Annotated in this window: 108 protein-coding genes, 3 tRNA genes and 3 pseudogenes (2 of these 114 cut by a window edge); 59 read left to right on the top strand and 55 right to left on the bottom strand. The window is 61.4% G+C overall.

The window, feature by feature from the left end; all coding sequences use genetic code 11:
* The 4 genes in view from fdnG to fdhE are tightly spaced (at most 22 nt apart) and all read left to right on the top strand, a layout consistent with a single transcriptional unit that may run on beyond the window.
* On the top strand, positions 1-2,260 hold the 3' portion of the coding sequence (fdnG, locus tag PSEST_RS10505; protein WP_015276969.1) for a formate dehydrogenase-N subunit alpha. 806 nt of this gene lie to the left of the window's left edge; the window shows 2,260 of its 3,066 coding nt (coding positions 807-3,066); the start codon falls outside the window, past its left edge; its stop codon occupies positions 2,258-2,260.
* Positions 2,261-2,270: 10 nt separating this feature from the next.
* Positions 2,271-3,209 carry a formate dehydrogenase subunit beta gene (fdxH, locus tag PSEST_RS10510; protein ID WP_015276970.1) on the top strand — a complete coding sequence of 313 codons (939 nt, stop codon included), beginning with the start codon at positions 2,271-2,273 and terminating at the stop codon, positions 3,207-3,209.
* Complete coding sequence (locus PSEST_RS10515) at positions 3,206-3,910, top strand: formate dehydrogenase subunit gamma (protein WP_015276971.1); 705 nt, start codon at positions 3,206-3,208, stop codon at positions 3,908-3,910. The genes fdxH and PSEST_RS10515 overlap by 4 nt, the downstream gene beginning before the upstream one ends.
* A 22-nt stretch (positions 3,911-3,932) precedes the next feature.
* A complete protein-coding gene (gene fdhE, locus PSEST_RS10520) occupies positions 3,933-4,880 on the top strand; it encodes a formate dehydrogenase accessory protein FdhE (RefSeq protein WP_015276972.1) in 948 nt (315 codons plus the stop codon).
* Between the two features lie 10 nt (positions 4,881-4,890).
* On the opposite strand, the gene PSEST_RS22300 is transcribed toward fdhE, so the two are convergent.
* Complete coding sequence (locus PSEST_RS22300) at positions 4,891-5,055, bottom strand: hypothetical protein (protein ID WP_015276973.1); 165 nt, start codon at positions 5,053-5,055, stop codon at positions 4,891-4,893.
* 347 nt (positions 5,056-5,402) lie between these two features.
* Between PSEST_RS22300 and PSEST_RS10525 the strand changes: the two genes are divergently transcribed.
* From PSEST_RS10525 to glgB, 3 genes are all read left to right on the top strand, one after another.
* On the top strand, positions 5,403-7,415 hold the full coding sequence (locus PSEST_RS10525) for an alpha-1,4-glucan--maltose-1-phosphate maltosyltransferase (protein ID WP_015276974.1): 2,013 nt from the start codon (positions 5,403-5,405) through the stop codon (positions 7,413-7,415).
* Positions 7,416-7,550: 135 nt separating this feature from the next.
* Complete coding sequence (gene treS, locus PSEST_RS10530; RefSeq protein WP_015276975.1) at positions 7,551-10,877, top strand: maltose alpha-D-glucosyltransferase; 3,327 nt, start codon at positions 7,551-7,553, stop codon at positions 10,875-10,877.
* Positions 10,870-13,083 (top strand): 1,4-alpha-glucan branching protein GlgB, encoded by a 2,214-nt coding sequence (gene glgB / locus PSEST_RS10535; protein WP_015276976.1) that lies wholly within the window; start codon positions 10,870-10,872, stop codon positions 13,081-13,083. The genes treS and glgB overlap by 8 nt, the downstream gene beginning before the upstream one ends.
* 281 nt (positions 13,084-13,364) lie before the next feature.
* On the opposite strand, the gene PSEST_RS10540 is transcribed toward glgB, so the two are convergent.
* From PSEST_RS10540 to PSEST_RS10560, 5 genes are all read right to left on the bottom strand, one after another.
* Positions 13,365-14,363, bottom strand: a complete 999-nt coding sequence (locus tag PSEST_RS10540; protein ID WP_015276977.1) for a lysylphosphatidylglycerol synthase domain-containing protein — start codon at positions 14,361-14,363, stop codon at positions 13,365-13,367.
* Entirely contained in the window at positions 14,360-15,601 is a 1,242-nt protein-coding gene (gene clsB / locus PSEST_RS10545) for a cardiolipin synthase ClsB (RefSeq protein WP_015276978.1), read from the bottom strand. The genes PSEST_RS10540 and clsB overlap by 4 nt, the downstream gene beginning before the upstream one ends.
* Positions 15,598-16,401: an endonuclease/exonuclease/phosphatase family protein gene (locus tag PSEST_RS10550; RefSeq protein ID WP_015276979.1), complete on the bottom strand. Its 804-nt coding sequence runs from the start codon at positions 16,399-16,401 to the stop codon at positions 15,598-15,600. Before PSEST_RS10550 ends, clsB begins: the two co-directional genes overlap by 4 nt.
* On the bottom strand, positions 16,398-17,315 hold the full coding sequence (locus PSEST_RS10555) for a DUF72 domain-containing protein (RefSeq protein ID WP_015276980.1): 918 nt from the start codon (positions 17,313-17,315) through the stop codon (positions 16,398-16,400). Before PSEST_RS10555 ends, PSEST_RS10550 begins: the two co-directional genes overlap by 4 nt.
* Before the next feature lie 383 nt (positions 17,316-17,698).
* Complete coding sequence (locus tag PSEST_RS10560) at positions 17,699-18,619, bottom strand: LysR family transcriptional regulator (RefSeq protein ID WP_015276981.1); 921 nt, start codon at positions 18,617-18,619, stop codon at positions 17,699-17,701.
* Positions 18,620-18,721: 102 nt separating this feature from the next.
* Between PSEST_RS10560 and PSEST_RS10565 the strand changes: the two genes are divergently transcribed.
* Both PSEST_RS10565 and PSEST_RS10570 read left to right on the top strand, forming a co-directional pair.
* Positions 18,722-19,546 (top strand): DODA-type extradiol aromatic ring-opening family dioxygenase, encoded by an 825-nt coding sequence (locus PSEST_RS10565; RefSeq protein WP_015276982.1) that lies wholly within the window; start codon positions 18,722-18,724, stop codon positions 19,544-19,546.
* A gap of 27 nt (positions 19,547-19,573) precedes the next feature.
* Positions 19,574-20,413 (top strand): DUF2218 domain-containing protein, encoded by an 840-nt coding sequence (locus tag PSEST_RS10570; protein WP_015276983.1) that lies wholly within the window; start codon positions 19,574-19,576, stop codon positions 20,411-20,413.
* 16 nt (positions 20,414-20,429) lie between these two features.
* Here PSEST_RS10570 and PSEST_RS10575 read toward each other — a convergent pair whose 3' ends face one another.
* From PSEST_RS10575 to glgA, 7 genes and pseudogenes are all read right to left on the bottom strand, one after another.
* Entirely contained in the window at positions 20,430-21,278 is an 849-nt protein-coding gene (locus tag PSEST_RS10575) for a M23 family metallopeptidase (RefSeq protein WP_015276984.1), read from the bottom strand.
* A 279-nt stretch (positions 21,279-21,557) separates the two neighbouring features.
* Entirely contained in the window at positions 21,558-23,708 is a 2,151-nt protein-coding gene (gene glgX, locus PSEST_RS10580) for a glycogen debranching protein GlgX (RefSeq protein WP_015276985.1), read from the bottom strand.
* A gap of 98 nt (positions 23,709-23,806) precedes the next feature.
* Complete coding sequence (locus PSEST_RS10585; RefSeq protein ID WP_015276986.1) at positions 23,807-24,136, bottom strand: DUF2934 domain-containing protein; 330 nt, start codon at positions 24,134-24,136, stop codon at positions 23,807-23,809.
* A pseudogene (locus PSEST_RS10590) lies at positions 24,133-26,945 on the bottom strand (malto-oligosyltrehalose synthase). The gene PSEST_RS10585 and the pseudogene PSEST_RS10590 overlap by 4 nt, the downstream one beginning before the upstream one ends.
* On the bottom strand, positions 26,942-29,017 hold the full coding sequence (malQ, locus tag PSEST_RS10595; protein ID WP_015276988.1) for a 4-alpha-glucanotransferase: 2,076 nt from the start codon (positions 29,015-29,017) through the stop codon (positions 26,942-26,944). The pseudogene PSEST_RS10590 and the gene malQ overlap by 4 nt, the downstream one beginning before the upstream one ends.
* Complete coding sequence (gene treZ / locus PSEST_RS10600; protein WP_015276989.1) at positions 29,014-30,789, bottom strand: malto-oligosyltrehalose trehalohydrolase; 1,776 nt, start codon at positions 30,787-30,789, stop codon at positions 29,014-29,016. Before treZ ends, malQ begins: the two co-directional genes overlap by 4 nt.
* Before the next feature lie 12 nt (positions 30,790-30,801).
* Positions 30,802-32,352 carry a glycogen synthase GlgA gene (gene glgA, locus PSEST_RS10605; RefSeq protein WP_015276990.1) on the bottom strand — a complete coding sequence of 517 codons (1,551 nt, stop codon included), beginning with the start codon at positions 32,350-32,352 and terminating at the stop codon, positions 30,802-30,804.
* A gap of 299 nt (positions 32,353-32,651) precedes the next feature.
* On the opposite strand from glgA, the gene PSEST_RS10610 reads away from it, so the two are divergent.
* Positions 32,652-33,158, top strand: coding sequence for a CinA family protein (locus tag PSEST_RS10610; protein ID WP_015276991.1), 507 nt, complete (start codon positions 32,652-32,654; stop codon positions 33,156-33,158).
* Here the strand turns inward: PSEST_RS10610 and PSEST_RS10615 are convergent, their stop codons facing one another.
* The gene (locus PSEST_RS10615) at positions 33,159-34,271 is read right to left on the bottom strand and encodes a mechanosensitive ion channel family protein (RefSeq protein WP_041756617.1); all 1,113 of its coding nucleotides are present in this window, start codon (positions 34,269-34,271) and stop codon (positions 33,159-33,161) included. It lies immediately after the preceding gene.
* Positions 34,272-34,474: 203 nt separating this feature from the next.
* On the opposite strand from PSEST_RS10615, the gene PSEST_RS10620 reads away from it, so the two are divergent.
* A complete protein-coding gene (locus PSEST_RS10620; RefSeq protein ID WP_015276993.1) occupies positions 34,475-35,005 on the top strand; it encodes a ferritin-like domain-containing protein in 531 nt (176 codons plus the stop codon).
* A 102-nt stretch (positions 35,006-35,107) separates the two neighbouring features.
* On the top strand, positions 35,108-35,392 hold the full coding sequence (locus PSEST_RS10625; protein ID WP_015276994.1) for a DUF2061 domain-containing protein: 285 nt from the start codon (positions 35,108-35,110) through the stop codon (positions 35,390-35,392).
* Positions 35,393-35,403: 11 nt separating this feature from the next.
* Here the strand turns inward: PSEST_RS10625 and PSEST_RS10630 are convergent, their stop codons facing one another.
* On the bottom strand, positions 35,404-35,679 hold the full coding sequence (locus PSEST_RS10630) for a DUF1652 domain-containing protein (protein WP_015276995.1): 276 nt from the start codon (positions 35,677-35,679) through the stop codon (positions 35,404-35,406).
* 270 nt (positions 35,680-35,949) lie between these two features.
* Here PSEST_RS10630 and PSEST_RS10635 point away from each other — a divergent pair, with 270 nt between their 5' ends.
* The 3 genes from PSEST_RS10635 to PSEST_RS10645 all read left to right on the top strand — a co-directional run bounded on the left by PSEST_RS10635 (position 35,950) and on the right by PSEST_RS10645 (position 40,069).
* Complete coding sequence (locus PSEST_RS10635; protein ID WP_015276996.1) at positions 35,950-36,246, top strand: hypothetical protein; 297 nt, start codon at positions 35,950-35,952, stop codon at positions 36,244-36,246.
* Between the two features lie 30 nt (positions 36,247-36,276).
* Positions 36,277-38,841 (top strand): DNA ligase D, encoded by a 2,565-nt coding sequence (ligD, locus tag PSEST_RS10640; protein ID WP_015276997.1) that lies wholly within the window; start codon positions 36,277-36,279, stop codon positions 38,839-38,841.
* A gap of 163 nt (positions 38,842-39,004) precedes the next feature.
* Positions 39,005-40,069 (top strand): curlin associated repeat-containing protein, encoded by a 1,065-nt coding sequence (locus PSEST_RS10645; RefSeq protein WP_015276998.1) that lies wholly within the window; start codon positions 39,005-39,007, stop codon positions 40,067-40,069.
* Positions 40,070-40,160: 91 nt separating this feature from the next.
* Here the strand turns inward: PSEST_RS10645 and PSEST_RS10650 are convergent, their stop codons facing one another.
* The 7 genes from PSEST_RS10650 to PSEST_RS10680 all read right to left on the bottom strand — a co-directional run bounded on the left by PSEST_RS10650 (position 40,161) and on the right by PSEST_RS10680 (position 47,616).
* Positions 40,161-41,327, bottom strand: a complete 1,167-nt coding sequence (locus PSEST_RS10650) for a DUF1615 domain-containing protein (protein WP_015276999.1) — start codon at positions 41,325-41,327, stop codon at positions 40,161-40,163.
* 175 nt (positions 41,328-41,502) lie between these two features.
* A complete protein-coding gene (locus PSEST_RS10655; RefSeq protein ID WP_014820223.1) occupies positions 41,503-41,739 on the bottom strand; it encodes a DUF2790 domain-containing protein in 237 nt (78 codons plus the stop codon).
* Positions 41,740-42,022: 283 nt separating this feature from the next.
* Positions 42,023-42,958 carry a LysR family transcriptional regulator gene (locus PSEST_RS10660; RefSeq protein ID WP_015277001.1) on the bottom strand — a complete coding sequence of 312 codons (936 nt, stop codon included), beginning with the start codon at positions 42,956-42,958 and terminating at the stop codon, positions 42,023-42,025.
* Between the two features lie 19 nt (positions 42,959-42,977).
* Complete coding sequence (locus tag PSEST_RS10665; protein ID WP_015277002.1) at positions 42,978-44,450, bottom strand: efflux transporter outer membrane subunit; 1,473 nt, start codon at positions 44,448-44,450, stop codon at positions 42,978-42,980.
* The gene (locus PSEST_RS10670; protein ID WP_015277003.1) at positions 44,447-45,346 is read right to left on the bottom strand and encodes an HlyD family secretion protein; all 900 of its coding nucleotides are present in this window, start codon (positions 45,344-45,346) and stop codon (positions 44,447-44,449) included. The genes PSEST_RS10665 and PSEST_RS10670 overlap by 4 nt, the downstream gene beginning before the upstream one ends.
* 3 nt (positions 45,347-45,349) lie before the next feature.
* Complete coding sequence (locus tag PSEST_RS10675; RefSeq protein ID WP_014820227.1) at positions 45,350-45,553, bottom strand: DUF1656 domain-containing protein; 204 nt, start codon at positions 45,551-45,553, stop codon at positions 45,350-45,352.
* Complete coding sequence (locus PSEST_RS10680) at positions 45,550-47,616, bottom strand: FUSC family protein (protein ID WP_041756619.1); 2,067 nt, start codon at positions 47,614-47,616, stop codon at positions 45,550-45,552. The genes PSEST_RS10675 and PSEST_RS10680 overlap by 4 nt, the downstream gene beginning before the upstream one ends.
* A gap of 165 nt (positions 47,617-47,781) precedes the next feature.
* Between PSEST_RS10680 and PSEST_RS10685 the strand changes: the two genes are divergently transcribed.
* Positions 47,782-48,717, top strand: coding sequence for a helix-turn-helix domain-containing protein (locus PSEST_RS10685; protein ID WP_015277005.1), 936 nt, complete (start codon positions 47,782-47,784; stop codon positions 48,715-48,717).
* 94 nt (positions 48,718-48,811) lie between these two features.
* On the opposite strand, the gene PSEST_RS22100 is transcribed toward PSEST_RS10685, so the two are convergent.
* Positions 48,812-49,099 carry a hypothetical protein gene (locus PSEST_RS22100; RefSeq protein WP_157372390.1) on the bottom strand — a complete coding sequence of 96 codons (288 nt, stop codon included), beginning with the start codon at positions 49,097-49,099 and terminating at the stop codon, positions 48,812-48,814.
* Positions 49,100-49,493: 394 nt separating this feature from the next.
* Complete coding sequence (locus PSEST_RS10695) at positions 49,494-49,706, bottom strand: hypothetical protein (RefSeq protein ID WP_015277007.1); 213 nt, start codon at positions 49,704-49,706, stop codon at positions 49,494-49,496.
* A 127-nt stretch (positions 49,707-49,833) separates the two neighbouring features.
* Between PSEST_RS10695 and PSEST_RS10700 the strand changes: the two genes are divergently transcribed.
* The 6 genes from PSEST_RS10700 to PSEST_RS10715 all read left to right on the top strand — a co-directional run bounded on the left by PSEST_RS10700 (position 49,834) and on the right by PSEST_RS10715 (position 55,186).
* The gene (locus PSEST_RS10700; RefSeq protein WP_015277008.1) at positions 49,834-51,096 is read left to right on the top strand and encodes a phage/plasmid replication protein, II/X family; all 1,263 of its coding nucleotides are present in this window, start codon (positions 49,834-49,836) and stop codon (positions 51,094-51,096) included.
* Between the two features lie 243 nt (positions 51,097-51,339).
* Positions 51,340-51,684, top strand: a complete 345-nt coding sequence (locus PSEST_RS10705) for a DNA-binding protein (protein ID WP_015277010.1) — start codon at positions 51,340-51,342, stop codon at positions 51,682-51,684.
* Between the two features lie 243 nt (positions 51,685-51,927).
* Positions 51,928-52,074 (top strand): hypothetical protein, encoded by a 147-nt coding sequence (locus PSEST_RS22105; RefSeq protein ID WP_015277011.1) that lies wholly within the window; start codon positions 51,928-51,930, stop codon positions 52,072-52,074.
* 134 nt (positions 52,075-52,208) lie between these two features.
* Positions 52,209-53,720, top strand: a complete 1,512-nt coding sequence (locus tag PSEST_RS21750) for a hypothetical protein (protein ID WP_015277012.1) — start codon at positions 52,209-52,211, stop codon at positions 53,718-53,720.
* 2 nt (positions 53,721-53,722) lie between these two features.
* Positions 53,723-53,989, top strand: a complete 267-nt coding sequence (locus tag PSEST_RS10710; protein ID WP_015277013.1) for a DUF2523 family protein — start codon at positions 53,723-53,725, stop codon at positions 53,987-53,989.
* Between the two features lie 3 nt (positions 53,990-53,992).
* The gene (locus tag PSEST_RS10715; RefSeq protein ID WP_015277014.1) at positions 53,993-55,186 is read left to right on the top strand and encodes a zonular occludens toxin domain-containing protein; all 1,194 of its coding nucleotides are present in this window, start codon (positions 53,993-53,995) and stop codon (positions 55,184-55,186) included.
* A 57-nt stretch (positions 55,187-55,243) separates the two neighbouring features.
* On the opposite strand, the gene PSEST_RS22110 is transcribed toward PSEST_RS10715, so the two are convergent.
* Together PSEST_RS22110 and PSEST_RS10725 are read right to left on the bottom strand one after the other, a co-directional pair.
* Positions 55,244-55,531: a hypothetical protein gene (locus PSEST_RS22110; protein WP_157372390.1), complete on the bottom strand. Its 288-nt coding sequence runs from the start codon at positions 55,529-55,531 to the stop codon at positions 55,244-55,246.
* Between the two features lie 394 nt (positions 55,532-55,925).
* Entirely contained in the window at positions 55,926-56,138 is a 213-nt protein-coding gene (locus tag PSEST_RS10725; RefSeq protein ID WP_015277007.1) for a hypothetical protein, read from the bottom strand.
* Between the two features lie 127 nt (positions 56,139-56,265).
* On the opposite strand from PSEST_RS10725, the gene PSEST_RS10730 reads away from it, so the two are divergent.
* The 6 genes from PSEST_RS10730 to PSEST_RS10745 all read left to right on the top strand — a co-directional run bounded on the left by PSEST_RS10730 (position 56,266) and on the right by PSEST_RS10745 (position 61,618).
* Positions 56,266-57,528: a phage/plasmid replication protein, II/X family gene (locus PSEST_RS10730; RefSeq protein ID WP_015277008.1), complete on the top strand. Its 1,263-nt coding sequence runs from the start codon at positions 56,266-56,268 to the stop codon at positions 57,526-57,528.
* Between the two features lie 243 nt (positions 57,529-57,771).
* Positions 57,772-58,116 (top strand): DNA-binding protein, encoded by a 345-nt coding sequence (locus PSEST_RS10735; RefSeq protein ID WP_015277010.1) that lies wholly within the window; start codon positions 57,772-57,774, stop codon positions 58,114-58,116.
* Positions 58,117-58,359: 243 nt separating this feature from the next.
* The gene (locus tag PSEST_RS22115) at positions 58,360-58,506 is read left to right on the top strand and encodes a hypothetical protein (RefSeq protein ID WP_015277011.1); all 147 of its coding nucleotides are present in this window, start codon (positions 58,360-58,362) and stop codon (positions 58,504-58,506) included.
* A gap of 134 nt (positions 58,507-58,640) precedes the next feature.
* A complete protein-coding gene (locus PSEST_RS21765) occupies positions 58,641-60,152 on the top strand; it encodes a hypothetical protein (protein ID WP_015277012.1) in 1,512 nt (503 codons plus the stop codon).
* 2 nt (positions 60,153-60,154) lie between these two features.
* Positions 60,155-60,421, top strand: coding sequence for a DUF2523 family protein (locus PSEST_RS10740; protein ID WP_015277013.1), 267 nt, complete (start codon positions 60,155-60,157; stop codon positions 60,419-60,421).
* A gap of 3 nt (positions 60,422-60,424) precedes the next feature.
* The gene (locus PSEST_RS10745) at positions 60,425-61,618 is read left to right on the top strand and encodes a zonular occludens toxin domain-containing protein (RefSeq protein WP_015277014.1); all 1,194 of its coding nucleotides are present in this window, start codon (positions 60,425-60,427) and stop codon (positions 61,616-61,618) included.
* A gap of 57 nt (positions 61,619-61,675) precedes the next feature.
* Here PSEST_RS10745 and PSEST_RS22120 read toward each other — a convergent pair whose 3' ends face one another.
* On the bottom strand, positions 61,676-61,963 hold the full coding sequence (locus PSEST_RS22120; RefSeq protein ID WP_157372390.1) for a hypothetical protein: 288 nt from the start codon (positions 61,961-61,963) through the stop codon (positions 61,676-61,678).
* A 518-nt stretch (positions 61,964-62,481) separates the two neighbouring features.
* Between PSEST_RS22120 and PSEST_RS10755 the strand changes: the two genes are divergently transcribed.
* From PSEST_RS10755 to PSEST_RS10765, 3 genes are all read left to right on the top strand, one after another.
* Positions 62,482-62,766: a hypothetical protein gene (locus PSEST_RS10755; protein ID WP_157372393.1), complete on the top strand. Its 285-nt coding sequence runs from the start codon at positions 62,482-62,484 to the stop codon at positions 62,764-62,766.
* 163 nt (positions 62,767-62,929) lie between these two features.
* Positions 62,930-63,289 carry a hypothetical protein gene (locus PSEST_RS10760; RefSeq protein WP_015277015.1) on the top strand — a complete coding sequence of 120 codons (360 nt, stop codon included), beginning with the start codon at positions 62,930-62,932 and terminating at the stop codon, positions 63,287-63,289.
* Positions 63,286-63,570 carry a hypothetical protein gene (locus tag PSEST_RS10765; protein ID WP_015277016.1) on the top strand — a complete coding sequence of 95 codons (285 nt, stop codon included), beginning with the start codon at positions 63,286-63,288 and terminating at the stop codon, positions 63,568-63,570. Before PSEST_RS10760 ends, PSEST_RS10765 begins: the two co-directional genes overlap by 4 nt.
* Before the next feature lie 57 nt (positions 63,571-63,627).
* On the opposite strand, the gene PSEST_RS22125 is transcribed toward PSEST_RS10765, so the two are convergent.
* Entirely contained in the window at positions 63,628-63,915 is a 288-nt protein-coding gene (locus PSEST_RS22125; protein WP_157372390.1) for a hypothetical protein, read from the bottom strand.
* A gap of 518 nt (positions 63,916-64,433) precedes the next feature.
* Here PSEST_RS22125 and PSEST_RS10775 point away from each other — a divergent pair.
* The 3 genes from PSEST_RS10775 to PSEST_RS10785 all read left to right on the top strand — a co-directional run bounded on the left by PSEST_RS10775 (position 64,434) and on the right by PSEST_RS10785 (position 65,522).
* Positions 64,434-64,718: a hypothetical protein gene (locus tag PSEST_RS10775; protein ID WP_157372393.1), complete on the top strand. Its 285-nt coding sequence runs from the start codon at positions 64,434-64,436 to the stop codon at positions 64,716-64,718.
* A 163-nt stretch (positions 64,719-64,881) separates the two neighbouring features.
* Positions 64,882-65,241 carry a hypothetical protein gene (locus tag PSEST_RS10780; protein ID WP_015277015.1) on the top strand — a complete coding sequence of 120 codons (360 nt, stop codon included), beginning with the start codon at positions 64,882-64,884 and terminating at the stop codon, positions 65,239-65,241.
* Complete coding sequence (locus PSEST_RS10785; RefSeq protein ID WP_015277016.1) at positions 65,238-65,522, top strand: hypothetical protein; 285 nt, start codon at positions 65,238-65,240, stop codon at positions 65,520-65,522. Before PSEST_RS10780 ends, PSEST_RS10785 begins: the two co-directional genes overlap by 4 nt.
* Positions 65,523-65,579: 57 nt before the next feature.
* On the opposite strand, the gene PSEST_RS22130 is transcribed toward PSEST_RS10785, so the two are convergent.
* Entirely contained in the window at positions 65,580-65,867 is a 288-nt protein-coding gene (locus PSEST_RS22130) for a hypothetical protein (RefSeq protein ID WP_157372390.1), read from the bottom strand.
* Positions 65,868-66,384: 517 nt separating this feature from the next.
* Here PSEST_RS22130 and PSEST_RS10795 point away from each other — a divergent pair.
* The 3 genes from PSEST_RS10795 (at position 66,385) to PSEST_RS21785 (ending at position 67,471) form a co-directional block, all read left to right on the top strand.
* The gene (locus PSEST_RS10795; protein WP_157372393.1) at positions 66,385-66,669 is read left to right on the top strand and encodes a hypothetical protein; all 285 of its coding nucleotides are present in this window, start codon (positions 66,385-66,387) and stop codon (positions 66,667-66,669) included.
* 163 nt (positions 66,670-66,832) lie between these two features.
* Positions 66,833-67,135: a hypothetical protein gene (locus PSEST_RS10800; RefSeq protein ID WP_015277017.1), complete on the top strand. Its 303-nt coding sequence runs from the start codon at positions 66,833-66,835 to the stop codon at positions 67,133-67,135.
* A 51-nt stretch (positions 67,136-67,186) separates the two neighbouring features.
* Positions 67,187-67,471, top strand: a complete 285-nt coding sequence (locus tag PSEST_RS21785) for a hypothetical protein (protein ID WP_015277016.1) — start codon at positions 67,187-67,189, stop codon at positions 67,469-67,471.
* 259 nt (positions 67,472-67,730) lie between these two features.
* Here PSEST_RS21785 and PSEST_RS10810 read toward each other — a convergent pair whose 3' ends face one another.
* Genes PSEST_RS10810 through acsA form a run of 5 tightly spaced genes read right to left on the bottom strand, consistent with a single transcriptional unit; the run spans position 67,731 to position 72,880 of the window.
* Positions 67,731-67,982, bottom strand: coding sequence for an acyl carrier protein (locus tag PSEST_RS10810; protein WP_015277018.1), 252 nt, complete (start codon positions 67,980-67,982; stop codon positions 67,731-67,733).
* Between the two features lie 9 nt (positions 67,983-67,991).
* On the bottom strand, positions 67,992-69,140 hold the full coding sequence (locus PSEST_RS10815; protein WP_015277019.1) for a dihydrolipoamide acetyltransferase family protein: 1,149 nt from the start codon (positions 69,138-69,140) through the stop codon (positions 67,992-67,994).
* Between the two features lie 13 nt (positions 69,141-69,153).
* Entirely contained in the window at positions 69,154-70,128 is a 975-nt protein-coding gene (locus PSEST_RS10820) for an alpha-ketoacid dehydrogenase subunit beta (protein ID WP_015277020.1), read from the bottom strand.
* The gene (gene pdhA, locus PSEST_RS10825) at positions 70,125-71,117 is read right to left on the bottom strand and encodes a pyruvate dehydrogenase (acetyl-transferring) E1 component subunit alpha (protein ID WP_015277021.1); all 993 of its coding nucleotides are present in this window, start codon (positions 71,115-71,117) and stop codon (positions 70,125-70,127) included. Before pdhA ends, PSEST_RS10820 begins: the two co-directional genes overlap by 4 nt.
* Entirely contained in the window at positions 71,117-72,880 is a 1,764-nt protein-coding gene (gene acsA / locus PSEST_RS10830; protein WP_232422549.1) for an acetate--CoA ligase, read from the bottom strand. Before acsA ends, pdhA begins: the two co-directional genes overlap by 1 nt.
* A 239-nt stretch (positions 72,881-73,119) precedes the next feature.
* On the opposite strand from acsA, the pseudogene PSEST_RS10835 reads away from it, so the two are divergent.
* The 5 genes and pseudogenes from PSEST_RS10835 (at position 73,120) to PSEST_RS10850 (ending at position 76,900) form a co-directional block, all read left to right on the top strand.
* Positions 73,120-74,186: pseudogene (locus PSEST_RS10835) on the top strand (phosphotransferase).
* Positions 74,183-75,136: a ribose-phosphate diphosphokinase gene (locus tag PSEST_RS10840; RefSeq protein WP_015277023.1), complete on the top strand. Its 954-nt coding sequence runs from the start codon at positions 74,183-74,185 to the stop codon at positions 75,134-75,136. The pseudogene PSEST_RS10835 and the gene PSEST_RS10840 overlap by 4 nt, the downstream one beginning before the upstream one ends.
* A 95-nt stretch (positions 75,137-75,231) precedes the next feature.
* Complete coding sequence (locus tag PSEST_RS10845; protein ID WP_015277024.1) at positions 75,232-75,981, top strand: helix-turn-helix domain-containing protein; 750 nt, start codon at positions 75,232-75,234, stop codon at positions 75,979-75,981.
* 131 nt (positions 75,982-76,112) lie between these two features.
* A complete protein-coding gene (locus tag PSEST_RS22135; protein ID WP_157372396.1) occupies positions 76,113-76,517 on the top strand; it encodes a hypothetical protein in 405 nt (134 codons plus the stop codon).
* Positions 76,514-76,900 (top strand): diacylglycerol kinase, encoded by a 387-nt coding sequence (locus PSEST_RS10850; protein WP_015277025.1) that lies wholly within the window; start codon positions 76,514-76,516, stop codon positions 76,898-76,900. The genes PSEST_RS22135 and PSEST_RS10850 overlap by 4 nt, the downstream gene beginning before the upstream one ends.
* Positions 76,901-76,954: 54 nt before the next feature.
* Here PSEST_RS10850 and PSEST_RS10855 read toward each other — a convergent pair whose 3' ends face one another.
* From PSEST_RS10855 to PSEST_RS10865, 3 genes are read right to left on the bottom strand one after another with little or no spacing between them, the layout of a single operon-like run.
* Positions 76,955-78,991 carry an LTA synthase family protein gene (locus PSEST_RS10855; protein ID WP_015277026.1) on the bottom strand — a complete coding sequence of 679 codons (2,037 nt, stop codon included), beginning with the start codon at positions 78,989-78,991 and terminating at the stop codon, positions 76,955-76,957.
* A 40-nt stretch (positions 78,992-79,031) separates the two neighbouring features.
* Positions 79,032-79,649, bottom strand: a complete 618-nt coding sequence (locus PSEST_RS10860; protein WP_015277027.1) for a hypothetical protein — start codon at positions 79,647-79,649, stop codon at positions 79,032-79,034.
* On the bottom strand, positions 79,649-80,959 hold the full coding sequence (locus tag PSEST_RS10865) for a sialidase family protein (protein ID WP_419184895.1): 1,311 nt from the start codon (positions 80,957-80,959) through the stop codon (positions 79,649-79,651). The genes PSEST_RS10860 and PSEST_RS10865 overlap by 1 nt, the downstream gene beginning before the upstream one ends.
* A 385-nt stretch (positions 80,960-81,344) precedes the next feature.
* Between PSEST_RS10865 and PSEST_RS10870 the strand changes: the two genes are divergently transcribed.
* Entirely contained in the window at positions 81,345-81,848 is a 504-nt protein-coding gene (locus tag PSEST_RS10870; protein WP_015277029.1) for a copper chaperone PCu(A)C, read from the top strand.
* A 42-nt stretch (positions 81,849-81,890) separates the two neighbouring features.
* Here the strand turns inward: PSEST_RS10870 and gorA are convergent, their stop codons facing one another.
* A complete protein-coding gene (gorA, locus tag PSEST_RS10875; RefSeq protein ID WP_015277030.1) occupies positions 81,891-83,249 on the bottom strand; it encodes a glutathione-disulfide reductase in 1,359 nt (452 codons plus the stop codon).
* A gap of 70 nt (positions 83,250-83,319) precedes the next feature.
* Here gorA and PSEST_RS10880 point away from each other — a divergent pair, with 70 nt between their 5' ends.
* Positions 83,320-83,742 (top strand): VOC family protein, encoded by a 423-nt coding sequence (locus PSEST_RS10880; RefSeq protein WP_015277031.1) that lies wholly within the window; start codon positions 83,320-83,322, stop codon positions 83,740-83,742.
* Positions 83,743-83,776: 34 nt separating this feature from the next.
* Here the strand turns inward: PSEST_RS10880 and galU are convergent, their stop codons facing one another.
* The gene (gene galU / locus PSEST_RS10885; protein WP_015277032.1) at positions 83,777-84,616 is read right to left on the bottom strand and encodes a UTP--glucose-1-phosphate uridylyltransferase GalU; all 840 of its coding nucleotides are present in this window, start codon (positions 84,614-84,616) and stop codon (positions 83,777-83,779) included.
* Between the two features lie 595 nt (positions 84,617-85,211).
* On the opposite strand from galU, the gene PSEST_RS10890 reads away from it, so the two are divergent.
* The 9 genes from PSEST_RS10890 to PSEST_RS10930 all read left to right on the top strand — a co-directional run bounded on the left by PSEST_RS10890 (position 85,212) and on the right by PSEST_RS10930 (position 95,741).
* Positions 85,212-86,831, top strand: coding sequence for a methyl-accepting chemotaxis protein (locus PSEST_RS10890; RefSeq protein WP_015277033.1), 1,620 nt, complete (start codon positions 85,212-85,214; stop codon positions 86,829-86,831).
* Positions 86,832-87,066: 235 nt separating this feature from the next.
* On the top strand, positions 87,067-88,455 hold the full coding sequence (gene hemN, locus PSEST_RS10895; RefSeq protein ID WP_015277034.1) for an oxygen-independent coproporphyrinogen III oxidase: 1,389 nt from the start codon (positions 87,067-87,069) through the stop codon (positions 88,453-88,455).
* A 139-nt stretch (positions 88,456-88,594) separates the two neighbouring features.
* The gene (locus PSEST_RS10900) at positions 88,595-90,232 is read left to right on the top strand and encodes a VRR-NUC domain-containing protein (protein WP_015277035.1); all 1,638 of its coding nucleotides are present in this window, start codon (positions 88,595-88,597) and stop codon (positions 90,230-90,232) included.
* Positions 90,229-92,508, top strand: a complete 2,280-nt coding sequence (locus PSEST_RS10905) for an ATP-dependent DNA helicase (protein ID WP_015277036.1) — start codon at positions 90,229-90,231, stop codon at positions 92,506-92,508. The genes PSEST_RS10900 and PSEST_RS10905 overlap by 4 nt, the downstream gene beginning before the upstream one ends.
* Before the next feature lie 89 nt (positions 92,509-92,597).
* Positions 92,598-92,684, top strand: a tRNA-Leu gene (locus tag PSEST_RS10910).
* A 260-nt stretch (positions 92,685-92,944) separates the two neighbouring features.
* A complete protein-coding gene (locus PSEST_RS10915) occupies positions 92,945-93,352 on the top strand; it encodes a hypothetical protein (RefSeq protein ID WP_015277037.1) in 408 nt (135 codons plus the stop codon).
* The gene (locus tag PSEST_RS10920) at positions 93,352-94,038 is read left to right on the top strand and encodes an RES family NAD+ phosphorylase (protein ID WP_015277038.1); all 687 of its coding nucleotides are present in this window, start codon (positions 93,352-93,354) and stop codon (positions 94,036-94,038) included. The genes PSEST_RS10915 and PSEST_RS10920 overlap by 1 nt, the downstream gene beginning before the upstream one ends.
* 136 nt (positions 94,039-94,174) lie before the next feature.
* Positions 94,175-94,354 (top strand): hypothetical protein, encoded by a 180-nt coding sequence (locus PSEST_RS22560; RefSeq protein WP_015277039.1) that lies wholly within the window; start codon positions 94,175-94,177, stop codon positions 94,352-94,354.
* A gap of 133 nt (positions 94,355-94,487) precedes the next feature.
* Complete coding sequence (locus PSEST_RS10930) at positions 94,488-95,741, top strand: alginate export family protein (RefSeq protein ID WP_015277040.1); 1,254 nt, start codon at positions 94,488-94,490, stop codon at positions 95,739-95,741.
* Between the two features lie 33 nt (positions 95,742-95,774).
* Here the strand turns inward: PSEST_RS10930 and arsJ are convergent, their stop codons facing one another.
* The 8 genes and pseudogenes from arsJ to PSEST_RS10970 form a co-directional block, all read right to left on the bottom strand.
* Positions 95,775-96,989 carry an organoarsenical effux MFS transporter ArsJ gene (gene arsJ, locus PSEST_RS10935; RefSeq protein WP_015277041.1) on the bottom strand — a complete coding sequence of 405 codons (1,215 nt, stop codon included), beginning with the start codon at positions 96,987-96,989 and terminating at the stop codon, positions 95,775-95,777.
* Positions 96,990-97,132: 143 nt separating this feature from the next.
* The gene (locus PSEST_RS10940) at positions 97,133-98,137 is read right to left on the bottom strand and encodes an ArsJ-associated glyceraldehyde-3-phosphate dehydrogenase (RefSeq protein ID WP_015277042.1); all 1,005 of its coding nucleotides are present in this window, start codon (positions 98,135-98,137) and stop codon (positions 97,133-97,135) included.
* 25 nt (positions 98,138-98,162) lie between these two features.
* Entirely contained in the window at positions 98,163-98,489 is a 327-nt protein-coding gene (locus PSEST_RS10945; protein ID WP_003284967.1) for a YnfA family protein, read from the bottom strand.
* A 10-nt stretch (positions 98,490-98,499) separates the two neighbouring features.
* Positions 98,500-98,994 (bottom strand): cyclin-dependent kinase inhibitor 3 family protein, encoded by a 495-nt coding sequence (locus PSEST_RS10950; protein ID WP_015277043.1) that lies wholly within the window; start codon positions 98,992-98,994, stop codon positions 98,500-98,502.
* Between the two features lie 18 nt (positions 98,995-99,012).
* A complete protein-coding gene (arsH, locus tag PSEST_RS10955) occupies positions 99,013-99,726 on the bottom strand; it encodes an arsenical resistance protein ArsH (RefSeq protein ID WP_015277044.1) in 714 nt (237 codons plus the stop codon).
* A gap of 19 nt (positions 99,727-99,745) precedes the next feature.
* Positions 99,746-100,226 (bottom strand): annotated as a pseudogene (locus tag PSEST_RS10960) (arsenate reductase ArsC).
* A gap of 13 nt (positions 100,227-100,239) precedes the next feature.
* A complete protein-coding gene (locus PSEST_RS10965; RefSeq protein WP_014820252.1) occupies positions 100,240-100,596 on the bottom strand; it encodes a metalloregulator ArsR/SmtB family transcription factor in 357 nt (118 codons plus the stop codon).
* 10 nt (positions 100,597-100,606) lie between these two features.
* Complete coding sequence (locus PSEST_RS10970) at positions 100,607-101,020, bottom strand: arsenate reductase ArsC (protein ID WP_015277046.1); 414 nt, start codon at positions 101,018-101,020, stop codon at positions 100,607-100,609.
* Positions 101,021-101,216: 196 nt separating this feature from the next.
* On the opposite strand from PSEST_RS10970, the gene PSEST_RS10975 reads away from it, so the two are divergent.
* From PSEST_RS10975 to PSEST_RS10995, 5 genes are all read left to right on the top strand, one after another.
* Entirely contained in the window at positions 101,217-102,299 is a 1,083-nt protein-coding gene (locus PSEST_RS10975; RefSeq protein WP_015277047.1) for an ArsO family NAD(P)H-dependent flavin-containing monooxygenase, read from the top strand.
* 48 nt (positions 102,300-102,347) lie between these two features.
* A complete protein-coding gene (gene arsB, locus PSEST_RS10980) occupies positions 102,348-103,427 on the top strand; it encodes an ACR3 family arsenite efflux transporter (protein WP_015277048.1) in 1,080 nt (359 codons plus the stop codon).
* Between the two features lie 157 nt (positions 103,428-103,584).
* On the top strand, positions 103,585-104,895 hold the full coding sequence (locus PSEST_RS10985; RefSeq protein ID WP_232422552.1) for a permease: 1,311 nt from the start codon (positions 103,585-103,587) through the stop codon (positions 104,893-104,895).
* A gap of 8 nt (positions 104,896-104,903) precedes the next feature.
* Positions 104,904-105,134 (top strand): thioredoxin family protein, encoded by a 231-nt coding sequence (locus PSEST_RS10990; RefSeq protein WP_015277050.1) that lies wholly within the window; start codon positions 104,904-104,906, stop codon positions 105,132-105,134.
* Between the two features lie 124 nt (positions 105,135-105,258).
* Positions 105,259-105,441 (top strand): PLDc N-terminal domain-containing protein, encoded by a 183-nt coding sequence (locus tag PSEST_RS10995; protein ID WP_198286414.1) that lies wholly within the window; start codon positions 105,259-105,261, stop codon positions 105,439-105,441.
* Here PSEST_RS10995 and PSEST_RS11000 read toward each other — a convergent pair whose 3' ends face one another.
* The 6 genes from PSEST_RS11000 to uvrY form a co-directional block, all read right to left on the bottom strand.
* Entirely contained in the window at positions 105,442-105,687 is a 246-nt protein-coding gene (locus tag PSEST_RS11000; protein ID WP_015277052.1) for a hypothetical protein, read from the bottom strand.
* A gap of 152 nt (positions 105,688-105,839) precedes the next feature.
* Positions 105,840-105,913, bottom strand: a tRNA-Cys gene (locus PSEST_RS11005).
* Positions 105,914-105,959: 46 nt separating this feature from the next.
* A tRNA-Gly gene (locus tag PSEST_RS11010) sits at positions 105,960-106,035 on the bottom strand.
* Between the two features lie 69 nt (positions 106,036-106,104).
* Entirely contained in the window at positions 106,105-106,662 is a 558-nt protein-coding gene (pgsA, locus tag PSEST_RS11015) for a CDP-diacylglycerol--glycerol-3-phosphate 3-phosphatidyltransferase (RefSeq protein WP_041756630.1), read from the bottom strand.
* A 34-nt stretch (positions 106,663-106,696) separates the two neighbouring features.
* A complete protein-coding gene (gene uvrC, locus PSEST_RS11020) occupies positions 106,697-108,520 on the bottom strand; it encodes an excinuclease ABC subunit UvrC (RefSeq protein ID WP_015277054.1) in 1,824 nt (607 codons plus the stop codon).
* Positions 108,520-109,164 (bottom strand): UvrY/SirA/GacA family response regulator transcription factor, encoded by a 645-nt coding sequence (uvrY, locus tag PSEST_RS11025; RefSeq protein WP_015277055.1) that lies wholly within the window; start codon positions 109,162-109,164, stop codon positions 108,520-108,522. Before uvrY ends, uvrC begins: the two co-directional genes overlap by 1 nt.
* 205 nt (positions 109,165-109,369) lie before the next feature.
* Here uvrY and PSEST_RS11030 point away from each other — a divergent pair, with 205 nt between their 5' ends.
* Positions 109,370-110,086 (top strand): hypothetical protein, encoded by a 717-nt coding sequence (locus tag PSEST_RS11030; protein WP_015277056.1) that lies wholly within the window; start codon positions 109,370-109,372, stop codon positions 110,084-110,086.
* Between the two features lie 8 nt (positions 110,087-110,094).
* Here PSEST_RS11030 and PSEST_RS11035 read toward each other — a convergent pair whose 3' ends face one another.
* Entirely contained in the window at positions 110,095-110,976 is an 882-nt protein-coding gene (locus PSEST_RS11035) for a cation transporter (protein WP_015277057.1), read from the bottom strand.
* A 113-nt stretch (positions 110,977-111,089) separates the two neighbouring features.
* On the bottom strand, positions 111,090-112,439 hold the 3' portion of the coding sequence (locus PSEST_RS11040) for an efflux RND transporter permease subunit (RefSeq protein WP_015277058.1). Its footprint extends 1,773 nt past the window's final position; only the last 1,350 of its 3,123 coding nucleotides appear in the window; its start codon lies off the right edge, out of view — the gene reads right to left on this strand; its stop codon occupies positions 111,090-111,092.

Consider the following 112,439-nt stretch of genomic DNA (forward strand, 5'->3'; position numbering starts at 1 on the left):
GGTGGCGGACTATCACGCCTGGATCCGTACCGGGACCGATATCGTCTTCCTCGGTGGGCTGATCAGCTTCCTGATCGAGAACGACCGCTACGCCCACGAATACGTGCTGCACTACACCGACGCGGCGCACTTGGTGCGTGAAGGCTTCGAGTTCAACGACGGGCTGTTCACCGGCTACGACGAGGAGCGTCACCAGTACGACAAGGCCACCTGGAACTTCGACCTGGACGAGCAGGGCTTCGTCCGTCGCGACGAGACGCTGCAGCATCCACGCTGCGTGTTCCAGATGATGCGCAAGCATTACAGCCGCTACACGGTGGAGATGGTCGAGCGCGTCTGCGGCATGCCGCAGGCCAAAGTACTGCAGCTTTGGGAGCTGCTGGCGCAGAGCGCGGCGCCCGACAAGACCATGACCATCCTCTATGCCCTGGGCTGGACGCAGCATTCCATCGGCGCGCAGATGATCCGCACCGGCGCCATGGTTCAGCTGCTGCTCGGCAACATGGGCATGCCGGGCGGCGGGGTCAATGCGCTGCGCGGGCACTCCAACATCCAGGGGCTGACCGACATCGGCCTGCTGTCCAACCTGCTGACCGGCTACATGACGTTGCCTGCAGCCGGCGCGCAGAACTACGACGACTACATCAAGCAGAAGATCCGCCAGCCGCTGTTGCCCAACCAGGTGTCGTACTGGAAGCACTACGAGCGCTTCTTCGTCAGCATGATGAAGGCCTTCTACGGCGATGCCGCCAGGGCCGAGAACAACTGGTGCTACGACTGGCTGCCCAAGCTGTCGGAGCCGCTGTACGACGTGCTCTATGCGGTCAACGACATGACCAAGGGCAAGATGACCGGCGCCTTCTGCCAGGGCTTCAACATCCTCGCGGCCTTCCCGAACAAGGCGAAGGTGCTGGATGGTCTGTCAAAGCTCAAATGGCTGGTGATCATGGATCCATTGGCCACCGAGACCGGCGAGTTCTGGAAGAACCATGGCGAGTTCAACGACGTCGACCCGAGCCAGATCCAGACCGCGGTGTTCCGCCTGCCGACCACCACCTTCGCCGAGGACGACGGCTCGATCACCAACAGCTCGCGCTGGCTGCAGTGGCACCACCAGGCCGCGCCGCCGCCCGGCGAGGCGAAAACCGATACGGCGATCCTCGCCGGCGTGTTCCATCGCCTGCAGAAGCTCTATCGAGAGGAGGGCGGCGCCTTCCCCGAGCCGATCCTCAACCTTACCTGGAACTACAGCGACCCGGCCCATCCCGCCGCGGCGGAACTGGCGCAGGAGTACAACGGCCGCGCTCTGGCGGACATCGAGGACCAGGGCCGGATCATCCGGCGCAAGGGCGAACTGCTCAACGACTTCGGCGAGCTGCGCGCCGATGGCTCGACGTCCTGCGGCTGCTGGATCTACTCCGGCTCCTGGACCGAGCAGGGCAACATGATGGATCGACGGAACAATTCCGACCCCTACGACATCGGGGTAACGCTCGGCTGGGCCTGGGCTTGGCCATTGAATCGGCGGATTCTCTACAACCGCGCCTCGGCACGCCCGGACGGCACGCCGTGGGACCCGAATCGCGCGCTGGTGTGGTGGAACGGCGAACGCTGGGTCGGCGCCGATGTACCGGATTATCCGATCGCCGCGCCACCGGAGGACGACGTCAAGCCGTTCATCCTCACCGAGAGCGGCACCGGGCATTTCTTCGCCAGCGAATGGCTGGGCGAGGGGCCGTTCCCCGAGCACTACGAGCCGCTGGAGTCGCCGATCCCCAATAACCCGCTGCACCCGAACAATCCGCTGGCGTACCACAATCCGGTGGCGCGGATTTTCCCCGAGGATCGCGACACCTTCGGCACCTTTGAGGAATTTCCCTACGCGGCGACCACCTACCGACTCACCGAACACTTCCACTACTGGACGACCCACGTGTTGCTCAACGCCATCGTCCAGCCGGAGAAGTTCGTCGAGATCGGCGAGGTGCTGGCCGGGGAGCTGGGCATCGCGGCAGGCGAGAAGGTGCGGGTGCGCTCCAAGCGTGGGCATATCGATGCGGTGGCGGTGGTGACCAAGCGCCTGCGTCCGCTCCAGGTGGACGGGCGCACCGTGCATCAGGTCGGTATCCCGATTCACTGGGGCTTCACCGGCGTGGCCAGGAAGGCGCACCTGACCAACACGCTGACCCCCTTCGTGGGCGACGGCAACACCCAGACCCCGGAATTCAAGTCGTTCCTGGTGAACGTCGAGAAGCTATAGGAGACGCCTGATGCGAGGTGACCAGATCAACCTGCAGAACATCATCGCGCGTTCGGCGACTACCGAGCCTTCGCCGCAGATCCGCTCCGGCGGCGTGGAGAAGGTGACCAAGCTGATCGACGTGTCGGTGTGCATCGGCTGCAAGGCCTGCCAGGTGGCGTGCATGGAGTGGAACGACCTGCGCGACGAGGTCGGCGAATGCGACGGCACCTACAACGCCCCGCAGGACCTGACGCCGTCGTCGTTCGAGGTCATGCGCTTTTCCGAGTACGAGAACGAGGAGGGCGACCTCGAGTGGCTGATCCGCAAGGACAACTGCATGCACTGCGCCGAGCCGGGCTGCCTGAAGGCTTGCCCGTCGCCCGGCGCCATCGTGCAGTACGCCAACGGCATCGTCGACTTCAACTCCGAGCACTGCATTGGCTGCGGTTACTGCGTGGCCGGCTGCCCGTTCAACATTCCGCGTATCTCGAAGAAGGACAACAAGGCCTACAAGTGCACGCTCTGTTCCGACCGCGTCTATCACGGCCTGGAGCCGGCGTGCGTGAAGAGCTGTCCGACTGGTGCTATCCAGTTCGGCACCAAGGAGCAGATGCTCGACTACGGTGCGCACCGGGTCGGCAAGCTCAACGAGCGCGGCTACGAGAATGCCGGCATGTACGATCCGGCCGGCGTCGGCGGCACCCACGTGGTCTACGTGCTGCAGCATGCCGACAAGCCGGAGATCTACAGCGGCCTGCCGAAGGACCCGCACATCAGCCCGACGGTGGAGATGTGGAAAGGCGTGACCAAGCCGATCATGTCCGCGGTACTGGGCGTGTCGGTGCTGGCCGGGTTCTTCCACTACATGACCAAGGGGCCGAAGGAGGAGCCAGAGGACGATCCCGATCCAGCGAAGGCGAACGCCGAGCGTGAGCAGAACCTGCGCGATGAGGAGCGGCGGCCATGAGTCATTCCAACGTACGCAAGGGCATCCTGCGCTATGGCCCCTGGGCGCGGGCCAATCACTGGATCGTCGCGATCTGCTTCGTGCTGCTCACCTTGAGCGGGCTGGCGTTGTTCTATCCGGCGTTCTTCGGCCTTACCGCGCTGTTCGGCGGGCCGGAGCCGACGCGCATCGTGCACCCGTACATCGGCGTGTTCATGACACTGTTCTTCCTGATCCAGGCGGTGCGCTTCTTTCGCGCCAACCTGTTCCGCCGCTACGACGTGCAATGGACGCGGCAGATTGGCGACGTGCTGTCCAACCGGGACGAGCGCCTGCCGCCGGTGGGCCAGAACAACGCTGGGCAGAAGCTGGTGTACTGGGTGTTTCTGGCCACGGTGCCAGTGCTGCTGGTAACCGGCGTGGTGCTCTGGCGGCCCTGGGTAGCCAGTGAAATGCCGATCTGGGCGCTGCGCTGGGCGGCGTTGATCCACGCGCTGACAGCGTTCGTCGCCATCCTCACGCTGATCATCCACGTCTATTCGGCCATCTGGGTCAAAGGCTCGATCCGCGCGATGACCCAGGGCCGGGTCAGCCCGGCCTGGGCGCGGCATCACCACAAGCTCTGGTACGACGAGGTCATGGCCGGCGAGAAACGCGGCGACGAGTCGGCCTTGCCCCATCGCGAGCCCGGTGATGCCGCGGCCAGCAGAAATCGAACATGACTGAACAGCAAGGGAATCGAGCATGAAAGGAAAACGCGGAGCGGCAGGCCATGAATTCGGCTATGCACCCACCACGATCATGGAACCGCCCGAGGTCGTGCTGCCGGACGACCAGCTGTTCAGCCGCCGCGCGCTGCGGCTGCGCGAGCTGATGGTGATGGTGCCGGCGCTGGACGAGTTTCTCGACTTCATGGGCCGTGTGGCACAAGCGCAGCACCAGGTACTCAGCGGTCGCGAGCCGGCCTGGCACCCCGCGCCGGATGCGTTCGACCAGGCCTTCGCGCATCGCATGCCGCCCCTGGGCTTTCGTGCGTTGCGCCGCGATCTGGACTGGCAGGGCGACCTGTTAGCCATCGTCGCTGCCCTGGAATTACACGTCGGTGAGCGGCAGAGGCCGTTGCTGCAAGCGCTGCGTGAAGCGGATGCCGAGGCACTGCAGACGATCGCCGACGATGTGCTGGAGCAACGTCCCGGCAGCGAAGCCACGCGTGGCCTGATGCCGCTGGTGGCCGCCGCGTTGCAGGTGGCCTGGGCACGGCTCGCGGCTGGATTGCCACGCCCGCCAGCGCAACCGCTGGCTGAGGCGCGCGCCTTGTGCCCCTGCTGCGGCTCGCCGCCAGTGGCGAGTGTGGTGCACAACGAACCCAATCGCAGTGGCGTGCGCTCCCTGCACTGCGCGCTGTGCGCCACGGAGTGGCACCTGGAGCGGGTCAAGTGCAGCAACTGCGAGACGGGTGGGCAACTGCTCTACTTGGAGCTGGACGACGAGCAGGGCGAGCCGTTCCTGCCAGTCCAGGCGGAAGCCTGCGGCGCCTGCGAAAGCTACTTGAAGATCGTGCTGCGGCAACTGCAAGGCCGCGCCGACCCGGTCGCCGACGATCTCGCCAGCCTGCCGCTGGACCTGATGCTGGCCGCCGAGGGCGTCTACGCCAGAAGCGGCTACAACCCGCTGCTGGTGTTCGGCGACTAGGACGCAGCGGTCATGCCGGCTGCGGGCTGTCGGCATCGACCACCGTTTGATTGCCATAGGGCGAGCCAGGCTTGTGCTCGTCCAGCTCTTCGGCGCAGGGGACCTGCGGCACATCACCGGGTTGATCGTGCACGATCGGATCCGGTTGAGGCACATCGGGGCGTGCATGGGTCATGGTCGTTCTCCTGATGAAGCGCTGCTTGCGCGGTAGCGGCAAGCATCCTGAATTGAGGCGCGGCGCTGGCACGGGTTCCGGTCAACCGTCGGCGGTGCACTGCCTGCCGACGATTGGCTCGACCGCGATCATCCCGCATTTCCAATAGCGTGCCGAGCGGCTCGGCAAGGCTGCTGACCGACCGCCGGAAGGGCATGCCAACGGGCGCCGGAGGCTGAACTTTCCAAGGCCCCTTGGCTCGGAAGAAAGAGCCGACAAAAACCGTACCGGTCGCCTCCCGAACCGCACGATGACGCATCCAGAGGCGGCTCGGGCAACCGAACCCATGCGCCTCAGGAGCCCTTTCGATGAGTGATGCCCAGCCCAACGCGACGATCCACCCTCGACTCGAAGAAGCCCTGCAGATGCCACGCATCGCCATCGAATCCACCTTGCCGGTGGTCGATGAAGGCCGCTTCGCCGCCAAGGCGGTCATCGGCCAGCCGGTGGTGGTGACGAGCAAGATCTTTGCCGATGGCCATGACCAGCTGGCCGCCGCCGTGTGCTGGCGCGAAAAGGGCGAGAGCAACTGGCGCCGCGCGCGGCTGAAGCTACTGGGCAACGATGCCTGGCAAGGCCAGTTCACCCCGACCCAGGTGGCCGAGCACGAGTTCGTCATCGAGGCCTGGTGGGACGTATTCGAAAGCTATCGCTACGAGCTGTCGAAAAAACACACGGCTGGCGTGCCGGTGCATCTGGAACTGGAAGAAGGGCGGTTGCTGCTGGAGAAGGCCACCGCTCGGGCCCAGGGCGAGAATCGTGCAGTGCTCGATGACCTGTCCCACCGCCTTTCCCTGGCCCACTCGGACGACGAGCGCGTCTCGCTGCTGCTGGCGCCGGAAACCGCTGTCGCGATGGCCGCAGCCGACCCACGCGAGCACTGCAGCCGCAGCCGCGTCTATCCGCTGGATGTCGAGCGCACGCTGGCGCAGTTCGCCAGCTGGTACGAGCTGTTCCCGCGCTCGGAAACCGATGACCCCAGTCGTCATGGCACCTTCCGTGACGTGCACAAGCGCCTGCCGGCAATTCGCGACATGGGTTTCGACGTGCTGTATTTTCCGCCGATTCATCCCATCGGTCGTCAGCATCGCAAAGGCCCCAACAACAGCCTGCAGGCCGGCCCGAACGATCCGGGCAGCCCCTACGCCATCGGCAGTGAAGAAGGCGGTCATGACGCCATCCATCCGGAGCTGGGCACGCTGGACGATTTCCGCGAGCTGGTTGCGGCGGCGCGTGAGCATGGTCTGGAGATCGCCCTGGATTTCGCCATCCAGTGCTCGCAGGACCATCCCTGGCTGAAAGAGCACCCGGGCTGGTTCTCCTGGCGCCCGGACGGCACGATCAAATACGCCGAAAACCCGCCGAAGAAGTATCAGGACATCGTCAACGTCGACTTCTATGCCGAGGACGCCGTGCCCGATCTCTGGCTGGCGCTGCGCGACGTGGTCTGGCACTGGGTGGAGCAGGGCGTGAAGGTGTTCCGGGTCGACAACCCGCACACCAAGCCGCTGCCGTTCTGGGAATGGCTGATCGCCGACATCCGCGAGCGCGACCGCGACGTGATGTTCCTTTCCGAAGCCTTTACCCGCCCCGGGATGATGGCGCGTCTGGGCAAGATCGGTTACAGCCAGAGCTACACCTACTTCACCTGGCGCAACACCAAGGCGGAACTAAGCGAGTACCTCACCGAGCTGAACGAACCGCCGTTGCGCGACTGCTACCGGCCAAACTTCTTCGTCAATACGCCGGACATCAACCCGTTCTTCCTGCAGGACTCCGGCCGCGCCGGCTTCCTCATCCGTGCCGCGCTGGCGACGATGGGCTCGGGGCTGTGGGGCATGTACTCGGGGTTCGAGCTGTGCGAATCGGCCGCCATTCCGGGCAAAGAGGAGTACCTCGATTCCGAGAAGTACCAGATCCGCTTCCGCGATTACCACGCGCCGGGCAACATCATCGCCGAGATCGCCCAGCTCAATCGCATTCGCCGACAGAACCCCGCGCTGCAGACGCACCTGGGGTTCAAGGCCTACGTCGCCTGGAACGACAACATCCTCTATTTCGGCAAGCGCACGCCTGACCTGTCGAACTTCATTCTGGTAGCCATCAGCCTCGATCCGCACAACGCCCAGGAAGCGCATTTCGAGCTGCCGCTGTGGGAGCTCGGTCTGCCCGACGACGCGCATACCCAGGGTGAGGACCTGATGAATGGCCACCGCTGGACCTGGTACGGCAAGACCCAGTGGATGCGCATCGACCCAGCGCATCTGCCGTTCGGCATCTGGCGCCTGACCGCGCAGCAACCCGATCCAGACCTAAAGTAGATTCTCGAACGCAGCTTCTAATCATTGAAAATCAGCTAGTTATGCGATTTTCATAATGTGATTTCCAGCTGAAGTTCTGCCGTTGCCCGGTCGCCGATCTGGCCGGGCCTTCACACCGCGACAGGAATGAAGAACATGGCAAAACCGCGCAAACCAGCGGCATTCATCAAGGACCCGCTCTGGTACAAGGATGCGGTGGTGTATCAGGTGCACCTCAAGTCCTTCTATGACTCGAACAACGACGGAGTTGGCGATTTCGCCGGACTGATCGATAAGCTGGACTACATCGCCGACCTTGGGGTCAATACCATCTGGCTGTTGCCGTTCTATCCCTCGCCACGGCGTGACGATGGTTACGATATCGCCGACTACCGCGGCGTGCATCCTGAGTACGGGACCATGGCCGATGCCCGGCGCTTCATTGCCGAGGCGCACAAGCGCGGGTTGCGGGTGATTACCGAGCTGGTCATCAACCACACCTCCGATCAGCATCCCTGGTTCCAGCGCGCCCGCAAGGCCCGCAAGGGCTCGGCGGCGCGCAACTTCTACGTGTGGTCCGACACCGACGAAAAGTATGACGGTACGCGGATCATCTTCCTCGACACCGAGAAGTCCAACTGGACCTGGGATCCGGTGGCCAAGCAGTACTTCTGGCACCGCTTCTATTCGCACCAGCCGGACCTGAACTTCGACAACCCTCAGGTGATGAAGGCCGTGCTGGCCGTGATGCGCTACTGGCTGGATATGGGCATCGACGGCCTGCGGCTGGACGCCATTCCCTATCTGGTCGAGCGCGACGGCACCAACAACGAGAACCTGCCGGAAACCCACGCGGTGCTGAAAGCCATCCGCGCAGAGATCGACGCCAACTACCCGGATCGCATGTTGCTGGCCGAGGCCAATCAATGGCCGGAGGACACCCAGCTCTACTTCGGTGGAGAAGACGGCGGCCCGGGCGACGAATGCCACATGGCGTTCCACTTCCCGCTGATGCCGCGCATGTACATGGCGATCGCCCAGGAAGACCGTTTCCCGATCACCGACATCCTGCGCCAGACCCCGGATATCCCGGAAAACTGCCAGTGGGCGATCTTCCTGCGTAACCACGATGAGCTGACGCTGGAGATGGTGACCGACCGCGAGCGCGACTATCTGTGGAATTACTACGCCTCGGACAAGCGCGCGCGGATCAATTTGGGCATCCGCCGCCGTCTCGCGCCGCTGCTGGAGCGTGACCGCCGGCGCATCGAACTGCTCAACAGCTTGCTGCTCTCCATGCCGGGCACGCCGGTGATCTATTACGGCGACGAAATCGGCATGGGCGACAACATCTTCCTCGGCGACCGCGACGGCGTGCGTACGCCCATGCAGTGGTCGGTGGACCGCAACGGCGGCTTCTCCCGCGCCGACCCGCCGAACCTGGTGCTGCCGCCGGTCATGGACCCGCTCTACGGCTACTACACGATCAACGTTGAAGCACAGCAGCGCGACCCGCATTCGCTGCTCAACTGGACGCGACGGATGCTGACCATCCGCAAGCAGTTCAAGGCGTTCGGACGTGGCACGCTGAAGATGCTGGCACCGAGCAACCGGCGCATCCTCGCCTATCTGCGTGAGTTCACAGGAGCCAACGGCGACACTGAGATCATCTTCTGCGTGGCCAACGTCTCCCGTTCGGCGCAGGCGGCGGAACTGGAAATGTCGCAGTACGCCGGCATGGTCCCGGTGGAGATGGTCGGTGGCAGCGCCTTTCCGCCCATCGGCCAGCTGCCGTACCTGCTGACGTTGCCACCTTACGGCTTCTACTGGTTCCAGCTGGCACCGACCAACCAGATGCCGAGCTGGCACCAGGAGCCGGTGGAAACCATGCCGGACTTCCAGACCCTGGTGCTCAAGCGCCTCGACACGCTGACCGCAGCCAACCGCCGCACGCTCGAAGCCGAAGCGCTGCCGGCCTACCTGCCGAAGCGGCGCTGGTTCGCGGCCAAGGACGTGGCCATCGAGTCCATCCGGATCAATTACTGCGTGCCGTTCGGCGATCCGAACCGGCCGGTACTGCTCAGTGAGCTGTGTGTGGAATCCGCCGGGCGCAGCGATCTGTACCAGCTGCCGCTAGGCTTTCTGGCCGAGACCGATTTCGAGGTCGCGTTACCACAGCAACTGGCCCTGGCGCGGGTACGCCGCGGGCCGCAGGTCGGTCTGATGACCGATGCCTTCGCCCTTGAGCAGTTCAGCGCGGCGGTCATTCAGGGCTTGCGTGATGAACTGGTGCTGGCATGCAACGACGGTGAGATCCGCTTTGTGCCGATGCCGCAGCTGGCCGACCTGCAACTGCTGGCCCAACCGGAGGTTCGCTTCATCTCGGCGGAGCAGTCGAACAGCTCGGCGATCATCGACAACAAGGTGATGATCAAATTGCTCCGTCGGGTGGCACCGGGTATCCATCCTGAACTGGAAATGGGCGGTTTTCTCACCGCACGCGGTTTCGCCCATATCTCCGGCATGCTCGGCCAGGTCAGCCGGATCAACAAGCAGGGCGAGCCGATCGCCCTGATGGTGATTCAGCATTTCCTCGACAGTCAGGGCGATGCGTGGGTGTGGACGTTGAACAACCTCGATCGTGCCGTGCGTGACGAAATCGCCGGCGGCGTGTCGATGCACGAGAATCAGTTCAGTGCGCTGGACGAATTGCAGTCGTTCAACCAGTTGCTCGGCCAGCGTCTGGGCGAGATGCACATGGCGCTCGCGGCGCAGACCGACGATGCCGCGTTCGCCTACGAAAGCACGAGCAAGACAGATGCCGAGCAGTGGGAGCAAAGCGTCACTGCGCAGCTCGAACAGGCACTGCAGCGGATCGACGAGCATCGTTCGAATCTCGAGCGCAAGGACGCCGCTGCCGTGGGGCAGCTGCTCCAACGCCGCGACAAGCTGATCGCACAAGTGAAACGTCTGGCCGCTAGAACGGTTGGCGGTGTGCGCACCCGTGTGCACGGCGACCTGCACCTCGGTCAGGTACTGGTGGTGCAGGGCGATGCCTATTTCATCGACTTCGAGGGCGAACCGGCCCGCTCGCTGGATGAACGCCGCGCGAAACACAGCCCGTTCAAGGATGTCTCAGGCCTGCTGCGCTCGTTCGAATACGCGGCGGCCATGACCATTCGCGGCGCGCAGATCAGCGACAGCACACCGGAAGCCGATCAGGCTCGCGAGCGCATCGCCGCCAGTTACCAGAGCAGCGCGCAGCAGGTGTTCATGGAGGCCTATCGGCAGGCGACAGCCGAATTGCCGCATGACTGGCGCGAGCAGGATGGCGCGAATGCTGCACTGCTGTTGTTCAGCCTGGAAAAATGCGCATACGAGATCGTTTACGAAGCGGAGAACCGCCCGGCCTGGTTGCCCGTCCCGCTACAGGGATTGCTGGCCCTGGCACAACAGTTTTTAGATGGAGGTTCCAATGACTGATCGCCCGGTTCTGACCATGCCAGGGGAAACCCTGATGCCCAGCGATACCGATGTAGACGCCCTGGTGCGAGCCGAACATGGCAACCCGTTTTCCATCCTCGGGCCGCATCCGGATGGCGATGGCGTGGTGATCCGCGCCTACCTGCCCAACGCCTTGGGTGTCGAAGTGCTCGACCGCGAGCAGCAGTTGCTGGCTGTGATGGAGCAGGGGCAGGTGCCAGGCTTTTTCTTTACCCGGCTGCCTCACCAGCAACCCTATCTGCTGAAAACCCGCTGGGCCGGCGGCGAGCAGATCAGCGAAGACCCCTACAGCTTCGGCCCGCAGCTCGGTGAGCTGGACATGCACCTGTTCTCCGAAGGCAACCACCGCCAGATCGGACGAGTGTTCGGTTCGCAGGTGCTGGAGGTCGACGGTGTGCAGGGCGTGCGCTTCGCCGTATGGGCGCCGAATGCCCGTCGCGTGTCGGTGGTCGGCAGCTTCAACGGCTGGGACGGTCGCCGTCATCCGATGCGGCTGCGCTTTCCCTCCGGCGTGTGGGAGCTGTTCATTCCGCGCCTGCAGCCGGGCGACACCTACAAATACGAGATTCTCGGGCCAAACGGCATCGTGCCGCTGAAAGCCGACCCCATCGCCCTGGCCACCGAACACCCGCCGGGAACCGCTTCGGTTGTCGCGCGGCCGCTGGATTACCAGTGGAAAGACCAGGGCTGGATGCAGCAGCGCACGTCGCGCCAATCCGTCAACGCACCGATGAGCATCTATGAGCTGCACGCCGGCTCCTGGCGACGCGACGGCGGCGACCACGGCCGCCTGTATGACTGGCACGAACTCGCCGAGCGCCTGATCCCCTATGTCGTGGACCTGGGCTTCACCCATATCGAGCTGATGCCGATCATGGAGCATCCGTTCGGCGGCTCCTGGGGTTACCAGCTGCTTTCGCAGTTCGCGCCCAGCGCGCGCTATGGCAATGCCCATGATTTCGCCGAGTTCGTCGACGCCTGCCATAACGCCGGCATTGGCGTGATCCTCGACTGGGTGCCGGCGCATTTTCCCACCGATGCCCATGGCCTGGGCGAATTCGACGGCACCGCGCTGTATGAATACGCGCACCCGTTCGAGGGCTTCCATCAGGACTGGGATACCTACATCTACAACCTCGGCCGTACCGAGGTGCACGGCTTCATGCTGGCCTCGGCGCTGCATTGGCTTCGCGAATTCCATGTCGACGCTTTGCGTGTGGATGCCGTGGCTTCGATGCTCTACCGCGACTATTCACGCAAGGATGGCGAGTGGATTCCCAACCGCCACGGCGGTCGCGAGAATCTCGAGGCGATCGACTTCCTGCGCCATCTGAATGATGTGGTGGCCACCGAAACGCCGGGCGCGCTGGTGATCGCCGAAGAGTCAACCGCGTTCCCCGGCGTGAGCAAGCCCACCAGCGAAGGAGGCCTCGGCTTCTCGTACAAGTGGAACATGGGCTGGATGCACGACTCACTGAAGTATGTTCAGGAAGACCCGATCAACCGGCAGTACCATCACGACAAGATGACCTTCAGCATGGTCTATGCCTATTCCGAGCACTTCGTCCTGCCGATTTCCCACGACGAAGTGGTCCACGGCAAAGGTTCGCTGATCGACAAGATGCCGGGTGATCGCTGGCAGAAGTTCGCCAACCTGCGTGCCTACCTGTCATTCATGTGGACGCACCCCGGCAAGAAATTGCTGTTCATGGGCAGCGAGTTCGGCCAGTGGCGTGAATGGAACCACGACCGCGAGCTGGACTGGCACCTGCTTGAAGAGGCCGATCACCGTGGCGTGCAAAACCTGGTGCGCGATCTGAATCGCCTCTACAGCCAGGAGCCGGCCCTGCACGAACTGGACAGCGATCCGCGTGGCTTCCAGTGGCTGATCGGCGATGACCGCGCCAATAGCGTGTTTGCCTGGCTGCGCAAGAGTTCGACCGGGCAGCCGCTGCTGGTGATCGCCAACTTCACACCGGTGGTGCGTGAGGCCTATCGGATTGGCGTGCCGGTCGAGGCCAGGTGGCTGGAGGTGTTCAACAGCGATGCCGAATGCTACGGCGGGTCCAACACCGGCAACGGCGGCGGCATGCTTGCCGAGCCGATCGAGAGCCACGGCGAGAAGGTTTCCCTTACGCTGACGCTGCCGCCTTTGGGCTTGCTGGTATTGCGCCCGCAGGCGTAGCAGTTGCGGCTACAAAATCGCCGCTCGGGGTAACCCGGGCGGCGTTTTCTTTTGTAGGGAGTGAGGCGCCGTTGCGGGAGCCTCTTGAGACGGTCTTGAGAAGTTGCGCTGCGTATCCGTCCATGGAGGCAAAAGCGTCAGCTGGATTCGCGGGCGTGAGCTTCCTTGATCGTTTCACCAACGCTACCAGCACTCTTCCTGGGGGAGCTGCCGTGGCCGCGAAGAGGCCGGCAGCTCATTCGGGTGCGGTCCTCCCAAGACCGTCGCTTCGCCAGCCCGGCCTACTGCGACACCGTCTGTTGTTCGCTGGCCTGGTTGTTGCTGCGCAGCTTCTTCGCCCGGGCCTCCAGCACCACGTAGACCAGCGTGGCGAACAGTAGCGGGATCAGGAAGTAGATCACCCGGTAGCCGATCAGGCCTCCAACGATGGCGCCCTTGCTCATTTCGTCGGCAAGCATGGCGACGAACACCGCTTCGATAACGCCGAGCCCGGCGGGAATGTGGGTAACCACGCCGGCGATGCTGCTGATCATCAGGATGCCCAGCACTTCAGGGTAGGCGGCCTTCTGCGAAAACATGTAATAGACCACCAGCGCCATCAGCGACCAGTTGGCCGCTCCCAGCACCAGTTGAATCAGCGCCAGCCGCAGCGATGGCAGCTGGATTTCATGGCCACGAATGGTCCATGAACGGCGCTTGGAAAAGCCACACAGCCCCAGATAGACCAGACAGGCGACCAGCAGCCCGCCGCCCAGTATCCGCAGCGCAGTAAAGCCGATCTCCCAGCTCGCCGGCGGCTTGATCCAGCCCATCGCGAAGATCATTCCGGCCAGCCACATGTAGCCAAGCCAGTTGGTCAGGATGCTCATGGTGAACACCCGGGTGATCTGCGAGGGCTTCAGGCCGAAACGCGAATACAGACGAAAGCGCAGGGCGATGCCGCCGACCCAGGCGCTCAGGTTGAGGTTGAACGCATAGCAGACGAAGGTCACCGGCAGGATCTGCCTGATCGGCAGGTCATGGCGCGCATAGCGTTTACCCAGCACATCGAAGAAGCAGTACACGACGTAACTGCCGAACGCCGCCGCGCCAGCCATCCACAGTGTCTGCGCCTTGTAGTTGCGCAGAGTGTTGTAAACCTCCTGCCAGTCGAGATTGCGTGCCAGGCCGATCAACAGGCCGACCACAAGGGCGAAGAAGACGTAGGTCAGGATCTTCTTGATCAGCGGCCAGCGCCGGCGCCAGCCGCTCTTCGGCTCGCCTTTGGAGGTATCGCTCATTGTTGTTCTCGCTGCAGGGGGGAGGGCACCGTGTCGAGCTCTGGTGTGTCGGCGTCGAGCAACTCCAGGCGCGGCTTGTGTTCAGGAAACAGGTTCACCAGCCCCGGGAAGTGGCGCAGGAAATGGAAGATCAGAAAGGCCAGCGGCGCCCGCCACCAGAAACCGCGGATGATCCGTTCCAGTGGAATGCGCCGGCAGTCGGTCTGCAGCAGGTGATCGAGCCGCTCGTGCAGGTGCCGGTTGAAAACGTGATCGCGGATGATCAGGTTGGCTTCCAGATTCAGCGACAGGCTCAGCGGATCGAGGTTGCTCGACCCCACCGTCGACCACTCGTAATCCGCCAGCGCGACCTTGCCATGCAGCGGGCGGCGGCAGTACTCGTGGATCTCCACGCCGTCGCGCATCAGGTAGTTGTAGAGCATGCGCGCGCCGAACTTGGCGATGGGCATGTCCGGCTCACCCTGGAGGATCAGGCGCACCCGCACACCACGCCGCGCCGCATTACGGATTTCCCGCAGCACGCGATAGCCAGGAAAGAAATAAGCGTTTGCAATCAACAGCCTGGAGCGCGCATCTCGAATCGCTTGCAGGTAATGTTCTTCGATGTCGTTGCGGTGCTGATCGTTGTCGCGGACGACGAACAACGAGCGCGCCTCGCCGCGGCTGACCCCACCATAGCCCGGTGTCTGCTGACGCAGGCGGCGCCGCCACCACCGATGCGGAGGCTTGTCCGGAGCGATCTGGCTGAGCGCGAAATGGTGGATATCGCGCACCACCGGACCGTCGACCTGCAGGGCATAGTCCTGCTTGGCCGCCGGGCCGAAGTCGCCCAGATGATCGGCGGAGAAGTTGATGCCGCCGATGAACGCGGTTTCGCCATCGACCACGACAATCTTGCGATGCATGCGCCGGAACACGTTGAGCCGGCGACCCAGCAGGCGCTTGCCCGGGTCGAACATGTGGATGCGCACGCCGACCCGGGTCATCTCTGCGACGAATTCCCCGTGCAGGTCAGCGGAACCGTAGCCATCGACGGTTACGTCGACGCTGGCGCCATTTTCCGCTGCGGCGATCAGTGCCTTCTGCAGTTCGGCGCCTACCTTGTCCTGAAACAGGATGAAGGTTTCCAGCAGCACCTCTTTCTTGGCCTGGGCGATCACCTCGAACACTCGAGGAAAGAATTCTTCGCCGTTTTCCAGTAACTGAAGGCGATTTCCGTCTCTCCAGTGGTAACTCATATATGTATCTCCACCGCTAGGGGCAGATGATCGGACAAGTGCGTCCAGGGTTTGTTACCAAGTATTTGCGCACGGTGGGTGCTGGCATTACGCACATAGATGCGGTCCAGCCGTAGCATCGGCCAGCGGGCCGGGAAGGTCTTGGCGACCTGGCCATGGGCGACCGCAAAGGCTTCATGCAGGCCGGCGCAGTGATCGAGCTTTTGCGTGGCCTTGAGCCGCCAGTCATTGAAGTCGCCAGCCACCACCACCGGTGCCCCTTCGGGCAGCGAATCGAGCAGGTTGCAGAGCAGGTCCAGCTGTTTCTGCCGATGCGACTCGCGCAGGCCCAGGTGTACGCAGATCGCGTGGAACTCGTCATGCCCGGGAACCTGTAGAACGCTGTGCAGAAGTCCGCGGCGTTCAGGGCCGGCGATGGAGATGTCGAGGTTCTCGTAACGGGTGATCGGAAACTTGGAGAGCAGGGCGTTGCCGTGGTCGCCATCGGGATAGACCGCGTTGCGCCCGTAGGCGAAGTCGGTCCAGATGCTGTCGGCAAGGAATTCGTATTGCGGTGTGGCCGGCCAGTTGTGAAAGCGCATGGCATGTTTATCGTGGGTGCCCAGCACCTCCTGCAGAAACACCACGTCCGCCGAGACACTGCGCACCGCTTCGCGCAGCTCGGGGAGGATGAAACGCCGGTTGAGGGCGGTGAAGCCTTTGTGCGTGTTCACCGTGAGAATGCGGATCGAGTTGACCGCCGTGGCCATATGGGCATCGAGATCGGCGCTTTCGATGGGATGGTCTTTATCCAGAGTCAAACCATTGCTCCTTCTAGTTGGCCGGGAGTGGCCTGCAGGTGTGCGTCCAGGCCGAGCCGGCGCAGCAGTTGCCGCGCGTCATAGGGCGCGCGGACCTTCACGTCGTTATCGAAATAGCAGTACACCTCGCGCGAGCGACGCGGCCGCGGCTTGCTCGAGCTGATCAGGCGCGCATCGTCGGGCTGGCTGCCTTTGCTCCAACGCTGGATGCGCTGACTCCAGTCGTCCAATGCCGCATCGGTGTAACCGCTGGTGTAGAGCTCCTCCGCGCCGTGCAGGCGGATATAGACGAAGTCGCTGGTGAGGTCTTCCTGGTGCGGCCACTTGCCGGCGGTATCGGCGACCACTAGGGCCACCTTGTATTTACGCAACAGGTCGATGAATGCGGGGTCGACGAAGCTTGCGTTGCGGATTTCCACCGCATGACGCATCTGGCGCTTGCGGTCGATCGACAGATAACTGCGGCCCTCCATGCGCGCCTCGCAGCCCTTGGCAATCGCCAGCGCGGCTTCGGTGTCGTGGGGCAGCTGACGTAGAAATGCCTCGAACAGCGCCGGATCGAACTTGAATGATGGCGGGAACTGCCAGAGGATCGGCCCGAGCTTTTCCTTGAGCTGGAAAATGCCCGAGGCGAAGAAGTTGGCGATGGGTTTTTCCACCTCGCGCAGCCTGCGCACATGCGTGATGTAACGCGGCCCCTTGATGCTGAAGACGAAACCCTTGGGGGTGTCGGCGTACCAGTCGGCATAACGTTCGGGCGTTTGCAGCGCATAGAACGAGCCGTTGATCTCGATGCTGCTCACCGCGCGCGAGGCGAATTGCAGTTCCTTCTTCTGTGTCAGCCCCTTGGGATAGAAGTCACCGCGCCAGGGCGCATAGCGCCAACCGGATATACCGATATGAATGCCTGTCATGGCCCAGGCCTACCGCGCAGTCCGAGGAAGATGGTCCTGCTGGCCTCGGCTTTGCCGAAAGCTGCGCCAGCAGAGACGGGATAGACCGCTTTCATAATCGCTCCAAGTCGCCAGATACATGCTTGAACGCCTCAGCGTGAAAGACTGCGGTTGCGACACCAAGACACGAGGAAACGCCTTGGGTCTGCGCTGGGCAGTCGTTCGGTGTAAGCCGAGCGCTTCAAATACACGTGCCAAATAGCCCGCGTGCACATCTGTTCCGACTTTTCCGCGTGGTGGCGGTTCACCTTTTTCTATGCAGGCGATGGCGGCGAGCGCGTGCGGCGGCGCTCAGCCAGGGCGTCGGCATCGAGTGAGCGGGGCGAAGGGCGAGGCCGGCGCGGTCAGTCTGAGGAGAGTGCCCAGGGCTGATTGCCGGAAAAGGCATCGACCAGATAGTCGATCATTACCCTGACCTTGGCAGGCGGGCGACGGTCGGGCGGGTAGACCACATGGATACCGCCAAGCCCGACGCATGGCTGATCCAGTTCGATGGCGACCAGCTCACCGCGGCGCAGCGCCTTGGCCACGATGAACTGCGGCTTGTAGATCAAGCCCTGGCCACCAATGGCGGCGGCCACCAAGGCTTCGCCGTTATTGGCAACCAGATCGCCGTTGACCGCGATGCGCACCTCGCCATTGCGGCCAAAGGGCCAGACCTTGGCTGCGGCTAGGTTTGGCAGGCTGTAACCCAGGCAGTTGTGCTGACCCAGATCGGCGACGCTGCGTGGTACGCCACGTTCGTCCAGATAGCGCGGCGCGGCGCAGACCACCAGCGGGCAATCTGCAAGCTGCCGTGCCTGCATGGAGCTGTCCTGCAGCTGGCCGATACGCACGGCCATATCCCAGCCGCCGTCGATCAGGTCGACGCGGCTGTCGGTAAGACCGAGTTCCACCTTTACCGCCGGGTGGCGGCGACTGAATTCCGGAATGAGCGGGGCGATGAACTGCGTGCCAAATGTGAGCGGCACGTTCATGCGCAACAGCCCGGTCGCCTCGATCCGCTGCGAGGCGACGCTGGCTTCAGCTTCTTCGATCTCCGGCAGGATGCGCTGGCAGGCTTCCAGGTAGTTGCTGCCAGCCTCGGTAAGGCTGAGGCGTCGGGTGCTGCGGTGAAACAGCTTGACCCCCAGGCGGCTCTCCAGCGCATCGACGTGCTTGCTGGCCATGGCCGGCGACATGTCCAGATGACGCGCCGCGGCGGACAGGCTGCCGGCCGTAGCGGCACGGGTGAAAACGCGCATGCTGGTGATTCGGTCGAGCATTGCAGCTCCTGCTATGAGTAAAAACTGTTAGTGCGTTTCGCCTGGTTCTCACACTTGCGAGTGTAGCCCATGCTTGGTACACCTCACTGGAGCCAGAACGCAATGACTGCCAACTCAGCAATGCCCAGCCAAACCATGCCGACCCTGTTCGTCCCTCACGGCGCGGGGCCCTGCTTCTTCATGGAGTGGAACCCGCGGCACGCCTGGGATGCGATGGCCGACTTCCTCAAGGGCATCGCCGCGACCCTGCCAGCCAAGCCGACCGCCATCGTTCTGGTTTCCGGCCACTGGCTGCAGCCGACCTTCAGCGTCACCAGTGCCGCGCGGCCCGGGCTGATCTACGACTATCACGGCTTTCCGCCGCATACCTATGAGTTGCGCTATCCGGCACCGGGCGCGCCGGCCCTGGCTGGACGTATCGCCGCCTTGCTCGACAGTGCGGCGCTGGGCGTTCGTGAGGATGCGCAGCGCGGCTTCGACCACGGCATGTTCATCCCGCTGAAGCTGATGTTCCCCGCTGCGGATATTCCGGTGGTGCAGCTCTCGTTGCGCAACGATCTCGACCCGTTGGCGCACATCGAGGCCGGTCGCGCTTTGCAGGTGCTGCGCGACGAAGGGGTGCTGATCGTCGGCAGCGGCATGAGCTTTCACAACATGCGCGGCTATGGCGACCCGCGTTTCGCTCCGATTTCAGACGAATTCGATCATTGGCTCAGCGCTGCGGTCGAACTGCCGCCCGGCGAGCGTGACCGGACGCTGCAGCGCTGGGAAGACGCTCCGGCGGCGCGCCTGTGTCACCCGCCCAAGGCCGAGGACCACCTGATCCCGCTGCTGGTGGCTGCCGGCGCGGCTGGCGATTCGATCGGGCGCAAGGTCTTCAGCGACCGCGTCATGCACACCACGCTGTCGGCCTACCGGTTCGGCTGACGCGCACATTTCATCGAGGGGAACACCATGTACCGATCCCATAGCCGAATCACGGCGAGCAATCCGTCGCGCTTGATCAAGCGCCTGTGCAATCACTGGCGGCACAAGTTTGCCGTGCAGCTGGACGAGCAGGGCGGCGTGATCGAACTACCGCTCGGCCGCTGCAGCCTCCGCGCCAGTGAGGGCTGTCTGCACGCGCAGTTGGAGTCTGCCGATCAAGCCAAGCTGCCGCAGTTCCAGAAGGTGGTCGCCGAGCATCTGGAGCGCATGGCCGGCGACGAGTCGCTGGTAATCCGCTGGCAATCCGAAGCGGGTGCCGCGCCAGCCGTACAGCAGGTCGAAAACCGGACGCTCGATTCGAGAAGCCGCTACGGCACCGTTTCGCGGGTGTTTCACTGGCTGATGGCGCTGCTGATCGTCTGGCAATTTCTCAAACTGGGCGACCGCATCGGCGAAGGTGAGCACTGGGTCGGCCAGACCCTGGTGCCCTGGCACGTCTCCCTGGGCGCCGTGCTGATGGTCCTGGTGTTGCTGCGCATCGTCTGGTCGCTGAGTCAGCTCAAGCAGCGGCCGCAGCATGATCCGGCCACCGCGTGGCTGGTCACGGGCGGCCACATGGCGCTGTACGCTTGCATGCTGCTGATGCCAATCACCGGTGTGCTGTATCTGGTCGGCAATGGCTACGGCCTGAAGGTGTTCGGTCAGCAGCTGGTAGAAAAAGGCCCGGAAATCGCCTGGGCGGCTTCGGTCGGTGACGTGCACTCACCGCTGGCTTGGCTGACCGTGCTGTTGGTGGCCGGGCACGTTGGTGCAGCCCTGTATCACCGGCTGGTCAAACGTGACGACATCATGCAGCGCATGCTCTGATGCCGATTGCTCTGACTCACTGGCTGCTCAACGCGAAGTTCGGCAGCGATTCCACCGGCTGGCTAAAGCGGAAGGGAATCGACAGCATTGAGCTGCCATAGGGTTTCTGCACCACGAAATGCAGATGCGGGCCGGTGCTACGACCGGTATTGCCAGACTTGCCGAGCAACGTGCCGACTTTCACCTGCTGCCCCGGCTGGACGCGCACCGAACCACGGCTCAGATGCAGATAGGCGCTGTGGGTACCGTCGTCATGTTCGATACGCACGTAGTTGCCGCCCGGGTCCGGCAGGCGTCCTGCCTGGCCATCGCGAATTTTCACTACTTTGCCCTCCCGGGCGGCGACGATCGGGGTGCCGATCGGCATGGCGATGTCCACCGCATAACGGCCGCTAGGCGAGTTGTGACTGAAATCGCCGCCGGCCCCCTGAGAGATACGAAAAGGGCCGCCTTGCCAGGGCAGGGCATAGGCCGGGCCATCGACCGTGCCGGGTTGATCCGGCTCAGGCGAGTAGATCAGCGCATAGCTGAACGAATGCTTGAACATGATCGGCCCGCCTGCCTGGCGTTTGCTCAGCGTGGCGACGCGAACCCGGCTGTTGGCCGGCACCGTCTTGCGGATCACACCCTTGCCGACCCCGGCCACATTGACCATGCGTGTCAGGCGCAGGGTGACCTCGACCGGCACCTGCAGCGTGTTGCTGACGTCCATCGCCTTGCCGCTACCGGCGCGGTTGATCAGCAAGCGCACCGAGCCTGGCTTGTCGGTTGCTTTCGGTTGATTACTGCTGGCCAGGGCGGGAGCCAGTGGCGCAAGGCCGATCAGCATGAGAAGGGGATAAATAAGCGGTCGCAGAAAGAGCATGACGTGTGATCCATCACGGAAAAGACAAGGCTGCTGGCGACAAGCAGGACGAATCCGTTGGTTGTTCAGGGAAGCCGCGCTGGTTTTGGGACTTGGGTCACGCAGCGAGGTTCACTGCCGCATGTCGTTTTTTTGAAAGGCACACAGCCACAACGTGAATCCGGCCCGGATTGCTCACGGTAAGAGCGCCGCTTGAAAGAGTGATGAGGGATGAGAGGGGCGTAGCCATCCTGAACAGGAAGGAGCGCCCCAAACCCGGACGGGTCGGGGCGCCTTTGCTCACTCGTCGGACTTGATCAGTTCCAGCAGCAACAACGAGCGGCCGGTCACCGCGTACTCGTCGTTGAAGTCGAAACGCTCAGGCCGCGCAGTCGGGTGATTGGTGTCTATCAGGCGGTTCCAGTAGATACCCTGGGGTACCTCCGGCAGCGCGAAGTTCACCAGATCGTGATGCGCGTTGACGATGATCAGCAGCGTGGCATCGGAGCCTGCACGGCGGATGCCGGTAGGCTGTGCACGGCCGTCGAGCAGCATGCCCATGCAGCGATTGTGCGCATCTTCCCACTGCTCGATGGTCATCTCTTCGGCATTCGGCGCCAGCCAGGTGACGTCCTTGACGCCCAGCTCTTCGTTGTAGGCGCCGACCAGGAAACGGCTGCGGCGCAGCATCGGGAAGCGCTGGCGCATGCGGATGAGCTTGCGGGCGAAGCCCAGCAGACCGTAGCTGTCCTCGCTGATATCCCAGTTCACCCAGCCGATCTCGCTGTCCTGGCAGTAGGCATTGTTGTTGCCGTGCTGAGTACGGGCGAACTCGTCACCGGCGACGATCATCGGCGTGCCCTGGGAGAACAGCAGCGTGGCGAGGAAATTGCGCATCTGCCGATAGCGCAGCTCGTTGATCTCCGGGTCCTCGGTATGCCCCTCGACGCCGTGGTTCCACGACAGGTTGTTGTCGCTGCCGTCGCGGTTGCCTTCGTCGTTGTCTTCGTTGTGCTTGTGGTTGTAGGACACCAGGTCCTTCAGCGTGAAGCCGTCGTGGGCGGTGACGAAGTTGATCGAGCTGAATGGACGACGTCCGCGCTGGTTGAACAGATCGCCGGAACCGGTGAGGCGGCTGGCAAAATCCGCCAGCTGGCCATCGTCGCCTTTCCAGAACGAGCGCACCGTGTCGCGGAACTGGTCGTTCCATTCTGCCCAGCCCGGTGGAAAGCCGCCGACCTGATAGCCGCCGGGGCCGCAGTCCCAAGGCTCGGAAATCAATTTGGTCTTGGCCAGTACCGGGTCCTGGCGACAGGCGACGAGGAAGCCGTGACGTTCGTCGAAGCCGTCGTGTTCACGGCCGAGAATGGTCGCCAGATCGAAGCGGAAACCATCCACGTGCATCTCGGTGGCCCAGTAGCGCAGCGAGTCGGTGACCATCTGCAGTACGCACGGGTGGCTCATGTCCAGCGTGTTGCCGGTGCCGGAATCGTTGATGTAGTAACGCTTGTCATCCGGCATCAGGCGGTAGTAAGAGGCGTTGTCGATGCCGCGCATGGAGAGGGTCGGGCCCCGTTCGTTGCCTTCGGCCGTGTGGTTGTAGACCACGTCGAGAATCACCTCGAGGTCGGCGTTGTGCAGGTGCGCGACCATTTCCTTGAACTCGGTGATCTTGCCGCTGGCCAGGTACTTGGGATGCGGCGCGAAGAACGCGATGCTGTTGTAGCCCCAGTAGTTGGCCATGCCTTTTTCGAGCAGGTGCTGGTCCTGGACGAAGGCATGGATCGGCAACAGCTCGATCGACGAGACGCCAAGCTTGCGGATGTAGTCGATCACTTCCGGCGTCTTGAAGCCGGCGAAGGTGCCGCGCACATCGTCCGCCACCGCCGGGTGGCGCATGGTGTAACCACGTACATGGGTCTCGTAGATGATCGTCTTGTCCCAGGGCACCTGTACCGGGTGATCGCGACCCCAGGTGAACGCCGGGTCGATGACCTTGCACTTGGGCACGAAGGGCGCACTGTCGCGCTCGTCGAAACTGAGGTCGCCATCGGGATGACCGATGGTGTAGCCAAACAATGCCTCCGACCATTTCAGCTCGCCCACCAGCTGTTTGGCGTAGGGGTCGATCAGCAGCTTGTTGGGGTTGAAACGATGGCCATTCTCCGGATCGTACGGGCCATACACCCGGTAGCCGTAGATCAGCCCCGGATGCGCATCCGGCAGGTATCCATGCCAGATCTCGTCGGTGTACTCGGGCAGTTCGATGCGCTCGAGCTCGACTTCACCGCTGGAGTCGAACAGGCACAGCTCAACCTTGGTGGCGTGGGCAGAGAAAATGGCGAAATTGACACCCAGGCCGTCCCAGGTAGCCCCGAGAGGGAAGGGCAAGCCCTCGCGAATCCTGGATGGGGTCATGACCTGTGGCGCTTGGGGCTTTTTCTTACTCATGAAATCTCCAAGGATGGATTCAGCAAGGCGTGCCGAAACGAGCGTCGGCGCGAACGATCATTCGACCGATCCGGCGCCGACAAGATGCCTGCCGCCGGTCAGCTTTCCTTCTTTGCGCGCGGGGTGCGGGTTTTCTTCATGACCTCCGGAGTTCCGGCCTTGGCGGCGGTATCAGCTTTCGGCGCGGCGCGGCTGGCACGGGGTTTGGTAGCCGGTGCTTCCTTGGCCTTCGCTTTGGGCGTGGCGTCGGTGGGTTTGGTCGCAGTCTTGCGCGGGCGACTGGCCGGCTTGGCTTCAGCGGCGCCATGCTCGGCCTCGACCAGTTTGCGGGCCATGGCCCAATGGCGCTCCTCCTCACCTTCGGGGCAGCCCTCGGATTGCCAGATCTGATAAGCGAACTCGCGGATACGTTGCTCTTCTGAACTCATTGTTGGGATTCTCCTGTTGCTCTTATGTAGACGTATGCAGGACGGCCGCTGGCAGTCCGTCCAGAACCCGCGCAGCCTCAAGGCTGGCTTGTTGGGATGTGACTGCCGTTGCGTCGAAAAGTCGCTCGAATTCACTACCGTCCAGCGCCTCGGGCAGGGCGATCCTGGTATCGCCCCAACGCTCGGTCGGCACCTTGGGTATTTCGCTGTCACCCAGCAGTCCCGCGACCAGACGCGGCACCACGACCACCAGCCATTCGCCGTCCAGCTCGCGAGCGAAGGCCAGCAGATGCTCGGCCTGTTCACCGGACACCGTAAGCGGTAGATACCGCCCTTCGCTGAACAACCGCGGATAGCGGCGGCGCAGCTGCAACGTACGGCTGATCACGCACTGCTTGATGCGACCGTCGTGCCAGCTTTGCAACAGCTGGTCGAACGAAGCACTACCGTCGAGACTGCGCTGCCGTGCAGCGAAGTCCACCGGCCTGCGGTTGTCCGGGTCGACCAGACTGAAATCCCAGTATTCGGTGCCCTGATAGAGGTCCGGTACGCCCGGCGTGGTCATGCGCAGCAGGCTCTGCACGAGGCCGTTCAACGCACCGGCAGGGGCCAGCTCGGCCGCGGCTGCGGCGATTTCGTCCCGTAATGGTGCGCCTTCGCTGGCCAGCAACAGATGTTCGACATACTGGCGACAGGCGCCTTCGTAGTCGCCGTTGGGGTCGCTCCAGGTGGTACGCAGCTTGGCTTCGCGCAGCGCCTTTTCCTGCCACTGCAGGATGCGCGCACAGAATTGCTCCATCGCTGCCTTGTCGTCTGCACGGAGGTCCAGCGGCCAGCAGCCGAGCAGTATCTGAAACAGCATCAGTTCGTCGGCGGGCGAGGGCGCGGGGCCGTCGCCGAGCTGCTGGATGCGGCTGGCCGCCATGTCACGCCAGCGCCGCACCTTGCCGGCGAACCAGTCGCCCCGCTCGCTGATCACGGCCATGCGTGCCCGGGTATCCTCGCCACGCTTATGGTCGTGGGTCGCGGTGGTCAGCATGTTGCGCGGGAAATGCTCGGCGCGTTGCAGGCACTCATCGTGAAACGCCTGCAGCGGCGCACTGAAGTGCTGCGGATCGAAGCCCACATCGTTGCGCGAGAGCAGGATGCCGGAACGGTAGCAGGCGGTGTCCTCGACTGCCTTGGCCGCGGCTGGCGAAGTCAGCTGCTGGAAGCGCGTGCAGGCGTAGCGGCGGATCTTGCGCAGATTGCGTGGCAGCTGCCGCAGGTTTTCGCCGCCCAGCCAGCGCTGCAGATGCTCGAGCAGCGGCCAGTCGGCTTCGCTCAAGGTCGTCTTCGCGCCGTCCAGCGCCCGCTGGAAGAACGGTTCGTCCGCTTCGCGGCGGCCAGGCGCAGCGATATAGGTGCGGTACACCGGGAAGTGGATGATCAGCTCCAGCAGCGCCCGGCGAATCGCACCGAGGGTGATGTCACGGGTCATTACGTCGCCGCGGGCGACCTGCAGCAGCGCCTGCGCGACGGTTTCGAAATCGCCGGCCAAGGGGCCGGTCAGCACCAGCTGGCGGGCCTGGCGCGCTTCCTCGAGAAAGTCGGTGGTGCGCCCGCTGGTTTCGCTCCATAGCGCGCAGAGCAGCGCTTCTCCGGCCGGATCGTGCTGCAGCAGCGAAACCTGATTCATGAACTCGTAACCGGTGGTGCCATCCACACCCCAGTCGTCATGCAGGCGCTCGCCACCAGCGAGGATTTTCTCGACGTAGATCGGCACGTGGTCCTGCACCGCGTCCTGCGGGCGCCCGGCATTCAGCCGATCGACGCGTCGGCGCAGGCGCCTGCAATAACCACGCGGATCGGCCAGACCGTCGATATGGTCGATGCGCAGACCATCGACCAGGCCATCGCCGATCAGCTCGAAGATCTTCGCGTGGGTTTCCTCGAACACCACCGGACGTTCGACGCGCAGACCGCCCAGCTCGTTGATGTCGAAGAAGCGCCGCCAGTTGATGTCGTCACCCGCGGTGCGCCAGCTGGCCAGCCGGTAATTCTGCCGTTCGAGCAGGCTGTGCAAGCGACGGAAGCCGTCATCAGTGGTGGAGTCATAGGTGCCGAGCGCCTGTTCCAGAGCCTGGCGGGTATCGGCGTTCTGCAATTGCTCGGCAAGTTCGGCTCGCAGCAAGCGCGCCGCCTGGTAGGGTGCCGGCTCGGTCTTCAGGGCATCGAAGTGCTGCGCCAGGGCGCGTAACTGCTGCTGGTCGGCAGCCCGCAACACTTCGCCGTAGCTCGGCGGGGTAATCGGGAAGCGATGCTCGTAGTGCTCGGCATACAGCGCGCCATTGTCGATATCCAGGCACAGCTTGATGGTGCCTTGCTGCAATGCGTCGCCATAGTCACTGCCGAGGAAGGGCACCAGAAGCTGGCCTTCGAGCAACGGATCGGGCGAATTCCATTCGATGTCGAAGAACTGCGCGTAGGGGCTGCGGCGGCCCCACTCCAACACATCCAGCCACCAGGCATTGCCGGAGCCACCGACGGCCATGTGATTGGAGACGATGTCGAGGATCAGCCCCATACCCTTGGCGCGCAGGGCTTCGACGAGGCGATGCAGGGCAGGCTCGCCACCCAGCTCCGGATTGATGCGGGTCGGATCGATGACGTCGTAGCCGTGCATGGAACCGGGACGGGCGGTGAGCAGCGGCGAGGCGTAGATATGGCTGATGCCAAGCTCGGCGAAGTAGTCAACCAGTGCAGTGGCGTCGTCCAGGGTGAAGTCGCGGTGAAACTGCAGTCGCAGGGTTGCGGTAAGGTCTTTCATCGATGCGCAGCTCCACGATGGTTACGACGGGCCTGCGCAAAGGACGCCAGCCGACGGCTGCTGGCCGGGCTGTCGAGCAACGTTGCACTGTCGCCGGGATAGCGGCGACGCCAGTTGGGATGGGTTTCGACGATGCCGGGCATGTTGGTCTGTTCTTCCAGACCGAGTGCATCTTCCACCGGCACCAGCACCAGTGGCGCCGGGGTATGGGCCAGGAAGCAGATGGCGGCATCGACAGCGTCCTCGGCGCTCAACAGCACATCCGGATTCTTGCCGCTGTATTCGCACAGAGCGCGATTCAGGCCGGCGCGCTCCTTCTCGCGTGCTCGCCACTGGGCGTCGCGGTCGGATTCGGGCACCTGACCGACCTTGATGCGCCAGTCGATATCGTGACCTCGCCACCAACCCGTCAGGGTCGGGATGTCGTGGGTGGTGCTGGTGGCCAGCGCCTGCGCCGGATACTGCGCAGGCGTCTGGAAATGCCCGTCGTGCTGTTCGAACAGCAGGACCCGCATGCCGAGGATCCCGCGAGCCGCGAGCACATCGCGCAGGCCGTGGGGAATGGTGCCGAGGTCCTCGCCCAGGATCACCGCCTGGTGGCGCCAGGCTTCGAGGCAGAGCAGGCGCAGCATGTCGTCGAACGGAAAGTTGAGATACACGCCGCGCTTCGGGTCGGCACCGGCAGGGACGACCCACAGACGCTTCAGGCCCAGCACATGGTCGATGCGCATGCCGCCGGCGTGGGCGAGGTTGGCGCGCAGCATTTCGATGTAGGCGCGAAAGCCGTTCTGTTGCAGGCCCCAGGGCGAGAACGCGGAGATGCCCCAGTTCTGGCCGTCGCGATTCATGATGTCCGGCGGCGCCCCGACGCTCAGCGAAGCCAACAGCTCAGCCTGTCGGCTCCAGGCCTGGCTGCCGCCACCATCGGCGCCGACCGCGAGGTCGGAAATCAGGCCGATGCGCATGCCGGCGCTGCGCGCGGCGACCTGGGCGCGCTCCAGTCCGCGGGCCATGAGCCACTGACCAAAAGCGTGATAGCTCACCTCGTCGGCGTGTTCGCGGGCGAATGCGTCCACGGCTGGGCTAGCCGGATCGCGATACTCGCTTGGCCAATCGCTCCAGTGCTGGGTATGGCCTTGTGCATTGCGCAGATGGGTGTGCAGGACTTCGAAACGGCAGTGGTTTTCCAGCGCCTCGCCACCGTTCGCACGGAAGCTGTCGAAATCCACCTGCAAGGGGTTGCCGCCCTTGCTGAAGTCGTCGAACAGCTGGCGTAGCAGGCGTTGCCGCGACTGGGCGACGGCAGGCCAGTCGATCAGATCCAGGCGCTCGAGCCGTTCCAGTTCTTCGCCGAGTCCGCAGGTCTCGATGGCCTGGCGCAGCGGCCGCTCGCCGAGGATTGCCCCGGGTGCCGCATGCAGCACGTTGAAGAACAGTCGGCTCGACGGCGAGTAGGGGCTGTACTGGTTGATGTGCGCGCTGAACATGGCATGAACCGGGCTGATACCCAGCGCATCGGCACCATGAGCAGCAGCGTTGCTCACCATCGACTCCAGCGCCTGGGTGTCGCCCAGGCCGCCGTCACCGGCTCGTCGCAAGCTGTACAGCTGGGCCGTCAGCCCCCAGGCATCGGCACCGGCGATCTGCGCGACGGTGGGACAGGACAGCGGGGCGATGGCCACGGTCAGCTGATGCTTGTCGATCGTCAGGCGGTAATAGCCAGGGGCGTCGATGGCCGGCAAACGCGCCTGGTAATCGAGCGTGCCCTGCTGGACGCCGCCATCTTCTGCCTGCAGCTCAAAGCGACTGGCGGCGGGAAAGTAGGCGGAAAGGTCCAGTGCAGCGTGCTGATCGCAGGTGAGCAGCGGAGGCACGCCGCCGTGGTTGTTCTTGTGCGCAAGGATCTCAAGGCTGGCGTCGATATCTGCATCGGTTTCCGCCGCCAGCCCAAGGCAGGCGAGTACCTCGCGCAGGACGGCCGGCTCGACCCGCTGTTCACGGTTGTCGGCATCGATCCAGTCAATGGAAAGCCCGGCGGCTTCCGCCAGGCGGATCAGGGCTTCGTCGCTCATTTGGCTTTCTCCAGATACAGCTTGGCCATACGAGGCGGCAATTGGTCGGGCGTGTTCGCATCCGACTCACGGCTGGCGAACAGCAGTTGCGCGGCGGTAGACGAGGCGGGCAGTGGAGCGGCTTGTTCGCCGAGGTTCAGCTCGAGGCGCAATTGACAGCCATCACCCAGCTGCCAGCGGGCAAGCACGGCGGCTTCGCCGAGCACGCTGCAGCCGAGAAACGCCGCACCGGGCAGGCGTGGAACGATCTCGGCATGGCGAATGCTGAGTAGCTGGCGGTACAGCGCATGCCATTCGGCGTGCCCCGGTTGCGTCTGCGCTCCGAAGTCCGGCCGCGACTGCTCGAATGTGGCTACGGCGTTGGGGTCGGGTATGCGCTCGCGAGTGGCCTCGTCGGCAAACTCGGAAAATTCGGCAAACTCGCTGCGGCGGCCTTCGCGCACCGCGTCGGCCAGTTCGCCGTGATGGCTGGTGAAGAACAGGAAAGGCTGCCGGGAGCCCCATTCCTCGCCCATGAACAGCAGCGGGACCATTGGCGATAGCAGAAGCACCGCGGTCGCTGCGCGAAGTGCGTCGGCATTGGTCAGCGTAACCAGGCGATCGCCAAAGGCGCGGTTGCCGGTCTGGTCATGGTTCTGCAGGAACAGCACGAACGACGACGGTGACAGATGCGCGCTGGGCTCGCCACGGGCCTCGCCACGGCGGTTGTTCTGCCCCTGATAGATGAACCCTTCGCCGAGAAAGCGCGCCAGCTTGGCGGTCGCGTCCTGATGGTAGTCGGCGTAGTAGCCCTGGCTCTCGTCGGTGAGCAGCGCATGCAGCACATTGTGGCCGTCGTCGTTCCACTGCGCGGTAAAGCCCTGGGTCAGCAGGCTGGAACGGTTGTCCTCGTTTTCCAGCACCAGATGCACATGGCGACCGGGCTCCACGGTGGCATGCACGCGCTCGGCCAGCTCGGTGAGGAAGCTGCGGTCGGGAATGGCATGCACGGCATCGAAGCGCAGCCCGTCGAAACGGTAGTCCATCAGCCACATCAACGCGTTGTCGATGAAGAAATCTCGGACTTCACGGCGGCGGAAATCGATGCCATCGCCCCAGGGTGTCTGCTGGTCGTGGCGGAAGAAGTGCTTGGCGTAGCGGCCGAGGTAATTGCCGTCCGGGCCGAAGTGGTTGTAGACCACATCGAGAAATACCATCAGGCCGAGGCCGTGGGCGGTATCGATCAGGTGCTTGAGCTCTTCCGGGCTGCCATAGGCCGCTTCCGGTGCGTAGGGCAATACGCCGTCGTAACCCCAGTTGCGGTCGCCGGGAAATTCGGCAATGGGCATCAGTTCGATGGCCGTCACGCCCAGTTCGGCGAGCGCGGCGAGGTGCTCTTCCATTGCGGCAAAACCGCCATACAGACCGACATGGGTCTCGTACAACACGGTTTCGTGCCAGGGCCGGCCGCGCCAGTCGGCGTTGCGCCACAGGTAGTTATTGTGGGTATCGATCACCAGGCTCGGCGCATGCACGTCACCCGCCTGAGCGCGCGAGGCAGGGTCGGGCACATGCAGTTCATCGTCGATGAGAAATCGGTAGAGCGTACCGGCCCCATATGGAGCATCGATGCTGTACCAGCCTTCTTCAGTAGCGGTCATCGGCAGCGTTTGTGCGCCTACAACGATCAGACTGACGTTTTGCGCATCGGGCGCCCAGAGTCGGAAGCGGGTATTCCCGTCTTCCAGCAACTCCGGCCCGTGATGCCCGATATGGGCACGCTGCTTCTGCATTTAACGACCTCTTCAGATTAGATGACGAACCTCGCGGCGCTCTCCGAGCAGCTGCTGGTAAAGCGCGTCATAGGGCTCGATGGCATGGCGCCAGAAAAATCCGGCCGCCATTGCACGGCAGCGCATGGCACTGAGCAGTTGCGGATGCTGATGAATCGACAGGGCCCGCTGCACCGCCTGGCGGTAGCTGGCGACATCGGGCTCGTTGAAGAGGAAGCCGGTGACGCCATCCTCGATGGAGTCGGCCAGACCACCCGTGCGCCGCGCGATGGGAAGGGAGGCATAACGCTGGGCGTACATCTGGCTAAGACCGCACGGCTCGTAGCGCGACGGCATCAGCAGGAAGTCGCTGCCGGCGAACAGGCGCCGAGCATCGGTTTCGTTGAAGCCGATGTGGGCTGCAACTCGACCGGGATACTGAGCCGCGAGCTGCCGGACCTCGTCTTCGATGTGATGATCGCCCTGACCCAGAATTGCCAGCTGGCCACCGCCTTCGACGATGGCATGCGCGACGTCGAGGGTCAGGTCGACACCCTTTTGATGGACCAGGCGCGAGACCACCGCGAACAGCGGCGCACCACATTGCTCGAGCCCAAACGAGTTGCGGATATAGGCAGCATTGGCTTCTTTGCCAGCCCAGTTTCGCGCACTGAAACCGCTCACCAGATAGGGGTCGCTTTCCGGTGCCCAGCTTTCGTCGATGCCGTTGAGAAGCCCGCTGAGCAGGCCCTGGCGGGCTTTCATGCTGAGAAAGCCTTCCATGCCACAGCCGAACTCGGGCGTGGTGATTTCCTCGGCGTAGGTGGCGCTGACCGTGGTCACACGGTTGGCGTAGGCGATACCGGCCTTGAGCAGCGACAGCTTGCCGTAGAACTCCATGCGCTCGGGGTCGCAGGCCTCCGCTGGGATACCCAGCAACCGCCGTTGCGACATGTCGATATTGCCCTGATAGGCAAGGTTGTGAATGGTGAACACGCTTGGCGTATTCAGGCCGCGCCAGCGCATGTAGGCGGGCGTCAGGCCAGCTGGCCAGTCGTGTGCGTGTACGAGTTCCGGCGCCCAGCGGATGCAGGCCGTGCCAGCAGCGATCTCTGCAGCAGCCAGGCCGAGGCGGGCGAAGCGCACCGGGTTGTCCGGCCAGTCATTACCGTGGACATCGCCGTAGGGCGAACCTTCGCGTTCGTAGAGTTCGGGGCAAATCAGCACATAGATGATCAGGCCATCCGGCATGTCCATCCGGCCGATGCGGCAGCCTGGGATTTCGGCATAGCTGCTCAGCGAGCCGACGATGCGAATGGCGTGGCCACTGTTGATGACCTGCGAAAAACCGGGGATCAACACGCGCACGTCATGGCGTGCACCCAGCGCGCGGGGCAGAGCGGCGGACACGTCAGCGAGTCCACCGGTCTTGACCAGGTCGGTCAGCTCGGAAGTCACGAAAAGGATCTTGCGTTTGTCATCGTGGCTACTGCGAATCTGCAGGGCAGGGCGAGTAACCAGGGGTGGAGCAGGTTGGGCCTTCGGTGTTCCGGCAGGCCTAGCGTTCACAGCGGCAATACTCATCACGATCTCCCCAAAGCCCCGGGCTTCCAGATGCCGGCGCCAGCTACGAGCATATTTCTCCTATGCAACGATCTGATGACCGCCACATACCATGAACACGACCAGGCTAAATCTCGTTTTCGGAGCTGCCGCGAAGGCAGGCAGAGCTGCACTGGCCCTGCCAAAATCCAGACCCGGCGTCGCGGTAGAAGTTCTCAAAATCCGATCAACAACCGCGGCCGGAACTCGCAACCAGCCAACTTGCTCCGAATACACAGAGTCGTGAAGGCGATGACCCTGAAACTGCTGGAGCAAAAAACATGCAAGAGATCGAGCAAGTCGTGGCTTTTTTGCAGCGCGCGGAATTGACGCTGACCACCGCCGAGTCCTGTACCTGCGGTTTGATGGCTTCGCTGATGGGCGATATACCGGGCTGCGGCAAGGTGCTGGACAGCGGCTTCGTGGTCTATTCACCCAAGGCAAAGAACCGCCTGCTCAACGTCGACTTCGAAACCATCGAGCGATTCGGCCTCACCAGCGAGGAGGTGGCGCGCGAGATGGCGATTGGTGCGCTGAACGCCAGTGTCGCCACTCTGGCCATTGCCAATACCGGTGTTGCTGATGATGACCAGGAGGATGAGGGCGGCACCCAGTGCTACGCCTATGCACTGATGCGGGGCGAGCAACAGGTGGTGGTGAGCGAAACGGTGCAGTTCGAGGGTGATCGCGTGGAGATTCGCAAGCAGGCTGCGCGGTACGGTCTCACCCAGCTGCCGGTAAAGTACGAGCAATTATTGAAGAAGCTGGAAGAGCGCGCCGGCGAATAATCACACCGGCGGCTGGCGCTCCGGTTCCACATGCTCGGGCTGCGAAGTATCGACACGCTGCTTGTGGCCGACACTGAGATCCGCCCGAACCTGCGGCAGCGAATGCGGATACTGGCGCTGGATGAAGCCCAGCAGGTTCTCGCGGATATGACAGCGCAGGTCCCAGTTGCGCGACGAGTCCGGTGAACTCACTAGCGCACGCAACTGAATGGATTTTTCGCTGGTGTCGGTCACCTGCAGTACGCAAACCCGGCCATCCCATAGTTCGGGGACTTCCTTGCACAGCCGGCGCAGCTCTTCGCGCAGCGGCTCCAGTGGAAGCGAGTAATCGGCCCAGAGAAATACCGTCCCGATAAGGCTGGAGCCGCGGCGGGTCCAGTTCTGGAAAGGCTTCTCGATGAAGTACTGCAGCGGCACGACCAGGCGACGGTCATCCCAGATGCGCACGACGACGTAGGTACCGGTAATTTCCTCGATTCGGCCCCACTCGTTTTCGACGATGACCACGTCATCCAGGCGAATCGGCTGAGTCATGGCGATCTGCACGCCGGCGATCAGGTTGGCCAGCACCGGCCTCGCGGCGAAGCCCACGGCAAGACCGGCAAGGCCTGCCGAGGCCAGGAGGCTGGCACCGAACTGGCGGGCGCCGGGAAAGGTCATCAGCATCGCCGCCGCACCCACCAGCAGCACGAAAAACGCCAGCGTGCGGAGCAACACCCGCGATTGTGTCTGGATCTGCCGAGCACGCAGGTTGTCGACCACATCCACCGGGTTGCGCAGCAGAATGAACTGCTGCAGCCCGCGCAGCAGACGCATCACCAGCCAGGTGAGGGTCGCGATGATCAGCAGGGTGGTGATATGGCGTGCGCCATCGATCAGTAACAGGTCATCGGACGCCGACGTCCATACGCCCTGAAGCCCTATCAGCGGCAATAGAAGCCGAATCGGTTTCTCCAGTTGCTCGGACAACTCGCGAGTAAACAGAAACGCCCGGGCCAGACGCAGCATCAGGGCCGTCAGCAAACGGCCGAACAGACTCAGTACCAGCACCACGAACAGCGCGGCCGCCAGCGTGCGCAACGCCGGCTGGCTGATGTATTGGTCCCATTGCAGAAGGAAGGCAGGAAGTTCGATAGCGCAGCTCCGGTCGGCGTTCGTCAGGGCCAGTGACAGACCGCATCGGGCAAAAGTTCAGCACGCGCCGCGTGCCTGCCACGCCGGTCGGGTGGTTGGAACTCTTGCCGGCAGGTTCTTTCACAAAATCAAGCGGGCCGATCCTCTAGCCCTGTTTTTTTAGACCTGACCGGAGATATCCAATGCAAAGTGCACAGACCGGCACCGATGTCCGTATCGAACGCCTTATCGAGTGGCTGCGCGACGCGCATGCCATGGAAGCACAGGCCGAAACCATGCTGAACAAGCAGGCCAGTCGCATCGAGCACTACCCGCAGCTGAAGGCACGCATCGAGCAACACATCACCGAAACGCAGAACCAGGCCAGGTTGATCGAAAGCTGTCTGCAGCGTTACGACAAATCCTATTCGGGCCTCAAGGACCTGGGCGGCAAAATGATGGCGATGGGGCAGGCCATGGGCGGCATGATGGTCAATGACGAGATCGTCAAAGGCGCGCAGATGGGCTACGTATTCGAGAACCTCGAAATCGCCTCCTACAAGATCCTCATCGCCGCGGCCGAGGCGGTGGGCGATATGCAGACCAAGGAAGTATGCGAGCGCATTCTTGTGGAAGAGGTGGCGATGGCCGATTGGCTGCGTGATCACCTCGCCGAGCTGACCCAGGCCTACCTGACCCGTGCAGCTGAGCCTAACGTCGAAGCCAAGCGCTGATCACCTGATTGCAGGCCCGGTCGGCATTCGATCGGGCTTACCCGCCCCCTAGAAAGACCGGCACATGCATCGAGCACGGCATGTGTGCGGTGGTAACCACCGATGAGACCACGTCCTTTAGTCAAGACCCTGACCTTTGCCGTACTGCATTTCGCCACGGCGTTCATCGTCGTCTACGCGCTGACCGGAAGTATCGTGATAGGCGGCGCGGTTGCCCTGATCGAACCGCTATGCAACACGGTGGTGTTCTACCTGCACGAGCGTGCCTGGCAGCGCTTCGGGCGGCAGAAGCCTGTTCAGTCGCACAGTTACGGCCACGATGTGTTCCTCAAGTACATGGGCCGTGGCCAAACCGCGAGCAACCGTGTTGCCAGAACTCCGCGCTAACCGCCGGCCAGTCACTCTGTGCGATCAGCCAGATCGGCCTCCGCGCGCAGGGTGCTGCGCGTGGCGCACATTTCGATTCGCAGTTCCTGAGCCAGACGCACGAGGTTCGCCGCATCTCGGCATTGGTCATACGAAATGCCGAGCACGGTCAGTTCTTCGTCTGGCGGTTCGTGGTAGAGGCGCACACTGAGTGAACTGTCGGGCTCTGCACGGCACTCGCACTGAAAGGGCCGCAGATAGGTGTGCAGGATTGCTTCGATCTTGAACAGAGGAAGACGCGTATTCATAAATCCTCCCTAGATAGGAGGTGACTTGAGCGCAGCACTGCGTCAGCTGCGCACCCCTGGTTTCCCGACGTCTCTCAACCGTAGCAGCGACCGCCGAGATGTAAATGCGGCGATATGTCCACTCAGCGGATTAAGCCGAGCAAAGGCTCTACGAAGCGGCCTTTGCCCGATGCCGCTTATCGGAACGTCCGCTCGGGCTCAATCGCCGTTAGCTGAACTCATACCAGCTGCGGATGACCAAATTAAGTACTAGCCCAGCGGAGATTCGAGATGAAAAGACTGATGCTCGCGGCAACCCTCAGCGCGCTGTTCGCGACTCCGACCATGGCCCAGTTTCCGGCCGGCACGCCGCGGGACGATACCGGTTCACGTCCTAGCCCGATGGGCAATCCCACGCCGCAGGAAGAGGTCGAAACCCGCAAGGATCATCAAGGCCGCACGGTGACCGAAGATGGTCGGCTCGTGGCGCCGCAGCCCGATAGCGAAGAGAAGTCGACAGACCCGGACCGGCACTCGGCGCCAGGCGGCCCCAACGACACCTCGACTGACGCTGGCAAGCTGGAATAAGCCACCAGCGAAGTCCCGCGGAGGCCGGCCATGGCGCTCGAAGACTACCAACGCATGCGCGACTTTGCCGCCACGCCGGAGCCCGCCGGCAAGGCACGGCCGAAGTCGCGCAAGACCCAGGCGTTGCAGTACTGCATCCAGAAGCACGACGCCACCCGCCTGCATTATGACTTTCGCCTGGAACTGGACGGTACGCTGAAGAGTTGGGCAATCCCCAAGGGGCCCAGCCTCGACCCGAGCGTGCGCCGGCTGGCCGTGCATGTAGAGGACCATCCGCTGGAATACGCCACGTTCGAGGGCAGCATCCCGGCGGGCCATTACGGTGCAGGTGATGTGATCGTCTGGGATCGTGGCGTGTGGATACCCGAGGGCGATCCGCGCGACGCGTATCGCAAGGGCAAGCTCAAGTTCGCACTTGAAGGCGAAAAGCTCGCCGGCAGCTGGAACCTGGTGCGCACGCAGATGGACGGCAAGAAGGAGCAGTGGTTCCTGATCAAGTCCCGCGACGAGGCAGCGCGCGACGAGAGCGACTACGACATTGTCGCCGCCGAGCCGGATAGCGTGCTCAGCGACCGTACGCTGGTGCCGCGCAAGCGTGGGGCGAAAGCACGGGTTGCTGAGTCACCGCCGAGTCCGGTCAAGGCGCCAGCCAAACAACGGGCGCCACGTAAGCAGAAGGAAAAGGTCGCGCTCGACGGGGCGCTCCCGGCCAAGTTGCCGGAGAGTTTCAAGCCGCAGCTGGCCACGCTGGTCGATTCGGTACCGGCGGGTGACTGGCGCTACGAAATCAAGTTTGACGGCTACCGAATGCTCGCGCGCATCGATGCCGGCGAGGTCAGACTATTCACCCGCAACGGCCATGACTGGACGGCGAAGATGCCACAGCAGGCTGCCGCACTCGCCGGCCTGGGGCTTGAATCCGGCTGGCTGGATGGCGAAGTCGTGGTGCCGAACGAGGAGGGCACGCCGGATTTCCAGGCGTTGCAGAATGCGTTCGAAGCCGGACGCAGCGGCAACATTCTTTATTACCTCTTCGACATCCCCTACCTGAACGGCATGGATCTACGCGACGTCCCGCTGGAACAACGCCGCGCCGCGCTGCGTGAAGTGCTGGAACGCAGCGACAGCGAGCTGCTGCGCTTTTCCGAGGATTTCACCGAACAGCCGGACAGCATTCTCGAAAGCGCCTGTCAGATGAAGCTCGAAGGCCTGATCGGCAAGCGCGCTGGCAGCACCTACACCTCGAAACGCAGTAGCAGCTGGGTCAAGATCAAGTGCAGCAATCGGCAGGAATTCATCATCGTCGGCTACACCCAGCCCAAGGGCACCCGTACCGGCTTCGGCGCGCTACTGCTCGGGCTGCATGACGAGAAGGGCAAACTGCTTTACGCGGGGAAGGTTGGCACCGGTTTCAATCAGGCAACGCTGCAAGGCTTGCACAAGCAGCTGAAGAAACTGGAAACCGATAAGAGTCCGCTGGACAAGGCTGCGCCTGCAGCCGATGTGCGCGGCGCGCAGTGGCTCAAGCCCGAGTTGATGTGCGAAGTCGCCTATGCCGAAATGACTCGGCAGGGGGTGGTCCGCCATTCGGTGTTCCATGGCTTGCGCAGCGACAAGCCGGCCGAGGCGATTACCCATGAACGGGCCAAGCCGGTCGCCAGTCAGACGAAGGCGAGCGCAGCGCGCCAGCCCGACTCCATTGGCAGTGCGCGGATCAAGATATCCAATCCGGAGCGGGTCATCGACCCCAGCAGCGGCATCAGCAAGATCGAGCTCGCCCGCTTCTATGCGCAGATCGCACCCTGGGCGTTGCCGCAATTGCAGAACCGGCCTCTGGCGCTGGTCCGCGCACCGGAAGGCATCACCGGCGAGCTGTTCTTCCAGAAGCACGCCGACAAGTTGGCCATCCCGCATATCACTCAGCTCGACCCGGCGCTCGACCCAAAACATGGCGCGCTGCTGGTGATCGACAGCGTCGAGGCGCTGGTGGGCGCGGCACAGATGGGCACCATCGAACTGCACAGCTGGAACGCCGTGGCGCCCGACCTGGAGCACCCGGATCGCTTCGTGCTGGATCTCGATCCAGACCCGGCCTTGCCGTGGAAGCGCATGCTCGAGGCAACCCAACTGACTCAGACGCTGCTGGACGAGATCGGGCTCGCGTCGTTTCTCAAGACCAGCGGCGGCAAGGGCTTGCATATCGTCGTACCGCTGGACAGCGTGCATGACTGGACGGAGGTTAAAAGCTTCAGCCAGGCCATTGCCAGATATCTGGCGAAACTTCTGCCGTCGCACTTCTCAGCAGTCAGCGGCCCGAAGAACCGCGTCGGACGCATCTTCATCGACTATCTGCGCAACAGCCGCGGCGCCAGCACCGTAGCGCCGTATTCGGTACGCGCCCGCGAAGGCCTGCCGGTTTCCGTGCCCATTCACCGCGAAGAGCTGGCAGACCTCAAGGGCGCCAACCTGTGGACGGTGCGCAACCTGCTCGAGCGCCTACAGGAACTGGGTGACGACGACCCATGGGCGAACATCGGCACAACCCGTCAGCGCCTGACCAAGCAGATGCGCGAGCGTCTTGGCGTGAAGGATTAAGCCGCCATCCGTCTGAACGCGGCCTTGGCTACACCGAAAAGGCGATACCCGCTTGGGCGCGCCAGGCAAACAATCGGCCTGTCAGGAGAGGCGAAGGCAAGGGATGCGCCAGAGAAGGCCAGCATGACGTCGGCCAACAACAATAATTCAAAGGAGTGTCCGTATGTTCGCGCATCAACCGCTGATCGCCGCCATCCTGCTCGGCTCGTTGCCGGGCCTGGCCCTGGCTCAGGCCGTCACCAGCCAGGCCATTACTACCCAGAACGGGAGCGACAACGAGGCCATCCTCGAGCAGAGAGGTGGGTGGAATTTGTCGAACCAGCTGCAGCAAGGGGAGGGCCACTTTTCACGAGTCGAGCAGGATGGCGACAGAAACTCCGCGCAGACTTCCCAGCTGAGTCTGGATAATCACGTGGAGGTGCTCCAGAGCGGATCAGCCAACCAGGTGACCGTCGTGCAGGTCAGCGACTCCTTCTATGGGCACTCGGCATCGATCGTTCAGCTCGGAGCCGCGAATGTCGCAGAACTCGAGCAGGCAGAGGGCAATGGATCGCAGGCCACGATCCACCAGCAGGGCTCGGGCAATACCCATCGCGTAGAGCAGCTGTACTACGCCAGTCGAGTGGATAGTCGCTCGTCCGGTACCGACAACCTGACCGAAATTACCCAGAACGGTGCTGCCTCCGCCACTACCCAGCAGTTCGGCAGCAACAACCGGATCACCATCGAGCAGAACGTCTATCCCTACGGCGGCGGGATCAACGTTTACCAGGATGGCACTTCGAATGAAGCGAGGGTCAGTCAGTACGGAGGGCGTTATGACACCGGGGACGTCGCGCTGAGGCAGGTCGGCAGCGCCAACGATGCGCAAGTGGTGCAATGGGGTGGGTTCAGCAACCTCACCTTTACTCAGGATGGCGTTGGCAACGAGCTGACGGCCAGGCAGTCGACACGCAGCGGGACGATTCGGGGCAGTTCGGTTGGCAACGACAACCGCGTCAACATCGACCAGAGTTTCGACGGCCCGGTGCTGGACATTACCCAGAACGGCTGGGCTAACGAGATCGACGCGGTGCAGCACGTGGGCTATGGCACAGCGTCGATCAGCCAGATCGGCGATCGCAACATTGCCGTGCTGAATCAGGTGCCGGGATACCCGCTGGAGTCGACGAGCGCCGCGATTATCCAGAACGGCGTCGGCAACAGCGCGTCGATCACCCAACGCTAAGCCGTACCGACGAGGACGCGCGCCACGGTCTGGGCCGTTGACGTTGCCAGAGTGCATGCCATGCAGTGGTCGCCGGCCATGCATGCTTTCACTAGCTGCGAGCGCGCTTCATGCATGCGAGGTGCCGATCATTGACCCGGTTGGCGAACCAGGCGGTGGTCAGGTTGCGGGTGATCTTCGGGCTCTCCAGCCGGATGCCTGGCAGCACCGCCCGAGGCAGCGGCTTGCCGGCGCGCTTTTCGGCCAGCGCGAAGACCTTTTCATATAGGTCGGTTTTCTCGAAACCATGGGTATCACCGCGCTCCAGCGCATTGCGAATTGCTGTCTCGCTCATGTCCAGCTTGCCCGCCAGCGCGCGAACCGCACGCTCGGTCTGGCCGGCCTTGCTGCTGCCGTGAATGATCAGGTCGCCGTCGAGAGCCAGCTTGATGCCACTGGCACGGCTTACTGCGGCCTGAAACGCGGCGTTGCGACTGGCGTACCAGCCGGCATTGAAGTCAGCGAAGCGGTACAGCGGTTCGCGATAGCTGGTCGGGTAGTCGAGCAGGTGGGCGATACCGAAATACATGCCACCGCGACGCGTGAAGACTTCGTCGCGAATCGAACCTTTCCGTTCATAGGGGTAGGTCCACCTGCGGTCCTCGGCAAAGGCGATGCTGACCTGCATCGGACCACCGGTCTTGACCGGATTGAGCGTGCCGAACAGTTGCTTGCCGAGCGGCATGATGCCGAGGAAGTCATCGAAGATCGCACTTAGCTGCTCTTCAGTGCGCACGGCCGCGAGACGCTGGCTATAGGTCTTGCCGTTGGGGGACTTCACGTCCAGCGCCGCATCCACCATGAACCGCGGAACGTGCAGGCGGCCGGCACGGAGGTAGATTTCATCTCGCGCAATCTTCGCCAGGCCGGGCACGGGCGGGGTCGCCTGGAATGTCGATTCCTGCACGGTCACGGCCAGTACCGAGCAGATGTTCTCATCGTTCGGCGGGATATCCAGCGCATCGAAGGCTGCGTAGATGTCCCGCGCCCAACCTTGGCGATCGGGAATGTTGGCGGGAATCAGACGAGCGATCTTGGCCCGGACTTCTTCCGGCTTGGGCGCCGGAATCTCCGGCTGCTGGGTGCCACAACCGGCAAGACCCAGCACCGCCGCTGCGCCGATTGCCGCCAGGAGCGAGTGGCGCACTGGTCGGGTAGCGAAAGGCCGGCCGGATGGGTCCGGGCACGCTGTGCGGCAGGTTGAAAGCGGAATGGTCATGCGGTCCTGAATGTGATGGGTACCTTGGGCTCGGACAGTAAAACAGCCGAAACCGTTCTGGCTCTTTCAGAAACCGCTTTTCTAAACCGTTTGGCGCGCTCGCCGAACACAAGCGTGCACCACGTTGTGACACGCCGTCATCGGCGTACGCCTAAACGCACCGGCCCGCGCCGCCCTAGAAATCGTGGCAGTCAGGCCCTTGGCGCAGGTACGTCGTTTCGTGGGTTTCGCCCTTGGAGTCCACATAGGTCATCCGGGCCGTCACGACCTCGCAGCCGCCGGCAGGTACGTCCATGGATATGACCTTGGCGATGTCGAGTTTGTCGCCATATTGATAGGCCTTGGGTTCATCGGCGGCATACGCCAACTGGGCACTGAGGGCCAGGCCGGCAATCCAGATCAGTTTGTTCACAGATAACCTCCAGAGCGCCTGCTCGCCCAGGTCGTTGTGACGGCGAAGGCAGGCATTTCTTTGCATGCAGCGCCCACCGGATGGCAGGCGTCGGGAAATAAACGAGGCTGCCACGAGGGAAAGCAGCCAAAAGGTGGCAGGACGGCCGATCGAAGGAGCACTCGACCGAAGAAGGAGCGGACTGCTTCTAGCGTCCGTTGCCACCCGTGGATTTTAGTGGGCGACCAGAAGGGGAAAAACCGCGCCAGCGGTGAAGCACCTTTACCCGCCGCGCAACAATCGTTCAGGCCCAATGCGCCGGGTTCTGCAGGATGCCGTGATAGCTGGCGAATGCGCGTGGCAGCTCCAGGGCGAGAAAGTCGACCCAGGTCTTGATCTTCGCGTCGAGAAACCGCCGGGACGGGTAGAGCGCGTGGATCTGCTTTTCCTGCAGGCGATAGCGGGGCAACAGGCGCAGCAGTGCTCCGCGCTGCAGGGCCGGAGCAGCGACATAGTCGGGCAGCAGGCAGATACCCATGCCGGCTTCTGCTGCGCTGGCCATGGCCTCAGCAACGTTGACCTTGAACGCTTCGCAAGGGCGAATCACGTCCTCGATACCATCTGCGAAGAAGCGCCATTCATCTGCGAATACCGGGTCCGCCAAGCGCAGACAGCGGTGCCGCTGCAGGTCGCTCGGCTGCCGCGGCACGCCATGCTGCTCGAGATAACCGGGCGCCGCGCAGACAACGTTGCCAACCTCGCCCAGCCGCTGGGCGATCAGCTCCGAATCAGGCAGCTCGCGGGAAAGCGTGATGATGACGTCGAGGCCCGCTTCCAGCAGGTCGGGCTGATGTTGCGAAAGGGTCAGGTCGAGGCTGACGTCGGGATAGCGCTCACCGTATCTACCCGCCAGTCCCGCCAGCAGCTGGATGCCCAGACCGGTCGTAGAGTGCACCCGCAGGCGCCCGCGCGGAGTCAGATGCGCCCCGCAGGCTTCTTCCTGCGCCTGCTCCAGTTGCGCCAGGATCTCGCGCGATCGTTCGAGAAAACGCGCACCGACCTCGGTCAGCGCCAACCGCCGCGTGGTGCGGTTGAGCAGGCGCGCGTGGAGGTGGTTCTCAAGCTCCGCCACCAGGCGGGAAACCTGCGCGGTGGACGTGTCGGCCAGCTTCGCCGCGGCGGTGAAGCTGCCGGCGTCGACTACCCGGACGAATACCCGCATCGCTTGCAACATGTCCATCGAGTAAGGCCTCTGTGGGTTATTGGCCAGGCACGCCCGGCGATGGATTTTCAGCGTGCGCCGATGCGGTTTGCGTGCCTTGCCAGCCGCCGCCCAGCGCGAGGAACAGGTTCACCTGGTCTTGCGACAGTTGGGCTTGGGACGCCGCCAGGGCGGCTTCGGCCGTTGCGAGGGTGCGCTCGGCGTCGAGGCTGTCGAGATAGGCCAGTCGTCCTTCCTGATACAGACGGCGCGTGTGGTCCGCGGCGTCTCGCGCGGCATCGCGCGCTTCGCGCAGCGCTTGGTCTCGATGCAGGTCGTGAGCGTAGTGCGTGAGCAGGGTCTGGGTTTCCCGCAGTGCGTCGAGCACAACTCCGTCGAAGCGGGCGAGGGCGGCAGCGGCTCCGGCCTCGGTGGCGCGAACGCGCGCGCGATCGACCCGAGTCGGAAAATGCCAGCTGATCGACGGGCCGAATTCCCAGCGGCGGGTTACCGGATTACCGAGGTGTTCGAGCATTCCGGTGTAACCGGCCGCAGCGCCGAGACTGACCTGCGGATACATCATCGCCGTGGCGACGCCGATCTGTGCCGTAGCGGAGGCGAGTGCGCGCTCGGCCGCACGGATGTCCGGGCGGCGCTTGAGCAGGGCGGTGCCATCACCCAACGGAATCGCCTGGCGCAGCTGCGGTGCGTGACTGCAGGCGGTAACCGTCTCGGGAAGGGCTCCGGGCGAGCGACCGAGCAGGGCGGCGAGCTGATACAACGCGGCCGCCTTCTTCGATTCGAATGGCGGCAGCTCGGCACGCAGAGCCTCCAGTTGGGCGTGGGCGCGAGACACATCGACTTCGTTGCCACGACCACCTTCGAACAGACGCTCGGCGACATCCAGCTGTTGCCGCTGAATCGCCAGTGAATGCTTCGCTATCGTCAGTTCCTCGCTGGCATGACAGGCCGTCATGTAGCTGCGTACCACCCCGGCCACTGCAGTTATGCGGGCCGTGTCGAGCAGCGCCGCACTGACGTCGGCATCGGCCCCCGCAGCTTCCGCGGCGCGATGCAGCTGACCGAACAGATCGAGCTGGTAACCCACGCTGAGGCCGGCGTCGGCGAGGTTCATCACTGGAAGTTTTTCCTCCAGGGCCAGGGCTTCGCTGGACAGCTGGCCGCGTGCAACCGAGCCGTTGCCGCCGACCACGACCTCCTGCGCGTGGTGTGCCATCTGGAAGCCCTCATAGGCGCGACGCAGGTTGTGATACGCCTGGCGCACGTCGGCATTGCCGATCAGGGCTTCACTCACCAGCTGCTCGAGCGTCGGGTCGTCATAGAGCTGCCACCAGTCGTCCGGCAGCGGCGCCTGTCCGACCCGCTCGTTGCCGGCCAGATCGAAGGACTTCTGCGCAGCCGCCTGCAAGGCCACAGCTTGGTCTGGCACGCGGTAGTCCGGGCCAACCGCGCTGCAGGCGGCGAGCAGCGCAGTCAGCGCGAACGGCAGTGCGTATGCCGCGCGACTCATTGGCTGACCGTCGCCGATTTGTCGCGCGGCGACGGCAGCACTGACAGCGTCGCCGTACGGCCGACCACCAGGCGGATGTTGCTCTGCTGGCCTTCGTCCAACACCACGCGAACCGGAATTCGCTGCGCCAGGCGCACCCAGTTGAAACTCGGGTCGATATTCGGCAGCAGCGAGTTGCCGCGCACACGGTCGCGATCCTCGATGCCTGCGGCGATGCTCTGCACATGGCCGCGCAGATGCTGCGCTTCGCCCATGATGTGGATGTCCACCGGCTGCCCGATCTCGATGGCGTGCAGCTTGGTTTCTTCGAAGTAGCCTTCGACGCGCAGTGAATCGGTATCGACGATAGACAGCACCGGCGTACCGGTTTTCACGTAATCGCCCACGCGCATCGTCTGGTCGCCGAGATAGCCATCCACCGGGCTTAGCACGGTGGTGCGTTCGAGATCCAGATGCGCCACGCCAAGGGTGGCTTCAGCCGTGGCCAGGGCGGCAGCGGCGCGCTTGACCTGGGTGTCGCCAATCTCCACGGTTTCCGCAGCGATCAGGTCTTTCAGCATCCGATTACGCCTGGCTTCGCGTTGCGCTTGGTCCAGCTGAGCGCGGCGTTCGAGCACTGTGGCGCGTGCTTCGTCGACCGCCAGTTCGAAGCGTGCCCGGTCGATCACGAACAGCACCTGGCCGCGGTTGACCTTCTGGTTGTCGCGCACGTGCAGTTCGGTCACCAGCCCGGAAACATCCGGTGCAACCTGAATGATGTCGGCGTGCACGTGGCCGTCGCGGGTCCAGGGTGCCTCCATGTAGTAATCCCACAGGTGTAGGCTGACGACGACGGCGATGACGACCGCCAGCAGGGTCAGCAGCACCGAGCCGGCGGCGGGTATCCATTTCTTCACGATTCACATCCGGGGAAGGAGATTGAACAGGGCCCCGAGCACGATGATGTACAGGGCGAGGTTGAACAGCGGCGGATGCCAGACCCAGCGATAGAAGCCGGTACGCTGCAGCACGGTGGCGAGCAGGCTCTTGATACCGTAGGCGGCCAGCATGGCAACCAGCAGGACCGGCACATAGACGCCGTACACATCGAGGTGACCGGTCATGCGTGCGCTCCAGCGGGGGAAAGGCCGGCTGCGGGTGGCAGGCCTCCCGGTGCCGCACGCACGCTGGCCGATGCGTCGGCGAAAAGCGCCAGCCGCAAGCCGTGCACCACCTGCGCCGCCCGGTGTGCGCTAGGCGAAGCATCGCACTGCAAATCCAGCAATGCGGCCTCGAGGGCGTCGCGTAAGGGCTCCGGTGCTGGCAGTTGGCTACGCGCGGTGGCGCACGCAAGGAAATGCGCGCGGATCATGCCCAGCACCGGCTCCAGCTTCTGCTCGATGGCGGGTGCTGGCCGCAGTTCACGCAGTTCCAGCAGGCGAAAACCGACACGCAGCTCGCGCGTGGCGTCATTCAGCGCCAGGCGATCGTCATCCAGCTGAGCCAGGCGTGGCAGCAGCTGGGCGATACGGTCGATGAAACTCGAGGCATCATCGGCTTCGTTGCGCCAACGTCGCAGGTCTGCCAGCGCCGCCAGGCTCAGCCAGCCGTGGCGTACCAATCGCCGCGCAGCCCAAAGCGTACCGAACGGCCGGGTCAGGCGAGCCCAGACGAACGCGAAGAGCACGCCCAGCGCAGTGGACAGCGCGATGTCGGCAAACAGCTGGAAATCGGCGCGGTAGCTGTCCTGAAGGGTGATGTTGGAGATCGTCTGCACCGCAATCACGATCACTGTTCCGGCGTGTTGCGGTCGACCGGCGAGGGTGCCGAGCAACAGCAGCGGCACGGCGAGCAGGATGGCCAGGCTGCCGAAATCGTGCACGTTGGGCATCAACGCGAAGAGGTAGACGCCGGCAGCCGTGGAGGAAATGAGCGTGGCGACCAGAAACGACTTGATGAACGGCGCCGGATTGTCCTGACTGGCGAAGAAACAGCCTGCCACCGCGGCGATGAACACGCCGCTATAGCCGTGCTCCCAACCGGAAACGAACCACAGCATGCTCAGACAGAACACCGACAGCGCTACCGAAGCCGCGGTGAATGCCAGTAGGCCGTAGTCATAGTGGCGTGGCCCGCCGACCAGTTGCTGTACGTGATAGCGCAGCGCCGGTGCCGCCTCGGGATGGCCCTCATGGAACTGCTGGTAGAGGTCGAGGCAGTCCTGCCACAGGTCGATCAACGCGCCTAGCTGGCGCAGGCCGCTGTCGATCGCCAGGGCATGCGCCGGATGGCTGTCGCCCAGCCAGGCTGCCAGCTGCAGGCTGCGTTCGCGCAGATGCTCGCCGTGCCCAGCCTCGGCATCGGACTGAATCCAGCGATCCACCTGCTGCAGGTAATCCACCAGTTCCGGCAGCAAGCCCTGTAGCTCAGCCTGAAGCCGGTGCAGCGAGTCCGCGGTGGAGATCAGCTGCGGCATCAACATCGCCATACGCGCGCGAAATTCGCGAGCATGGACGGTGGAGAGATGACTGCTGCTGTCGTGGCCCAGATGGCTGATCATTGCGTCCAACCCCATCACATCCACCAGCAGCGCATTCAGCGCACGTTGGTCGGCTTCGCCCAGGTGCTGGGTATTGAGCATCCGGCTGACGGCACCGCGCCCATCGCGCAGCAGCAGGTGCATCTTCGCCGCGAGGGTCGGCGCGATGCGGCTGGGAAACAGCACGGCGTTTACCACGCTGGCGCAGACGATACCGAGCAGAATCTCCTCGGAACGCGCCAGGGCGACATCGAAGATGGTCGATGGGTGATTGACCTCGGCGAGACTGATCAGCGGCACCGTATAGGCGGCGAGTAGAAAGATGTAACTGCGTGGCGAGCGGTCCAGCAATGAGAGAAAGAGCAGGGCACCGATCCACAACGAGATCGCCAGGCTCAGCATCAACGGTTGCTGAGCGAACGTTGGCAGAAGCACGACCGATGCGGCTGCACCGAGCAGCGTGCCCAGCGCGCGATAGATCGCCTTCGAGCGTGTCGCCCCGGACAGCGGATGCGACACGACGTAAACCGAGGCCATGGCCCAGTAAGGGTTTTCCAGCGGTATCGCCAGAGCGATGAACAGAGCAAGCAGGGCGGCAATCAGCGCCTTGGCCGAAAACAGCCATTCGCGCCAGGTTGGCATATTCATAGAGTTCGTTTTTTGGGGCGTGGGCCAGAGGCGGGAGAGGGCGCGGCCGTCACGCTGCAACACAGATGGTTACATTTAACGTCAAAGACGTATGACAGACTGAACAACCACTAGGACGATTAATGCATTTTTCCGCGCCGGATACCGGCACCACGGCAGGAATTCATGAGCAAACGCATTCCCAACTACGCCTTGTACGGCCAGGCTGCATTGCCCGTATGGCAGGACCTGTTGCATCTGGAATGGATCAACGAACGCGGCGACATGCATCAGCGCGAAATCAAGCCGCATCAGCATGACTCACTGTTGCAGATCGTCTATGTACGAAGTGGCGAGGGCGAAGTTTCCCTGGAGAACAGCCGAATGGGCTTCCATGCGCCGTGCCTGATCCTGCTGCCGCAGCGCACCGTGCATGCCTTTCGCTACAGTCCCGAAACCGACGGGCCGGTCATCACGGCAGCACAGCGACCGCTGGAGTCGATGGCGCGGATTTTGTCCAGCGACCTGCTGGCCTTGATGCAACGTCCGGCAGTGGTGCCGCTGCGGTGGGATGCAGACGGCGAAGAGCCGATATGGCCGCTGATCCAGCTGATCCAGACGGAAGCGCACGGTCAGGAACGCGGCAATGTCGCCGCGGGGCACGCATTGTTGCTCGCGTTACTCGTACATGTCGTCCGGCTGGAACAGCCAGTGCCGATAGCTCGCCCAGCCAATGGCAGGCGGTCCCAGCTGCTGATTCAGTTTCGCGAGTTGGTCGACACGCATTTCAGACAGCATTGGCCGCTTGGTCTGTACGCCGAAGCGCTGGGAATCACGCCAGCCACACTGGGCCGAGCCACCCGCGAAGGTCTGGGTGAATCACCGACTGCGATCATCAACGAGCGAGTCGTTCGCGAAGCACAACGTCAGCTGGCGTATACCACGCTCGACATCCAGCAGATCGCCCGCGACCTGGGGTTCGACGACGCCGCATACTTCAGCCGTTTCTTTCGCAAGCAGACCGGACTCAAACCCAGCGAATTTCGCTCGGCGTTTCGGAATGCGGAAACTATTCAGCCGAACAGCCAGCATGCGCAGGCAAAGCATTCACCTGAGAGCTGAAGCGCTTTGGATATTATTGAGGCGAAAAGCTGGAGGTGATCTGGTGGTGGGTAACGTCTAAGGCGTAATGTAGTATTTCGCATAATGGATGGCCTTATGTTGAGCGGTGTCCGGACAATGCCTCTGGCTCCGGGCGCCGGTTAACATAGGGCCGATTATGCGCTGCGCTATCGATCTCGAATCCCGCCTCATCAAAACCGCCGAGCTGTATGCGCCGGGCCGCAAGGGTTCCGACGCCGTGACTTGGATTCTCGACGACTACCCACGACTTGTTGCCGAGATCCGTGATCTGAGAAAGCGAGTCGCCCAGCTCGATGACGAAGGTGCCCAGCTCGATGCAGTCCTTCAGGAGCTGCGTCAGATCGCTGAGCGAATCAATCATCTCTGACCTGTCCCCCTGGCCTCGACCTCGCCGCTCGCGGCGATTAGTCGCCTGCACTGCTTCCTGTCGTGCTGCATAGCGCCTGCGACGATACCCCCGAAGGGGCCGCAACCATCGACCCACAAAAAAGCCCCCAGCGGCCTGTATGGCCCTCTGGAGGCTTCTCGCGATCTTCGTCCCACCGTCCCCCCACCAGCTCAACCCGCGCCCCGATCTGCCCAAATGGAACAGCTCCAGGGCTTCTCTCTGCCGCTCTCCCAGGATCATCAGCACCGCTGACGGTTAGGTCACGAAGTTGCAGTGGTTCCGCCGCGCTTTGGCTTCACCGGCGCAGCCGGGTCCACCATCTCTAATGGTGGACTCTTGTCTCATGGTGAGACTTTTGGGGTGGTTTTCAGACTTCCAGCTCTAACGTCAGATCGCCCGACGCGCTGACCTTCGCGCATGGCGTCGCCTTCTCCAGGATGAAATGCGCCAATTCGCTGTCTTTGATTGGCATGCGTCCCTGCCTGACCAATAACTTATTGATTTCTATGCACTTTTGTCTAAGCGCTTCTTGCTCTGTATTCGACAGACGCAGGGTGGCAGGCATCGTCAGTTGACCCATATCAAATTCACCTCGTGAAGTGTACGTGCATGCATGTGATTTGTATTGACGCATGCAAGTTCACCGGTATACATTCCGCCGCAATGTGATTTGCATGCATGCATGCATAGGCGAATGGACTTCACAAATGCTCGACAAAATCCACCTCTTCGTACCGTTTCGGGTCGATGCCATCGCTACCAGCACCGGTAAGCGCGGCAACGAGCTGTTGGTGGTCGATCTGGAAGCCCTGGGCGTTCCGCTCCGTGCTACCAGCGTCCTTTCGGACGGGAAGGGTGGTTATCAGGTCGAGGACATAAGCCACGCTTGGGAATCTCTCTCCACTGGCTTTACGCCGTTGGCGTTCAAGGTCTTTCACCAGTCGCTCGGCAAGCGCATTCAGCCCGGCGTCGAGCTGAAAGCCAGCCCTGCGAAGCTGCTCCAGGGGCACAACGTCTTCGGGCCTACCTCGATCCGCAAGGGCGGGGAGGTCATGTTGAAGTGGCTTGCCGGCTCATATCCGAAGCTGTGGGCCTTGCTGGACTGGCAGGCTGCTGAGGTTTACGGGATCGACTGCACCTATTCCGCTCGCCTGCCCGATCAGCGCACCGCGCTACAGCTCGTCCAGGCACTTCGCGGCGTTAGCAACGGCCAGACTCGCAACCGTGGTGACGACTACGAAACCACGGCTTATTGGGGCTCCAAGGAAACCCGCCTGCGCAAGCTCAAGGCGTACCTCAAGGGCCCTGAGTTTCGCCGCCAGCTCGATGATGCCATCAAGGCCGCCAGAGCCTATGGCGGTGCCAATTTCGTTCCCTCCCAAGCGTTCGCAGCCCACCGGCTGCTCTCGGTTCTCCAGAATCCCGCGCTCCAGGAGTGGGCCGAAAACCTCCTTCGTCTCGAAGCCACTGTCATGCACCGCTGGCTCGAACGCAGAAACATCCCGACGAATCTATGGGCCCTTTGCGACTACCAGGAACGGCTGGAAGAGCAGGGGAGTTGTTTTATTCAGTGGTGTTGGGAACAAGTAACTAAAGAACTGTTTGCGGCCTTTGAAGGTATCTCCATGCGAGTAATTAATGACGAAAAAGTGCTGGCCGCACTTAAAGCCCGTTGGACGAAGTTCGGAAAGAACGGGAAAGCCAATGAGACAGTTGCTCTCAACCTGTTTCGCACATATCGCAGTATCAAGGATTACGGTTGGCAGGAAACCATGGACTCTATGTCTCGTGCGACTTTCTACCGCCACGTTGATCAGATTTGCGAATGCGGACTTTCAAAAGCTGCACTTCAGAAGTTGAAGATGGACGATCAGAAGAACAACGTTGTTCCGATCCTGCGCTTCCTGCAAGTTGACTTCAGCGCTCAGCGTCCTGGTTGGTACGTTGAGCCGTCCGTGGAGGCTGCATGATGCGTTCTTGGGCCTATCTCCGCGGCTTTCGTGATTACCGGCCACGCCGCATTTATTGCAATCCGTACCTGCTTTGCAGTTACGACTACAACGAATATGAGCGTGGTTGGTTTCAGGCTCATAAGCGCACCGGGCTTTTTTCATGATCGCCGCGACTATCAACGCCCTGGTCGTCACTATGTGCGGACTGTTGGTAATTCACTTTCTCGGGCGCTGGGCCCGTTCATAACCGAGGTAATCACCATGCTTGTACAACTGGGCCTGTGCAAAGGCGTCACTTCCAAAGAAAAGCAAAACGGCATCATCGAACATTACTTGGTCCTTACCGCTCCAGGTAAAGACCAATTCGGTCAAGAAACCGAACAGTCGGTCGGCCTGAAAGTCTCCAAGCGTCAACTCGATTCAGGCATCGAGAATGCCTATAAGAAATACATCGGCCAGCAAGTTGCTGTTCCGGTATACGCCAAAGCCTGGAAGTCCAAAACTGGCACCGCTTTCGGCATGGACCTGTGGCTCTCCGATGACGGCCTGCCTGTTCCAGTTCAGCGCGTACAACCGCGTCCTGCTGCTGTATCTGGCGGCAACTGATGACAACCGGCGCTCTCATCTGTGAAGGCCAAGTAACCATCGCAAATGATGGCGCTCCCCTGTGTTCTGGTATGTGGCAATTAATGGCACTACCACAACCTTTCGACCCATCCCAGTTACAACCTGCCGAACTGGGCGCATTGTTTGGGTACGGCTTCGGCTTAGTTGCTGGCTGCTGCATCCTGGGCATTGTGGGTCGATTGTTTCTTAACGCTATATACAACCCAAGCAAGGAGTAACACCATGGAAGCAATGATCACTGCAATTACCGGTGCTGTTGACTGGGCTGCTGTTATCACTGGCGCTGGCACCATCTTTGGTGCGCTCGCCCTGGTCTATGTCGCCTTCAAAGGTGGCCAGATGCTCGTCAACGTCCTGCGCCGCGGTTAATCCAGCGTGCGTTGAACTGGGGGCCTCGGCCCCCTTTTCTTTTTCGGCGGGGGATATTCAATGGCCGATTTATATCAGTGGACGTTCTTTGTTCTCGGTTGCGTTTGTGGTTACGCCATCTTCGGGAGGCTCTAATGTTCCGCCTTCTATTAGCTTTTTCTCTCTTGGTCATATCCATCACTGCAAAGGCTGAATCCTACTATTGGATCATTTCCTTTCCTGCTGACAATGCTAGGTACGTCACTGCTGTTGCGGCTTGTAATGCAAACCATACCTATTACCAGCAACTTAACCCCGGTTACGACAGATATGATCAAAGGGTTGTAGTTGGTGAAACTTCATTTTATTGCGAAACCACTGGTTTGCGGCGTAATGCTCAGGGTGTATACGAGCCGTATGGTAGATGGGGAAACACTGCTAACCGTCGTGGAGATTCTTGCCAGCCGGGTGAAAACTACGACCCTAATGTTGGTGGTTGTGAGGTTCCCCCAGGTGAAATGGGCGAAGCGTGTGAAGGTCCTGATCCTGGCTTAACTAAGTTCGGCTATGTCTACAACTCCCAAGGCCAGTGTGTTGACTACACCCGAGCCGATACAGCATCACAATGCAAACTACTCGCTGGAACGTCAGCACCAACTAAGATTGCGGTTGTATTTAACGATGATGGATCGCCTCAGATCCCGCCGCCAATGAATGTCGGTGGCTGCGCGGGCATCGTTGCCTCTGTGGAGCATTGCGAAATGGCACCAGTTCGCTGTGGTGGTGCGTCTGGTAATTCCTGCATGCAGTCTAGTGTCAATACCTGCAAAGTCCTTGTTTCGTTCTCTGGCGCTGTCTCTGGTGACGGTAAGCCGCTTGTCATTAAGGGGCATGAAGGCTCCGAAGAGGGCGTTTGCCAGCCGGGAGATGCGTGTGATCCTGCACCTACGCCAATTCAAAATGAGGAAAAACCCTGTGTTTATGTCGAGGACGGGGAAGGTAGGCGTGTTTGTGATTCCAATAAATGGACGGGGCAACCCGGTGAAAAAAGCTGCGGTACTGTCAATGGTCAGCTTACTTGTATAGGCAAATCGCCGACATCGAACGGCATCAGCATTGGTACTGTCGTTGAGGAAAAAGCCAACGTCGACGGCACCAAGACAGTTACTAAGACCGACGTTCATAACGAAACCAAGTGCATTGGTGCGGGTAGTTGCAAGACCGAAACCACGACCAACAAAACCGTCATCGTTAAAGACTCTGCGGGTAACACTATCGGGCAGTCTGGAAGCTGCACCGGTCCTAAGTGTGCAACTGATGGCAAGGGCGACAAGAATGGTGATGGTCTTGATGATTGTAAGTCGGGCGAGGATTGCACCGATGAAGAGGAGTTCGAAGGCCCAACTAACGGCGACGCTGGAAGTTTTGGCGATAGCCTTGGCAACTTCACCTCACGTGTTAAAGGCGCTCCGATCATTGCGTCCGCATCAAGTTTGACGTTCGCGTCTGGCGGCTCGTGCTCGATGCCTTCTTTCTCTGTGCCAGTTCTCGGCACGCTTTCGTTTCAGCCTATGTGCCAATGGGCAGCTGATTGGTTCGCACCAATTAAAATGATCATGCTCGCGCTTTGGGCGCTTGTTGCTGTTCGCACCTTCTTGGAGGCCTAATTATGCTTGCCGACTTCGCGCAGTGGCTCAAAGACTTCTTCCTTTGGTTGCCGCTCAAGATATGGGAAATGATGCTCGATGCTCTCGCGAGCGTCATTGAGGCTCTTCCTGTCCCCGACTTCATGTCGAACGCTCAAGGTTATATGTCCAGCGTCGGAGGTAATGTTCTTTGGGTGCTTGATCTGTTTGCCGTTCCCCAGGGCATGGGCATGGTTATGGCGGCTTTAGTGCTCCGCTTCATTGTTCGCCGCATTCCGATCATTGGGTGATATATGGCTATCGACGCTTATGTTGGCCTTCCTGGTAGTGGCAAAACTTATTCGGTCGTTAAGTTTGCGATCCTGCCCAGCCTCAAACAGGGCCGTTTAGTTATCACGAACATCCCCCTCACTGATCTTGCCCATCAGGATTACCCCGACCAGATACGCCAGCTCCCGCATAACTGGTATCAGGATGAGAAACTGTTTGAGACTGTCCCTAATGGCGCTGTTGTTGTCCTCGACGAACTTTGGCGTCGATGGCCGAAGGGCATGCCCGCTGCCAAGGTTCCGTTTCGCGATAAAGAGTTTCTCGCCGAGCATCGGCACTTGGTAGACGAGGAGGGCAACAGCACCCGAATCGTCCTCGTTACTCAAGACCTGGACCAGATTGCCGCTTTTGCCACCATGCTTGTCGATACCACTTATCAGAGCGTCAAGCTGTCCGCCCTCGGAGCTAACAAGAAGTTTCGTGTTGATATCTACCAGGGCGCAGCAAAGGGTCAGAGGCCTCCTAAATCTCGGCTTCTTCGCTCGACTTATGACCGCTACGAAAAGTCGATTCACCAGTACTACCAGAGTGCTACCAAGAGCCTTACGGGCGTTGTTGGTGACGAATCCAGGGCGGACAAGCGTGCAACCATCTGGCGATCGCCGCTCATGATCTTCACCTTGATATCTCCGTTTCTGATTGGCTTCCTGGTCTGGCAGATCGTGCAGTTTTTCGGCAACGGCATGAGCTTCTCGAAGCGGGAACCAGAACCCGACCCAGTTGAGGCTCTAGCCGATATGCCCCTGGTCAACCCTATGCCTGCCGATCTGGCTCCTGCTGTTATCCAACAGCCGCAACAGACTCAACCGGCGCAGCGTGGTTATTCTGCCGTCTGGCGTGTCTCTGGCCACATCAAGCGCAAAGACCCTGACACGAACAAGATGCGTGACGTGGTCATGCTTTCGTCACTCAGTGGCATTCGATATGAGCCTATGGAGAACTGCGAGCCCATCAGCATGGGTTTCGAATTCCAATGCGAGGTTGACGGTGATTTGGTCACGCCCTGGTCTGGTCCGATCAACCAGAACATGACGGGCTATGTTCTTGGAGGGGCAACCCAATCCGTTGACGCTGGCAAGCAAGCGGTAGGACTTGGCGGCGAGCGTAGCGCTGCCGTCGAAGGACGCACCGCGCAGCCATCCGTTAATCCGATCTGATGCATACGACTCTTCATCGCACACGTTCTGATTGGGCGCTTCGCATAATGGATGGCCTTATGTTGAGCGGTGTCCGGACAATGCCTCTGGCTCCGGGCGCCGGTTAACATAGGGCCGATTATGCGCTGCGCTATCGATCTCGAATCCCGCCTCATCAAAACCGCCGAGCTGTATGCGCCGGGCCGCAAGGGTTCCGACGCCGTGACTTGGATTCTCGACGACTACCCACGACTTGTTGCCGAGATCCGTGATCTGAGAAAGCGAGTCGCCCAGCTCGATGACGAAGGTGCCCAGCTCGATGCAGTCCTTCAGGAGCTGCGTCAGATCGCTGAGCGAATCAATCATCTCTGACCTGTCCCCCTGGCCTCGACCTCGCCGCTCGCGGCGATTAGTCGCCTGCACTGCTTCCTGTCGTGCTGCATAGCGCCTGCGACGATACCCCCGAAGGGGCCGCAACCATCGACCCACAAAAAAGCCCCCAGCGGCCTGTATGGCCCTCTGGAGGCTTCTCGCGATCTTCGTCCCACCGTCCCCCCACCAGCTCAACCCGCGCCCCGATCTGCCCAAATGGAACAGCTCCAGGGCTTCTCTCTGCCGCTCTCCCAGGATCATCAGCACCGCTGACGGTTAGGTCACGAAGTTGCAGTGGTTCCGCCGCGCTTTGGCTTCACCGGCGCAGCCGGGTCCACCATCTCTAATGGTGGACTCTTGTCTCATGGTGAGACTTTTGGGGTGGTTTTCAGACTTCCAGCTCTAACGTCAGATCGCCCGACGCGCTGACCTTCGCGCATGGCGTCGCCTTCTCCAGGATGAAATGCGCCAATTCGCTGTCTTTGATTGGCATGCGTCCCTGCCTGACCAATAACTTATTGATTTCTATGCACTTTTGTCTAAGCGCTTCTTGCTCTGTATTCGACAGACGCAGGGTGGCAGGCATCGTCAGTTGACCCATATCAAATTCACCTCGTGAAGTGTACGTGCATGCATGTGATTTGTATTGACGCATGCAAGTTCACCGGTATACATTCCGCCGCAATGTGATTTGCATGCATGCATGCATAGGCGAATGGACTTCACAAATGCTCGACAAAATCCACCTCTTCGTACCGTTTCGGGTCGATGCCATCGCTACCAGCACCGGTAAGCGCGGCAACGAGCTGTTGGTGGTCGATCTGGAAGCCCTGGGCGTTCCGCTCCGTGCTACCAGCGTCCTTTCGGACGGGAAGGGTGGTTATCAGGTCGAGGACATAAGCCACGCTTGGGAATCTCTCTCCACTGGCTTTACGCCGTTGGCGTTCAAGGTCTTTCACCAGTCGCTCGGCAAGCGCATTCAGCCCGGCGTCGAGCTGAAAGCCAGCCCTGCGAAGCTGCTCCAGGGGCACAACGTCTTCGGGCCTACCTCGATCCGCAAGGGCGGGGAGGTCATGTTGAAGTGGCTTGCCGGCTCATATCCGAAGCTGTGGGCCTTGCTGGACTGGCAGGCTGCTGAGGTTTACGGGATCGACTGCACCTATTCCGCTCGCCTGCCCGATCAGCGCACCGCGCTACAGCTCGTCCAGGCACTTCGCGGCGTTAGCAACGGCCAGACTCGCAACCGTGGTGACGACTACGAAACCACGGCTTATTGGGGCTCCAAGGAAACCCGCCTGCGCAAGCTCAAGGCGTACCTCAAGGGCCCTGAGTTTCGCCGCCAGCTCGATGATGCCATCAAGGCCGCCAGAGCCTATGGCGGTGCCAATTTCGTTCCCTCCCAAGCGTTCGCAGCCCACCGGCTGCTCTCGGTTCTCCAGAATCCCGCGCTCCAGGAGTGGGCCGAAAACCTCCTTCGTCTCGAAGCCACTGTCATGCACCGCTGGCTCGAACGCAGAAACATCCCGACGAATCTATGGGCCCTTTGCGACTACCAGGAACGGCTGGAAGAGCAGGGGAGTTGTTTTATTCAGTGGTGTTGGGAACAAGTAACTAAAGAACTGTTTGCGGCCTTTGAAGGTATCTCCATGCGAGTAATTAATGACGAAAAAGTGCTGGCCGCACTTAAAGCCCGTTGGACGAAGTTCGGAAAGAACGGGAAAGCCAATGAGACAGTTGCTCTCAACCTGTTTCGCACATATCGCAGTATCAAGGATTACGGTTGGCAGGAAACCATGGACTCTATGTCTCGTGCGACTTTCTACCGCCACGTTGATCAGATTTGCGAATGCGGACTTTCAAAAGCTGCACTTCAGAAGTTGAAGATGGACGATCAGAAGAACAACGTTGTTCCGATCCTGCGCTTCCTGCAAGTTGACTTCAGCGCTCAGCGTCCTGGTTGGTACGTTGAGCCGTCCGTGGAGGCTGCATGATGCGTTCTTGGGCCTATCTCCGCGGCTTTCGTGATTACCGGCCACGCCGCATTTATTGCAATCCGTACCTGCTTTGCAGTTACGACTACAACGAATATGAGCGTGGTTGGTTTCAGGCTCATAAGCGCACCGGGCTTTTTTCATGATCGCCGCGACTATCAACGCCCTGGTCGTCACTATGTGCGGACTGTTGGTAATTCACTTTCTCGGGCGCTGGGCCCGTTCATAACCGAGGTAATCACCATGCTTGTACAACTGGGCCTGTGCAAAGGCGTCACTTCCAAAGAAAAGCAAAACGGCATCATCGAACATTACTTGGTCCTTACCGCTCCAGGTAAAGACCAATTCGGTCAAGAAACCGAACAGTCGGTCGGCCTGAAAGTCTCCAAGCGTCAACTCGATTCAGGCATCGAGAATGCCTATAAGAAATACATCGGCCAGCAAGTTGCTGTTCCGGTATACGCCAAAGCCTGGAAGTCCAAAACTGGCACCGCTTTCGGCATGGACCTGTGGCTCTCCGATGACGGCCTGCCTGTTCCAGTTCAGCGCGTACAACCGCGTCCTGCTGCTGTATCTGGCGGCAACTGATGACAACCGGCGCTCTCATCTGTGAAGGCCAAGTAACCATCGCAAATGATGGCGCTCCCCTGTGTTCTGGTATGTGGCAATTAATGGCACTACCACAACCTTTCGACCCATCCCAGTTACAACCTGCCGAACTGGGCGCATTGTTTGGGTACGGCTTCGGCTTAGTTGCTGGCTGCTGCATCCTGGGCATTGTGGGTCGATTGTTTCTTAACGCTATATACAACCCAAGCAAGGAGTAACACCATGGAAGCAATGATCACTGCAATTACCGGTGCTGTTGACTGGGCTGCTGTTATCACTGGCGCTGGCACCATCTTTGGTGCGCTCGCCCTGGTCTATGTCGCCTTCAAAGGTGGCCAGATGCTCGTCAACGTCCTGCGCCGCGGTTAATCCAGCGTGCGTTGAACTGGGGGCCTCGGCCCCCTTTTCTTTTTCGGCGGGGGATATTCAATGGCCGATTTATATCAGTGGACGTTCTTTGTTCTCGGTTGCGTTTGTGGTTACGCCATCTTCGGGAGGCTCTAATGTTCCGCCTTCTATTAGCTTTTTCTCTCTTGGTCATATCCATCACTGCAAAGGCTGAATCCTACTATTGGATCATTTCCTTTCCTGCTGACAATGCTAGGTACGTCACTGCTGTTGCGGCTTGTAATGCAAACCATACCTATTACCAGCAACTTAACCCCGGTTACGACAGATATGATCAAAGGGTTGTAGTTGGTGAAACTTCATTTTATTGCGAAACCACTGGTTTGCGGCGTAATGCTCAGGGTGTATACGAGCCGTATGGTAGATGGGGAAACACTGCTAACCGTCGTGGAGATTCTTGCCAGCCGGGTGAAAACTACGACCCTAATGTTGGTGGTTGTGAGGTTCCCCCAGGTGAAATGGGCGAAGCGTGTGAAGGTCCTGATCCTGGCTTAACTAAGTTCGGCTATGTCTACAACTCCCAAGGCCAGTGTGTTGACTACACCCGAGCCGATACAGCATCACAATGCAAACTACTCGCTGGAACGTCAGCACCAACTAAGATTGCGGTTGTATTTAACGATGATGGATCGCCTCAGATCCCGCCGCCAATGAATGTCGGTGGCTGCGCGGGCATCGTTGCCTCTGTGGAGCATTGCGAAATGGCACCAGTTCGCTGTGGTGGTGCGTCTGGTAATTCCTGCATGCAGTCTAGTGTCAATACCTGCAAAGTCCTTGTTTCGTTCTCTGGCGCTGTCTCTGGTGACGGTAAGCCGCTTGTCATTAAGGGGCATGAAGGCTCCGAAGAGGGCGTTTGCCAGCCGGGAGATGCGTGTGATCCTGCACCTACGCCAATTCAAAATGAGGAAAAACCCTGTGTTTATGTCGAGGACGGGGAAGGTAGGCGTGTTTGTGATTCCAATAAATGGACGGGGCAACCCGGTGAAAAAAGCTGCGGTACTGTCAATGGTCAGCTTACTTGTATAGGCAAATCGCCGACATCGAACGGCATCAGCATTGGTACTGTCGTTGAGGAAAAAGCCAACGTCGACGGCACCAAGACAGTTACTAAGACCGACGTTCATAACGAAACCAAGTGCATTGGTGCGGGTAGTTGCAAGACCGAAACCACGACCAACAAAACCGTCATCGTTAAAGACTCTGCGGGTAACACTATCGGGCAGTCTGGAAGCTGCACCGGTCCTAAGTGTGCAACTGATGGCAAGGGCGACAAGAATGGTGATGGTCTTGATGATTGTAAGTCGGGCGAGGATTGCACCGATGAAGAGGAGTTCGAAGGCCCAACTAACGGCGACGCTGGAAGTTTTGGCGATAGCCTTGGCAACTTCACCTCACGTGTTAAAGGCGCTCCGATCATTGCGTCCGCATCAAGTTTGACGTTCGCGTCTGGCGGCTCGTGCTCGATGCCTTCTTTCTCTGTGCCAGTTCTCGGCACGCTTTCGTTTCAGCCTATGTGCCAATGGGCAGCTGATTGGTTCGCACCAATTAAAATGATCATGCTCGCGCTTTGGGCGCTTGTTGCTGTTCGCACCTTCTTGGAGGCCTAATTATGCTTGCCGACTTCGCGCAGTGGCTCAAAGACTTCTTCCTTTGGTTGCCGCTCAAGATATGGGAAATGATGCTCGATGCTCTCGCGAGCGTCATTGAGGCTCTTCCTGTCCCCGACTTCATGTCGAACGCTCAAGGTTATATGTCCAGCGTCGGAGGTAATGTTCTTTGGGTGCTTGATCTGTTTGCCGTTCCCCAGGGCATGGGCATGGTTATGGCGGCTTTAGTGCTCCGCTTCATTGTTCGCCGCATTCCGATCATTGGGTGATATATGGCTATCGACGCTTATGTTGGCCTTCCTGGTAGTGGCAAAACTTATTCGGTCGTTAAGTTTGCGATCCTGCCCAGCCTCAAACAGGGCCGTTTAGTTATCACGAACATCCCCCTCACTGATCTTGCCCATCAGGATTACCCCGACCAGATACGCCAGCTCCCGCATAACTGGTATCAGGATGAGAAACTGTTTGAGACTGTCCCTAATGGCGCTGTTGTTGTCCTCGACGAACTTTGGCGTCGATGGCCGAAGGGCATGCCCGCTGCCAAGGTTCCGTTTCGCGATAAAGAGTTTCTCGCCGAGCATCGGCACTTGGTAGACGAGGAGGGCAACAGCACCCGAATCGTCCTCGTTACTCAAGACCTGGACCAGATTGCCGCTTTTGCCACCATGCTTGTCGATACCACTTATCAGAGCGTCAAGCTGTCCGCCCTCGGAGCTAACAAGAAGTTTCGTGTTGATATCTACCAGGGCGCAGCAAAGGGTCAGAGGCCTCCTAAATCTCGGCTTCTTCGCTCGACTTATGACCGCTACGAAAAGTCGATTCACCAGTACTACCAGAGTGCTACCAAGAGCCTTACGGGCGTTGTTGGTGACGAATCCAGGGCGGACAAGCGTGCAACCATCTGGCGATCGCCGCTCATGATCTTCACCTTGATATCTCCGTTTCTGATTGGCTTCCTGGTCTGGCAGATCGTGCAGTTTTTCGGCAACGGCATGAGCTTCTCGAAGCGGGAACCAGAACCCGACCCAGTTGAGGCTCTAGCCGATATGCCCCTGGTCAACCCTATGCCTGCCGATCTGGCTCCTGCTGTTATCCAACAGCCGCAACAGACTCAACCGGCGCAGCGTGGTTATTCTGCCGTCTGGCGTGTCTCTGGCCACATCAAGCGCAAAGACCCTGACACGAACAAGATGCGTGACGTGGTCATGCTTTCGTCACTCAGTGGCATTCGATATGAGCCTATGGAGAACTGCGAGCCCATCAGCATGGGTTTCGAATTCCAATGCGAGGTTGACGGTGATTTGGTCACGCCCTGGTCTGGTCCGATCAACCAGAACATGACGGGCTATGTTCTTGGAGGGGCAACCCAATCCGTTGACGCTGGCAAGCAAGCGGTAGGACTTGGCGGCGAGCGTAGCGCTGCCGTCGAAGGACGCACCGCGCAGCCATCCGTTAATCCGATCTGATGCATACGACTCTTCATCGCACACGTTCTGATTGGGCGCTTCGCATAATGGATGGCCTTATGTTGAGCGGTGTCCGGACAATGCCTCTGGCTCCGGGCGCCGGTTAACATAGGGCCGATTATGCGCTGCGCTATCGATCTCGAATCCCGCCTCATCAAAACCGCCGAGCTGTATGCGCCGGGCCGCAAGGGTTCCGACGCCGTGACTTGGATTCTCGACGACTACCCACGACTTGTTGCCGAGATCCGTGATCTGAGAAAGCGAGTCGCCCAGCTCGATGACGAAGGTGCCCAGCTCGATGCAGTCCTTCAGGAGCTGCGTCAGATCGCTGAGCGAATCAATCATCTCTGACCTGTCCCCCTGGCCTCGACCTCGCCGCTCGCGGCGATTAGTCGCCTGCACTGCTTCCTGTCGTGCTGCATAGCGCCTGCGACGATACCCCCGAAGGGGCCGCAACCATCGACCCACAAAAAAGCCCCCAGCGGCCTGTATGGCCCTCTGGAGGCTTCTCGCGATCTTCGTCCCACCGTCCCCCCACCAGCTCAACCCGCGCCCCGATCTGCCCAAATGGAACAGCTCCAGGGCTTCTCTCTGCCGCTCTCCCAGGATCATCAGCACCGCTGACGGTTAGGTCACGAAGTTGCAGTGGTTCCGCCGCGCTTTGGCTTCACCGGCGCAGCCGGGTCCACCATCTCTAATGGTGGACTCTTGTCTCATGGCGAGACTTTCCTTTGTGGCTTTTCTCGCTTCAAACCCTTGCGCAGCAAGGGCTTGAAGGTTTTTTCCTTTAAATCCTCGCGCAATCCATTGTGTACGTACAAATGTTTATGTAAATTTGCGCCTAACTCAGCTTGGTGATGCGTATGACTGCCGATGACCGTGGCAACTCTTTCCTTCGTGATCTTCGCGCTCAGCTTGGTCGTGATCCAGAAACCGGCCTTACTGCCGATGAATCTACGCGCGAGCGGGTAAATCAGATTCTTGCGAACTTGGCCGACAACGAAGACGCTCGCGTGAATTTCCGCATCAATTCTGCCGTGAAAGAAGAGTTTGAGCGTCTTTGCCAGCAGCGAAGCTCAACCCTTAGCCGCGAGCTTCGACGCTTCATGATTCAAGCGATCAGCCGTCAGCGCTTCTGGCAGCAATAGGAGGAGGGCGCACCCCACCCTGAGGGCATGCCTTAAGAAGCCCTCCAGCGTCAAATTAGAGGCCTTGTGCCTTAAGAATCGAGCCCGAGCGGGCTAGATGCTGCCCTAGGGAGCGCCAACTCCCCAGGGTAGCTACCAATAACGATCTAATAAGGAGATCGATATGGCTGCTTCGAATGTTACTCAAGTACAGCGCAATGCTTGCGTTCACGCTTTTGGTTCCTTTGGCCAAAATCAGGTCCAAGCTGAAAAAATATCATGTTGGAAAGATGGTTCTTTCTCCGCTGACCCGTTCGTTTTCCTAGGGCGTCGTATTCGAGTCGGCGAACAGCTTCAGGCATGCTATGACGATGAGCGCGGCTTGGTTGAAGAGTCGTATGTGTACGAGGCGAAGGTTGTCGCGGTCCACATAGGCTCGGCTGCTGACGGCATCGAGAGTTCGCTGCTTTTGCGCCCGAACGACGTAAATCACGAAAACTACGTTGATATCTCCAGGCTCACAGTTCTGGAGGTGCTTGAGTGAAACCCTTAATGCTCGGAACCTTGTCCAGAGTACCAGCAGCACGTCTGCTGCAACTGGGCGAGTGCCCGCAGCCCATCAGCATGGGTTTCGAATTCCAATGCGAGGTTGACGGTGATTTGGTCACGCCCTGGTCTGGTCCGATCAACCAGAACATGACGGGCTATGTTCTTGGAGGGGCAACCCAATCCGTTGACGCTGGCAAGCAAGCGGTAGGACTTGGCGGCGAGCGTAGCGCTGCCGTCGAAGGACGCACCGCGCAGCCATCCGTTAATCCGATCTGATGCATACGACTCTTCATCGCACACGTTCTGATTGGGCGCTTCGCATAATGGATGGCCTTATGTTGAGCGGTGTCCGGACAATGCCTCTGGCTCCGGGCGCCGGTTAACATAGGGCCGATTATGCGCTGCGCTATCGATCTCGAATCCCGCCTCATCAAAACCGCCGAGCTGTATGCGCCGGGCCGCAAGGGTTCCGACGCCGTGACTTGGATTCTCGACGACTACCCACGACTTGTTGCCGAGATCCGTGATCTGAGAAAGCGAGTCGCCCAGCTCGATGACGAAGGTGCCCAGCTCGATGCAGTCCTTCAGGAGCTGCGTCAGATCGCTGAGCGAATCAATCATCTCTGACCTGTCCCCCTGGCCTCGACCTCGCCGCTCGCGGCGATTAGTCGCCTGCACTGCTTCCTGTCGTGCTGCATAGCGCCTGCGACGATACCCCCGAAGGGGCCGCAACCATCGACCCACAAAAAAGCCCCCAGCGGCCTGTATGGCCCTCTGGAGGCTTCTCGCGATCTTCGTCCCACCGTCCCCCCACCAGCTCAACCCGCGCCCCGATCTGCCCAAATGGAACAGCTCCAGGGCTTCTCTCTGCCGCTCTCCCAGGATCATCAGCACCGCTGACGGTTAGGTCACGAAGTTGCAGTGGTTCCGCCGCGCTTTGGCTTCACCGGCGCAGCCGGGTCCACCATCTCTAATGGTGGACTCTTGTCTCATGGCGAGACTTTCCTTTGTGGCTTTTCTCGCTTCAAACCCTTGCGCAGCAAGGGCTTGAAGGTTTTTTCCTTTAAATCCTCGCGCAATCCATTGTGTACGTACAAATGTTTATGTAAATTTGCGCCTAACTCAGCTTGGTGATGCGTATGACTGCCGATGACCGTGGCAACTCTTTCCTTCGTGATCTTCGCGCTCAGCTTGGTCGTGATCCAGAAACCGGCCTTACTGCCGATGAATCTACGCGCGAGCGGGTAAATCAGATTCTTGCGAACTTGGCCGACAACGAAGACGCTCGCGTGAATTTCCGCATCAATTCTGCCGTGAAAGAAGAGTTTGAGCGTCTTTGCCAGCAGCGAAGCTCAACCCTTAGCCGCGAGCTTCGACGCTTCATGATTCAAGCGATCAGCCGTCAGCGCTTCTGGCAGCAATAGGAGGAGGGCGCACCCCACCCTGAGGGCATGCCTTAAGAAGCCCTCCAGCGTCAAATTAGAGGCCTTGTGCCTTAAGAATCGAGCCCGAGCGGGCTAGATGCTGCCCTAGGGAGCGCCAACTCCCCAGGGTAGCTACCAATAACGATCTAATAAGGAGATCGATATGGCTGCTTCGAATGTTACTCAAGTACAGCGCAATGCTTGCGTTCACGCTTTTGGTTCCTTTGGCCAAAATCAGGTCCAAGCTGAAAAAATATCATGTTGGAAAGATGGTTCTTTCTCCGCTGACCCGTTCGTTTTCCTAGGGCGTCGTATTCGAGTCGGCGAACAGCTTCAGGCATGCTATGACGATGAGCGCGGCTTGGTTGAAGAGTCGTATGTGTACGAGGCGAAGGTTGTCGCGGTCCACATAGGCTCGGCTGCTGACGGCATCGAGAGTTCGCTGCTTTTGCGCCCGAACGACGTAAATCACGAAAACTACGTTGATATCTCCAGGCTCACAGTTCTGGAGGTGCTTGAGTGAAACCCTTAATGCTCGGAACCTTGTCCAGAGTACCAGCAGCACGTCTGCTGCAACTGGGCGAGTGCCCGCAGCCCATCAGCATGGGTTTCGAATTCCAATGCGAGGTTGACGGTGATTTGGTCACGCCCTGGTCTGGTCCGATCAACCAGAACATGACGGGCTATGTTCTTGGAGGGGCAACCCAATCCGTTGACGCTGGCAAGCAAGCGGTAGGACTTGGCGGCGAGCGTAGCGCTGCCGTCGAAGGACGCACCGCGCAGCCATCCGTTAATCCGATCTGATGCATACGACTCTTCATCGCACACGTTCTGATTGGGCGCTTCGCATAATGGATGGCCTTATGTTGAGCGGTGTCCGGACAATGCCTCTGGCTCCGGGCGCCGGTTAACATAGGGCCGATTATGCGCTGCGCTATCGATCTCGAATCCCGCCTCATCAAAACCGCCGAGCTGTATGCGCCGGGCCGCAAGGGTTCCGACGCCGTGACTTGGATTCTCGACGACTACCCACGACTTGTTGCCGAGATCCGTGATCTGAGAAAGCGAGTCGCCCAGCTCGATGACGAAGGTGCCCAGCTCGATGCAGTCCTTCAGGAGCTGCGTCAGATCGCTGAGCGAATCAATCATCTCTGACCTGTCCCCCTGGCCTCGACCTCGCCGCTCGCGGCGATTAGTCGCCTGCACTGCTTCCTGTCGTGCTGCATAGCGCCTGCGACGATACCCCCGAAGGGGCCGCAACCATCGACCCACAAAAAAGCCCCCAGCGGCCTGTATGGCCCTCTGGAGGCTTCTCGCGATCTTCGTCCCACCGTCCCCCCACCAGCTCAACCCGCGCCCCGATCTGCCCAAATGGAACAGCTCCAGGGCTTCTCTCTGCCGCTCTCCCAGGATCATCAGCACCGCTGACGGTTAGGTCACGAAGTTGCAGTGGTTCCGCCGCGCTTTGGCTTCACCGGCGCAGCCGGGTCCACCATCTCTAATGGTGGACTCTTGTCTCATGGCGAGACTTTCCTTTGTGGCTTTTCTCGCTTCAAACCCTTGCGCAGCAAGGGCTTGAAGGTTTTTCCTTTAAATCCTCGCGCAATCCATTGTGTACGTACAAATGTTTATGTAAATTTGCGCCTAACTCAGCTTGGTGATGCGTATGACTGCCGATGACCGTGGCAACTCTTTCCTTCGTGATCTTCGCGCTCAGCTTGGTCGTGATCCAGAAACCGGCCTTACTGCCGATGAATCTACGCGCGAGCGGGTAAATCAGATTCTTGCGAACTTGGCCGACAACGAAGACGCTCGCGTGAATTTCCGCATCAATTCTGCCGTGAAAGAAGAGTTTGAGCGTCTTTGCCAGCAGCGAAGCTCAACCCTTAGCCGCGAGCTTCGACGCTTCATGATTCAAGCGATCAGCCGTCAGCGCTTCTGGCAGCAATAGGAGGAGGGCGCACCCCACCCTGAGGGCATGCCTTAAGAAGCCCTCCAGCGTCAAATTAGAGGCCTTGTGCCTTAAGAATCGAGCCCGAGCGGGCTAGATGCTGCCCTAGGGAGCGCCAACTCCCCAGGGTAGCTACCAATAACGATCTAATAAGGAGATCGATATGGCTGCTTCGAATGTTACTCAAGTACAGCGCAATGCTTGCGTTCACGCTTTTGGTTCCTTTGGCCAAAATCAGGTCCAAGCTGAAAAAATATCATGTTGGAAAGATGGTTCTTTCTCCGCTGACCCGTTCGTTTTCCTAGGGCGTCGTATTCGAGTCGGCGAACGGCTTCAGGCATGCTATGACGATGAGCGCGGCTTGGTTGAAGAGTCGTATGTGTACGAGGCGAAGGTTGTCGCGGTCCACATAGGCTCGGCTGCTGACGGCATCGAGAGTTCGCTGCTTTGCGCCCGAACGACGTAAATCACGAAACTACGTTGATATCTCCAGGCTCACAGTTCTGGAGGTGCTTGAGTGAAACCCTTAATGCTCGGAACCTTGTCCAGAGTACCAGCAGCACGTCTGCTGCAACTGGGCGAGTGCCCGCAGCCCATCAGCATGGGTTTCGAATTCCAATGCGAGGTTGACGGTGATTTGGTCACGCCCTGGTCTGGTCCGATCAACCAGAACATGACGGGCTATGTTCTTGGAGGGGCAACCCAATCCGTTGACGCTGGCAAGCAAGCGGTAGGACTTGGCGGCGAGCGTAGCGCTGCCGTCGAAGGACGCACCGCGCAGCCATCCGTTAATCCGATCTGATGCATACGACTCTTCATCGCACACGTTCTGATTGGGCGCTTCGCATAATCTATATTATGTTAAATTGCATATGGGATTGATTCGGCCTATCCATCAATTTCACCCGCTTCACGTCCTTGCGAAGCGAATGCCACAACCATCCCTCTCCCCGTTGCACCTCGTACTTCTTCAGAAAAAAGCCGCTAACTGCAGACTTGAGACTCCTGCTCAAATTTGCCTCCGCGACGGCAGGCATCACATGCCGGATGGGTCATTCGAACTAGCTTTTCAATAGCCGTTGCTTCAGATAGTCGACCAGTGCATCCAGACTGACCAGCAGCTGGTAGTCCGCTTCTGGAATGTTCACTCCCAGGCGCTGATGCAAGGCGGCTAGGTAGCGCAGCCAGTCCATCGAGTCGAGATCGACTTCGTCGCGCAATGGGCGATCGTGCCGCAAGTCGTCTACCTGGACTTCCGGTGCGATGCGTTGCAGTGCGTCGAGGGTTACGCGGCGGATTTCCGCTTCGTCCATGTCGTCTCCTTAGAGTTGCTCGGGGTTTTGCAGCAGGCGGCGAACTTCCGCGAGAAAACGTGCGCCGTAATGGCCGTCGCTGGCGCGGTGATCGGCGGCCAGGCTTAGCACCACGCTCGGCATCACGCAGAGCGCACCGGCCTCGACCCAGGGCCGCTCGACGATGCGCCCGACTCCTACCAACGCCACCTGCGGCGGATAGATCACGCCGAACACGCTGTCCACGCCCTGCTCGCCCAGTTGGGTGACCGTCAGCGTGGCGTCGCTCAGCTCTGAACTGCGTAGCGATCCGGCACGGGCACGCTGGACCAGATCGCCGAGCGCCTGCATCAGCTGCGGCAATGGCTGACCGGCGACATCGTGCAGCGCCGGTGCGATCAGGCCGCCCTGGCGCAACGAGATGGCGGTGCCCAAGTGGATGCCTTCGCCCGGCTGGAACGCGCCGTCGCGCCAGTAGCCGTTCAGCTGCGGATAGTCGCGCAACGCCAGCGCCACGGCCTTGAGCAGCAGTACGCTGACCAGCAGCCGCTCTTCGGGAATGCGCTCAGCGTTGTAGGCCTGCAACCAGCGCGCCGCGGCGCCGAAGGCGACCGTTTCGCTCAGGTAGTAATGGGGAATCTCGCGCTTGGAGCGACTCATGGCGGCGGCGATGGCCTGGCGCATGGCGGCATTGCGATCCGCTGGCGCGGCCTTCGCGGCGGCGGCTTCGACATCCTGCAGGGTGACGCTGCCGTGCGGGCCGCTGCCGCTGAGGGTCGCCGGGTCGATACCCAGTTCGGCAGCGCGCCTGCGTGCCACCGGAGAGATGCGTGCGCGGCTGGTGTCGGCCGGCGGCGCGACCGCTGTCACCGGCGGTTGCTCTGCGGCTACCGCAACGGGAACAGGCGCGGGAGATTGCGCCAGCGCGGCCTCGCGGGCTTCGCCGGGTTCCAGCAGCCTGGCCAGCGGCGTGCCGACCGGAATCTTGCTGCCCGGTTCGACCAGCAGCTCGAGCACTTCACCGCTGTGCCAGCACTCGACATCTACCGCGGCCTTGGCGGTATCCACCACGGCGATCACCTCGCCGCGCTCGATGCGCTCGCCGGGCTTGACCTTCCACTGCAGCAGTGTGCCTTCGTCCATGTCCGCGCCCAGCGACGGCAGTTTGAAAACAATCATGCGCACCTCATGACTAGCACAGCAGCTGGCGGGCCGCCGCGATGATGGTCGGGACCTGCGGCAGCGCCGCCTCCTCCAGGTGCCTGGCGTAGGGAATCGGCACCTCGGCGCTGCATACCCGCGCTGGCGGTGCGTCGAGCTCGAAGAAGCCCTGTTCGATGATGCGGGTGATGATTTCCGCCGACAGGCTGCCGCTGCGCCAGCCTTCGTCGACCACCAGGGCACGCCGCGTCTTGCGTACCGAATCGAGGATGGTCACCTCGTCCAGCGGACGCAGCACGCGCAGGTCGATGACTTCCGCAGCGATGCCCTCCTCGGCCAGCTGGTCGGCGGCCTGCAGTGCCTTGTGCAGCGTGCCGCCATAGGCGATCAGGCTCAGGTCGCTGCCCGGCCGGCGCACCCGGGCCGAGCGGATGTCCACCGCCATCGAGGGCGGCAGCTCGTCCTCCAGGTTGTAGAGCTGAGCGTGCTCGAAGATGAGCACCGGGTCCGGATCCTGCAGCGCCGGCCAGAGCATGCCGCGGGCATCCTCGACGGTGGCCGGTGCGAGCACCTTCAGGCCAGGCACATGGGCAAACCAGCCTTCCAGGCTGTGCGAATGCTGCGCCGCCAGCTGGCGCCCGGCGCCGGTGGCCATGCGCAGCACCAGCGGCACGGAAAACTGCCCGCCGGACATGTGCCGCAGCGTCGCGGCGGTATTGATCAGCGGGTCGAGGGCCAGCAGCGCGAAATTCACCGTCATGACCTCGACGATCGGCCGCATGCCGCCCAGCGCGGCACCGATGCCGGCACCGACGAACGCCAGCTCGGACAGCGGCGTGTCGCGGATGCGCGCCTCGCCGAATTCCTCGAGCAAGCCCTTGGAAACCGCATAGGTGCCGCCGTAGCGACCGACATCTTCGCCCATCAGGAAAGCCCTTTCGTCACGCTGCAGAGCCTCGCGCAACGCTTCGCGCAGGGCTTCGCGGTAACTGATCCGGTTGTTCATGGCTGCACCTGCGGCGTGTAGACATCGTTGCAAAGCTGTTCGACGGGTTCCAGCGTGCCGGCTTCGGCGTAGGCCACGGCGTCCTCCACCTCCTCGCGCACCGCGGCCTCGATGGCCAGCAGGCCCGCCGCGTCCAGCAGCCCCTGGGCCTGGAGCCGCACGCTGTAGCTGTGGATCGGGTCGCGCTGTTTCCACAGCTCCACTTCCGCCTTGTCGCGATACAGCTCCGGATCGAACATCGAATGGGCGCGGAAGCGGTAGGTCTGCAGTTCCAGGAAGTACGGCCCCTGGCCGCTGCGCACATGCTCCACCGCCGCACGGGTAGCGTCGTGCACGGCGACCACGTCCATGCCGTCGACCGCACGGGCCGCCACCCGGTAGGCCGCAGCCTTGGCGCACAGGTCGGTCTGCGATTGCGAACGGGCCAGCGCGGTGCCCATCGCGTAGAGGTTGTTCTCGCAGCAGAACAGCACCGGCAGCTGCCAGAGCGCCGCCAGGTTCATCGACTCGTGGAAGGCACCCTCGGCCATCGCCCCCTCGCCGAAGAAGCAGGCGCTGACCCGCGTGCCCTGCCGCATCTGCTCGGCCAGTGCCAGGCCGACCGCCAGTGGCAGCCCACCGCCGACGATGGCATTGCCACCGAAGAAGCGTGTGCCGGCATCGAACAGGTGCATGGAGCCGCCCCGCCCGCCCGAACAGCCCTGCTGACGCCCGTACATCTCGGCCATGATCGCCCGCATCGACACACCCTGGATCAGCGCGTGGCCATGCTCGCGATAGGTGGCGACGATCGCATCATCGGCGGCCAGCGCATGCAGCGCCCCTACAGCCACCGCCTCTTCGCCGATGTAGAGGTGCAGGAAACCGCGAATCTTGCCCTCGCCGTACAGCTCGGCGGCGCGTTCTTCCATGATGCGCACGCGCAGCATGTCGCGCAGCAGATTCAGCGCCAGCTCGGGCGGGTAGCTCAGGGTGGCCTGCGTGTTCATCAGGGATTCTCCAGGGTGGAAATATCGCCTTCCGGCAGCCCCAGTTCGCGGGCCTTGAGCAGCCGACGCATCAGCTTGCCGCTGCGCGTACGCGGCAGACTGGCGAGGAATTCCAGCTCCTTCGGCGCGACGGCGGCACCCAGGCGCTTGCGCGCATGGCCGATCAGCTCGTCATGCAGCGCCTCGCTGGCCTCGCGGCCGCGCTTGAGCGAGACGAACGCCTTGACCGTCTCGCCGAGCAGCGGGTCGGGTTTGCCGATCACCGCGGCTTCGGCCACGGCGGAATGCTCCATCAACGCGCTTTCCACCTCGAACGGGCCGATCAGGTGGCCGGCCGATTTGATCACGTCGTCGCTGCGCCCGATGAACCAGTAGTAGCCATCGGCATCGCGCCGTGCCAGGTCGCCGCTCAGATACCAGTCACCGGCGAAGCAGCGCCGGTAGCGCTCCTCCTGTCCCAGATAGGTGCGGAACATGCCCGGCCATGGCTGTTTCAGGGCCAGTTCGCCGATCTCGTCGTCGCCTAGGAAGGTCAGGTTGCCGTCTTCGCCGTGTCGGACGATGGCCGCCTCCACGCCGGGCAGCGGCTTGCCCATGGAGCCTGGCTTGATCGGCATGGCCGGGATGTTGGCGATCATGATGCCGCCGGTCTCGGTCTGCCACCAGTTGTCATGGATCGGCAGGCCGAGCACTTCCTTGCCCCACCAGACCGCCTCAGGGTTGAGCGGCTCGCCGACGCTGGCGACGAAGCGCAGCTGCGGGTGGAAATGCCGGCGTGCCAGTTCCGGCCCGGCCTTCATCAGCATGCGGATCGCGGTGGGCGCGGTGTACCAGACGCTGATGCGCTCCTTCTCGAGGATGCCGTACCAGCGCTCGGCATCGAACTCGCCGCAATCGACCACGCTGGTCACGCCCAGCAGCAGCGGCGCGAGGATGCCGTAGGAGGTGCCGGTGACCCAGCCCGGATCGGCGCTGCACCAATAGATGTCGTCCGGGTGCAGGTCCAGGGCATAACGGCCGGTGACATAGTGGGTCAGCGCGGCGCCATGCACGTGCAGTGCGCCCTTCGGCGTGCCGGTGGTGCCGCTGGTGAAATGCAGCAGCGAAGGGCTGTCCGCCGTGGTCGGCGCGATCTTGAATTCCTCGCCCGCGGCGGCCAGCAGGTCGTGCAGGTCCAGCGTGCCGTCGATGCTGGTGTGTCCGCCGCTCTCGTCGTAGAGCAGCACGTGCTTGAGCAGCGGCAGCCGGTCGCGCAGCCTGGCGACCTTCTTGCGATAGAGCATCTCGCTGGTCAGCAACACGCTGCAGTCGCCGAGGCGCAGGCGGGTTTCCAGTGGCTCGGGGCCGAACGCAGCGAACAGCGGGGACACTACGCAGCCGTTCTTCAGGCCGCCAAGCACGCCGAGATACAGCTCCACACCGCGATTGCAGAGCACGAACAGCCGCTCGCCCCTGGCGACGCCGAGCTGCGCCAGCACGTTGGCAAAGCGATTTGTCTGGCGCTTGAGTTGTAGGTAACTGAGCTCGCGACGGCTGCCATTGCGCTCGAGAAAGCGCAGCGCGCAATACCCGGCCCGCGGCCCGGCGGCATGCCGGTCGACCGCCTCATGGGCCAGGTTCAGCCCGCCGCCGGGCAGCCCGTTCAAGGCATCGGCTGCCATCGGCCAGGAGAACTCCCCCTCGCTGAACCGGGCATCGGGCCAATTGGGCGGTACCGTCAGATCCTTTGGTTGTTTTTCGATGATCGCTGTACGCATAGCCATTCCCCGGAACCAAGAGAGGAAGCTGCCGTGCGCAGACAACTCAATGAAGCGCCACCGCAACTGTTCAGAAGGCTAGAACCGAATCGAGAAATTGGCTTGATCGCGATCAATGCTGCGAGATGCGACGGCGATGCGGCGAGCAGTCGGACAGAGCGCAGCTAGACTGGCAGACAGCAATTCCTTCGACGCGTCGATTTCGCCTCGAAAGGTTACCTTGGCGAACAACCGTGAGGGGACGGATGAGCGCTCAGCAGGAGGTCATCGAATTCCTTTCTCGCGCCGAAAGTTACGGCTGCCCGGGCGGTATGGTCGAGCGTGTCGAGACACATGGCTCGCTAATTTTTCTGTGCGGCCAGCGCGTCTACAAGCTCAAACGGCAGATTGCCTATGCATCGCTAGATTTCCTGACGCTGGAAAAACGCGAGCGGGCCTGCCATGCAGAGCTGCGGCTGAATCGACGCACTGCACCTGAGCTCTATCTCGAGGTGCGCTCGATCACCCGGGATCGCAACGGCGTGTTGGCATTTGACGCGGACGGCAATGTACTGGATTGGGTCGTGGTGATGGGGCGGTTTCCGCAGTCCGCGCTGTTCGAACGCATGGCCCTGGCCGGCAGGCTGACGCCATCGCTGGTGCAAACCTTGGGTGTCGAGGTCGCTCGTTTCCATGCCGGTGCCGAGAGCACGCCGGACTTTGGCGGCAGCGCCGGCATACGCCGATCCATCGAGACCAATCATCAGGAGCTGTGCCGCCAGCGCGCATTGCTCGATGACGATGCGGTGCAGGCACTCTACCGGGAGCAGTTGGCCTTGCTCGATCAGCTCTCGGCAGAGCTGGACCGGCGGCGTCGCGATGGGTGCGTGCGGCGCTGTCATGGCGATATGCGCCTGGCGAATATCTGCCTGCTCGAAGGGCGGCCTACCCTGTTCGACGGCATCGAGTTCAGCGACGAGATCGCCTGTATCGACGTTCTGCACGATCTCGCCTCGTGTTGATGGACCTGCAGCATCATCAGCTGGGCCACCTGGCGCCAATCGTGCTGCGCGCCTATCTGGACGAGAGCGGCGAGGCGGAGGATTGTCTTCCCCTGCCGTTGTTCCTGTCGGTTCGCGCAGCGACTCGCTGCTTCACTCTGGCCAGCAGCTCCCAGCGCCAGAGCACACCCGAAGCCGCTCAGGCCAAGGCCGCGCAAGCCCGCAGCCTGCTGCAGCAGGCGCACATCTATCTGCTCGATCACCAGGCGCTGGGGCTGGGCTACCCGCAGCTTGCACCCTTCCCTCTACGCCCGACCAGGAGCCAGCCATGAGCAACCACCCTCCCCTGTTGTTCGCGCTACAAGGCACACAGGAGTACGCCGCCCGCGTCGCTCGGCACATGGGGCTCGAGCTCGCTGAAATCGAAGAACGTGCGTTCGAGGACGGCGAGCACAAAAGCCGCGCTCTGACTCCAGTGGAGGGCCGCAAGGTGGCCGTCTTCCATGCGCTGTACGGTGATGACGAGCGCAGCGTGAACGACAAACTTTGCCGCCTGCTGTTCTTCTGCGGCGCGCTCAAGGATGCGGGCGCCCGCCACGTCCAGGTGGTCGCGCCCTACCTCTGCTACGCGCGCAAGGAGCGTCGCACCCAGTTTCAGGACCCGATCATCACCCGCTATGTCGCGGCACTGTTCGAAGCCTGCCGGGTGGACCGACTGACTACGCTCGAAGTGCACAACCTCGCTGCGTTCGACAACGCGTTTCGCATCCCGACCCGACATATCGAAAGCGCTGAGCTGTTCGCCGCGCATTTCGCGCAGCTGTCCGCCGATGCCGAGCTGGTGGCAGTGTCGCCTGACGCCGGCGGCGCGAAGCGCGCGGAATCCTTTCGTCGGGCTCTGCAGCAGCATACCGGGCGCTCGGTTGGCAGTGCGTACATGGAAAAGTACCGCAGCAACGACATCGTGACCGGGACGATGCTGGTGGGAGACGTACGCGATCGGATCGCGATCATCGTCGATGACCTGATCAGCACCGGCGGCACGTTGCTGCGGGCCGGTGAGGCCTGCCGCAAGGCCGGCGCCCGTCAGGTGCATGCGGCCGCGGCACACGGCCTGTTCACCGGCGGCCCGGAGCTGCTGGAAAGTCCGGTGTTCGACCAGTTGGTGATCACCGATACGGTGCCGCCATTCCGGCTCGACCCTGATCTGGCTGGCCGACGTCTGACGGTTCTCGACTCGAGCGCCATGCTTGCGGCCGCTCTCGCTGCCGAGTATCGCTAGGGCTTCGTCGCCGGCACGGTCGCGCCGGCTCGCGTTTTCTTGGCTACAGTCATGCCAAAGACCTAGAAAAAAGCCAGCACGATCAGGAGCCTCTCATGGACGCACGCAAGGACGCCGATCAGGCCGCTTCGCTGAAATGCCGTGAATGTGCACTGCGTGGCGTCTGCCTGCCGGCGACACTGCTTGACCCGGACTTACGCCAGCTGGAAGACATCATCCGGCACAATCGCCGGGTGGCCCGACATAAACACCTTACGCGCGCCAGCGATCCGGCCAATCAGGTCTATGCGCTGCGCAGCGGCACTCTGAAAACCTATCTCACCGGCAGCGACGGCCGCGAACTGGTGACCGGCTTCGTCTTTCCTGGCGAGCTAGTCGGCCTGGACGCGTTCGCCGGTGGCCGATCCGCCAGTCATGTCATGGCGCTGGAGCCATCGCTGGTGTGTGCGATTCCGGTTGGGGAACTGGAGGATCTGCTGACGGCGAACGCCAAGCTGCGTACCCGGCTGTTCAAGTTTATCAGCCACGAACTGCAGGTCGAACAGGACCACCTGCGCCACAGCCGCGAAGGTGCCGGGCAGCGGTTCATGGCCTTCTTTCTCGATCTTTCGGCACGCCATGCCCGGCGCGGTCTGTCGCCGACCCGCTTCAGTCTGCCAATGACCCGGGCGGAGATCGGCAGTTACTTGGGCCTGACCACCGAGACCGTCAGCCGTCTGTTCACCCGCTATCGTCAGGCCGGCCTGATCGAAACCCGCGGGCGAGAGGTGCAGCTGCTGGATGTGAGCTCGCTAGCGGTTGCCCATGCCGCACCGGCTTCGCGGATATCTTGCATGGCTGGATGAGCGTCTCGAACGGTTGATACCTGTCAAGGCCGGGCCGGGCCGGGGCAATGGGAAATAATCGACGAAAGCCGCTGCGCTCGCTGGATCAAGGAGAGGCTGCGTGAATGTAGTAACGGAACGGAAGATTTGATTTGCAGCCCTACGAACTACGCGCAGAACAGCTCTATCACGTCTTCGACGATAGCCTGCTCGACTTCGAGACGACATCCGAGCTGCCCGATCTGGCCGACATTCTCGGGCAGGAACGCGCGTTGGGTGCACTGCATCTGGGCGTCGGCTTGCGCCACGAGGGTTTACAACCTCTACGTTATGGTGAGCAAGCACGCCGTCGTTCACAACCTGCTGCAACAGCGTGGCGTGCGGCGAGGCCGCGCTTGATATCGCTCGCACTGGCGCCGGCGACGACATTGCAGCTGATTTGCTATCGTCGGCTATCGGACTGCCTGGGCTGCGGGCTTGATCCGAATTGGCTCGCCTGCCATTGGAGCCTTGCAGCTGTTTATACTGCTGCCCAATCCGTCAGGAAACCAATATGAGCAGCATCGAAGACCTCAACGCGCAATCACTCAAAGGGCATCAAGGTCTGAAACGGATCCTCAGAGCGCTTGGCTATTCCATTGCCGGTATTCGCGCTGCCGTCGCGGGTGAAGCTGCCTTCCGTCAGCTACTGCTGCTGAACGCCGTGCTGATTCCTTTGGCGTTCACGTTCGAGGTAAGCCGGATAGAACGTGTGTTGCTGGTTATCGTGCCGCTGCTGACGCTGGTCATCGAGCTGGTGAATTCCGCGATCGAAGCAACCATCGACCGAATCTCCTATGAACTCCACCCCTTGTCCAAGAATGCAAAAGACATGGGCAGCGCCGCCCAGCTGCTGTCTCTTGTCGTCGTGGGGGTAACCTGGGTGATGATCCTCTATTGAGTCGCGGCGGGAGCTTGCTCATTGGCATTCCCACCGCGCGCCATCAGCCCGACTTCAGTCTTTCCTGACGTTCTGATAGAGCATCAGCCGCGACGTCTCGTGAAGTCCTCGTGTCAGCTTGACCAGCCGCTGGAACTCTTCAGGGTATTGCTCGGCGACGTCCACCAGTGGCTCCGGTGAGGCGATGTCATGCAGGCTCGGCTGGCTGCCGTCGTGCTGCATCTGCAACAGGAAGTCCTTGGTAACGCCGCCGATAAGCGGAAACGTGCCCTCTCGCAATACAAGCGGAACAACCCGCTCGCCTTCCGGCGCCGGCTGCTGGATATCACGACCCATTGCCCCGTTGCGGTATTCCATCCCCGCCATGCCCAGCACGGTCGGCAGCAGGTCCGCCAGACCCACGGCGTCTTCGATCACGCGTGGCTCCAGAAGCTTCGGGGCGTGGATCAACAGTGGGACATGATTGCTCTCCAGGCCCAGCTTTTCGAACGCCGGCGGCATGTGCGGTATCTGGCTGATGCGAGTGTTGTGGTCGCCAAACATCACGAAGATGGTGTTGTCGTACCAGCCGCCTTCCTGCGCGATCTCCATCAGGCGTCCGATGTTGAAGTCCAGAAGACGGACCGCGTTGTATTGCGCCAGGCTACGGGAGCCGGCGCCTTGCACCGTCTCTAGTGGCAGGTCGCGCACTTCGAAGCCGTCGTTCTGCTTGGGAATGGTGAACGGCCGGTGGTTGCCCGCCGTCTGGATGTAGGCGAAGAACGGCTTACCCTCCCCCTGTTCACGCAGTATCCGGTCGCTTTCCTTGAACAGATCCAGATCCGACACGCCCCAGACGTCGACCATCGGTGATTTCCAGTGGCGCTCTTCATACAACTGAATGTCGTCGATGCTTTGGCGGATCAGCGCATTCATGTTCGCCCAGCCGGAGTTGCCGCCGATCATGTAGTACTTGTCGTACCCCTGCAGTGCGTTGATCAGGCTGTGCTGGCGGGTAATCAGCGGGTTACGCGTTGCGGTTTCCTGACGTGATACGTCGGGCACGCCAGAGATGCTGGCCCAGACCGTTTTCGCCGTGCCAGTAACGGGCACGTAGAAATTCTTGAAGAACCAGCTCTGCTGGGCCAACCGATCGATGTTCGGAGTTGGGTTCAGCGGGTTGCCGTATGCGCCCACTGCACTCGTTCCCAGCGACTCGAGCATGACGAAGACGACGTTCGGTCGCTTGCCGGCGAGCGCATAGGGCTGGGCGCCCTGCTCCCGGCTGAAATTCAGCGATTTGGCATCAGGCTGATCGACGCTCAGATAGCGGCTGACGACATCGTAGTGGGCCTCGACCTGCTCACGATCGTACGGCTGATTGGGCACCTTCAGGGTGTCGTAGAGGAAGATCACCGGGTTCAGGCCGAGCGCGGCAATCTGGTTGTCGCCCGAGAAGAAGGCGTCACTCCAGCGCAACGGCACCGGATTTTCCAGGTTGATGTTATCGACGCGCCCCAGAATTGCGACGAAGACGGCCGCCACCATCAATGTGCTGCCCCAGATCAGCGAAAGGCGGCTGATGGGTCTTGCCGGGCGATCCAGCGTTACGCGCTCGATGCGCAGCAGCAACCACCAGACCAGAGCAGTGGCGGCAGCCCAGCCGAGGGTGATCCAGACTACCGGGTAGGTTTGCCAGACCATGTCGGTCGAAATCTGCGCGTCTTCGAGAAAGCGCAACACCGTCGCGTTAATGCGCACGCCCAGGTAGGCGTAATGGCCGAAATCGATGATGTAGACCAGCAGCACTGCTCCGAGCGCCAGCGCGAGATAAAGACGCGCCAGCCAACGAAGAGTTCGCGAGCGGATCAGGTTCCATTTCGGCAGCCACGCCAGCAAGGCAATCGGCAGCATCAGCAAAATGGCCAGGCGAAGGTCGAAGCGCAGGCCGATGCCCAGCGTTTCCGGCACGGCGTCGATGTCACCTAGCGCGCTGGCCTCGAAGCCTGAAAAACCAACGAAGAAAATCCCGCGCAACACGGCCAGCGTGAGAAACAGAATCCCGACTGCACCAAACCAGTAGTGCAAACGTCGCGAGCGAACCCAACCCATCATTCCATTCCTCTAATCGTCAAGTAGCGCAGCCCGTCCATCACAGGCTCGTCGGCTGATTCAGTTCTTGCGATGCCTTCGCTGGCCTGCGCGCGACTACCCTAACTGCGTAGCCGATCAACGCTCCGCAGCTGAACAAGGCGATGAACGGGTCGAGCAGATAGTCCCAATAGTTAGGCGAAGGCTTGAGCCCGAGGCTGAACGCCAGGGTAGCGAGACCGAGCATGCACACCCCCAGCCAATTCCTCAGCAGCAACAGCCCGAAGGCCAACACGCCCACAGTCACGATCAACGGGCGCGGGTCGTAGCCCAATTGATAGGGATCCAGGTAGGAAAGCCCCATCGTCGCCGGATACAGAAACAACGCCAGTGCTGCCATCACGATCAGCAGCTGTACGCGAACACTCTGCTTCGGCGCATCCAGCAGGCCCAGGCGCACCGCAGCGAAGAAAGCCAGCGCCACCAGCGTCGTGATCGCGACATCGTCGGTGAAGCTGCGCATGTACGCAGCAAGGGAAAGCCCATCCACGCTAACGAAGCTGACCGCCAGAAGAAGTAGCAAACGAAGCCCCTGGGCAAGCCGGCCGAAGCCAAAACCAGGAAGAACAACGAATGCAAATAGCGCAAAGGTCAGATGCGCTTGCCAGAGTCCAAGCATCAGAGCTGCTCCATTAGCCAGGCATCATTGAAGCTGACGTGTTTGATGAAGGTGTTGTTCCAGGAATAAACCAGGTGGTAAAGGCCGTCGGCACTTCGGATGAAATAGGGATACTCGTACTCGAAGTCGCAGCCGTGGGTCTTGCAAACACGCTGGTCAAGGTTTGTCAGAAATTCATCCACCAGCGACAGACGCCGCGGCCCGCTGGAGAGGCGAAACTTGTCGCCGATGATTTCCCGATAGGCCTGGGGGCTGAATGGATTGCCTTCCGGATCGGGGGACTCGTCCAGGTCGATTACCGGCTTCCAGAGTTCGAGGCTGGAGTTGGTTTCCATCAGGCGAAGGCGGAAACGGCCATCTTCAAGATCGTTCAAGGCGACCAGCAGCCCGTGATTCGGTGTAGCCACCGCCGCGAGTGCCGAGTTGGGATTAGCTGGATCGATGGGGAAAGGCTTGCTCCAGGTTCTGCCCGCATCCTCGGTGCGGCTGGCTAGCACACGGTGATGCGTCACACCTGCGTAACGCAGCATTGCGATGGCGTTCTGCTCGTCCATCGGCACTACCGTGGGCTGCAGCGAATCGGTGCCCATGCTGATTCGGCTTTTACCGACCACATCACCGGTCGGGCTGATGTACAGGTACTCGGCGAACTTGCCGAGGAACTCGTGATACACCGGTAGGCCAATGGTGCCGTCACGGTGAAATACCGGGGCGTTGCGAACCAGGGTACTGATATTCAGGAACGGCGTGGTGATCAGCTGCTTGGGTGTCGACCAGCTTTGGCCAAAGTCGTCCGAATACATGGTGTTGATGGCACTGCCAGCCCAGCCGCCAATGGATACGGACACATAGAAAAGCCACAGCCTGTTATCGGGAGCCAGGGCGATGACCGAATTGCCCAGTTTGCGTATGTACTTGCGGGTGGCTTGTTGGGTTGATTCACGGGTTGCCAGGACCAGCTCTTCGCCCCACTCGGCCGTCAAGGCGTCATAGCGTGCTCCGCGGATCTGAACGTCCGCCGCACCCTCTCGCGAACCTGCGAACCAGACGGCCATCAACTTGCCACCTGGAAGCGATGTCACTGATGACGCGTGCACGAACTCGTCGAGATCGGATGATGCAAAGCGGGTGCTGTAGAACGGCGTCGTTGCGCCCGCCAATTCAACGGAACCAGCCGCTACGGCAAAGCCAGCGACTGCACGGTCCGGATGTAGCCACCAGCTAATTGTGAAAATGGAAGCGAGAACAGCGGCACAGAGACCAAATACAAAGAGTCGCGATTTTTCAGAGCCCATAGAAACCATATCCATATAAACACTCGTCGCGTCTCGCAGGATCGCGAATAACAACCGAGGGATGCCCCCATCAGGACTGAGGTGAAAGAAGTTTGCTGACCGGTTTCTACAAGGGACTTGCTCGATTTACAGAACGGGGGCACTAAACCGAGTGCCGCCGGATCATGGGCGAGCGGGACACCCAGCGCAAACCATGCAACGCTTCGGGCAGCCGAGGCGTGAGTAGACCGCGGCGTCGCAATATAGTGTGACTGGTGCGCCTGTGGCAAATCGACGCACCACACTCGCCGCGGTTGGCTGCTGACTCACTCCCGGCAAGCAGCCGTCATAGCGTTTGCGGGTACCGTTGCGGCTCGAGCGGCGTAATATGGCGCAATCTCAATGGAACTGGAGTTTTGTCATGCTGCTTCGCTTACTGGCTGCCGGCACTGTTGCGGCGCTCTGCCTGCCTGCCGTTGCGCAGGAACATAACCACGACCACCAAGCCCCGGCACAAGCGGCGCCTGAACTCGCCATCAGCCAGGCCTGGTCGCGCGCGATGCCGCCGAGCGCGCCCACCGGGGCGGTGTATTTCGTTCTGGAAAATCGCGGGCAGCAGCCTCAACGCCTGATTGGCGCGCAGACGTCGCGAGCGGAGAAGACCGAACTGCACACCCATGTGCATCAGGGCGACATGATGAAAATGCAGCAGATCGATTCGGTGGAGGTACCGGCGGCTGGCAAAGTGGAATTCAAGCCGGGCGGGAACCACGTAATGCTGTTCGGACTAAAGCAGCCCCTGGTTGCCGGCGAGAGTTTCCCGGTGACCCTGCAGTTCGATAACGGTGCGGAAGTCACTACCGAGGTGAGCATCGAGGTCGATGCCCCCGCGGCGGGCGGCACCACACAGGGCCACCATCACTGACAGTCCGGCGTGCCGCTACATCCGGCACGCCCCTCCCCCCGATTAAATCGCAGCTGGCGTACGCATGGTGACGAACTCTTCGGCCGCCGTCGGGTGAATGCCCATGGTTTCGTCAAACACCTGCTTGGTAGCACCTGCCTTCAGCGCCACGGCCAGTCCCTGTATGATCTCGCCGGCCTCCGGCCCGGCCATATGGCAGCCGAGTACACGGTCGGTTTCGGCGTCCACCACCAGCTTCATCAGACTGCGCTCCAGGCTATCGGTCATGGTCAGCTTCATTGGCCGGAAGCGACTTTCGAAGATGGTGACCTTGTAGCCCTTCTCGCGCGCTTCCTCTTCGGTCAAGCCGACTGTGGCCATGTTCGGCAGGCTGAATACCGCGGTCGGGATGGTTGCGTAGTCGACCTTGCGGTATTGCTCGGGTTTGAACAGCCGGCGCGCAACCGCCATACCTTCGGCCAATGCCACTGGCGTCAGCTGGATACGACCGATCACATCGCCGATTGCCAGAATCGAAGACACCGAGGTGCGATATTCATCGTCGACGGCAATGAAGCCGCGAGCGTCCAGCGCCACGCCGGCCTGTTCCAGGCCCAGGTTGTCGAGCATCGGGCGGCGGCCCGTCGCGTAGAAGATGCAGTCCGCCTCCAGCGTGCGACCATCCTCCAGCGTGGCGAGCAGGCTGCCATCGGGCTGCTTGTCGATATGAACGATGTCGGCGTTGAACTGCAGATCCACGCCCTTCTTGATCATCTCGTCCTTCAGGTGATCGCGAAGCGAGCCATCGAAACCGCGCAAGAACAGCTCGCCGCGATACAGCAACTTGGTATCCGCGCCGCAGCCATGAAAGATCGAGGCGAATTCGACGGCGATGTAGCCGCCGCCGACAACCAGCACGCGGCGCGGCAGGGATTCGAGATAGAACGCTTCGTTGGAAGTAATGGCATGTTCGCGACCAGCGATTTCCGGAACATGCGGCCAGCCGCCAGTGGCGATCAGGATATGTTCGGCGCTATACCGTTTGCCTTCGACCTCGACGGTATGCGCGTCGACCAGCCGCGCGTGCGCCTGCAACAGCGTCACACCGCTGTCCACCAGGATGCTGCGATAGATGCCATTGAGACGCTGGATCTCACGGTCCTTGTTGGCGATCAGTCTATTCCAGTCGAAAGTGGCGCCATCGATGGTCCATCCGTAACCCTGCGCCTGGCCGATGTCTTCAGCGTAGTGGGCACCGTAGACCAGCAGCTTCTTCGGTACGCAACCGACATTGACGCAGGTGCCGCCCAGATAGCGACTCTCGGCAACGGCCACCCTGGCACCAAAACCCGCAGCGAAGCGCGCCGCACGCACACCACCGGAACCCGCGCCGATGACGAATAGATCGAAGTCGTAAGCCATGTAATGTTGTCTCCTTCTGTAGCGACAGCATAACCCACGCAATCGCTCTGGTTCACCGAAGGAGTGCCCCATGCGCCCCACCCTCACCCACCTTGCCCTGCATGTGCCTGATCTGGACGCCTGTATCGCCTTCTATGAGCGGTTCTGCGGTATGCACGTGTTCCATGAGCGCCCTGGAAAGGGCTCACGAATCGTCTGGATGGCGGAGCCTGGAAAGGAACGCGAGTTCATTTTCGTGATGATGCCTGGCGGCATGGATCGAGCGCTGGCAGCAAACGACTACAGTCATTTCGGTTTTGCGCTAGCCAGTCGTGAAGAGGTCGATGAGATTGCGGACCGCGCGCGCGACGACGGCTGTCTCATATGGGAGCCACGCGACGAACCCTATCCGGTGGGCTATTACTGCGGGTTGCGCGACCCGGCGGGCAACTATGTCGAGTTCAGCTACGGACAGCCGCTAGGCCCGGGCGCAGAAGACATGCCACTGCCCTGAAACGAATGGGCCACCCGAAGGTGGCCCAATTTGTTCAGAACGCCTTACCGGTCAGGTAGAAGTGTTCGTAGCAGAAGTTCGTCGCCGCGATGTAGCCCTCGGCGCTACCGCAGTCGAAGCGCTGGCCCTTGAACTTGTACGCCAGTACGCAGCCATCCTGGGCCTGGCGCATCAGCGCGTCGGTGATCTGGATTTCACCACCTTTGCCCGGTTCGGTCTGCTCGATCAGGTCGAAGATGTCCGGTGTCAGGATGTAGCGGCCGATGATCGCCATGTTGGACGGCGCGTCTTCGGGCTTGGGTTTCTCGACCATGTGACTCACGCGGTAGATGTCATCGCGGATCATCTCGCCGGCGATTACGCCGTACTTGCTGGTCTCTTCCGGCGGTACTTCCTGAATCGCCACGATCGAGCAACGGAACTGGTTGTACAGCTTGACCATCTGCGCCAGCACGGGATCGCCATCCAGGTTGATGCACAGGTCGTCCGCCAGCACCACGGCGAACGGCTCGTCGCCAATCAAAGGGCGACCGCTGAGGATCGCGTGACCCAGGCCTTTCATTTCAACCTGGCGAGTGTAGGAAAAACTGCACTCGTCGATCAGGCGGCGAATACCGACCAGGTACTTTTCCTTGTCGGTGTTGCGGATCTGGTGTTCCAGCTCGTAGCTGATGTCGAAATGGTCTTCCAGCGAGCGCTTGCCACGCCCGGTAACGATCGCGATCTGGTTAAGCCCAGCCGCTAGTGCCTCTTCAACCCCGTACTGAATCAGCGGCTTGTTCACCACCGGCAGCATTTCCTTGGGCATGGCCTTGGTTGCGGGAAGAAAACGTGTGCCATATCCGGCAGCGGGGAAAAGGCATTTTTTGATCATGTGAGTCCTTGAAATGAAGGTTCCAGTCGATGCACTGCTTGTCGATTCAGCAGCTGCCTTGCGGTGTTGCCCGGTCTTGCCGGCGTAGAGCCTACGACCATCGTTTTCCATAGGGGTTCGCAGCGAGCGCAATGGGTAGATGCAGAAAATATGCCCGCCACCCGGAGCGGTTCTACGCTCGCGATCCAGACGGGTCGGCAACGCTAATATCGCTTTGCCATTCTGTAAAGCAGGTCACTGCTCTCTTTTCATTTGCACCCATATGGAGCATTGCATTAACCGCATCTTCATCTGCCTGTCGTTACAGGCGCATGACCAGATTGCCCCCATACGAACGGGCCACCCCACTGATCTGGGTCATTGAAAGCTGTATTTGCACATTCCGTTGATCTCTCGATGCGCTCCATATAGAGCGGAACGCAATACCATAGCGCGCCCAGTAATGGCGCATGGCTAGCATTCGCAGCGATCTTCAAGAAATCCGGCAAGTCGCCGATAGGGGATTCAGATTGCTAACCCATCGCGGCGTCGTGGGAAAACAGAACAATAGTGCGCAATGGCAGCTACTCCGGTGGCAGTAGTCCTAAGGAAAAACATGAACAGCTCCGCCTCTCGACAAATGTCCGTGCAGACCAAAATCAATCTGGCCCTGGTACTGGTGCTGGTGGCGATCATGTCCGCCTCGCTGTTCATTGCCGCCAGTACGGAAAAGCGCTTGGTATTGCAGGTAGTGGAGCAACAGACCAAGGATGCCGCTGACTCCTATTTCGACAGCATCAACACCATGATGCTCACCGGCACCATGGCGCAACGTGAGGTCTTGCGAAAAAAGATTCTCGCCCGCCCAGGTGTAATCGACGCCCGCATCATCCGCAGCGACGAGGTCACCAAGGTGTTCGGTCCGGGCTTCGACCATCAGTCCCCTGTCGACGCCCTGGACCGCCGGGCACTGAGCGGCGAAGGCATCATCGAAGTCAACAAGCAGAGCGGCGGCCGCGTGCTGACCGTCATCAATCCGATCCTTGCCCACGCGGACTACCGTGGCACCAACTGCCTGACCTGTCACCAGGTCGCGGAGAACGCGGTGATGGGTGCGGTGCGCATCAGCTATGACCTCAAGGCGCTGGATCAGGAGGTCGACCGCAACATCATGATCAGTGGCGCCATCCAGTTGCTGCTGCTGGTCATTGGCGTGGTGGTTATGTGCATGACGGTGCGCCACGTGATCATCCGTCGCATCAACGCCATGCGGCATACCATGAACGCGATGGCCGAAGATGAAGATCTGAGCCGCAGCGTGGCAATCGGCGCCAAGGACGAGATCGGTGCCATGGGCGATGCGTTCAACCGGATGATCGGCAAGTTCCGTCACAGCCTGGAAGCCGTTGCCGGCGTCACCCATCAGTTGACCGATGTCTCCGAGCGCGTATCCCATGTGGCGGAGAAGACCCTGGCGGCAGTCAACGAGCAGCGCAGCGAGACCGATATGGTCGCCTCGGCGATGAACGAGATGAGTGCAACGGTGCAGGAAGTGGCACGCAACGCCAACCAGACCGCTACCGCATCCGCCGGAGCCGATACCGAGTCCAAGGCCGGTGTGAAGGTGGCGACCGAAGCGCTCGATGGCATTGAGGTGCTGATCGCCGAAATCGAGAAAGCAGCGCAAGTCATTCAGCGCGTCGAAAGCGACAGTGCCAGCATCGACATGGTGCTCGGTGTGATCAACGGCATTGCCGAACAGACCAACCTGCTCGCCCTTAACGCCGCCATCGAAGCGGCACGCGCCGGCGAGCAAGGCCGTGGCTTTGCCGTGGTGGCCGATGAGGTGCGCACCCTCGCCTCGCGTACGCAGAAATCCACCGAAGAAATTCAGGCGATGATCGAACAGCTACAAAGCGGCGTACGCAATGCGGTGCAAGCGATGAAAGAAGCACAACTGCGTGCGCGCTCGGGGTCGCAGTGCGTCGAAAAGGCCGCACAGAGCCTCGGCTTGATAGCCACCGAAGTCGGCACCATCAATGAAATGAACACGCAGATCGCCACGGCCGCCGAACAGCAAAGCGCGGTTGCCGAAGAGATCAATCGCAACATTTCGACCATCAGCCGCATTGCTGACACCACCTCGACTGACGCGACTCAGACCTCCGAGATCAGCGATGAGCTGGTGCGCCTGGCAACCGAACTGAACCGCCTGGTCGGCCAGTTCAAGCTCTGATCGCAGTGGCGAGGCCGCTGCTCGCCCTGCTTCCGCGGGGCCCGATCCAGACCCCGAATCGCCCAACGGTGCGGCTCGGGGTGCCATCGGGGCGCTATTCTTGATCTGAGACAGTCGGCGCGCCGGACCGAATCGTCCATAATCCGCGCCCACGACCAGCCTGAGCCGGACACACCCGAGGGTGAGACCGCGTTCCGCGCCTGACTCCGAATTCAACCCTTAGGTGAAAACGAACATGGACCAACTGCCGAGCTTCAACCGGGCCCTGGTCGAGAAATACGACCGTCCCGGTCCGCGCTACACCTCCTACCCGACTGCTCCGCAGTTTCATCAGGCCTTCGCCCAGGACGACTACCGCGCCGCGGCTGCACGCAGCAATCAGGCGCAACCGCCCAAGCCGCTGTCGGTATACATCCATATCCCCTTCTGCAAGAGCCTTTGTTACTACTGCGCATGCAACAAGATCATCACCCACAAGACCGATCGCGCGGTCGAGTATCTCGAGTACCTCAAGCGTGAAATCGCCATGCAGGGCGAGCTGTTCGATCGCTCACGCAAACTGACGCAGCTGCACCTGGGGGGTGGCACGCCGACCTACTTCACCAGCGAGCAGCTGGCTGACCTGATGGCCAGTCTGCATCAGGCGTTCAACATGGATGACAGCGACAACCACGAGTTCTCTCTGGAAGTCGATCCGCGCACCGTCACGCCCGAGCAGATCCACGGCCTGCGCAAGCTGGGCTTCAATCGCCTGAGCTTCGGTGTGCAGGACTTCGACGAGCAGGTGCAGATCGCCGTCAATCGCATCCAGACCGAAGAGCAGACCCGCGAGCTGGTCCAGGCTGCCCGGGATGCGCAGTTCAAGTCGATCAGCGTCGACCTGATCTATGGCCTGCCGCTGCAGACGGTGGCCAGCTTCGACACGACCCTGGACAAGATCATCGATATCCGCCCGGATCGCATCGCCGCCTACAGCTACGCCCACCTGCCGGAGCTGGTACGGGCGCAGAAGCTGATTCGTCCCGAGGACATGCCACCGCCCGAGCGCAAACTGGAGCTGCTGGAGCTGACCATCAAGCGCCTTACCGCCGCCGGCTACATCTATATCGGCATGGATCACTTCTCCCTGCCGGAAGATGAACTGGCCCTGGCGCGCGCCAACGGCACGCTGCAACGCAACTTCCAAGGCTATTCAACGCACGCCGATTGCGACCTGATCGGCCTGGGCATTTCCTCCATCGGCAAGGTCGCCGACAGCTACAGCCAGAACGTCAAGGAGCTCTCGCAGTACTACGCGCGCCTCAACGAGGGCATGCTGCCGGTGCACCGCGGCTACAAGCTGAGCGACGACGACCGCCTGCGCCGCGACGTGATCGTCTCGCTGATGTGCCATGGGCGCATCGATTACCGGCAGATCGAGCAGAAGCACGGCATCGACTTCCGCAGCTATTTCGCCGATTCGCTGGCCAAAGTGGCTGAGCCGGTTGCCGATGGCTTGGTGGAGCTGCGCGACGACGCGCTGATTCTCCTGCCGCAGGGGCAATTGATGATGCGCAACGTCGCCATGGCCTTCGATGCCTATCTCGGTGGCGAACAGCGCGGACGCTTCTCGCGCACGGTCTGATCGTTCCATCGCTTCAGGGGCGGCATCCAGCCGCCCCGCCGCTTCCGCTGATCACCGGCCATTGCCAAACATCGCTCGAACTGTATAAATAGCCAGCTTTCGAGCGGGCCGCCCGCGCCCCAGCTTTATCGGATGTGCGATGCGCCAGGCCCTGGAAAACCCCTTCTACTATCTCGACAACTTCCAGCAGGTTCTGGCCTGGGTAGGCCGGCATCATGGCGACCTGCTGGACGAAACAGAGCGCGTCTTCATCGAGCGTTTCGCCGTACTACCACAGCCGTCCCAGGCGCTGCTGGTGCGTATGGTGATGCGCAAGGGCGCGCTGTTTCGGGCCAGCAAGCTGCGCTACGGGGAGATCGGCTGTCCGCGTCAGGCGGCCGCGCCATTGATAGAGCACGGCTGGATCGATGCCGGGCGTGAGCTGACCCTGGAACAGCTGTTCAGCCTACTGACCAAGAGCGAGCTGCTACAGCTGTTCGGCGCGGCGAACGCGGCCGGACTGCGCAAGGCCGAGCTGCTCGAACGGCTGCATGCCGTCCATGACCTGGCCAAGCCCTTCGGGGCATGGTGGGCGGGTTCCGAGGACGCAGTGTTCGCCCTGTGCATCGACGAACTCTGCGAGCGGTTGCGCCTGCTGTTCTTCGGCAATATCCATCAGGACTGGTCGGAGTTCGTCCTGGCCGATCTGGGCGTCTATCGCTATGAGCAGGTGCCCTTTTCCCCCGCCTCGCGGGCGTTCAGCTCGCGTGCCGAGCTGGATGCCTATCTGCATCTGCATCGCTGTCGCGAGCGCTTCGATGCCGGTGAGCCACTGGCGGAAATCCTGGCAGCAGTACCGGCTGCGCCGTTCGGCAATGCCTGGCTGGAAAGTCGCCGCGGCAAGCTGCTGCTGCGTATCGGCCAGCAGTTCGAGCGACTCGGCGAGTTGGACGAGGCCTTGCGCGTGCACGCGTCCAATCACTATCCCGGTGCGCGTGAGCGGGCGATTCGGGTACTGGAGCGCTGCGGCCAGCCAGCGGCAGCGATGGATCTGTTGCTTCAGGCCCGGGCTGTGCCGGAAAGCGAACATGAAGCGCAGCAGCTGCAGCGCATCCTGCCCCGACTGCAACGCAACCTGGGCATCCCGACCGAACGAGCACGCAGCCGCAAGCCGGAACAGCTCGATCTGGTCCTGCCAAGGCCCACCTGCAGCGTCGAACAGGCGGTGCGCGAGCATCTGACGACGCCGGACGCTCCAGTGTATTACGTGGAAAACGCCCTGGTCGGCTCGCTGTTCGGCCTGCTCTGCTGGGACGCGATCTTCGCGCCGTTGCCCGGTGCGTTCTTTCACCCATTCCACTGGGCGCCGGCCGACCTGAACCGCGCAGACTTCCACCAGCGCCGCGCTGATCTGTTCGCCGCCTGCCTGGCCTGCCTCGACAGCGATGACTACCGTGACTGCATCTGGCGCACCTTCCAGGCGAAGCTCGGCATCCATAACGCGTTCGTCGCCTGGGGCCTGCTCGACGAACAACTGTTGGCGCAGGCGCTGGACTGCATTCCCGCCGCGCACCTGAAGCTGCTGTTCCAGCGCATCCTGGTGGACGTCACTGGCAATCGCACCGGCCTGCCGGACCTGATCCAGCTGTGGCCGGAAGAGCGCCGCTATCGCATGATCGAGGTGAAGGGCCCAGGCGATCGCCTGCAGGACAACCAGAAGCGCTGGATCGACTATGCCCATCAGCACGGTCTGCCCATTGCGGTCTGCCATGTGCAGTGGGCCGAGGTCATGGCGTGAGCTATCGGGTCGCGGTGCGCGCGCTCTGCGAATTCACCGCCAAGGTCGGCGATCTGGATCTGCGCTTCACGCCCTCGCCCACCGCGTTGGAAGGCATCGCCGGGCACGCCCAGGTCACCGCCAGGCGCGGCGACGGCTACGAGCGCGAGATCACCCTGGAGGGGCAATACGGGCAGCTGAGCGTGCGCGGCCGCGCCGATGGCTACGACCCGGCGCGCAATCGCCTGGAAGAGATCAAGACCTTTCGCGGCGACCTGGAACGCCAGCCGGCCAACCACCGCCAGCTGCACTGGGCGCAAGCAAAGCTCTACGGCTGGCTGCTGTGCCAGACGCGTGGGCTCGATGAACTCGAACTGGCACTGGTCTATTTCGACGTCACCAGCCACAAGGAAACGCTGTTCGTCGAACGCCACGCCGCAGCGGCGCTGCGTGCGTTCTTCGAGACCCAGTGCCAGGCGTTCATCGCCTGGGCCGAACAGGAAATGGCCCACCGCGCCGCGCGCGACCAGGCACTTTCCAATCTGCGCTTTCCCCACGACGATTTTCGTGCCGGCCAGCGGCAGCTGGCCGAGGCGGTCTACAAGGCGGCCTGCACCGGCACCACGCTGATGGCGCAGGCGCCGACCGGTATCGGCAAGACCCTTGCCACGCTGTTTCCGCAACTCAAGGCGTTTCCCGGCCAGCAGCTCGACAAGCTGTTCTTTCTCGCGGCGAAAACCTCCGGCCGCAAGCTGGCACTGGATGCACTGCACACGCTACGGCGCAGTGGCGCGGGCGAGTTGCGTGTGCTCGAACTGATCGCGCGGGACAAGGCCTGCGAGCACCCGGACAAGGCCTGTCACGGCGAATCCTGCCCACTGGCCAGAGGTTTCTATGATCGTCTGCCTGCCGCTCGCGCCGCAGCGCTGCAACATTGCATGCTCGATCAGGCGACGCTGCGAGGCGTTGCGCTCGAACATGAGGTCTGCCCGTATTACCTGAGCCAAGAACTGGCGCGCTGGGCGGACGTTGTGGTGGGTGACTACAACTACTACTTCGACATCAGCGCCCTGCTCTACGGCCTGACCCAGAGCAACGACTGGCGAGCATGCGTGCTGGTGGACGAGGCACACAACCTGCTCGAACGAGCGCGCGGCATGTACAGCGCGGAACTCGACCAGCGCACCTTCGTCGGTCTCAGCAGCAAGGCACCCGCGCCGCTGAAGCGCCCGCTGAGCCGCGTTCAGCGCTGCTGGAACGAGCTGCATCGCGAGCAGGTGGCGACCTACCAAGTGCAGGCCGAGCTGCCGCTCAAGCTGCTGGGTGCATTGCAGCAGGCCGTCAGCGCCATCACCGACTATCTGGGCGAGCAGCCTACAGGGCTGGATGCGGATCTGCAGCGGGCCTATTTCGACGCCATGCATTTCTGTCGGGTCGCCGAGCTGTTCGGCGCGCATTCGCTGTTCGATGTCAGCCTGCTGCCGGCGACTGCTCGCAGCAAGGCCCGTCGTTCGATCCTTTGTCTGCGCAACGTGGTGCCCGCCCCTTTTCTCGCCCCCCGCCTGGCGCAGGCGCGCTCCAGTGTGCTGTTCTCCGCCACGCTGAGCCCGCGCAGGTTCCATGCCGACATGCTGGGCCTGCCTGCCGCCAGCGCCTGGATCGACGTCGAATCGCCGTTCCAGAGCCGGCAGCTGCGGGTCTGCCTGGCCGGGCATGTCTCGACCCGCTACCAGGATCGGCAGGCCTCGCTGGGCGCTGTGGTCGAACTGGTTGCCCGCCAGTACCTCGAGCGCCCCGGCAACTATCTGGCCTTCTTCAGCAGCTTCGATTATCTGCAGCAGGTCACCGCGCTGCTGCGCGAGCACTACCCTGATGTCCCCTTCTGGGAACAGACTCGCGGCATGCAGGAAGCGGCGCGCAATGCCTTTCTCGAGCGTTTTACCGAACACAGCGAGGGGATCGGCTTCGCCGTACTTGGCGGCGCTTTCGCCGAAGGCATCGACCTGCCCGGCCAGCGTTTGATTGGCGCATTTGTCGCAACGCTTGGCCTGCCGCAGGTCAATCCCGTCAACGAGCAGTTCAAGACACGGCTCGACGAGCTATTCGGACGCGGTCACGGCTATGACTACACCTATCTCTACCCCGGCCTGCAGAAAGTCGTGCAGGCCGCCGGACGAGTGATCCGCACACAGCAGGACGAGGGCGTCGTGCACCTGATCGATGACCGCTTCAGCCGTTCGCAGGTCCGTCGCCTGTTGCCCAGCTGGTGGGCCTTATCGGGAAATTCCAGTGGCTGAACGCAGGTCGTTCTGGTTGCGTGGGCTTCGGAGGCTCGCTATAGTCCTGCGCCGCCGATTCCCCATCGGCGCACTGCAATGCAGTCTCCGCCCGGATGGCGAAATTGGTATACGCAAGGGACTTAAAATCCCTCATCCGAAAGGGTATGCGGGTTCGACCCCCGCTCCGGGCACCACTTCTCGCTGGCTATCCTTGCTAGCTGCCATTCGGCATTCCGTAAAACTCCAGTTTCCGCAACTAACGCCAAAGCTTCCAGACACGTTCAGCGCTAAGACACCTGTTTGGCTCCGGGTTAACCGACACGAAATTTCGCTTCGTCTTACTTACCTCAAAGACTGCCTGAGCTCGTTGATGAGAGTTCTTTTAATCACTCTTTTATCTGCAGATACAAATAGTGCTATTGTGTATCCATAGACTCAAAAGAGGCGATTATTTATGAGCGCGACTCTTCAGCAAGCTGTCACCTTTACCAAGGATCAGTGCGCTACCGGCCTACGAGCCGCAGTGAACATTCTTGATAAATGGCAGGCAACTACCGAGCAGGCTTGTCGGATTCTGCGCATTTCTCGCAGCACCCATGCGCGGGCCAAGCTGCGCAATCCGGATTGGTCGGTCAGCCTGGATCCGGATCAGATGCAGCGGGTGAGCTTCATTCTGAATATTCATGCAGCCCTGCGGCTGATCTTCGATAACCCGGACAATACCTACGGCTTTCCCGGCATGCCCAACCACAACGAGTTCTTCAATGGGCGCTCGCCGCTGGAGGTCATGGCGCAGGGCGACATGATTTCGCTGTACGAGTCGTTCCGGCGGATCGACAGCATGCGGGGCGCGCAGTGGTAGTGCCGCAACGGCTGCCAGTCCGGCCAGAAGGCCGACTCCAGGCGTACCGGCTGGTCAATTCGAAGTTCCCGCCCATCGATCTGTTCGATGACGTGGCCGACGCCGATGAATTTGAAATGCTCTACCAGCTGCAGGCTTTGACCAACCCGCGCCTGCACAACGAGACGGGCCGCCTTGAACTGATCCCCCGCTCGGAAATTCCGTTCGGCGTACCCGGCTGTTCCTACGCCACCGCTCCCTTCACCCATGTGAATCCCGCCGGCTCACGCTTCAGCGATGGCAGCTACGGCGTGCTCTATCTGGCTGACAGCATGGAAACGGCGCTGGCCGAGGTACGCCATCATCAGGAGCTGTATTGGTCCAACGTCGTGGGGCTGAACTTCGAGCGTTTCGTTTTCCGCGGACTCTCATGCCAGTTCAATGAAGCAGGACTGCTGGACGCCACGACCATCACACCGACTGACCCAATCTACGCTGCGAATGACTATTCCGCAGCGCGGCAGTTCGGTCGCCGGTTGCGGGAGGATGGCTTTCCGGGTTTGCGCTATCACTCCGTGCGCAAACCGGGCCAGCATTGCTGGGCGCTGATGACGCCGCGGTGCGTCCTCTCCATCGTCCAGACCGCCCACTACGAGATGATCTGGAACGCCGGCATCACCAGCGTCAGCGCGATCGGCGAGGTCTGAAGCGCAGCCTGCGCCGCCGTTCATCCGCCTGCCCGGCGCTGCCAAACCGCTGTAACAAACCGCGCGCATTCTCTGCTCATGGACTCCCCCATGGCGCACGGACGCTCCACCGAACTCACGACGTGAGGCCGCGAACATGAGCAAGCGATCACTCGAAGAACTTGTCACCCGATCGGATATCAGCGCACTGCAGCCTATGACGCATTGGCGTCGCGGCCGGCGCAACGCCCAGGACAAGTCAGGGCCGAATGCCGCTGCGCTGATTCAGCGCGCTACCCACGATATCGGCATGCTGAGGGCCGTCCTGCCCCACTAGATATTCAGTGCGGAAAAGCTACCGGGATGCGTCGATAGGCCGTCCCAGAGCCTTTTGCCGCCCTTGATTGCTGTCAATGGCAAAAATAGCAAGCAGCCTATCGTTCGCTCCGATATCCACAACGGAGCGGCACATGAAGAACCTGCACTCACATCACCTGACTCCCTACCTGCTGAGCGCTGGACTGTTATGCAGCCCAGCCGTCTTCGCTCAGGAAACCTTCAGCAGTCTGTTCACCGACGCGAAGCCGATTCTGGATCTGCGCTATCGCTATGAGCACGTCGACCAGGACAACGCGCTGAAGCACGCCAACGCTCAGACGCTGCGCACCCGTGTCGGCGTTCAGACTGGCAAGTGGTACGGCTTGTCGGCGCTGGTCGAAGCAGACAACGTAAGCCGATTGGGTGACGCCGCCTACAACAGCACTCGCAACGGGCAGACCGACTACTCGGCAGTACCCGATCCCGACGGCAGCGAAATCAACCAGGCGCTGTTGCGCTACGAGCATGCGTTCGGCAGCGCCATCGGCGGCCGTCAGCGGATAAATCTCGACAATCAGCGCTTCGTCGGTGGGGTTGGTTGGCGGCAGAACGAGCAGACCTACGACGGTGTGCTGGGCCAACTGCAACCGCTCGACAAGCTGACGCTGACCTACGCCTACATCGACAACATCAACACGATCTTTGGCCCGGGCGACAACCGTTTCGACAATCGCACCAACCCGGCCAACATCGAAGGCCACAGTCATCTGTTCAACGCCCGCTACGCGTATTCACCGGAGCTGACGGCCACCGCTTACAGCTATCTGCTGGGGCTGGACAACATTGCCACTGCACCCGCCGCCGCGCTCGGCACCCTGTCCAGCAAGACCACAGGCCTGCGTCTGAACGGCGCCATCCAGAACCTAAGCTACGCGCTTGAATATGCACGCCAGCAGGACTACGCAGGCAATCCACAGGAACTGAGCAGCGAGTACTACCTGGCCGAGCTGGGCTATGCCCTCAAGGGTGCGACTCTGAAAGCGGGCGTGGAAGTACTGGGCGGCGACTCGGGGCCGGGCAATCGCGCATTCCAGACGCCGCTGGCCACCAAGCACGCCTTTCAGGGCTGGGCGGATACCTTCCTGCTGACGCCGGCAGACGGCGTTCAGGATGTCTATCTTGGCGGCACCCTGCCGCTGTTCGGCGGCACGCTGCAGGCCTGGTACCACGACTTCCGCGCCGAGCGCGGCAGCGAGCAGTACGGGGAAGAGATCAACATCGGTTACAGCCGCGCCATCCCGCTGGTCAAAGGGCTGGTCGCAACGGTCAAGTACGCCGCCTATGACGCGGACGACTATTCGGTGGACACCGATAAACTCTGGGCACAGCTGCAGTACACCTATTGAGCGGGTGCAGGTCGGGCGTTCGCGCCCGACCGACTAGCGCACGTGACGAGGCAGCCGCAGCGAGATGAGCGCTGCGAGCAGCACGAAGAGTGACGAAACCCACAGGCAGGCCTGCAGGCCGTAGGCCTGGAACACCCAGCCGGAGAGCAAGGTTCCGATCAGCCGACCCATCGCATTGGACATGTAATAGAAACCCACATCCAGCGAGACACCATCTTCCTTGGCGTAGCTGACGATCAGGTAGCTATGCAGCGAGGAGTTCACCGCGAACAGCCCACCAAATAGCAGCAGCCCGCCGATCAGCACCCATTGCGGCGACGCACCGGTTGCCAGGCCCGCAGCGATCGCCGCCGGTAGCGCCGCCAGCAACGCCGCCCAGATGAAGGCTGCGCGCCCATCCGGAACCTGCCCGCTGCGCTTGCCGGTAATGGCCGGCGCCATCGACTGAACGATGCCATAGCCGATGATCCAGCACGCCAGAAAGCCGCCGACCTTCCAGAAATCCCACCCAAAGACAGTGCTCAGGTACACCGGTAGCGCGATGACGAACCACACGTCCCGCGCACCGAACAGGAATAGCCGCGCCGCGGACAGCACGTTGATCGCCGGACTCTTGGAGAGGATGTCCTTGAACTTCGGCTTGGCCTTCGCCTTGCCAAGATCCTTTTTCAACAGCACCAGACTGCCGATCCAGATCACGGCCAGTACCGCAGCCATCGTCAGGACCGCACCGGCGAATCCCAGCAGCGTCAGTAGTGCGCCGCCGAGGAAGAAACCCACGCCCTTGAGCGCATTCTTCGAGCCGGTGAGGATGGCGATCCACTTGTACAGCGTGCCCTGCTGGCTGTCGGATACAAGGAGCTTGATCGAGCTCTTGGCCGACATCTTGTTCAGGTCCTTGGCGATACCGGACAGTGCCTGCGCACCCATCACCCAGGGCACGGTCAACCACGCCGCCGGCACGGTGAGCATCAGCAGCGCCACCACCTGCATCGCCAGCCCAAGGTTCATCGTCCGATTCAGACCGAGGCGCGCACCGAGATAACCACCCACCAGGTTGGTGATGACCCCGAACACCTCGTAGAACAGAAACAGCGCGGCGATCTGCAGCGGCGAGTAACCCAGCGCATGGAAGTGCAGCACCACCAGCATGCGCAACGCGCCATCGGTGAGCGTGAAGGCCCAGTAATTACCGGTGACGATCAGGTACTGGCGCACCTCGGGAGACAGTCGGGCTAGGGCTTGCATGCGGGGTTCCGGTTTGATTGATCTGCGGGTATTGCGTGGTCAGGTTGAGCTGGCGACGGCAAAGGGCTTGGCCATGGTCGAAAAGAACGCCTAACCCCAATGCACGCCGCGCTCAGTGGCGGGAAACTCTGATCAGGACCGCCTCACCCCGCCAGCCCGACATTGCGCGCCAGTTCTACAGTGCGGTTGGCGTAGCCCCATTCGTTGTCGTACCAGGCGTAGATCTTCACCTGAGTGCCGTTGACCACCATGGTCGACAGCGCATCGATGATCGACGAGCGCGGGTCGGTGCGGTAATCGATGGAAACCAGCGGCCGCTCCTCATACCCGAGGATGCCCTTCAGCTCGCCCTCTGCCGCGGCCTTGAGCAGCCGGTTCACCTCAGCGGCATCGGTAGCGCGCTCCACTTCGAACACGCAATCGGTCAGTGAGGCATTGGCCAGCGGCACGCGCACGGCATGGCCGTTCAGCTTGCCGCGCAGCTCCGGGAAGATTTCAGCGATCGCCGTGGCCGAGCCGGTAGTCGTGGGAATCAGGCTCATGCCCGAGGCCCGAGCGCGGCGCAGGTCCTTATGGGGCTGATCGAGAATGCTCTGGGTATTGGTCAGGTCATGGATGGTGGTGATCGAACCGTGGCGGATGCCGAGCTGCTCATGGATCACCTTGACCACCGGCGCCAGGCAGTTGGTGGTGCAGGATGCCGCGGTGACGATGCGATGCTGCGCCGGATCGAACAGACTATCGTTGACGCCCATGACGATGTTCAGTGCACCCGACTCCTTCACCGGCGCGCTGACCACCACGCGTTTGACGCCCTGCTCCAGATACTGCTGCAGCACCGCCACGGTCTTCATCTTGCCGCTGGCCTCAATGACCAGATCGCAGCCCGACCAGTCGGTGTCGCTGATCGCCTTGTTGGCGCTGACCTTTACCCGCTGACCGTCGATCACCAGGCAGTCGCCATCGGATCCCGCTTCGTGTTTCCAGCGACCGTGAATGGAGTCGAAGTTCAGCAGATGCGCATGGGTCGCCGCGTCGCCAGCGGGATCGTTGATCTGCACGAAGTCCAGCTCCGGCCAGTCCCACGCTGCGCGCAGTGCCAGACGTCCGATGCGGCCGAAGCCGTTGATGCCAACTTTGATGCTCATGGATGACTCGCTTTTGAAAGGTGAATCAGGAAGTTCGTGGCGCAAACATGATGATCGCCATGCCCAGCATCGCCACGGCGCAGCCAAGCAGGTCCCACCAGGTCGGGCGAACGCCATCGACCAGCCACAGCCAGACCAGCGCCACGCCGACATACACGCCACCGTACGCCGCATACACGCGCCCGGCGGCGGTGGGATGCAGCGACAGCAGCCAGGCGAACAGCGCGAGGGAAAGCGCAGCCGGCAACAGCAACCAGATACTCTTGCCCTGTTTCAGCCAGAGGTATGGCAGATAGCAGCCAACGATCTCCGCTATCGCGGTAATGACGAACAGGCCAAGCGTATTCAGCATGCGAAGCCCGTCATGCGCCGAAGCGTTCGATCCAGCCGACATGGGCCGGATGCTGGATAGCCTTGGGGCGCAACGCCTGGACGCTGGCGATGGCGGTTGCGCGCGGCACGTCGCGGTCTATCAGGATGCGCGCTGCGATCAGGCCCGTACGACCGGAGCCGCCCTTGCAGTGAATGGCGATGCGCTTGCCGGCATCCAGCAGCTCATTGATCCGATCCGCCGACTGTTCCCAAGCCTGGTCGAAGTCCGCCAGCGGCACCTGTTCGTCAGCCACCGGCAGGTGAAACCACTCGAGGCCGCGCTCGACGCAGAGCTGCGCCAGCTGCGTCGCTTCGTTGCGCGCCAGCTCTTCAGCAGGCATCAGGGTGATCAGCGCGTCAGCGCCGGCCGCTTGCAGGGTAGCCAGCGCCTCATCGACGCTGGTGCCCTTGCTGCCGGGGCACGGTGTGAAGATCAGCTGACCGGCGCTGCCGGGTACATCGAGGATGTTGTAGGGATGGGACACGCGGGCGATTCCTGAAAGTCAGATGGAGCGTTGATTGACGCGACGGGACAGCGCTTCGGCCGACTCCTTGCGTTCCGAATAGCGATCGACCAGGTAGTCGGCCCGGCAGCGTACCAGCAGGGTGAACTTGATCAGCTCCTCCATCACATCCACCACGCGGTCGTAGTAGGCCGAGGGCTTCATCCGGCCGGCGTCGTCGAATTCGAGAAAGGCTTTGGCCACCGAGGACTGGTTCGGGATGGTGATCATGCGCATCCAGCGGCCCAGCACGCGCATCTGGTTCAGCGCGTTGAACGACTGAGAGCCGCCACTGACCTGCATGATCGCCAACGTCTTGCCCTGTGTCGGCCGCACCGCGCCCATGGCCAGCGGCACCCAGTCGATCTGCGCCTTGAACACCGCGCTCATCGAGCCGTGACGCTCCGGCGAACACCACACCTGACCTTCCGACCACTGCATCAGCTCGCGCAGCTCCTGCACCTTCGGATGGCTGTCCGGTGCATCGTCCGGCAGCGGCAATCCGGACGGATTGAAGATGCGCGTCTCGGCACCGAAACGCTCGAGCAGGCGCGCAGCTTCCTGCACCAGCAGACGACTGTAGGAGCGCTCCCGGTTAGAGCCATAGAGCAGCAGGATGCGTGGCCTGTGTTCTGGACCTGCCGGCAGAGCAAGCTTGTCCAGGTCAGGCATATCCAGCAGACCTGGGTCGATATTGGGCAGATCGTCGTTCATTAGGCATGTCCTGCTAGGTTCAAAGTGTGCCGATGCGCGCCAGCTCGGTTCTCAGCGTAGCGGCATCCAGCTGAGCGAGCGGTAGCGCGAGAAACGCGGTGAAACGCGGTGAAACGTAGCTTGAGCCTGACCAGCGTGGCATCGAACGCCGCTTTTATTTCCTCGGGACTACCGACGCTCTCGGAAGGATCGGCAAGCCCCCAGTGCGCCTTGGTGGCTGGCCCGAAATGCACCGGGCACGCTTCGCCAGCGGCCTTGTCGCAGACGGTAATGACGAAGTCGGGATTCAGCGCCTGATGCGCATCGCTGCTCTTGCTATACAAGCCATCAGCCGCAATGCCGGCCCGCGCCAGCGCCTCAAGCGTCAGTGGATTGATTTCGCCTCTTGGCTCGCTGCCGGCGCTGAACGCGCGCATGCCGGCCGGCGCGAGTTGGTTAAACAGCGCCACGGCCAGAATGCTGCGGCAGCTGTTGGCGGTGCAGAGAAAGAGAATCTTCATGGTCGTTCTTGATTCAGGCGCATGAGCTGGCGCGTTCTGGGCGGTTGCGCATACTTTCGAGGCGCTGCACGTTATCGCCCAGCCAATTCTTGTTGGCGGCCAGGATCGGCTGCAGCATGTCGGTCACCCAGTCAGGCAGGTGCGGGTGGAGTCGGTAGTAAACCCACTGGCCCTGGCGGCGGTCTTCCAGAATTCCGCATCCGCGCAGCAGCGCCAGATGCCGCGAGATCTTTGGCTGGCTTTCATCCAGCGCACAGGTCAGCTCGCAGACACACAATTCGCCTTCACGGGCGACAAGCAACGCGATCCGCACGCGAGTCTCGTCTGCCAGGCATTTGAATACAGTGGTAGGTGTCAGGTGCTCGACCATTGATATCTTCTCAGCGCTTGTTCTTGACCAACACGAACATCTTGATCCGCTCATGTATCTCGTGAAGCGTATGCCGGTAGGCATCCGGCTGGTCGCTAGTGGCAGGGTCTTCGAAGTTCCAGGCGATGTACTCGCCCGCACCAGGCAGTGCAAGGCATTCCAATGACGACTTATCACACAGCGTGATCACGAAATCGAACGGTTGCCCTTCCACTTCCTCCAGCGATTTGCTGTGCAATCCCACTGTCGCAACGCCAAGCTGCTCGAGCGCTGCCAACGCTCGTAGATCGACCTGGGTGGGAGCGGTGCCTGCACTGAACACCTCGAAGTGCTCCGAATCGGTATGCCGCAGCAACGCCTCGGCGAGCTGGGAGCGTGCCGAGTTGGCGACGCAGACGAACAGGACACGCGATTTGTAGGCCATGAAGCCGTTCCCCATAAGATATGCTTGGGCGAATATATTGCTTAGCGCATAAGCAAGTAAAGCTCTCTCTCTCGAGCTAGGCTGGCTATTTACTGGGCGCTGTCGAAGGCGAGTTTGTTGCGCCGGAACAAGAGGCGTATATTCCGCATCGCATATATTTATTCGAACGAATATCCGCCTTCACGGGAGCCGCTTGATGACAGCACCCAATGTTCTCGATGTCATCATCATTGGCGCAGGACAGTCCGCCCTGACGACTGCGTACTTTCTGCGCCGCACGTCGCTGTCCTATCTGCTGTTGGATGAACAGCCCAGTCCCGGCGGCGCATGGCTGCACGCCTGGGAGTCGCTGAGACTGTTCTCACCCGCCGCCTGGAGCTCGATTGCCGGCTGGCCGATGCCTGCTCCGGTCGAGCCGGGCAATCCAACGCGCAGCGATGTTATCGATTATTTGCGACGTTACGAAGATCGCTACCGGTTTCCCATTCAGCGATCGGTTCGAGTCGATACGATCAGCCGCCTCGACGATCTCTGGCTTGTGCAAGCAGGCGATCAGCATTGGCTGGCTCGCGCAGTCATCAGTGCGACGGGCACCTGGAGCAAGCCTTTCATTCCGCCTTATGAAGGGCGCGAGCTTTTTCAGGGTGCGCAGATTCACTCGGCTCACTACCGTGACCCTGGCCCCTTCGCAGGTAAACGGGTGATGGTGGTAGGCGGTGGAAACTCCGGCGCGCAGGTCCTCGCCGAGCTATCCAGAGTCAGCGAGACACGCTGGGTCACTCAGGAGCCACCTGCGTTTCTGCCCGACGATGTCGACGGCCGCGTGCTGTTCGAGCGCGCCACCGCGCGCTGGAAGGCGCAGCAGGAGGGACGCAGCATCGACGAGCCGGCCGGCGGCTTCGGTGACATCGTCATGGTGCCGCCGGTGCGCAAAGCCCGCGAGCGTGGCGTTCTGGGGGCCGAGCGCCCCTTCGCGCGCTTCACCGAAACGGGAGTCGAGTGGGCGGATGGGCGTCGTGAGGACCTGGACGCGGTGATCTGGTGCACAGGTTTCCGCCCGGCACTGGATCATCTTCGTGAACTCGGCATCATCGAGGCCGATGGCAAAGTACAGGTAGAAGGCACCCGTGTCGTGAAGCAACCCAATCTCTGGCTGGTGGGCTACGGCGACTGGACCGGCATGGCATCTGCCACGCTGATCGGCGTCACCCGCACGGCGCGAAGTACCGTCGATGAGCTCGTTCAGGCACTTGCCGCAACGTCCCTGCAGCGCCCCTAGCAACCACCGATGCAATCCCGATCATCACGCGAAAAGGTGTAATTAACGATGTCCAGTCAATGTGAAGTGGCCGGGAAGAAAGCGGCCGGCGTCCCGCTCGGATTCTTCGAGCGTTATCTGACGCTCTGGGTCTTTCTCTGCATCGTTGCCGGCACCCTCCTCGGTCTGGGACTGCCCGCTGCCGCACAAGCGGTCGGCGCGCTGGAAATCGCCCATGTGAACATTCCGGTCGGCCTGCTGATCTGGGTGATGATCATCCCGATGCTGATGAAGATCGATTTCTCGGCGCTGCGGGAGGTTTATGCACAACGGGCGAGCATGGGCATCACGCTGTTCGTCAACTGGGCGGTCAAGCCATTCACCATGGCCCTGCTCGGCTGGGTATTCATAAAGCATGTCTTCGCGCCGTGGCTCCCGGCTTCCGAGCTCGATAGCTACATGGCTGGCCTGATCCTCCTAGGCGCCGCACCCTGCACGGCGATGGTTTTCGTCTGGAGCAATCTCTGCAACGGCAACGCCAATTTCACCCTGACCCAGGTGGCGCTGAACGACGTGGTAATGGTGTTTGCCTTTGCGCCAATCGTCGCCCTGCTGCTCGGCGTGTCGTCGATTCCAGTGCCCTGGGATACCCTGTTGCTCTCGGTAGTGATGTACATCGTCATTCCGCTGGCCATCGCCCAGTTCATTCGCGGCCGGCTGATGAAGCGCGGTGAGCCGGCCTTTCAGGCGGCACTGGCGAAGGTGCAGCCATTTTCCATCGTGGCGTTGCTGGCGACCCTCGTCCTGCTGTTCTCCTTCCAGGGCGAAGCGATCGTGGCCCAGCCGTTGATCATCGCCATGCTCGCGATACCGATCCTGCTGCAAACACTATTCATCGCCGGACTGGGCTACTGGCTCAACCGTCGCTTCCTGGTTCACCATGATGTTGCCGGCCCTTCAGCGATGATCGGTGCTTCGAACTTCTTCGAACTGGCGGTTGCCGTTGCAATCGTGCTCTATGGTTTCAATTCAGGCGCGGCCCTTGCGACCGTAGTTGGCGTATTGATCGAGGTGCCGGTCATGCTCTGGCTGGTGCGCAGCATCAACCGCAGCCGTGACTGGTACAACCGGGCGTTGCCGGCTGATTGAGCTGGATCCACTCACCTTCGCTTGACCCTGATCAGCAGGGCGGCGCGCAGGCTGACTACCATCGATGCAGACGCCTGAGAGGACCACAGACATGGACGGCCCCGCACAAGAGCAGCCTGCCTCGACCAGTGACACACCACTTTCGCTGAGAGCGCACTTGGCTAACTTCTGGCGGGGCCATCCCACCGAAGCCAAAGTGCTGCTCGGAATGTGCGCGGCGTTCCTGCTGATCTTCTTCCTGCCGATGGGCCAGCCCCGTTTCGAAAACGCGGTACTGGAAGGCCTGCGCCTGACGCAGTGGTACGCCCGTGAACATGTGATTCTCTGCCTGCTGCCAGCCTTCGTCATCGCGGGCGCAATGGCCGTCTACATCAGCCAGGGCGCCGTGATGAAGCACCTTGGTCCGGCTTCGCCGAAGCCCGTGGCGTTCGGTGTGGCATCCATCGCCGGCACGCTGCTGGCGGTGTGCTCCTGCACCGTATTGCCGCTGTTTGGCGGCATCTACAGGCGCGGTGCCGGCCTGGGTGCAGCAATCGCCTTTCTCTATTCGGGGCCGGCGATCAACGTCATGGCCATCGTAGTCACCGCCAAGGTGCTTGGCGCCGAGCTCGGGATCGCTCGAGCCGTTGGTGCCATCGTGTTCGCCTTGGTAATCGGCGCCATCATGCACCTGCTCTACCGCCGCGAGGAGGCTGCACGCGCGGCCAAAAGTGCCCGCGGTTTCGCCGGCGACGACGACGGGCACCCGCTCGGCGACATCGTCGCCTTGTTCAGCTTGATGATCGGCATTCTGGTATTCGCCAACTGGGCCAGCGCGGAGAACTCGGCCTGGATGGCCGTGCATGCCTGGAAGTGGCCGATCACCGCAACCCTCGCCATCTTGCTGGCGTCATTACTGGTGCGTCGCTGGAACTGGTCGGTACGACCGTTGCTCATGATTGGCGCGCTGGTCGCTGCGAGCGCTCTGCTTGCGCCTCAGTGGCCGGAGCTTGCCATGGTCATAGGCATCGCGGGATTGATGCTACAGGCCAGTCGCCAGAACGCAGCAAGCCAGGAATGGGTCGGTCAGAGCTGGGACTTCACCAAACAGATCATGCCGTTACTGCTTGGCGGGGTGCTGATCGCCGGCATGCTGCTCGGCCGCCCCGGCCACGAAGGGCTGATTCCCAGCGAATGGGTCGTCTGGGCTGTGGGCGACAACAGCTTCACCTCCACCCTCCTCGCCTCGGTCCTCGGTGCATTCATGTACTTTTCCACACTGACCGAAGTGCCGATTGTGGAGGGTCTTTTGGGGGCCGGAATGGGCAAGGGGCCGGCGCTGGCGATTCTTCTGGCAGGTCCCGCCCTGTCATTGCCGAACATGCTGGTCATCCGTACCGTGCTCGGCACGCAGAAAACGATCGTGTACTGCTCGCTGGTCGTGGTGATGGCCACGCTCAGCGGTTATCTCTATGGCCAACTGATGTGAGAACGACGATGAAACTGACTATCTATGGATCCGGCTGCGCCAAGTGCCAGCAACTCACTGCCAACGCAGAAGCAGCAGCGCGGCGTCTTGGGCTCGATTTCGAGGTCGAAAAGGTCACCGATGTAAACGCCATCATCGACGCGGGCGTCATGCGCACCCCGGCACTGGCAATAGACGAAGAAATCGTTGTGGAAGGCAAGGTGCCTAGCAGCGATGAACTCCAGCAACTGCTTGGCTGAGTGATGCGGTGCCTCGATCGTGCCGCACCAGCGGCACGGCGGGGCTTGCCGAACGGAACCGCACTGCGTAGTTCACGGCCTCATATAAGGTGAACTACCAGGAGAATGAGAAGTGTCCGATTCGATGACGTATCTGGCCATCGCTGCCGCGGTAGCCCTGATAGCCCTGAATCTGCTCGCGATCATCAGCGTATTCAAAAGTGACCGAACCGTAGGCGCAAAAGCGCTCTGGGCGATCGGCATCGCTGTCTTTCCGGTCCTGGGACTGCTGTTCTGGCTGCTGGTCGGCTTGCGCCGCGCCCGCTGATCAGGGCTTCAGGCCAAGCAGATACAGAGCCCTGCCGAGCACTCTCACCGAATCGGCGTGCTTGCCGGCCTGATGCAACTGTTCGCCCTCGGCGCGCAACTCACGAACCTGCTGCAGCGTAGCGGCATCCTTGGGCGGATTGGTCTTGAGCTGCTCGTCGATCTTGGCCATATCCATGGGGCAGTGCATCGCCAGCAGCGGCGAGCTGAAGAGGATGGCAAAAGCAAAAGCTGTGAGGCGGCGCATGGCTATTCTCCCGCGCAAAAGGCGCTGACAAAGTATAGATAGCCTTTGCGGAACCGCCCGCCGTCGAACTCACTGCTGAGTGCGAAGCACCCGAAATTCTGTCGCGCAAAAGAAAAAGCCCCAAGCAACGAATTGCTTGGGGCTTTTCAATATGGAGGCCGATGTCGGAATCGAACCGGCGTACACGGATTTGCAATCCGCTGCATAACCACTCTGCCAACCGGCCTCAAAACGAAGGCGCCGCATGATTACTGCGGCGCGATCTTACAAACTGGAGCGGGAAACGAGACTCGAACTCGCGACCCCGACCTTGGCAAGGTCGTGCTCTACCAACTGAGCTATTCCCGCGTTGTCTTGGTGACGGGCGCCATTCTATACGATCGAAGGCTGCCGTCAACCCTTTGATTAAAAAAGTTTTTATTTCTTTTCGGTGGTGCTCAGGTGCGGCCAGGCAGCCATCAGGTAATTGATCATCGACCACAGCGTCAGTCCAGCCGCCACGATCAACAGCGCGTAGCCCAGGCCCACCCAGATTGTCGGCTGCGGCGGATTGGCCAGCAGGATAACCAAGGCCGCCATCTGCGCGGCAGTCTTCCATTTGCCCAGGTTTGACACTGCAACCTGAGCGCGGGCGCCCAGTTCGGCCATCCACTCACGTAATGCCGAGACAACGATCTCCCGACCGATGATGATCGCGGCAGGCAACGTCAACCAGAGGTTGGCGTGCTCTTCGACCAGCAGCACCAGGGCCACCGCCACCATGAGCTTGTCCGCGACCGGATCGAGAAAGGCACCGAACGGCGTGCTCTGCTCAAGCCGACGCGCCAGGTAGCCGTCGAGCCAGTCTGTCAGCGCCGCTACGGTGAACACGGCACTTGCAGCCAGGTAACTCCAGTAGAACGGGAGATAGAACAGCAAAATAAAGATGGGTATCAGCAGCACGCGTAGAACGGTGAGCAGGTTCGGGATATTCATCGGTACCACTGATCGGCGGAATTCGGGGAACAGTTTACTCACTGTGCAGAGCTGCATAAATCGACTCGGCGAGCTTTTTGCTGATACCGGGCGCTTTGGCGATCTCGTCGAGGCTCGCTCTACACAGTTCCTGAAGACCGCCAAAATGCGTAAGCAGTTCGCGACGGCGCTTCGGGCCGATGCCGGGAACCTCCTCCAGGGTCGACGTCCGCCGCGCTTTCCCACGTCTGGCACGGTGACCGGTTATGGCGAAACGGTGGGCCTCGTCGCGCACCTGCTGGATCAGGTGCAGTGCCGGTGAGTCGGCCGGGAGGGTGAATTCGTGAGCCGCGTCGTTGAGGTAGAGCGTTTCCAGGCCGGGCTTGCGGGTCACGCCCTTGGCCACGCCGAGCAGGATCAACTCCGGCACTGCCAACTCTTCGAGCACCTCGCGCGCCATATTGAGCTGGCCCTTGCCACCGTCGACCAGCAGGATATCCGGCAACTTGCCCTCGCCTTCCGCCGCCTTGCGAAAACGCCGGGACAGCGCCTGATGCATCGCTGCATAGTCATCGCCCGCGGTAACGCCTTCGATGTTGTAGCGGCGGTAGTCGGACTTGAGTGGACCTTCCGGACCGAACACCACGCAGGAGGCCACCGTCGCCTCACCGCTGGAATGGCTGATATCGAAGCACTCCAGACGTTGTGGCGGCTCGTCGAGTTCCAGCGCCTCGGCCAATGCTTCGAAGCGAGCCGACAGGTGCTGACGGTTGGCCAGGCGCGCGCCCATCGCCTGCTCGGCATTGGTCAACGCCAGCTGCTGCCAGCGGGCTCGCGTGCCACGGACGCGGTGGGTGATGGTCAGCTCTACGCCGCGCAGCTCGGAAATAGCGTCGATGAGCGTCGCAAAGTCTTCGTGTACCGCATTGACGATCAATTCTGCCGGCAGATCGCGTTCGGCAGCGCCCAGGTAGTACTGCTCCAGGAACGCCTGTAGCACTTCGCTGACGCTTTCCTCGATGGCTACCTGCGGGAAGAAGTTCTTGCTGCCCAGCACGCGACCGCCGCGCACGGTGATCAGATGCACACAGGCGCCGCCCGGGCTCACCACGGCGGCGACGATATCTACGTCGCCAGTGCCGCCTTCCATGCTTTGCTGATCCTGCACCCGGCGCAGAATGCCGATCTGATCGCGAATTTCCGCGGCACGCTCGAAGTCCAGACTCATCGCCGCCTTTTCCATGTTGCGCGACAGTTCTTCGGCCAGCGCATTGCTGCGCCCTTCGAGAAACATCACCGAATGGCGTACGTCTTCGGCGTATTCCGCTGGCTCGACCAGGTTCACACACGGCGCCTTGCAGCGCTTGATCTGGTACTGCAGGCAAGGCCGTGTGCGGTTTCGGTAGTAACTGTCTTCGCATTGGCGCACGAAAAAGGCTTTTTGCAGCAGGCTCAGGCTTTCGCGGATCGCTCCCGCGCTGGGATAAGGTCCGAAGTAACGCCCTGGCTCTTTCTTCGCGCCACGGTGAATGCTCAGTCGCGGGAATTCGCCGGCTGAGAGGAATACGTAGGGATAGGACTTATCGTCACGCAGCAGGATGTTATAAGGCGGCCGCCATTGCTTGATCAGCGTCTGCTCGAGCAGCAGCGCCTCGGTTTCGTTGGCGGTGATGGTGGTCTCGACCTGTGCGATCTTCGCCACCAAGGCTGCGGTCTTTGGCGCCTGCCCCGTCTTGCGGAAGTAGCTGGCCAGGCGCTTCTTGAGGTTCTTGGCCTTGCCGACATACAGCAGCTTGGCCTGCGCATCGAACATGCGATAAACGCCCGGACGGCCGCTGCAAGCCGCCAGGAACGCCGATGAGTCGAAGGTTTCTGTCATCAGTTGACGGTGTCGACCATCCCGTGACGAACCGCCAGCAGGGCAAGCTCGACATCACTGGTAATCGACAGCTTTTCGAAGATGCGATAACGGTAGGTATTGACCGTTTTCGGCGAGAGGCAGAGCTTGTCGGAGATGCTCTGCACTTTCTGGCAGTTGGCGATCATCAACGCGATCTGGATTTCCCGCTCGGAAAGCAGATCGAACGGCGACTCGCTGAGCTGCGGCTGGAACGATTTGAGCGCCAGCTGCTGGGCGATCTGCGGACTGATGTAACGCTGACCGCCAAACACCATGCGAATGGCCTGGACCATCTCTTCAAGGCCTGCACCCTTGGTCAGGTATCCCGCCGCACCGGCCTGCAGGAGACGCGTCGGAAACGGGTCTTCTTCACAGATCGTCACGGCAATGACCTTGAGATCCGGATAGCTGCGCAACAGCTTGCGGGTCGCCTCCAGGCCGCCGATACCCGGCATCTTGACGTCCATCAGCACGACGTCAGGCTTGAGCTCCCGAGCCTTGCGGATCGCGTCCTCGCCGGAGTCAGCCTGACCTATTACCTGTAGTCCGGAGATGTCCGCCAGCATACGACTGATGCCCGTGCGAACCAGATCGTGGTCATCGACCACCAGCACCCTAATCAAGCAGACACCTCATTGACCGTATTAAAAGCTGGCTGGCTGCTCGCTTTTCAGGAGCGAACTCTATCAAAAAAATCATCGGCCTGGCCGATCAAGACGCAGTGAACTGATCGAGATCATTAGTCCACATCGACCGGCCGACGAACTGCACACTGAACACCGCTGGACAGCCAAAGTCAGAAGCGGGTGACCGCTGCTAGGGTTTACCATGCTCACGTTTATCGCCGCATTGGCGCTGACGGCTACCCACGTGCTGGCCGGAAGGCTAAGCGAGCTGCACCAGTTGCCACGTAGCCGCTGGCTTTCCGCCGCCGGTGGCGTCGCCGTCGCCTATGTGTTCGTTCACCTGCTCCCTGAACTGGCTCAAGGACAGCAGGTGATGGAGGATAGCGGGTTCCATCCGCTGCGCTATCTGGAACACCACGCCTATCTGCTGGCCCTGCTTGGTCTGGCCTGTTTCTACGGCCTGGAACGGCTTATAAAACAGCACCGTAGCGTGCGCGCGGACGACGAACCATCGCACGCCAGCGTGTTCTGGCTGCACGTTGGCGCATTCGCCGGCTACAACGCGCTGATCGGCTATATCCTGGCCAACCGCGACGCGGGCCAGACGCTTGAACTGGTCTGGTACACCGTGGCCATGGCGCTGCATTTCATGGTCAATGACGTAGCACTGCAACACGACCATCAGGGGCTGTTTGCCCATCGCGGGCGTTGGATTCTGGCAAGCGCGACGCTGGTCGGTTGGGCCTTCGGTGCGACCATCGAGCTGTCAGAACTGGCAGTCTCGGCCGTCACTGCGTTCATCGCCGGTGCGATCATCCTCAACGTGCTCAAAGAAGAGCTACCCACCGAGCGCAACAGTCGATTCGGCGCGTTCCTGCTCGGCTCGCTTGGCTACTCACTGCTGCTATTGATGCTGTGATGAATCACCTACGCGCGCAGCGCCAGAATACGTCTCGCACCGAGTAGGACAATCAAGCCGATCAAACCACCAATGAACAGGTCCGGGTAGTTCGACCCGCTCCATGCGACCAGGGCGCCAGCTACGATCACGCCGACATTGATGAGTACGTCATTGGCGGAAAAGATATAGCTGGCCTGCATGTGAACACCACCGTCGCGGTGCTTGGTAATGAGCAGGAGACAGGCGACATTGGCGATCAGCGCTACGCACGCCACAACCATGATCGTCAGCGACTGCGGCTCGCTGCCGAAGAAAAAGCGCCGGCCGACCTCGACCAGCAGGCCAAGCGCCAACAGCCCCTGCAGCCAGCCGGCCAGCTGTGCCGCACGCAACTGGAAGCGTGCAGCCCGGCCGACTGCATAGAGCGCGACCCCGTAAACGGCGGCGTCGGCAAACATGTCCAGCGAATCGCCGATCAACCCGGTCGACTGAGCGACCAGCCCGGCCACCAGTTCGAAGATGAACATGATGGCGTTGATCGCCAGAAGGATTTTCAGCGTGGCTGCTTCCTGCTCCTGGGTGTCGCCGGCAAGTACGTCAGGCGCGCCTTCGGCTGCATGGGTCCGTGTCAGCCCGGCACCCAGGCCCAGGGCCTCCAGTCGTTCACTGAGCGGATCGACACTGCAATCATGGGCTACGGTCAACGTCCTGTTGGGTAGATCGAAAGCCAGATGACGGATGCCCTCGCAGCTGGCGAGCGCCATGCGAATCATCCGCTCTTCAGCGGGGCAATCCATTTTCGGCACGCGATACACGCTGATCCAGCGTGCAGCACCGGATTCCAGCTCGCCTGCTGGGTTGCTCGCAGCGGCCGACCCGCAGCCGCAATCCTGATCAGCGCAACTCATCTACCCTTCCCCTGCTGCCGCCACGCCGAGCCTGCTCGACCAAGGCACTGTAACAATGCGCCTCATCATAGCGGCGAGCAGAACTTACAACACAGCGCAGCGTTGCCTGCAGTTCAGCCCCTCGGTTTGCGCATCAGCCGATAGACAGCCGGGATCACGAAGAGCGAGAGCAGTGGCGCACTCAGCATTCCGCCGACCATGGGCGCAGCAATACGACTCATCACCTCGCTACCGGTACCGGCACCCAGCAGGATCGGCAACAACCCGGCGACGATCACTGCGACAGTCATGGCCTTGGGACGCACACGCTGCACCGCACCTTCTCGGATGGCATCGCACAGTGCTGCCTCATCGTGCAGCCCGTCGCGCTGCCGTTCGGCCCAGGCATTCTTCAGATACAACAGCATGATTACGCCAAACTCCGCGGCGACGCCGGCCAGCGCAATAAAGCCAACGCCAGTGGCCACCGACAGGTTGTAGCCCATCAGGTAAAGGAACCAGACGCCACCCGTCAGCGCGAAAGGCAGCGTGAGCATGATCAGCACGGCCTCGTCGAGGCGACTGAAGGTCAGGTACAGCAGTACGAAGATGATCAGCAAGGTGGCCGGCACGACCAGCTTGAGTCGCTCGTTGGCACGTTCGAGAAATTCGAATTGCCCCGAATAGCTCAGGCTCATGCCGGGAGGCAAGGCGACATCGGCGCTGATCGCCCCCCGCAGGTCGGCGACGACCGAAGCGATGTCGCGACCGCGGACGTCCACGTATACCCACCCGGCCAACCGAGCGTTTTCGCTACGCAGCATTGGCGGGCCGTCGCTGACCCGTACCCGTGCCACACTGCCCAGGGTGATCTGGCTGCCTTGCGGCGTCAGAATGGGCAACTCCTCCAGCGCCTGGGGCGTGTCCCGCCATTCTCGCGGATAGCGCACACTGATGGGGTAGCGCGCCAGCCCCTCGACGGTTTCACCGACGGTTTCGCCGCCGATGGCGCTGGAGACGATGGATTGCACATCGGCGATATTGAGGCCATAGCGCGCCGCATCTCGGCGGTCGATATCGATATCGATGTAGCGCCCGCCGACCAGGCGCTCGGCCAGCGCCGAGCTGACACCCGGAACGCGCTTGGCAACCGCTTCCACCTGCTGACTGACACGGTCGATCTCTTCCAGGTTGGCGCCGGCAACCTTCACCCCGATCGGGCTCTTGATGCCGGTGGCAAGCATGTCGATACGGTTGCGAATCGGCGGTATCCAGATATTGGTCAGGCCCGGGACCTGCACAGCCCTGTCCAGCTCATCGACCAGCTTCTCCGGCGTCATGCCGGCGCGCCATTGCTCGCGCGGCTTGAAACGGATGGTGGTCTCGAACATTTCCAGCGGCGCCGGGTCAGTGGCCGACTCGGCACGCCCCGCCTTGCCGAACACCGTTTCGACTTCCGGTACCGTGCGGATCATCCGGTCGGT

It is taken from the genome of Stutzerimonas stutzeri RCH2, assembly GCF_000327065.1.
Taxonomy (GTDB): Bacteria; Pseudomonadota; Gammaproteobacteria; order Pseudomonadales; family Pseudomonadaceae; genus Stutzerimonas; species Stutzerimonas stutzeri_AE.

What these genes read in the sequence shown, in the direction of transcription:
- fdxH (WP_015276970.1), top strand. Translation starts at nt 2,271, where the DNA reads ATGCGAGGTGACCAGATCAACCTGCAGAACATCATCGCGCGTTCGGCG.
- PSEST_RS10515 (WP_015276971.1), top strand. Translation starts at nt 3,206, where the DNA reads ATGAGTCATTCCAACGTACGCAAGGGCATCCTGCGCTATGGCCCCTGG.
- fdhE (WP_015276972.1), top strand. Translation starts at nt 3,933, where the DNA reads ATGAAAGGAAAACGCGGAGCGGCAGGCCATGAATTCGGCTATGCACCC.
- PSEST_RS22300 (WP_015276973.1), bottom strand. Translation starts at nt 5,055, where the DNA reads ATGACCCATGCACGCCCCGATGTGCCTCAACCGGATCCGATCGTGCAC.
- PSEST_RS10525 (WP_015276974.1), top strand. Translation starts at nt 5,403, where the DNA reads ATGAGTGATGCCCAGCCCAACGCGACGATCCACCCTCGACTCGAAGAA.
- treS (WP_015276975.1), top strand. Translation starts at nt 7,551, where the DNA reads ATGGCAAAACCGCGCAAACCAGCGGCATTCATCAAGGACCCGCTCTGG.
- glgB (WP_015276976.1), top strand. Translation starts at nt 10,870, where the DNA reads ATGACTGATCGCCCGGTTCTGACCATGCCAGGGGAAACCCTGATGCCC.
- PSEST_RS10540 (WP_015276977.1), bottom strand. Translation starts at nt 14,363, where the DNA reads ATGAGCGATACCTCCAAAGGCGAGCCGAAGAGCGGCTGGCGCCGGCGC.
- clsB (WP_015276978.1), bottom strand. Translation starts at nt 15,601, where the DNA reads ATGAGTTACCACTGGAGAGACGGAAATCGCCTTCAGTTACTGGAAAAC.
- PSEST_RS10555 (WP_015276980.1), bottom strand. Translation starts at nt 17,315, where the DNA reads ATGACAGGCATTCATATCGGTATATCCGGTTGGCGCTATGCGCCCTGG.
- PSEST_RS10560 (WP_015276981.1), bottom strand. Translation starts at nt 18,619, where the DNA reads ATGCTCGACCGAATCACCAGCATGCGCGTTTTCACCCGTGCCGCTACG.
- PSEST_RS10565 (WP_015276982.1), top strand. Translation starts at nt 18,722, where the DNA reads ATGACTGCCAACTCAGCAATGCCCAGCCAAACCATGCCGACCCTGTTC.
- PSEST_RS10570 (WP_015276983.1), top strand. Translation starts at nt 19,574, where the DNA reads ATGTACCGATCCCATAGCCGAATCACGGCGAGCAATCCGTCGCGCTTG.
- PSEST_RS10575 (WP_015276984.1), bottom strand. Translation starts at nt 21,278, where the DNA reads ATGCTCTTTCTGCGACCGCTTATTTATCCCCTTCTCATGCTGATCGGC.
- glgX (WP_015276985.1), bottom strand. Translation starts at nt 23,708, where the DNA reads ATGAGTAAGAAAAAGCCCCAAGCGCCACAGGTCATGACCCCATCCAGG.
- PSEST_RS10585 (WP_015276986.1), bottom strand. Translation starts at nt 24,136, where the DNA reads ATGAGTTCAGAAGAGCAACGTATCCGCGAGTTCGCTTATCAGATCTGG.
- malQ (WP_015276988.1), bottom strand. Translation starts at nt 29,017, where the DNA reads ATGAGCGACGAAGCCCTGATCCGCCTGGCGGAAGCCGCCGGGCTTTCC.
- treZ (WP_015276989.1), bottom strand. Translation starts at nt 30,789, where the DNA reads ATGCAGAAGCAGCGTGCCCATATCGGGCATCACGGGCCGGAGTTGCTG.
- glgA (WP_015276990.1), bottom strand. Translation starts at nt 32,352, where the DNA reads ATGAGTATTGCCGCTGTGAACGCTAGGCCTGCCGGAACACCGAAGGCC.
- PSEST_RS10610 (WP_015276991.1), top strand. Translation starts at nt 32,652, where the DNA reads ATGCAAGAGATCGAGCAAGTCGTGGCTTTTTTGCAGCGCGCGGAATTG.
- PSEST_RS10620 (WP_015276993.1), top strand. Translation starts at nt 34,475, where the DNA reads ATGCAAAGTGCACAGACCGGCACCGATGTCCGTATCGAACGCCTTATC.
- PSEST_RS10625 (WP_015276994.1), top strand. Translation starts at nt 35,108, where the DNA reads ATGAGACCACGTCCTTTAGTCAAGACCCTGACCTTTGCCGTACTGCAT.
- PSEST_RS10630 (WP_015276995.1), bottom strand. Translation starts at nt 35,679, where the DNA reads ATGAATACGCGTCTTCCTCTGTTCAAGATCGAAGCAATCCTGCACACC.
- PSEST_RS10635 (WP_015276996.1), top strand. Translation starts at nt 35,950, where the DNA reads ATGAAAAGACTGATGCTCGCGGCAACCCTCAGCGCGCTGTTCGCGACT.
- ligD (WP_015276997.1), top strand. Translation starts at nt 36,277, where the DNA reads ATGGCGCTCGAAGACTACCAACGCATGCGCGACTTTGCCGCCACGCCG.
- PSEST_RS10645 (WP_015276998.1), top strand. Translation starts at nt 39,005, where the DNA reads ATGTTCGCGCATCAACCGCTGATCGCCGCCATCCTGCTCGGCTCGTTG.
- PSEST_RS10650 (WP_015276999.1), bottom strand. Translation starts at nt 41,327, where the DNA reads ATGACCATTCCGCTTTCAACCTGCCGCACAGCGTGCCCGGACCCATCC.
- PSEST_RS10660 (WP_015277001.1), bottom strand. Translation starts at nt 42,958, where the DNA reads ATGGACATGTTGCAAGCGATGCGGGTATTCGTCCGGGTAGTCGACGCC.
- PSEST_RS10665 (WP_015277002.1), bottom strand. Translation starts at nt 44,450, where the DNA reads ATGAGTCGCGCGGCATACGCACTGCCGTTCGCGCTGACTGCGCTGCTC.
- PSEST_RS10675 (WP_014820227.1), bottom strand. Translation starts at nt 45,553, where the DNA reads ATGACCGGTCACCTCGATGTGTACGGCGTCTATGTGCCGGTCCTGCTG.
- PSEST_RS10680 (WP_041756619.1), bottom strand. Translation starts at nt 47,616, where the DNA reads ATGAATATGCCAACCTGGCGCGAATGGCTGTTTTCGGCCAAGGCGCTG.
- PSEST_RS10685 (WP_015277005.1), top strand. Translation starts at nt 47,782, where the DNA reads ATGAGCAAACGCATTCCCAACTACGCCTTGTACGGCCAGGCTGCATTG.
- PSEST_RS22100 (WP_157372390.1), bottom strand. Translation starts at nt 49,099, where the DNA reads ATGATTGATTCGCTCAGCGATCTGACGCAGCTCCTGAAGGACTGCATC.
- PSEST_RS10695 (WP_015277007.1), bottom strand. Translation starts at nt 49,706, where the DNA reads ATGGGTCAACTGACGATGCCTGCCACCCTGCGTCTGTCGAATACAGAG.
- PSEST_RS10700 (WP_015277008.1), top strand. Translation starts at nt 49,834, where the DNA reads ATGCTCGACAAAATCCACCTCTTCGTACCGTTTCGGGTCGATGCCATC.
- PSEST_RS10705 (WP_015277010.1), top strand. Translation starts at nt 51,340, where the DNA reads ATGCTTGTACAACTGGGCCTGTGCAAAGGCGTCACTTCCAAAGAAAAG.
- PSEST_RS22105 (WP_015277011.1), top strand. Translation starts at nt 51,928, where the DNA reads ATGGAAGCAATGATCACTGCAATTACCGGTGCTGTTGACTGGGCTGCT.
- PSEST_RS21750 (WP_015277012.1), top strand. Translation starts at nt 52,209, where the DNA reads ATGTTCCGCCTTCTATTAGCTTTTTCTCTCTTGGTCATATCCATCACT.
- PSEST_RS10710 (WP_015277013.1), top strand. Translation starts at nt 53,723, where the DNA reads ATGCTTGCCGACTTCGCGCAGTGGCTCAAAGACTTCTTCCTTTGGTTG.
- PSEST_RS10715 (WP_015277014.1), top strand. Translation starts at nt 53,993, where the DNA reads ATGGCTATCGACGCTTATGTTGGCCTTCCTGGTAGTGGCAAAACTTAT.
- PSEST_RS22110 (WP_157372390.1), bottom strand. Translation starts at nt 55,531, where the DNA reads ATGATTGATTCGCTCAGCGATCTGACGCAGCTCCTGAAGGACTGCATC.
- PSEST_RS10725 (WP_015277007.1), bottom strand. Translation starts at nt 56,138, where the DNA reads ATGGGTCAACTGACGATGCCTGCCACCCTGCGTCTGTCGAATACAGAG.
- PSEST_RS10730 (WP_015277008.1), top strand. Translation starts at nt 56,266, where the DNA reads ATGCTCGACAAAATCCACCTCTTCGTACCGTTTCGGGTCGATGCCATC.
- PSEST_RS10735 (WP_015277010.1), top strand. Translation starts at nt 57,772, where the DNA reads ATGCTTGTACAACTGGGCCTGTGCAAAGGCGTCACTTCCAAAGAAAAG.
- PSEST_RS22115 (WP_015277011.1), top strand. Translation starts at nt 58,360, where the DNA reads ATGGAAGCAATGATCACTGCAATTACCGGTGCTGTTGACTGGGCTGCT.
- PSEST_RS21765 (WP_015277012.1), top strand. Translation starts at nt 58,641, where the DNA reads ATGTTCCGCCTTCTATTAGCTTTTTCTCTCTTGGTCATATCCATCACT.
- PSEST_RS10740 (WP_015277013.1), top strand. Translation starts at nt 60,155, where the DNA reads ATGCTTGCCGACTTCGCGCAGTGGCTCAAAGACTTCTTCCTTTGGTTG.
- PSEST_RS10745 (WP_015277014.1), top strand. Translation starts at nt 60,425, where the DNA reads ATGGCTATCGACGCTTATGTTGGCCTTCCTGGTAGTGGCAAAACTTAT.
- PSEST_RS22120 (WP_157372390.1), bottom strand. Translation starts at nt 61,963, where the DNA reads ATGATTGATTCGCTCAGCGATCTGACGCAGCTCCTGAAGGACTGCATC.
- PSEST_RS10755 (WP_157372393.1), top strand. Translation starts at nt 62,482, where the DNA reads ATGACTGCCGATGACCGTGGCAACTCTTTCCTTCGTGATCTTCGCGCT.
- PSEST_RS10760 (WP_015277015.1), top strand. Translation starts at nt 62,930, where the DNA reads ATGGCTGCTTCGAATGTTACTCAAGTACAGCGCAATGCTTGCGTTCAC.
- PSEST_RS22125 (WP_157372390.1), bottom strand. Translation starts at nt 63,915, where the DNA reads ATGATTGATTCGCTCAGCGATCTGACGCAGCTCCTGAAGGACTGCATC.
- PSEST_RS10775 (WP_157372393.1), top strand. Translation starts at nt 64,434, where the DNA reads ATGACTGCCGATGACCGTGGCAACTCTTTCCTTCGTGATCTTCGCGCT.
- PSEST_RS10780 (WP_015277015.1), top strand. Translation starts at nt 64,882, where the DNA reads ATGGCTGCTTCGAATGTTACTCAAGTACAGCGCAATGCTTGCGTTCAC.
- PSEST_RS22130 (WP_157372390.1), bottom strand. Translation starts at nt 65,867, where the DNA reads ATGATTGATTCGCTCAGCGATCTGACGCAGCTCCTGAAGGACTGCATC.
- PSEST_RS10795 (WP_157372393.1), top strand. Translation starts at nt 66,385, where the DNA reads ATGACTGCCGATGACCGTGGCAACTCTTTCCTTCGTGATCTTCGCGCT.
- PSEST_RS10800 (WP_015277017.1), top strand. Translation starts at nt 66,833, where the DNA reads ATGGCTGCTTCGAATGTTACTCAAGTACAGCGCAATGCTTGCGTTCAC.
- PSEST_RS10810 (WP_015277018.1), bottom strand. Translation starts at nt 67,982, where the DNA reads ATGGACGAAGCGGAAATCCGCCGCGTAACCCTCGACGCACTGCAACGC.
- PSEST_RS10815 (WP_015277019.1), bottom strand. Translation starts at nt 69,140, where the DNA reads ATGATTGTTTTCAAACTGCCGTCGCTGGGCGCGGACATGGACGAAGGC.
- PSEST_RS10820 (WP_015277020.1), bottom strand. Translation starts at nt 70,128, where the DNA reads ATGAACAACCGGATCAGTTACCGCGAAGCCCTGCGCGAAGCGTTGCGC.
- pdhA (WP_015277021.1), bottom strand. Translation starts at nt 71,117, where the DNA reads ATGAACACGCAGGCCACCCTGAGCTACCCGCCCGAGCTGGCGCTGAAT.
- acsA (WP_232422549.1), bottom strand. Translation starts at nt 72,880, where the DNA reads ATGGCTATGCGTACAGCGATCATCGAAAAACAACCAAAGGATCTGACG.
- PSEST_RS10840 (WP_015277023.1), top strand. Translation starts at nt 74,183, where the DNA reads ATGAGCAACCACCCTCCCCTGTTGTTCGCGCTACAAGGCACACAGGAG.
- PSEST_RS10845 (WP_015277024.1), top strand. Translation starts at nt 75,232, where the DNA reads ATGGACGCACGCAAGGACGCCGATCAGGCCGCTTCGCTGAAATGCCGT.
- PSEST_RS10850 (WP_015277025.1), top strand. Translation starts at nt 76,514, where the DNA reads ATGAGCAGCATCGAAGACCTCAACGCGCAATCACTCAAAGGGCATCAA.
- PSEST_RS10855 (WP_015277026.1), bottom strand. Translation starts at nt 78,991, where the DNA reads ATGGGTTGGGTTCGCTCGCGACGTTTGCACTACTGGTTTGGTGCAGTC.
- PSEST_RS10860 (WP_015277027.1), bottom strand. Translation starts at nt 79,649, where the DNA reads ATGCTTGGACTCTGGCAAGCGCATCTGACCTTTGCGCTATTTGCATTC.
- PSEST_RS10865 (WP_419184895.1), bottom strand. Translation starts at nt 80,959, where the DNA reads ATGGATATGGTTTCTATGGGCTCTGAAAAATCGCGACTCTTTGTATTT.
- PSEST_RS10870 (WP_015277029.1), top strand. Translation starts at nt 81,345, where the DNA reads ATGCTGCTTCGCTTACTGGCTGCCGGCACTGTTGCGGCGCTCTGCCTG.
- gorA (WP_015277030.1), bottom strand. Translation starts at nt 83,249, where the DNA reads ATGGCTTACGACTTCGATCTATTCGTCATCGGCGCGGGTTCCGGTGGT.
- PSEST_RS10880 (WP_015277031.1), top strand. Translation starts at nt 83,320, where the DNA reads ATGCGCCCCACCCTCACCCACCTTGCCCTGCATGTGCCTGATCTGGAC.
- galU (WP_015277032.1), bottom strand. Translation starts at nt 84,616, where the DNA reads ATGATCAAAAAATGCCTTTTCCCCGCTGCCGGATATGGCACACGTTTT.
- PSEST_RS10890 (WP_015277033.1), top strand. Translation starts at nt 85,212, where the DNA reads ATGAACAGCTCCGCCTCTCGACAAATGTCCGTGCAGACCAAAATCAAT.
- hemN (WP_015277034.1), top strand. Translation starts at nt 87,067, where the DNA reads ATGGACCAACTGCCGAGCTTCAACCGGGCCCTGGTCGAGAAATACGAC.
- PSEST_RS10900 (WP_015277035.1), top strand. Translation starts at nt 88,595, where the DNA reads ATGCGCCAGGCCCTGGAAAACCCCTTCTACTATCTCGACAACTTCCAG.
- PSEST_RS10915 (WP_015277037.1), top strand. Translation starts at nt 92,945, where the DNA reads ATGAGCGCGACTCTTCAGCAAGCTGTCACCTTTACCAAGGATCAGTGC.
- PSEST_RS22560 (WP_015277039.1), top strand. Translation starts at nt 94,175, where the DNA reads ATGAGCAAGCGATCACTCGAAGAACTTGTCACCCGATCGGATATCAGC.
- PSEST_RS10930 (WP_015277040.1), top strand. Translation starts at nt 94,488, where the DNA reads ATGAAGAACCTGCACTCACATCACCTGACTCCCTACCTGCTGAGCGCT.
- arsJ (WP_015277041.1), bottom strand. Translation starts at nt 96,989, where the DNA reads ATGCAAGCCCTAGCCCGACTGTCTCCCGAGGTGCGCCAGTACCTGATC.
- PSEST_RS10940 (WP_015277042.1), bottom strand. Translation starts at nt 98,137, where the DNA reads ATGAGCATCAAAGTTGGCATCAACGGCTTCGGCCGCATCGGACGTCTG.
- PSEST_RS10945 (WP_003284967.1), bottom strand. Translation starts at nt 98,489, where the DNA reads ATGCTGAATACGCTTGGCCTGTTCGTCATTACCGCGATAGCGGAGATC.
- arsH (WP_015277044.1), bottom strand. Translation starts at nt 99,726, where the DNA reads ATGAACGACGATCTGCCCAATATCGACCCAGGTCTGCTGGATATGCCT.
- PSEST_RS10965 (WP_014820252.1), bottom strand. Translation starts at nt 100,596, where the DNA reads ATGGTCGAGCACCTGACACCTACCACTGTATTCAAATGCCTGGCAGAC.
- PSEST_RS10970 (WP_015277046.1), bottom strand. Translation starts at nt 101,020, where the DNA reads ATGGCCTACAAATCGCGTGTCCTGTTCGTCTGCGTCGCCAACTCGGCA.
- PSEST_RS10975 (WP_015277047.1), top strand. Translation starts at nt 101,217, where the DNA reads ATGACAGCACCCAATGTTCTCGATGTCATCATCATTGGCGCAGGACAG.
- arsB (WP_015277048.1), top strand. Translation starts at nt 102,348, where the DNA reads ATGTCCAGTCAATGTGAAGTGGCCGGGAAGAAAGCGGCCGGCGTCCCG.
- PSEST_RS10990 (WP_015277050.1), top strand. Translation starts at nt 104,904, where the DNA reads ATGAAACTGACTATCTATGGATCCGGCTGCGCCAAGTGCCAGCAACTC.
- PSEST_RS10995 (WP_198286414.1), top strand. Translation starts at nt 105,259, where the DNA reads ATGACGTATCTGGCCATCGCTGCCGCGGTAGCCCTGATAGCCCTGAAT.
- PSEST_RS11000 (WP_015277052.1), bottom strand. Translation starts at nt 105,687, where the DNA reads ATGCGCCGCCTCACAGCTTTTGCTTTTGCCATCCTCTTCAGCTCGCCG.
- pgsA (WP_041756630.1), bottom strand. Translation starts at nt 106,662, where the DNA reads ATGAATATCCCGAACCTGCTCACCGTTCTACGCGTGCTGCTGATACCC.
- uvrC (WP_015277054.1), bottom strand. Translation starts at nt 108,520, where the DNA reads ATGACAGAAACCTTCGACTCATCGGCGTTCCTGGCGGCTTGCAGCGGC.
- PSEST_RS11030 (WP_015277056.1), top strand. Translation starts at nt 109,370, where the DNA reads ATGCTCACGTTTATCGCCGCATTGGCGCTGACGGCTACCCACGTGCTG.
- PSEST_RS11035 (WP_015277057.1), bottom strand. Translation starts at nt 110,976, where the DNA reads ATGAGTTGCGCTGATCAGGATTGCGGCTGCGGGTCGGCCGCTGCGAGC.